Genomic DNA, 115,343 nt, shown 5'->3' with positions numbered 1-115,343 from the left:
GGCGGTGAACGTGTCCCACACGGAAGGGTCGCGCTCGTCCACCGCGCCCTCGATCTGGTGTGCGGAGGTGGACACGCCCCACAGGAAGCCGTCCGGGAACCGGGGGATCGGGTGCGCTGCGTCGCGCGGATCGTTCGCCATGGGCCGGATCATCCTTACCGATGGGTAAGCAAGTCAACGCCCGGGCGTGAACCGCCCGTTCGCACCGCGCGGGGGTGCGTGCTCAGGCCCCCTCCTTCAGCACCCGCGAGACCAGTTCCCGTTGCTCCGGCGTGAGGCCCGGGTCGGCCGCGTACACCGTCTCGCCGTCCACGGTGATCTCGTAGCCGAAGCCGTCCGGCACGCCGGACGGGGGCGCGGCCGAGCCGGCGGCGACCGCCCGCTCGGCCAGGGCCTGCCACTCGTGCGCGTCGGGCCGTGCCGAGGTGTCGACCTCGGCACGGCGCTCGATGCCCGCGAAACCGCCCGTGCGACTCACCTGGATACGCATGGGTCCCTGTCTATTACGGACTCAGAGAATCCGCACCCCCACCTGTTCCCACGCCTTCGACACGGCCTGGAGCTCCTCCCCGCCGTCGCCGAAGCGCTCGCGCGCGGCCTTCACGGTGAGTTTCGCGAAGTCGGAGAAGAAGGCCCGCTCGCCGAGTTCGCCGCCGGTCAGCACGTCGTACCAGATCTGGCCGGCCTTCTCCCAGGCGTGGCCGCCGAGGGCGGTGGCGGCGAGGTAGAACGCGTGGTTGGGGATACCGGAGTTGATGTGGACGCCGCCGTTGTCCCGGCCGGTGCGGACGTACTCGTCCATCGTCGCGGGCTGCGGGTCCTTGCCGAGGACGTCGTCGTCGTACGCGGTGCCCGGCGCCTTCATGGAGCGCAGGGCGGTGCCGGTGACGCCGGGGGCGAGCAGGCCCGCGCCGATCAGCCAGTCGGCCTCGGCGGCGGTCTGGCCGAGGGAGTACTGCTTGATGAGCGAGCCGAAGACGTCGGACATCGACTCGTTGAGGGCCCCGGGCTGGCCGTTGTACGTCAGGTTGGCCGTGTACTGCGTGACGCCGTGGGTGAGTTCGTGCCCGATGACGTCGATGGAGTTGGTGAAGTCGACGAAGATCTCGCCGTCGCCGTCCCCGAACACCATCTGCTCGCCGTTCCAGAAGGCGTTGTTGTAGCCCTCGTCGTAGTGGACGGTGGCGTCCAGGGGCAGACCGTCGTCGTCGATCGAGTGACGCCGGTAGGCCTTGAGGTAGAGGTCGAAGGTGGCGCCGAGCCCCGCGTAGGCGCGGTTGACGGTGGCGTCCTGGCCGGGTTCCTGGCCCTCGGCGCGGACCTTGGTGCCGGGCAGGGACGTACCGTGCCCGGCGTCGTAGAGGGTGCGCAGCGGCTGGTCCGACGGCGCCTTGGCCGCCGGGGCCGAGAGGAGGCCGTACTCGGTGTTCACCTGGCGCAGTGCGCGCAGCTCGCTGTCGCGCAGGATGGTGCGCCGGGCCGGACCGGACAGGGCGGGGTCCTCGCTCCGCGCGAGACGGTCGAGGACGTGCGGTGGAACGACGGTGCAGAAGACGGGCCGGAAGCCCCCGTGAGTCGTCATGCCCGGCACCCTTGCACCGCGTGACGCCGATGTCACCACCCGCAACCATGATTGGTGAAATACGGTGACAAAGGGGCCCCGCCGGTGACGCCCGGTGGTATGGCTCGCGGACGGAGAGTGGCGTTCCGCACGTTCCGCACCTTTTTCAGTGGTTCGTCCTGGCGGTCCCGCATACTGGAACGGACCCGCGCGACGGATGCGGCTCGGCTAGGCTGCGGAGCACTATGCGTTTCGGGCTGCTTCTCCTTAGCTGCCGCGGCGAGGGCCTGTAGTAGAGGCCGACCCCCTCCCCGCGGTGCTTGGTGTTGCGCGTCGGCCGTCCTTCCGCCCGGACATTCTCCGGTCACCCCGAGGAGCCCACGCCCCATGGCGAACCGCCAGCAGCCCAGTCACATGCCGATCCACAAGTACGGACAGTACGACCAGGTCGACATCCCCGACCGCACCTGGCCCGGCAACCGGATCACCGTCGCCCCCCGCTGGCTCTCCACCGACCTGCGTGACGGCAACCAGGCCCTGATCGACCCGATGTCGCCCGAGCGCAAGCGCCGGATGTTCGACCAGCTGGTCAAGATGGGCTACAAGGAGATCGAGGTCGGCTTCCCCGCCTCCGGCCAGACCGACTTCGACTTCGTGCGCTCGATCATCGAGGAAGAGGGCGCGATCCCGGACGACGTCACGATCTCCGTACTGACCCAGGCCCGCGAGGACCTGATCGAGCGGACCGTGGAGTCCCTGAAGGGCGCCCGGCGGGCGACCGTCCACCTGTACAACGCCACGGCCCCCGTCTTCCGCCGGGTGGTCTTCCGCGGCTCCAAGGACGACATCAAGCAGATCGCCGTCGACGGCACCCGCCTGGTGATGGAGTACGCCGAGAAGCTGCTGGGCCCCGAGACCGAGTTCGGCTACCAGTACAGCCCCGAGATCTTCACCGACACCGAGCTGGACTTCGCGCTGGAGGTCTGCGAGGCGGTGATGGACGTCTACCAGCCCGGCCCGGGCCGCGAGATCATCCTGAACCTGCCGGCGACCGTCGAGCGTTCGACGCCGTCCACCCACGCCGACCGCTTCGAGTGGATGAGCCGCAACCTCTCCCGCCGCGAGTACGTCTGCGTCTCGGTCCACCCGCACAACGACCGCGGCACCGCCGTCGCCGCCGCCGAGCTGGCGCTGATGGCCGGCGCCGACCGCGTCGAGGGCTGCCTGTTCGGGCAGGGCGAGCGCACCGGCAACGTCGACCTGGTCACCCTGGGCATGAACCTGTTCTCCCAGGGCGTCGACCCGCAGATCGACTTCTCCGACATCGACGAGATCCGTCGTACGTGGGAGTACTGCAACCAGATGGAGGTCCACCCGCGCCACCCGTACGTGGGCGACCTGGTCTACACGTCCTTCTCCGGCTCCCACCAGGACGCCATCAAGAAGGGCTTCGACGCCATGGAGGCCGACGCGGCCGCGAAGGGCGTCACCGTCGACGACATCGAGTGGGCCGTCCCCTACCTGCCGATCGACCCGAAGGACGTCGGCCGTTCCTACGAGGCGGTCATCCGGGTCAACTCGCAGTCCGGCAAGGGCGGTATCGCCTACGTCCTGAAGAACGACCACAAGCTGGACCTGCCCCGCCGGATGCAGATCGAGTTCTCGAAGCTGATCCAGGCCAAGACGGACGCCGAGGGCGGCGAGGTCACGGGCGGTGCCATCTGGGCGGTCTTCCAGGACGAGTACCTGCCGAACCCGGAGAACCCCTGGGGCCGCATCCAGGTCCGCACGGGGCAGTCGACCACGGACACCGACGGCGTCGACACCCTGACCGTCGAGGCCACGGTCGACGGCGAGGACACCGTCCTGACCGGCTCCGGCAACGGTCCCATCTCGGCCTTCTTCAACGCCCTGGAGTCCGTCGGCATCGACGTACGCCTGCTGGACTACCAGGAGCACACGATGAGCGAGGGCGCCTCCGCGCAGGCCGCCTCCTACATCGAGTGCGCGATCGGCGACAAGGTCCTGTGGGGCATCGGCATCGACGCGAACACGACGCGTGCGTCGCTGAAGGCGGTCGTCTCGGCCGTCAACCGCGCGACCCGCTGACCCCCCTGACCGGGAACTTCGGGCCCTGACCGTCTCCTCCGGCGGTCAGGGCCCCGTCGTTTCTCGGCCACCCTGGTGTGCAGGTCACGGGAAGGTCTCGTCCTGGGTGCTGACTACACCTCATGGATGTGGCTAACATCACGGAGGCGCGCGGCGATGTTGCCGCGGGGTTACGGAGGTGCGACGTGCTGCCAGAACGGGGACGAGACGGCCGTGCCACCGGGCTTGCCCGCATCCTGGGCACCCGCACCTCGTGGACGCCCGCGGGGGACGGCGAGTTCTTCTGCCCGGGCTGCGGGGGCGACCGCAACTTCCAGCGGCTGACCGGCCGCCGCCGCTTCACGCTCCTCGGCCTGCCGGTCGTGCCGCGCGGTGAGACCGGCCCGGTCGTCGAGTGCGCGGCCTGCCACCGCCACTACGGCACCGACGTCCTCGACCACCCGACCACCGTCCGCTTCTCGGCGATGCTCAGGGACGCCGTGCACACCGTCGCCCTCGCGGTCCTGTCCGCGGGCGGCACCTGCGCCCGTACGTCCCTGGAGACGGCGGCCGGTGCGGTGCGCGCGGCAGGGTTCGCCGACTGCACGGAGGAACAGCTCGCCGCCCTCGTCGCCGCCCTGGCCTCCGACACCGGCAGCAGCCACGGCGAGGCGTACGGTCCGGGCCTGGCCATAGAGCTCCACGAGGCCCTCGACCCGCTCGCCCCGCACCTCGCGGCGGTCGGCCGCGAATCGATCCTGCTCCAGGGGGCCCGGATCGCCCTCGCGGACGGCCCCTACACCCCGGCCGAACGCGAGGTCCTCGCCACGGTCGGCGCGGCCCTGACGATCCACGCGGACGAGGTGACCCGGCTGCTGGTGGCGGCCCGCACGCCCTCCTGACGCCCCCCGCCCGGCGGGCCCGGTCGGCTCCGTCCGGTCAGGGGAGGGTGCGCTGGTACGTCCGGTCCTGGTCGGAGTCGTATACCTGCTTGCCGGCCTTGTCGTAGCCCTTGACGTGCGGAGCCAGCGTGACCTGCCGGTCCAGCAGACCGGCGGCGACGAACCAGCCGTGGTCCAGCGTCGCGGTCACCGGACTGCCGTCGCCGTAGGAGACGGTCACCTCGGCCACCGACGCCTCGACGGTGCCGAACACCCCCCACCGGAACGGCAGCTTCCAGTGGCCCTTGTCGATGTACGACTGCTGGTACAGCTCACCGCTGTTGGCGTCGACGGAGACCGGTCCCGTGCCGGGCACGGAGGCGTCGATCGCGCCGGCGCTGATGCCCGAGGCGACCCCGTCCTTGACGGAGCAGACCAGCCAGCGGCCCGCGGGCCGCTCCTTCACCGCGGCGATGTAGACGCCGTCGCCGGGGGCGTTGGAGTCACCGGTGCTCCCGATCGCCAGGATGATCCGGTAGTCACCGGCCTCGCCCAGGTCGGCGCCGCTCCCGGGCGGCCCGCCCTCGGCGTCCAGACACTTCGCCAGGCCGTCCGCCGCCCGGGCGAAGGTGATCCCGTCGAGCAACTGCCCGTCCGTGGCGGGCCGCGCGGGCCCGCCCGGTGACGCCGGCGCCGCCGAGGCCGACGGGCCCCCGCCGCTCGGGCCGGTGCTCCCGGTGGGGCCGTGCGGGGTGCTCACCGACGGTCTCGGCACCGCCGTGTCGGCCCGCCCCCCGCCTCCCCCGGACACGGCGTACGCCCCCACCGGCACCGCGGCGAGCGTCATCAGCGCCGCCCCGGCGACCGCCGCGCGCCGCCGCCGCTCGGCCAGTCCGCGCCGCCGGATCGCCGGATAGGGCGCCGGCGAGGGCCTGACGGCGTACGCGTCCTCGGCGAGCAGTTCACGCATCCGCTCCTCGAACCCGAAGTCCTCCCGGTCCGCCCGCTCTCCCGAACCGTTCACCTGCTGCCTCCCCGCACCTGATCCCGGACCCGCACCGGGCCCGCGCCCTGTTCCCGCTCCTGCTCCCGCCCCCGCTCGGGACCGGAGGCGGATGTCGCTCCCGGTTCCGGGGCGGGCGCCGCCTCCTGTTCCCGGGTTCGTCCGTCGCCGGTGTCGCGGCCGGCGGTCAGGCCCGGGCAGGCGCGCAGCTTCGCGAGCCCCTTCGACGCCTGGCTCTTCACCGTGCCGGGGGAGCAGCCCAGCACCTCGGCCACCTCCGCCTCGGACAGGTCCTCCCAGTAGCGCAGGACGACCACCGCCCGCTGTCTCGGCGGCAGCGCGGCCAGCCCGGCCAGCAGGGAGCCGCGCTCCTCCACCCGCCCGGCACCCTCGTCGCGTCCGGCCCGCTCCGGCGGCGCCGCGGTCAGCGCCTCGGTGACCCGCCGCTTGCGGAACCGGTCGCTGTTGCACGTCACCAGCATCCGCCGCACGTACGCCTCGGGGTTGTCGCTGCGCGATATCCGCCGCCACGACCGGTACGCCTTGGCCAGCGCGGTCTGCGTCAGGTCCTCCGCGTGGTGGACGTCCCCCGTCAGCAGATACGCGGTCCGCACGAGCCGTGACCACCGGGCTCTGACGAACTCCTGGAACCGGTCCTCTAGTTCGGCCTGCATCAAGCACCCTCCTCACCCTCCGGACCACGGGTCGGGCGGAATCGGTTGCCTGGGAGCCGGGACCGCGTTCGAATGGGGCGATGAAGAGTGACGCGTGGGCCTGGAGCGCCGGGCAGCCCGGGGTGCTCGTCCTGCCGTCGGGCCGCCTGGTCCGGGGCCGCGGTCTGCGCCGCCCGCTCGATCCGGCGGCTCCCGCCCCGGCGTTCGGCGTCTACCTGCTCGGCGCGCGGCCCCCGAGCCCGCCGTGGGAGTCGCACTGGCTGCGCTGGCCCGACTTCCGGCTCCCGGCCGACCGTGCGCGGGCCCGCGAGGTCCTCACGCAGGCATGGCGGCGCGCGGCCGACGAACGGGTCGAGATCGCCTGCCACGGCGGCCGCGGCCGCACCGGAACGGCCCTGGCCTGTCTGGCGGTGCTGGACGGCGTCCCCGCGCAGGAGGCGGTGGACTTCGTCCGCCGGCACTACGACCGGCACGCGGTGGAGACCCCCTGGCAGCGCCGGTACGTACGCGGTTTCGGTGGGCTCACAGGGCCAGGGTCATGAGGAGACGGTCCTCGCCGGGGCCGAAGTAGTCCGGGTGCGGCCCGCCGGGATCGGCGACGAAGCCCAGGGAACGGTAGAGCGCGATGGCCGAGTCGTTGCGCGGTTCCACGGAGAGCCGGACCGAGTGGGCGCCCTTGGCGCGCAGCTGGCCGAGCAGTCTCGTCATCAGTTCCCGGCCGAAGCCCTTGCCGCGCAGCCGGGGGGTGATGGCGAGGCTCAGGACCCAGCTCTGCGCGTCGTTCGGCGCGGTGCCGAGCACGTATCCGTAGAGGTCCGAGCCGTCGTCCACGACGTAGACGAGGCCGGTGCAGGCGGTGAGGAGTTGGCGCAGGACGAAGAACGGGTAGGGACCGTGCGGGAAGGCGTCGGCGTCGAGCCGCACGATATGAGGCAGATCCGCCTCGGTGACCGCTCTGATCCGTAAGGGTCTTTCTCCGGACATCTGGCTCAATGTCGAACCGGTGCCCGACGGAGAACGGTCTCCGGGAAGAGGATTCATGCGGTCCCCTTGTGAAGTGTCGACAAATCGAATTGGAGTCAGTGCGATTTGCGTATCTGATCTCCATCATTGCCCGGTGCACGCACTCCTTCAAGACCCATGCGTCCTGCTACGCTGAATCATGACCTCGGTACCGCCTGCCGCTGACCAAGAGCTGAATGACGATGTGCTGTGGGACGCCTTCGATCCCCGTGTGTACATCAGTCACAATTACCTCGAGATGCAGGCTGTCGACGAGGAGATTCTCTCCCACGTGCGCGATCACTTCAGTGATCACTTCCGGGGCGGCGGGCGGGTCGCTTCCGGTATCGACGTCGGGGCCGGGCCCAATCTCTATCCCGCTCTCGCCATGCTTCCCTGGTGCGACCGGATCACGCTTCTGGAGCGGTCGGCCCGCAATCTGGACTATCTCCGTGGCCAGTGCCCGGACTACGCCCCCCACTGGGACCAGTTCTGGAACGTCCTGTGCAAGGACGAGGCATATGCCACGCTCGACATGGCACCCCGGGTCCGGTTCAAGGAGGCCGTGGGGCAGCCCGAGCCGGGCAGTCTCTTCGATCTCTGTGCCGACGAGCGCCGCTGGGACCTCGGCACCATGTTCTTCGTCGCCGAGTCCATCACCACCTCCCTCGCCGAGTTCCGGCGCGGCGTGGGGTGTTTCATGAACGCCCTGAAATCCGGCGCGCCTTTCGCCGCCGCTTTCATGGAGCATTCCGAGGGATATCAGGTCGGCGCCCACAGGTTCCCGGCCCGCGATATCGACGAATCCGAGGTGCGGACGGTTCTCGGCGCATACGCCGAAGATGTCGAGATCCATCGCACGGCCAATCCGCAGCAGCTGGTGAGGGACGGTTACACGGGTATGATCCTGGCCTGCGGGAAACGAAAAGCCCGGCACGAGGAGTGAACTGCCGGACATACTTTTCCATGGTGACGGGCCCGGGTGAGGGGGATGGGCGTGCAGATCAAACCGAGACAGAATCTGCTCGAAGTGTGGCAGGCCATCGCGCGCCATTCCTTCGACAGCGGGGCATGGGAATGGGGAGAATGGGGCGGCCGTAGCAGCGTCGCCGACGCCGAGCGCCTGCTCTGCCTTCTCTACCCCGCCACGGAAATCGAGCCGTTCCGTCTGGACGACCCCGACACCACACAACTGGACGTGGAACGGGCCCTGCGGAACGCGGGCGACTCCAGCGAGATCCCCATGAACCTCGTGGAGATCCTCGGCGATTTCATGGACAGGCACCGCGGCGAGGAGAGCCCCACCTTCGCCGGCGGCTACTACTTCGCCCCCGAGGACCCGGAGCTGGAACTCTCCGAGGAACAGGAGCAGGTCGGGGTCGTCGACTCCTACTCCATGTCGATCACTCTGTGCCTGGCCACCCTCGGCTTCCTGAAGGTCTACCGGGGCAAGACGCAGCGGGCGAGCACGCTGGCCCGCATCGACGAGCTGAGGGAGGCGACCAGCGCCCGGCTGACCGCCGCCATGGTCAGCCTGCTGCGCTCCTTCACCGTCAACGTCGTCGACATCGGCTCCGACCAGGGGCAGGCGCTCGCCCGGCTGCTCGGCCGGGGCAGGCTGTCCGACCGCCAGATCCTCCAGCGCTTCCAGGAACGGTTCAAGTCGCTGCGCGCCCTCATCAGCGAGAGCGTCACCCTCGGTCTGGACACCGACGTCGCCGACCAGCTCCGCAACGAGAACCGGCTGTTCGAGTGCGGCTGGGCCTGGAGCCTGGTGAAGGGCGCCCCCGAGGTCGAGGTGGAGGCGCAGACCGCCCAGGACATCGGCAAACAGCCCCAGGGCGTGGCCAAGGCCGTGCCGTACCTGTACTTCACCGTCGTCGCCCTCGACGGCATCCCCGACCTGTCCTCCGAGCGCACCCTCGTCCTCGGTCTGCTCACCGCCGAACAGCAGCGGCTCGCCGACGCGTTACGGCTGCGCTGGGAGATCACCCAGCAGTACTGGTCCGGCATCGCCCGCTTCGACGCCGCCACCTGGCCGCTGGAGGAGATCCCCTGGCGCACCACGCTCCAGCAACTGGAGTCGGAGTACTTCTCCCTCTCCGTGGCCTCGATCCTCGTCCACGACCTGGTGCGCCGCCGGGCCACCGACGACGACCTCACCCGCACCGTCGCCGTCATGGAACGCCTCGCCGAACGCGGCCGCATCACCAGCCGCACGGCCCGCGAGGACCCGGCGATCGGGCTGCACAACCCCGGAGTCACCCTGCCGCTGCTGGGCAGCGAGGAGATCGGCCCGGCCATGAAGTGGACGATGGCCGACTTCTCGGCCCAGCTGCTCAAACGCACCATCCAGCTGTGCGCCCTGTCCCGGAACATCGGCTCCCAGGACCGGCTGCTCTCCCTCGCCGAGAGCATCCTCGACCACCTCTGGGCGCGCCGGATCAGCGAGGGCGACGGGGTCGGCCTGTGGGACAACGTGCACGCCGTGTACCCGGAATCACCGGTGCGCACCGGGCCGCTGTCCTGGAGCATCACCGAGCGCGTCACCGAGTGCATGGTCGCCGCCCACGGCCTCTACAACCAGGATCCGATCCGCAGCCCGGAGATGACCTCCCTCGCCCAGGCGGCGCTCAGCGAGGCGGCCCACCTCTTCGGCAAGGAGCAGCTGGAGCAGCCCGCCCCCGCGCCCAAGAGCCCCCAGGGAGAGGAGATCAAGGGCATCGAGGCCGACCTGCGCCGGGCCCGGCAGCTCCTCGACAAACAGCCCGGGACCGCCCACGCGCTCGCCCTCGGCGTCCTGGCCCGGCTCTACGCCCTGGCCCGCGCCCGGGGCGCCGACGCCCTGGGGGTGTGACGGTGCTCGTCTTCGCCGCCTCCGACAAGGGAGGCACCGGCCGCTCCGTCACCAGCGCCAACCTCGCCTACCACCGCGCCCTGGACGGGGACGACGTCTGCTACCTGGACTTCGACTTCGGCTCGCCCACCGCCGCCGCCGTCTTCGACCTGCCCGACGTCCTCTCCGAGGCCGAGGGGCGCGGGCTGCACTCCTATCTGAAGGGCAAGACCGGCGAGCCGCTGCGGGTCGACGTCTGGGCGCGCACCGAACACCCGGTCCTGCGCGGCCGGCCCAGCGGCTCCGGACGGCTGGTGCTGCTGCCGGGCGACCGCACGGGCGGGGAATTCGTCACCGACGAGGAGAACCTGCACCGCTGTGTGGACCTCGTGCTGCGGCTGAAACGCGAATTCGACCTCATCATCGTCGACCTGAGCGCCGGACGCAGTTATGCGATGGACCTGGCCCTCGCCGCCACCTCACCGCGCGGCGGGCTCGGCCGCCTGAAGAACCGCTGGCTCGTCTATCACCGGTGGACCCGCCAGCACGTCATGGCGGCGGCCGAACTCGTATTCGGCAAACAGGGCATCGTGCAAGCCGGTACGGCCTTCGGACACCCGCCGGACGCGCTCGGCGGCGCCATCCGGTTCGTCCGCGCCGCCGTTCCCGATCTGGAGTCGCCGTTGTGGTCCCAGGTGTCGCCCGCGCAATACGCGTGGATGCGGCAGTGCGACAAGGAACTCGAGGAACTCGCGGCCGGCCGGGGCATCGGCAGGACCAGGGTGCTGGCGTCCATTCCCCTGGAACCCGTGCTCCAGTGGCAGGAACGCCTCATCACCGACGAGGACGTGCACGACCGCCGGATCGCCAACAACGAGACCTGGCAGGCCATCGGAGACCTCGCGCAGCGGCTGACCGACGACAAGTTCTGGGGGCAGTTGTGAAAGGGCCGGGCACCGCATTCCGGGAGAGCAGCGCCGACCCGCGCACCGAATCCGTGCCCTTCTCCCATCTCTCCCTGGAATTGGGCCACTTGTACATGGAGGACTTCGCCGAGGGGCCCACCAGGCTGCGCCGGCACTTCGCCGCCGTACGGCCCTGGGTGGAGGCCGCCCGGGCAGGCCTCGGCCCGCTCGCGCCGGGCCGCCGGCCCCGGATCAGCACCTGCTTCCTGATCGACGACTACTTCTCCCGGCTGTCCACCCCCGCCGAACTGATCCCGCCCCTGCTGGAGGCGGCCGCCGAGGCCGGGCTGACCATCGACTACCTGGCCCGCGAGTCGGGCTGCGCCGGCCCCGCGGCCGACGGCTCCCGCCACCGCGACCGGGCCGTGCTCGCCGAGTCCGTCCTGCACCGGCTGGTGGAGTCCCCGCCGCCCGGCAGCAACGGCTTCCGCCCGCCCGTCGGCCGCACCGGCTGGCTCACCAACGGCCGCCGCACGCCCTCGCAGCGCACCTCCGCCGCCCTCGACGCCACCGGCGTCTGGCAGCCGCCCAGCGAGACCGAGGCCCGCGGCCACTCCGTCTTCCTCGACGTCGAACTGTGGAACGGCCCCGAGGACGGCCGCACCTGGTCCTGCGCCTTCCTCGCGGCTGTCTGGCAGCTCGTCCGGCTCGGGCTGCTGCGGCACAACGGCGCCGCCGTGCTGACCCCCGTGCGGTGGGAGGACGGCACGTTCCCCGCGGACTGGGACGCGCTGCCGCCGGTCCTGCGGCTCAACCCCTCCGCGACGCCCTTCACCGCCTACGCCACCTGTAGCGTCCTGCCGTCCCGGTTCCTGCCCGTCGAACACGCCGTACGCGTCATCCTCGACCAGGTCCACGTCGAGGCCGAGGCGCTCGCGCAGGTCGCCGAGCGGTCCGCCGGCGAGGGCTTCCCGGTGCCCGCGGGCGTCGTGGACCGCACGTCCTACGTGTTCCCGCCGGGGCTGTGACATGGGCGGCCTGGGCACGACCTCCGGTCCGGTCCTCGCCTGCGGGGAGGTGCGCACCTGCCTGCTGCCCCACCGCAGGGCGGTGGACGAACCGACCGCCGTGCGGCTGCTGGGGCTGCGCGCCGACGAACCCGTACGGACCTCCCGGCGCCCCAACCGGCACGCCTGCTCGCCCGGCGTCCTCACCGGCGTCGACTGCCTGCTGCCCACCGCCACCGGGGCCAAGGTCCGCGCGGTGGGCACCGTGACGGCCCACGCGGGGCTCGTCGAAGGCCGCGTTCTCCAGTCGACCGCGTACTTCTCCGCCCCGGCCGAGGGGCCCGATCGGCGCCGGCCCTGGGGGTACTACCTGGTCCGGCCCGGGCTTCTGGTCCCGGTCGGCCGGCTGCCCGGCAAGTCGGTCACCGAGGGCTTCCTGACCGGACACCAGCAGGACCGGCTGGACGTCGGCTCGATCGCCGAGAGCCTGCTGGCGAGGATCTCCCGCCACGACCTCCTGGACCACGACGCCCCGCTCACCACGACCGACACCAGCCTGCGCTGGACCGCCTCGCCCGCCGGCGACGGCGAGCCGGCCTCGGCGCTCCTCACCGAACTCGGCTCGGGACTGCGGATCGCCGAACTCCGGCTGCCCCGGGGCACCACGCCCCTGGCGGCGGCCGCGCTCTGCGAGGACCTGGCCCTGCACGACTGGCTGCTGACGACCGTCGGCGACAAGCTCGACGGCCTGCCGCCCGGCTCCGAGAACCAGGCGGCCGCGCTGAAGGTCCTGCGTCCGCTCGTCGACCACCTGCTGCACCTGTGGATGCCCCGGGCGCGCCTGGACCGCGCCCTGAGCCCGCTCTGGGAGGAGCTGGAGCGGCACCCCGGGTTCAGCAGGCAGTGGAACACCATGGCACAGCGCATCCGGGACCAGCTGGCCCTCCAGAACCTCATCCGGGGCGACGCGCCGGCCCGGTCCTGACGGCATCACTACACCTGCTCGCGCACGATCCCGACGGGGGGAGAAAGAGAGATGAATGCACCGACGAACTCGTACGTCCGGGGTGACCGGATCCGCGACGGCGAGGGTGCCCGGCATGTGACGCAGAAGATCCTGATCACCGTGGTGGCGGGCGGCGTCGTCTTCCTGCTCACCAATGTCGTCGGACCGTCCGACGAGGACGGTCCGTGGCAGCTCGTGCTCTCGGTGCTGTGCGGCGGCATCGTGCTGATCGTCCAGTTCCTGGCGTCCTTCGTGAGCCAGCTGGCCGAACTCAGGGAGTCGGTGGACAAGCGGTTCGCCGACATAGGCGAGGCGACGAAGCTCTTCACCGAGGTGGAGAAGCTGCGCGGCGACGGGGTGCCCCGGCTCGCCGAGCACGCCACGAAGGTCGTCTCCATGGGCCCCGAGATCCTGCACGGGTTCGCCCACGCGGAGATCGACCGGCTCGCCGCGCAGATGGAGGACTTCACCAACCTCAGCGCCGAGTGCGCGGGCGAGAACCACGACTGGCTCCTCACGCTCACCAAGTGCGCGCGGACCAGCATCGACGCCATCAGCACCACCGTCGTCGACGACGGGTTCTGGAACACCGAACCGGCCGGACGCTATCTGACCGCCCAGCGCGAGGCGATCCTCGAGCGGCAGATCCGCGTCCGGCGCCTGTTCATCGTGAAACAGCCCGAGGAACTGGCCGCCCTGGAGCCGATCTGCGCCGAGCAGCGGGAGATGGGCATCCAGGTCCAGGTGGTGGCCCTGGAGGCGCTCCCGCTCTATCTGCGCCGCGGCAAGATGATCGACTGCATCGTCTTCGACGGCGTGCTGACGTACGAGATCCACGCCGACCAGCTGAGCGTGAACACGTCGACCACGGTGAACGCCCGGGCCGACGAGGTCCAGCCGCTGATCCGCCGCTTCGACCAGCTGTGGGAGGCCGCCGCCCGGGGTGCCTCGCCGAACGGCACCCCGGACAGCGTCCGGCTCGGGCCCAACGGCGCCTAGGGGGTGTCCCTAACCCAGCGTCTGCGCCAGCAGCTTCGCCGTCTCCACGATCAGTTCGTTGTCGTAGGCCGCCTCCCGGTCCGGCTTGGTCAGCTGGACCACCAGGACGACGGGGGCGCCGTCCGGGGTCCAGGCGACTCCGGCGTCGTTGTTGGCGCCGTACCAGCCGCCGCCCGTCTTGTCGGCGACCGTCCAGGTCGGAGGGAGTCCGGTCCGGAAGCGGTTGGCGCTGGTCACCGTGCCGAGCATCCACTCGGTCAGGCGCCGGCGGTCCCCGGCGGCGAGCGCGTCGCCGAGGACGAGCCGGCCGTAGGTGCGGCCGATCGCGGCCGGGCTCGTGATGTCCGTGATCCGGTCCGGTTCGGCCGAGTTGAGGTCCGGCTCCCAGCGGTCGAGGCGGGTGACGCGGTCGCCGACGGAGCGGGCGAAGCGGGTGAGCCCGGCGGGGCCGCCGATCTCGCGCAGGAGCAGGTTGCCGGCCGTGTTGTCGCTGCGCCGGATGGCCGCCGCGGCCAGCTCGGCGATCGTCAGGCCGTTGGCGACGTTCTCCTCCAGCTGGGTGACCGGGGAGTTCTCCACCACGTCCGCGTCGGCCCAGAACACGCGGCGGTCCAGCGTGCCCTCGGGCAGGTCCCGCAGGACGGCCGCCACCGCCAGGACCTTGAACAGCGAGCAGACCGGGAAGCGCTCGTCGGCCCGGTAGCGGACCGACCGCCGGGTGCGGACGTTGTGACCGAACACCCCGAGGCGGGCCCCGTGTGCCGTCTCCAGCTCGCGCAGCCGCGCGGTGACCGGGTCGGTGCCCGCCGCGGCGGTGCCCGCCGCCCCGAGCAGGACGGCCGTGGCGCCCGCACCGGCCGCCAGCAGGGCGCGACGGGAGGGCGCGGGGGAGGCGGACGGGGCGGAATCCATGGAAAGGGTGGAATGGGAAGGAAGGGTGGTTAAGGGGGAAAGGTGCGAGCTCGAGATCGTTCTCTCCGTTCGTCGAGGATCATGCTCTCTCCTGTCACGGACGCCCCACGGCCCCCGGCGGTTGCCCGGGCCACCGGTCGGGCCACCGGTCGGGCCCACGGCCCGGCGGTTCCCGGCGGGGGGCACACCACCCCTTCGGCGTAGGCGAGAATGGGCGCATGAGCCTGTTCCGCGACGACGGCATCGTGCCCCCCACCCGGCGGCCGGGTGCGGCGGACCGCGCCGCGCCGCGGGCCCGCCCGGACCGGCCGGCCGCCACCGCCCGCGGCGGTGTGCGATGAGTCTCTTCCGGGACGACGGCATCGTCCTGCGGACCCAGAAGCTCGGCGAGGCCGACCGCATCATCACGCTGCTGACCCGCGGCCACGGCCGGGTGCGGGCCGTCGCACGGGGCGTGCGGCGGACGAAGTCCAAGTTCGGCGCCCGCCTCGAACCCTTCTCCCACGTCGACGTGCAGTTCTTCGCGCGGGGCAGCAGCGAACTGGTCGGCCGTGGTCTGCCGCTGTGCACCCAGAGCGAGATCATCGCCGCGTACGGCGGCGGCATCGTGACGGACTACGCCCGGTACACCGCCGGGACGGCCATGCTGGAGACCGCCGAGCGGTTCACCGACCACGAGGGCGAACCGGCCGTGCAGCAGTACCTGCTGCTCGTCGGAGCGCTGCGGACGCTGGCCCGCGGTGAGCACGCCCCGCACCTGGTCCTCGACGCGTTCCTGCTGCGGTCCCTGGCCGTGAACGGGTACGCCCCCAGTTTCGGCGACTGCGCCAGGTGCGGAATGCCGGGACCCAACCGGTTCTTCTCCGTCGCGGCCGGCGGCTCCGTCTGCGCCGACTGCCGGGTGGCCGGCAGCGTCGTACCCTCTCCGCAGACCCTGGTCCTGCTGGGCGCGCTGCTCACGGGAGACTGGGAGACGGCGGACGCGTGCGAGCCGCGCCACGTCCGCGAGGGCAGCGGGCTGGTGTCCGCCTATCTGCACTGGCACCTGGAGCGCGGCCTGCGCTCCCTCCGGTACGTAGAGAAATAACCGAGCGAGACTCAGAGGAGACGAGAGGCACATGGTCGTACGCGGGTTCCTGGGGCGGCAGCGTCGCGAGTACAGGACGCCGGAGCCGCACCCGTCCGGCGCGCGCCCGCCGAAGCTCCCGGGCGAGCTGGTCCCCGAGCATGTGGCGATCGTCATGGACGGCAACGGCCGCTGGGCCAAGGAGCGCGGGCTGCCGCGCACCGAGGGGCACAAGGTCGGCGCCGAGCAGGTCCTCGACGTGCTCCAGGGCGCGGTCGAGATGGGCGTGCGCAACATCTCGCTGTACGCCTTCTCCACCGAGAACTGGAAGCGCTCGCCCGACGAGGTCCGCTTCCTGATGAACTTCAACCGGGACTTCATCCGCAAGACCCGTGACCAGCTCGACGAGCTCGGCATCCGGGTGCGCTGGGTGGGCCGGATGCCCAAGCTGTGGAAGTCGGTCGCCAAGGAGCTCCAGGTCGCCCAGGAGCAGACCAAGGACAACGACCGCCTCACCCTGTACTTCTGCATGAACTACGGCGGCCGGGCGGAGATCGCGGACGCGGCGCAGGCGCTCGCCGAGGACGTGAAGGCGGGGCGTCTCGACCCGTCCAAGGTCACCGAGAAGACCCTCGCCAAGTACCTGTACTACCCGGACATGCCGGACGTCGACCTGTTCCTGCGGCCGAGCGGCGAGCAGCGCACCTCCAACTACCTGCTCTGGCAGAGCGCGTACGCGGAGCTGGTCTTCCAGGACGTGCTGTGGCCGGACTTCGACCGCCGGGACCTGTGGCGGGCGTGCGTGGAGTTCGCCTCCCGCGACCGCCGTTTCGGCGGCGCGGTCACCAACGAGGAACTGCTTGCCATGGAGGGGAAGACTCCGGGTCCGGAGGCCGGCGCGTAGTCCGCGCGGCTGAGCGGCCACGCGGGCGCGCGGCGGCTCAGCCGGCGGAGGCGTTCGCGCAGTCCGCGCAGGTGCCGAAGATCTCCACCGTGTGGGCCACGTTCACGTAGCCGTGTTCCGCGGCGATCGCCTCGGCCCACTTCTCCACCGCCGGGCCCTCCACCTCCACGGCCTTGCCGCAGACGCGGCAGACGAGGTGGTGGTGGTGCTCGCCGGTGGAGCACCGGCGGTACACGGACTCGCCCTCGGAGGTGCGCAGGACGTCGACCTCGCCCGCGTCGGCGAGGGACTGGAGGGTGCGGTAGACCGTGGTCAGGCCCACCGAGTCGCCCTTGTGCTTGAGCATGTCGTGCAGATCCTGGGCGCTGCGGAACTCGTCGACCTCGTCGAGCGCGGCCGCCACGGCGGCACGCTGCCGGGTGGAACGGCCCTTCACGGGCGGTCCAGCGGTGGTCACCGTTGCCTCCTCACGTCTGCGGCTTGCCGGGCCATTGTGCCAGCACCGGCTGTGCGCGGTCAGACGCCGACTTCCTCACCCGGGGACCGGGTGGCCGGAATCGTGCACTCCGCCGGGTCGCCCCCGGGGTGTGCCGCGGCCAGCGCCCGGGCGCGGCGGCGGGCCAGCGGAGCGGCCAGCACGCCCAGCGCGAGGAACGCGGCGATGGTCAGCAGGACGATCGTCGCACCGGGCGGGACGTCCTGGTAGTAGGAGGTGACGGTGCCGCCGATGGTCACCGTCACGCCGATCGCGACGGCGATCGCGAAGGTGGCGGCGAAGCTGCGGCTGAGCTGCTGGGCCGCGGCCACCGGGACCACCATCAGCGCCGACACCAGCAGCAGGCCGACCACGCGCATTGCCACCGTGACGGTGACCGCCGCCGTGACCGCGGTCAGCAGGTTCAGCGCGCGCACGGGCAGGCCGGTCACCCGGGCGAACTCCTCGTCCTGGCTGACCGCGAAGAGCTGGCGGCGCAGGCCCACCGTGACGGCGACCACGAAGGCCGCGAGCAGGCAGATGGCCGTGACGTCCGACTCGGAGACGGTCGACAGCGACCCGAAGAGGTACGACGTCAGGTTGGCGTTCGACCCGCTCGGCGCGAGGTTGATGAACATCACGCCGCCGGCCATGCCGCCGTAGAAGAGCATGGCGAGGGCGATGTCGCCGCGGGTCCTGCCGTACCAGCGGATCAGTTCCATGATCACCGCGCCGAGGACGGAGACGGCCGTCGCCATCCATACCGGGGACCAGGAGAGCAGGAAGCCCAGACCGACGCCGGTCATCGCCACATGGCCGATACCGTCGCCCATGAGGGCCTGCCGGCGCTGGACGAGGTAGATGCCGACGGCGGGGGCTGTGATGCCGACCAGGACGGCGGCGAGCAGGGCCCGCTGCATGAAGGCGTAGTTCAGGAGGTCCATCAGCTCAGCAGTCCCGTGCGGATCGTCTCGGCGCCGGCGGGCGCGTGGGGGTGTACGTGGTCGTGGCCGGGCAAGGCGTGCTGGCCGACGGCCGGGGTGGGCGGGCCGTCGTGCAGGACGCAGCCGTCGCGCAGGACGACCGCCCGGTCGATCAGCGGCTCCAGGGGACCCAGCTCGTGCAGCACGAGCAGGACCGTCGTGCCGGCCGCGACCTGCTTCTCCAGCGTCCGCGCCAGGACCTCCTGGCTGGCCAGGTCGACGCCCGCCATCGGCTCGTCCATGATCAGCAGTTCGGGTTCCGCGGCCAGCGCGCGGGCGATGAGCACGCGCTGGTGCTGCCCGCCGGAGAGGGCGTCGACGCTGTCCTTGGCCCGGTCGGCCATGCCCACGAGGTCCAGGGCGTGCCGTACGGCCTCCCGGTCGGCCTTGCGGAAGACGCCGAAGCGGGTGCGGGAGAGGCGGCCCGAGGAGACCACCTCCGTCACCGTGGCCGGGACCCCGCCGGCGGCCGTGGTGCGCTGCGGGACGTACCCGATCCGCGCCCAGTCCCGGAACCGGCGGCGCGGGGTGCCGAACAGCTCGATCTCCCCGGCGCTGACCGCGACCTGGCCGATCACGCTGCGCACGGCGGTGGACTTGCCCGAGCCGTTCGCGCCGAGCAGGGCCACCACCTCACCGCGCCGCACGGTGAGGTCGATGCCCCGCAGCACGGGCCGCGAGCCCAGTTCCGCGCGGACCCCGCGCAGCGCGATGACGGACTCCGTCGGGACGGATCCCGAGCGGGGTCCCGACGGGACGGACCCGGTCTTCGCGTCGGTGACGCTCGCGTCCATGACGCCCTCCGTAGAGATCACTTGGTACCCAGGGCCGTCTGGAGCGCCTTGAGGTTCGCCTGCTGGACCGAGAAGTAGTCCTTGCCCCTGGACTTCTCCGTGATGCCCTCGATCGGGTCGAGGACGTCGGTCCTGAGGTTCGCGTCGGAGGCGATCGTCTTCGCGGTCTTGTCGCTGACGAGCGTCTCGTAGAACACGGTCGTGACGCCGTCGGCCTCGGCCATCTTCTCAAGCTCCTTCACGCGCGCCGCGCTGGGCTCCGACTCGGGGTCGAGGCCGCTGATCGACTCCTCGGTCAGGCCGTAGCGCTCGGCGAGGTAGCCGAAAGCGGCGTGGGTGGTGACGAACACCTTGGTCTTCGTGCGGGCCAGCCCGTTGACGAACTCCGTGTTCAGGGCTCCGAGTTCCTTCACGAGGGCCGCGGTGTTCGTCCGGTAGTCGGCCGCGTGGTCGGGGTCCGCCTTCTCGAAGGCCTTGCCGACGCCCTCGGCGACCTGGGAGTAGCGCACCGGGTCCAGCCAGATGTGCGGGTCGAGGCCGGCGAGCTCCTCGTTCTCGTGGTCGTCGTGCTCGGCCGCGTGGCCGCCGACCTCGTTGCCGTGCTTCTCCAGCGTGGTGAGGGAGGCGGCGTCGATCTTGGTCTTGACCTCGGACTGGGCCACCGCGTCGTCGACGGAGGGCTGGAGGTTCTTGAGGTAGAGCACCGCGTCGGATTCCTGGAGCGCGGCGGTCTGCTTGGCGCTGATCTCCAGGTCGTGCGGTTCCTGGCCGGGTTCGGTGAGGCTGGTGACGTGCACGTGGTCGCCGCCTATCCGCTCGGCGAGGAAGGCCATCGGGTAGAACGACGCGACGACGTCGAACTTGTCCGTGTTGGCCGCGGCCGCGCTGTCGGAGGAGCAGGCGGAGAGGGTGGCGAGGCCGAGGGCGGTGGCCGCCGCGACCGCGGTGCCGGATATGAGGCGTCGTCGTACGTTCATGACAGTCATTTTCAACAAATATGGAAACCGTTGTCAACAAGGCGTCGGGTGAGGGCGGCTTAAGGGACCGGTAAGCCCGAAGGGCTGCGGTATGGCCCCCGGGAACGTGGTCCCGATTTGGTTGAGGGGGAGTCCCCGCCGGTACCCTGAAGTCTTCGCTGGAAGCACCTCGCTTCGTCGCCCGTCGTCGTTATGAAGAGAGCACCGTGGCCGCCGACAAGATCGACACCATCGTCAGCCTGAGCAAGCGCCGTGGCTTCGTATTCCCCTGTAGTGAGATCTACGGCGGCCAGCGCGCCGCCTGGGACTACGGACCGCTGGGTGTCGAGCTCAAGGAGAACCTGAAGCGTCAGTGGTGGCGCTACATGGTGACGGCGCGCGAGGACGTGGTCGGTATCGACTCGTCCGTCATCCTGGCCCCCGAGGTCTGGGTCGCCTCCGGTCACGTCGCCACCTTCTCCGACCCGCTGACCGAGTGCACCTCCTGCCACAAGCGGTTCCGCGCGGACCACCTGGAAGAGGCGTACGAGGCCAAGCACAACCGCCCGCCGGCCAACGGCCTGGCGGACGTGAACTGCCCCAACTGCGGCAACAAGGGCCAGTTCACCGAGCCCAAGCAGTTCTCGGGCCTGCTCTCCACCCACCTCGGTCCCACGCAGGACACCGGCTCCATCGCCTACCTGCGCCCCGAGACCGCCCAGGGCATCTTCACCAACTTCGCCCAGGTGCAGACCACTTCGCGCCGCAAGCCGCCGTTCGGCATCGCGCAGATGGGCAAGTCCTTCCGCAACGAGATCACGCCCGGCAACTTCATCTTCCGCACCCGCGAGTTCGAGCAGATGGAGATGGAGTTCTTCGTCAAGCCGGGCGAGGACGAGAAGTGGCAGGAGTACTGGATGGAGCAGCGCTGGAACTGGTACACCGGCCTGGGCCTGCGCGAGGAGAACATGCGGTGGTACGACCACCCGAAGGAGAAGCTCTCCCACTACTCCAAGCGCACCGCTGACATCGAGTACCGCTTCCAGTTCGGCGGCAACGAGTGGGGCGAGCTGGAGGGTGTCGCCAACCGCACCGACTACGACCTCTCCGCCCACGCCAAGGCCTCCGGCCAGGACCTCTCCTACTTCGACCAGGAGGCCGGCGAGCGCTGGACGCCGTACGTCATCGAGCCCGCGGCCGGTGTCGGCCGCGCGATGCTGGCGTTCCTCCTCGACGCCTACGTCGAGGACGAGGCGCCGAACGCCAAGGGCAAGCTGGAGAAGCGGACCGTTCTGCGCCTCGACCACCGCCTCGCGCCGGTCAAGGTCGCGGTCCTGCCCCTCTCCCGCAACCCCGAGCTGTCGCCGAAGGCCAAGGGCCTCGCCGCCGCGCTGCGCCAGAACTGGAACATCGAGTTCGACGACGCCGGCGCCATCGGCCGCCGCTACCGCCGCCAGGACGAGATCGGTACGCCGTACTGCGTGACCGTCGACTTCGACACCCTGGACGACAACGCGGTCACCGTCCGCGAGCGGGACACGATGAAGCAGGAGCGGGTCTCGCTCGACCAGATCGAGGGCTACCTCGCCGGCCGTCTGATCGGCTGCTGACCTAGCGTCCCCTCTTCACCGCCTGACGAGTGCCGGGTCCCTTCCGAGGGGCCCGGCACTCGTCATTCCCGGTGTTCCCGTTCCCGGTGACCGCGCAGCAGCACGTTCGCGTCCGTCTCGGCGCTGTAGTCGTGCGTGGCGCGGGCGCTCTCCCTGCGTGACGCCAGGTCCGCGCACTCGGCGCAGTCCGGCTCGGGCGCCGGCGGACGGGGCGTGCCGATACCGACCAGGAACGGCGCGTCCGTGCGGGCACGCCGGTTCGCCGCCCGCACGCCCGCGCTCAGCCGCTCCTCGGCGGTCGCCGGGCGCAGCGTCGCCGGGTCGGCCTGCCACTCGCGGCCGCCGCCGACGGGCCGCAGCATCGCGTAGGGCCCGGACCGGTCCTGGTACTCGCCGACCTTGTCCGCGGCGGGGTCGTAGAACAGGGCGCCCGGCTGGTGCTGGGTGTCACGCATGTCTTTCGCTCCTTTCACCCAACTAACATACTAATTGTGACCGTTGGGCTACTCTGCGTGGTGGGGGTCGTCGTCAGGATGACCCGTGGTCGAGGACGGCACACCGTCCACGTGGCACCACGCGACGCCGGGCGGCGCAAATTCCACAAATTCCGGAGGGGTGAGATGCCGTCGAGGCGGGTGATCACGGGACGCAGCCAGGAGCCCCGGCGGCGCTTCGCCGAGGAACTGCGCCTGCTGCGGACCGACAAGGGGGACAGCCTGCGGCAGCTGGAAGCGGTGCTGGGCTGGAGCGCGTCGACCTTCGGGAAGATGGAGGGCGGCCAGAGCCTCGGGGGCCCGGAGATCGTGGAGGCGCTGGACCAGCACTACGGCACGACCCCGATGCTGCTCACCCTGTGGGAGCTGGCGATGGCCGACCCGTCCCAGTTCAAGGAGCAGTACCGGCGGTACATGACATTGGAGGCGGAGGCGGTGAGCCTCTGGCAGTACTCGGTCAGCAGGCCACCGGGGTTGCTCCAGACCCCTGGGTACGCGCGTGAGGCGCTTGCGGCCGGTGGCCTGGAGGGAGGGGAGCTGGAACAGCAGGTGGAGGCGCGTGTGGGACGACGCAAGGTGCTGGACGAAGGGCAAGCGCCACCGTTCCGCGTGATCCTCTCCGAGACGGTGCTGCGCAACGCGCTGCGTGATTCCCGGGAGTGGCGTGGGCAGTTGGAGCATCTTGCGGCTGCTGCGGAGCTGCCGAACATCACCTTGCACGTGTTGCCGTTCGGCAGCGGACTGCACGGCCTCGACAGCACCGACTCCATGTTCCTGCGGCTGCCGGACGGCCGTACGGTGGCCTATACGGAAAATGACGTGCGAGGTGAACTGGTCGAGGAAGCAAGCAAGGTTGAACGCCTGCACCGCACTTATGATGCGGTGCGTGACCTGGCGCTGGGCCCTGCCGAGTCGCGGACGTTCATCCTGCGAGTGCTGGAGGAAGTGGCGTGCGAGCCATCGAACTGAGCGGTGCGTCGTGGCGCAAGAGCAGCTACAGCAACTCGGACGGCGGTAATTGCCTCGAGGTCGCCGACGGCGTGACCCCCCTCGTTCCCGTCCGGGACAGCAAGGATCCCGGACGGGGTGTGCTGGTGTTCGGGCCCCGGGCCTGGGGCCACTTCGTGCGCGCCTACAGGTCGACGTCCACGTAGAGGGCCGCGTGGTCGGAGGCCGCCGTGCCCTTGGAGGTCACCGTGTCGAAGGACTTGACGTCCTTCGCGAAGAGGCCGCGGGTCTCCAGCCCGACGTGCTGGACCGACGGCCACAGCTCGGGCGAGAGCAGCACGTAGTCGAGCTTGTCCTCCTCGCTCTTGCAGTCCCCGTGCGTGCCGGGCAGGCCGCGGTACGCGCGGTGACTCATCACGTCCCGCAGTCCGGTGTCCCGCAGGGCCGTGGCCGCGTCGCTGTCCGGGTGGTCGTTGAAGTCCCCGGCGACGACGACGTGCGGGGTGCGCTCCAGGGCGGCCCGGTAGATCTCCGCCACCCGCTTCGCCTGGGCCAGCCGCAGGGCGGGGTTGTCCTGGAACTTGCTCTTCAGGTGGTTGCCGAGGAGCACCAGGGGCGTCCCGTCGAGCTGGATCTCGAACTCGGGGCAGTCGCGGCTGAAGAGGCGCAGGTCCGGGCGGTCCGGGTCGTTGTCGAAGAGGTGGGTGCGCACCGACGTGACCGGGTGCCGGCTGAGGATGCCGATGTCGATGCCCCGGGGGTCGTTGCCGTCGATCAGCAGGGCGTAGGGGTAGGGCCGCCGGCCGAGCGCCCCGGCCAGCACCTGGGTGTTGAACCGCTCCAGGGTGAGACGGTCCTCGACCTCCACGGTGAGCAGGATGTCGGCGTCGACCTCCGAGACCACGCGGCCGGTGTTGCGGACCACGTTCATCTCGAAGTCGTCCTGCCCCAGTTCGGCCCAGCCGGCCCACGTGGAACGGCCCTTGGCGGTGACCTCGACACGGGTGCCCTTCCCCGTCCCCGTCGTCTTGAACAGCCCCGAGTCCTTGCCCGGACGTGACTGGTTCACGTAGATCGGCGGCGGGTCCTTCGGGTCGATGTCGTACGCCCGGTGCTTCTCGACGATACCGGCGATCTTCGTCTTGTCGTCCGCCGTGTACACGCTCTGGTCGAGGAGGGCGGTCAGCGTGGCGAAGTCGTCCAGGATCTCCTCGCGCTTCGCCGGGTCCTCGACGCGGAAGGCCGTGGGCCGGCGGAAGAGGTTCTCCGTGTTGAAGGTGGCGATGCGGATGCTCATGGCAGCCTCCATGGCGGCGCGAGGGGCCGCTCGGTCGGCGGCAGGCGCCGCCGGGGTGACTGCGCACCGACACCTCTCATTGTCCTCGGTGTGACCGGCCCGTCGACCTGGCGGAGCCCGGGAGAGGGGGACGCGGGATGCCCCGGATGACGAATTACAGCTGACAGATATTGAAATCTGTCAGGTGTCGTGCGAGGCTGGTACGCATGACGATGCGAACCCGTTCCCTCGGCACCACCGGTCCCCAGGTCTCCGCCCTCGGCCTCGGCTGCATGGGCATGTCCGCGCTGTACGGCGACGCGGACCGGACCGAGGGGATCGCGACGATCCACGCGGCACTCGAAGCCGGTGTGACCCTCCTGGACACCGGCGACTTCTACGGCATGGGCCACAACGAACTGCTGATCGGCGAAGCCCTGCGCACCGCTCCCGCCGCCCGGCGCGAACAGGCCCTGGTCAGCGTGAAGTTCGGCGCCCTGCGCGACCCGGACGGCGGCTGGAGCGGCTACGACGGCCGGCCGGCGGCCGTGAAGAACTTCGCCGCCTACTCCCTCCAGCGCCTCGGCGTCGACCACATCGACGTCTACCGCATCGCCCGGCTCGACCCCGACGTGCCGATCGAGGAGACGGTCGGCGCGATCGCCGAACTGGTCGAGAAGGGGTACGTCCGGCACATCGGCCTCAGCGAGGTCGGCGCCGCGACGATCCGCAGGGCCGCCGCCACCGCGCCGATCGCCGACCTCCAGATCGAGTACGCGCTGATCTCGCGAGGCATCGAGAAGTCGATCCTGCCCGTCACCCGGGAGCTGGGGATCTCCGTCACGGCGTACGGCGTGTTGTCGCGCGGGCTGATCTCCGGGCACTTCACCGCCGAGCGCAAGCTCGCCGCGAACGACTTCCGCGCCCACTCGCCCCGCTTCCAGGGAGACAACCTCCGCCACAACCTGGACCTGGTGGAGGCCCTGCGGAAGATCGCCGAGCAGAAGGGCGCCTCGGTCGCGCAGATCGCGATCGCCTGGGTGCTGGCCCAGGGCGAGGACATCGTGCCGCTGGTCGGCGCCCGGACCAGGGAGCGGCTGGCGGAGTCACTGGGCGCGCTGGACGTCGTCCTGGACGCCGCGGACCTCGCCGCGATCGAGGACGCCGTCCCGGCCGACGCGGCCGCCGGTGAGCGCTACTCGGCCGCCGCGATGGCCCACCTCGACAGCGAGCGCTGACCTCACCTCCAGGTACGGTCTGAACATGTCACCGACCACCGAGACCCTGACCGCCGAGCGCATCCTCGAGGCGACCGAGGACGTGCTGCGCCGCCACGGCCCGGCCAAGGCCACCGTGGTCGACGTGGCCCGCGCGCTCGGCGTCAGCCACGGCAGCGTCTACCGGCACTTCCGCACCAAGGCGGCGCTGCGGGCGGCGGTCACGAAACGGTGGCTGGACCGTACGTCCGAGACCCTGTCCGCCATCACCGCCGACGAGTCGCGCGCCCCGGGGACCCGGCTGCGCGACTGGCTCGCGGCCCTCTTCGAGGCCAAGCGCCGCAAGGCCGGTGACGACCCCGAGCTGTTCGCCACGTACATGGTGCTGACCGGGGAGACCGGCGAGGTGGTCGAGGAGCACCTCGCCGACCTCACCGGCCAGCTGACCCGGATCATCGAGGCCGGCGTGGCGTCCGGCGCCTTCACGGCCGCCGACCCGGCGACCACCGCCACCGCCGTCTTCCACGCCACCGGCCGCTTCCACGACCCCGGCTACCACCGGGTGTGGGAGCGGCCGGGAGCGCAGGAGGACTTCACGGCCCTCGTGGACCTGCTGCTGCGCGGCCTCGGGAGGGCGAGCTGATGCCCCCGACGATCCGACGGGCCGTGATCCCCGCCGCGGGCCTGGGCTCCCGGCTGCTGCCGCTGACCAAGGCGATCCCCAAGGAGATGCTCCCGGTCGGCGACAAGCCGGTGATCGAACACACCGTCCGCGAGCTGGTGGACTCGGGCATCACCGACATCACCATCGTGGTCTCCGGCGGCAAGAGCCTGATCCAGGACCACTTCCGGCCCAACCCCGCCCTGGTCGAGCAGCTGCGCGCCGACGGCAAGGACGCCTACGCGGACGCCGTCCAGGAGGTGGCCGACCTGGCCCGCCGGGGTCACATCACCTACCTGGACCAGCACGGCCCGTACGGCAACGGCACCCCCGTGCTGAACGCCGCCCGGTCCTTCGGCGACGAGCCGGTCCTCGTCCTGTGGCCCGACGACGTCTTCGTCGCCGCGACCCCCCGGGCGCAGCAGCTGATCCGCGCCTACGAGCAGACCGGCTGCCCGGTGCTCGCTCTGCTGCCGATGGACCCGGCCGACTCCCAGCGCTACGGCGTCCCCGTCGTCAAGGAGGACCTCGGCGACGGGACGCTGCGCATCACCGGCCTCGTCGAGAAACCCGACCCGGCCCGGGCGCCGTCGTCGTACGCGGCCATCGGCGGCTATGTCGTCACCCCCGGCATCATCGACGAACTGCGCGAGCAGACCCGCCGCTGGTACGAGCACCGGACCGGCGAGATCTACCTGACCGACGCCATCAACGCCTACGCCCGCGGCCGGGCGGTCTACGGCCAGGTCATCCAGGGCCGCTGGTACGACACCGGCAACCCGGCCGACTACCTGGTCGCCCAGTTCGCCCACGCCCTGGCGCACCCCGCGTACGGCCCCGTGCTGCGCGACCTGGTCAGCGACCTCGACGCCCCGGCCGCACAGCCCCGAGCAACCGGCTGAGCACCCGCAGCGCCGCCTCCCGCCGAACGGCCCTGCGCGACCAGACCGCGGGGAGGACGACGCCGGCGTAGAGCGCGGTGAAGACCAGGAGGAACGGGAGCAGGGGGAGGGACGTGAGCGTCATGGCGTTTCCTCCGGCGAGGTGAAGTGAGGAGCGGTGTCGTCCGGTGACGGCGATCGTGACCGGTTCCGGTGTCACGACCATCGCGCGTCCCGGCCGTACCGTGCGGCGATCCCGACCTCTTCCGAACTCCCGGTGTGACCCGCAGGTCAGGCCGTACGCTCGGGGAAGTCCGCCGAACCTCGCCGAAGGAGTGGGGGAGTTGACCGCACCACCCACGGGACCCGTAGCGGACTTCTGCGCCGAATTGAACCGGCTGGTGCGGATGTGCCCGGTCACGCAGAAGGACATCGCCGAGTCCCTGGGCCTGAGCCGGCCCTCGGTCAGCGAACTCCTCAACGGCCGGCGGCGCACACCTCCCGACTGGACCGTGGTGGGCGGGATCGTGGACCTGTGCGCGCGGCGGTACGGGACCTCGGCCCCACCGCCCCCCGGCGTACGGCTGGACGCGCGATGGTGGAAGAGCCGGTTGGAAGGGCTGGTGTGGACCTTCGAGTCCCGCCCGCCGCGCCCGGACGCCGTCCCGGGGCCGCACCCTCCCGCCGCCTCCGCGCGGACGGTCACGCCTGCCGAACTCCCCGAGACGACCGACGTCTTCGCCGCCACCGTGATGGACGCCTCCCGCGCGGTGCTCGTCCTCGCCCACGGCGACGACGACCTGGCGTACGCCATGAAGAAGCTCCTGGCCAACGAGGCCGAGCAGCACCATGCTCTGGGCGTCCTGCTGGACCGGTTCCCCGAGCGGGTGCGGGCGGCGCACGGCGTGCACCGGGCCGCGCTGCTCCAGGCCGCGCGCGTGGCGCTCGCCTCGGTGGCGGCGGCCGGCAGCGGCGTCCAGCCCTTCGTGCACGGCGGCAGACGGTCGGTCGTCGGCGGCGCGGCCCGGGCGTACGGCTGGCCCGCACACCCCGGGACGCCGGACGGCCTGCCCCCGCTCCCGGCCGACCCGGCCCTGCGCGAGAACATCGACCTCGCCAGGATCGAAGCCCCCCACGACCGGGCGGTCCTCGACGCCTACCGGGCACTCGCCGCCCCCCTCGCGGCCGACTGCCCCGAGTTCGCCGTGGCGGCCGGGCTGCCGTGCGACCTCGCCGGCGGGCACACCGGACTCGCCGGTCTCGGCGCGCTGCTGGCCCGCTTCGCCGGCCGGCCCGACCCGCCGCCCTCCGCCCGCCCGCTGCTGGACGGGCCGATCACCACCCTCGACGTCCGGGGGCCCGGCCTGCCCAGCCTGGCGGACGGATACGTCAACCCCCGCTACCGGCTGGCCGGGCCCGGTGGCGACGGCCTCCAGCAGGGTGCCGCCTCCGACAAGTGGTGGCAGGAACGCCCGTGCCACGAGGACCTCGAACGCTTCCTCGCCGCCCACCTCCTCGGCCTGCCCGCGCTGCTCGCGCCGCTGATCGTGCTCGGCCACCCCGGGGCGGGCAAGTCGCTGCTCACCAAGCTGCTGACGGCCCGGCTCCCGGCCACCGAGTTCCGCCCGCTCCGCGTGGAACTGCGGCACACGCCCGCCGACGCCGACATCCAGACCCAGCTCGAGCACGCGCTGCGGCGCGCCACCGGGCGGTCCGGGACCTGGCCCGACTGGGCCGAGCGGGAACCGGGCGCGATCCCGGTCGTCCTCCTCGACGGCTTCGACGAACTGCTCCAGGCGGGAGCCCAAAGACTCGACTCGGCGATGCAATGGGCCTACCTCCGCGACGTCGAGTGGTTCCAGCGCCGCGAGGCGGAGGCCGGGCGGCCGCTCGCCGTGATCGTGACGAGCCGTACCGTCGTGGCGGCCCGCGCGGAGATCTCGCAGCAGAGCCAGGTGGTGCGGCTGGAGCCGTTCGACACGTCGGAGGTCGAGCGCTGGCTCACCGCCTGGAACGCGACGAACCTGGCCTACCTGGAACGGCGCGGGCTGCGCCCGCTCACCCCCGACGTGCTCGCCCCGCACCGCGACCTGGCGGCGCACCCGCTCCTGCTGCTCATGCTCGCGCTGTACGACGCGGACGCGAACTCCCTGCGCCGGCTGCGCGACGAGGACATCAGCCGTACCGAGCTGTACGACCGGCTGCTCACGACCTTCGTCCGCCGCCAGCTCGTCAAGGACGGTCCACTGCCCGTCACCGTCGAACAGGGAGCGGTCCGGGCCGAGTTGCACCGGCTCTCGGTGATCGCCCTCGGGATGTTCCAGCGGGGTGCGCAGGCCATCACGGGCGGACAGGCCGAGGAGGACCTGCGGACGCTGGCGGACGGCGCCACCGGCGACGAACTGCTCTTCGGCCGCTTCTTCTTCGTCCACGAGGCCCAGGCCGTGGTCGCCGAACAGCGGCTGCGCAGCTATGAGTTCATGCACGCCACCTTCGGCGAGCACCTGACCGCGCGGCTCGTCGAACGGGCGCTGCGCGATCTGCCGGCCCGGCCCGAGGGTGCTCAGGAGCCCCCCGACGACGCCGACCTGTACGCCCTGCTCTCCTTCACCCCGCTCACCGACCGGGGCCAGATCGTGCAGAACCTCGCCGACATGATCTCCGGCTGGGAGCCGCCCGGGCAGCGCGAGGCCCTGCCCCGCCTGCTGGCCGGGCTCTTCGCCGGGATCCCCTGGGAGGCGCCCCACCGCCGGCCCCACGCGTACGCGCCCACCCGGCAGACGAGGGCGTACCGTGACGCCGTCTACGGCGCGAACCTGCTGCTGATCGGGGTGCTCGCGGCGGCCGGGGCCGGGGCCGGACTCCACGCGTCCGACTTCCTGGGCGCCGACGACCTCGTCGACCGGTGGCGCCGGCAGACGCTGCTGTGGCAGTCCCAGCTGTCGCGGGAGTCGTGGGACGTGTACACGTCCCTGCTGCGTCCGGAGCGGGTGTGGCGGGCGGCGGCGGGCGGCTCCGGCGGCGGGCCCCGCCCCGACCTGCGCCTCGGCACCGGGCGCGTGCCGTTCGTGCAGCACGACCTCGGCTGGCCCCTCGGGTTCGCGGACACCGGCGGGTCCGCCCCGCTCACCGTGGACGCGGGGGCGGAGGACGACGTGCCGAACGTGGCGCGCCGGGTGATGTTCGGCGGGGAGCGCGACGCGGAACTCCTGCTCGACGTCGTGCATCCCCTCCTGCACCGGCTCCCCAGCGCGCTGCGTACGCACGGCGCCGACCGGGACGGACACCTGCGCTCGGCGGGCCAGGCGCTGGCGGCCCTGCTCGCGCGCGACGTGTACGACGACGCGCTGCTGCCCGATCTCTACGTCAGATGCCTGAACGCCGTCCTCGCCCTGCCCGCGGGCGAGGCGGACCTCGTCCTCGAGGCGGTGTGCCAGCGGCTCGGCCACGACGCCGACGGGATGTCCGACGACGAACTCCACACCGTGATCGGGCATCTGAACGAATGCCTGGAGAGGGTCGGTGCCGGTTCGTCGCGGGCTGCCGTGGCGGTCTGCGTGGAGCGCGTGCTGGGACGCGGGGACCGGGCCCTCGGCGCGGAGGTCGCCGCGCTCCAGGCGTACGCCCTCCAGGACCCGCTGACCGACCCGGTCATGCTGGTGCGGCTGACCCGGGCGGGCCGCTCCGCAGCCTTCCTCGGCACGCTCCACCGCCGGGGACGCGACCGGCTCGTCGGCGTCTTCGACGCGTGCGTCGACGATCCCGTCCTCCCGGTCATCGCCGCCTGCCACCCCTTCGCCGTCATCGAACTGCTCCGCCTGGCCAGGGAGTTGGGCCTCGACGACTGGCTGGCCGCCCGTACGGCGGAGCTCCTCGTCCTCCTGCCCGACAACGCCTTCGGCCTGCTCCGCCCCTCCGACCTCGGATTCCTGCGCGACGCGATCCCGGACGGCGGGTACGCCTACGAGCGGGAGTTCACCGAGGTCGAGAAGTGCTTCCGCCCGAAACCCGGGCCGCGGGCGCACACCGGGCGGGGCCGCGCACCGGCGGAGCCGGGAGCCGGCCCGCGGCCCGCGTGAGCGGGGCCGTCGTCGACGGCGGGCGGGTCAGTGGGGGTCGCGGCCCTCCGTGGGGTCCACCGTCGCCTGGTGGGCCTGCGCGAGGTGCTCCTGCGCCTTCAGCCAGGGCAGGAACTGGGCCCCCTGGCGCCAGCCGCACGTGTCGCAGCTGATGGTGCGCTGCACGCCCGTGCGCCGGACCCTGACGACATGCTCGCGCCCGTGCCCGTCCCAGCGGCTCACCTTGCTCGCGTTGATCTCCGGCACGACGCCTCCCCGAATCCCGGCTGGCAAGGAGTGTGCAGCAATACCAACATCAACGGGGGCTCCCGCCCGCCGGGTTCACCGAGCCGTGCCGTGCCCGTGCCCGTGTCCGTGCCCTTGCGTGCCCGGACCGGGACGCCGCAGTCAGCCCACCGTGCGCGGCAGCCGCAGGCTCAGCAGCCCGGTCACCACGACCCCGCCCAGCTGCACGGCCAGCGTGACGACCAGGGCGTCCCGCATGCCCATCCCCGGGACCAGGGAGAGGAACAGGGTGCCGAGGGTGGCCACGCCCAGCGCCAGCGAGGTCTGCTGGGTGGTCACCATCACACCGCTGCCCACCCCGGCCCGGGCGGGCGGCACCTCGGACATCACGATCCGCATCACGACGGGCAGTTGCAGCGCCTGACCCGCACCGGCGACCGCAGCGCCCGGCAGCAGCGCCACGAGACCGAGGTCCGGCCAGTCGGCGCGCACTGCCAGCAGCAGGAGCACGACGCCCAGGGCCTGGAGGGCCGAGCCCGCCGTGACCACCCGTGTCCCGAACCGGGCGACCAGCCGCGGCCCGGCCAGGGAGACCAGGAAGAACGCCAGGGCCATCGGCGCGAGCGCGAGACCGGCCGGCACCGGCCCGAGGCCCGCCCCGCTCTGCAACGCCACGGCGATGACGAACATGAAGCCGCTGAAGCCGATCGAGAACGGCACCATGAGCGTCAGCCCGCGCCGCAACGGGGTCAGCGCGAACAGGCTCGGCGGCACCAGCGGGGTACGGCCCTGCCGGTCGGCCCGCCGTTCCACCGCGACGAAGGCGCCCGCCACCAGCGGGAACGCGGCCAGCGAGAGCCACGTCCACAGCGGCCAGCCCGCCGCCCGGCCCTCGGTGAGCGGGGCGAGCAGCGTGAGCAGGGCAGCGGCGAGGAGCACGGTGCCGGGTCCGTCCACGGGCTCGGGACGCGGCGAACGCGTCTCCGGGACGGACCTGACGGCGAGGACCAGCCCGACGACCACGACGGGTACGTTCACCAGGAACACGGACCGCCAGCCGCTCCCGGCGAGGTCCGCCGCGACCAGCACGCCGCCCAGGATCTGGCCCGCGACCATGGACAGGCCGGCGGTGGCGCCGTACAGGCTCATCGCCCTGGCGCGGCGCGGCCCCTCGGTGGACGACTGGATGGTGGCGAGCACCTGCGGGACCATCGCGGCGGCCGAGGCGCCCTGCGCGACGCGTGCCGCGACCAGCGACCAGGCGTCGGGGGCGAGCCCGCAGGCCAGCGAGGTCAGACCGAAGGCCGCCATGCCGCCCAGGAAGAGCCGGCGGCGGCCGAACAGGTCGCCGAGCCGTCCGCCCAGCACGAGCAGCACGGCGTACGCGAGCCCGTACCCGGCGACGACGAGTTCGAGCACGGACTCGCTCGCGGCCAGGTCCCGGCCCATCGAGGGCAGGGCGACGTTGACGATGAAGAAGTCGATCAGAGGGAGTGCCGCGGCGAGCAGAACGGTGAACAGCCCGAGCCGGCCGAGCGCGCGGGGTGCCGCGGCCGTCCGCGCGGCGGCTGGGGTGGTGATGATGGTTTCGGTCACGCCGTCGAGCCTGCGCCGCCGCCCAGGGGGGTACCAGAGTCTCCTTGTCCTGGTAGCGGGAGTACCTGGCAACAGGATCCGCGAGGCGTCACCCTGGAGGCATGACGACGACGACCCGGCGCGGAGCGGGCACCGAGGAGGCAACCGGTCCGGCCGCGCGGGCGGCCGGCGGTTCGGAGATCCGGCGCCACGAGCTGGCCGTCTTCCTGCGCAGCCGCCGCGAGCGGATCACCCCCGAGCAGGTCGGCCTCCCGCGCGGAGCGCGCCGCCGCACCCCGGGTCTGCGGCGCGAGGAGGTCGCCCATCTCTCGGCGGTCGGCGTCACCTGGTACACGTGGCTCGAACAGTCCCGGGACATCCAGGTATCGGTGCAGGTCCTGGACGCCCTGGCCCGTGCCCTGCTGCTCGACCCGAGCGAACGGGCCCACCTCTTCCAGCTCGCCGCCGCGACCGACCCGACCCCCGCGTCGTCGTGCACCGGCGTCACCGACGCCGTACGGGAGCTCCTCGACCAGCTCGACCCGCTGCCCGCCTGTGTGCAGAACAGCCGCTACGACATCCTCGCCTACAACCGCACCTACGCCCATCTGCTCTGCGACCTCGACGCCGTCCCGGCCGAGGACCGCAACTGCATGATCCTCATCCACACCGACCCGCAGTGGCGCGAGGCGGTCGTCCACCTCGACGAGTCGATGCGCCTCATGGCGGCGAAACTGCGCGCCTCCATGGCCGGACACCTCACCGAGCCCGCCTGGAAGATGCTCGTCGCGCGGCTGAAGGCGGAGTCCCCCGAGTTCCGGGAGAACTGGGAGCGCTACGAGGTCGTCGCGAACCGCAGCAAGACCAAGCAGTTCCGCAACGCCCGGGTGGGTCTGCTCAACCTCACCCACACGGACCTCTGGCTCAGCCCGGAACTCGGGGCGCGCATGGTGACGTACGCACCGGCGGACGCGACGACGCGGGAACGGCTGGAGAAGCTGTACGCCCTCGCCCTGGAGCTGCCGTCCGCCGGGAGCGGGCTCAGGCGCTGACGCCGGTCGCTTCCCGGATCTCCGGGGCCGCGAGCCGCCGCGCGGCCCGCTCCGCCGTGCCCCGCGCCCACGCACCGGTGGTGACGGCGCCCAGGACGAGGACGACGAGCCCGCAGCCCGCGAGGATCCACCAGCCGGGGACGGAGGCGGAGACGAAGGTGTCCCGGTACGCCGAGGCGCTCACGCCGGTCGCCAGGACCGCGCCGATCACCGCGACGCCCAGTGTCTGGCCCAGCTGGCGGCTGGTGGAGGCGACGGCCGCCGCGAGCCCCGCCTGGCCGCGCGGCATGCCCGACACCGCAGTGTTCGTGATCGGTGCGTTCACGAAGCCGAAGCCCACCCCGAACAGCACGTACCCGAGGAACAGCGTCACGTCGGACGTCTCCGCCTCGAACACGGCGAACAGCAGCCCGCTCACGGTGATGGCGGCGCCCGAGATCAGCAGCGGCAGCCGCGGTCCCCGGCTGCCGACCAGCCGGCCGGACAGCGGGGCGCACAGGAACGTCGGCACGGCCATCGGCAGCATCCACAGCCCGGCGTGCAGGGCGTCCAGACCGCGGACGTTCTGGAGGTACAGCGTGGACAGGAACAGGAACCCGCCCAGCGCGGCGAACGCGCTGACGGCGACGACCGTCGCCCCGCTGAACGGCGCCGAACGGAAGAAGCGCAGGTCGATGAGGGGTTCGACGCGCCGGCGTTCGTACCACAGCAGCCCGGCCAGCGCGGCCAGCGCCACCGCCGCGAAGGGGGCGCTGACCTCCGCGCCCGCCTCGGGCGCCTGGATGATCGCGTAGGTGAGCGGTCCGAACAGGGCGATGACCAGCAGCTGTCCGACCGGGTCGGGGCGGCGGGGCTCGGGCGCGCGGGACTCGGGGACGTGGCGCAGGGTGGCGAGCAGGGCCACCAGGCCGACCGGCAGGTTGATCCAGAAGATCGACCGCCAGCCGACGGACTCCACCAGCAGCCCGCCCAGCAGCGGGCCCGCGGCCATCGAGATGCCCACGACCGCGCCCCAGACGCCGATGGCCCGGGCGCGGTCCCGCGGGTCGGTGAACGTGTTGGTGATGATCGACATGGCGACCGGGTTCAGCATCGACCCGCCGACCGCCTGCATCATCCGTGCCGCGACGAGCAGTTCCAGGTTCGGGGCGAGCGAGCAGAGCAACGAGCCCAGCGTGAAGACCACCAGGCCGGCCATGAAGACCTTCTTGCGGCCGATCCGGTCGGCGGTCGAGCCCGCCAGCATCAGCAGCATGGCCAGGACGAGCGTGTACGCGTCGATCGTCCACTGGAGACCGGCGGTGGAGGCGTGCAGGTCGCTCTGCATCGCCGGCAGGGCGACATTGAGGACGGTGACGTCGAGGCTGACGATCAGCAGGCTCATGCAGCAGATCGACAGGACCAGCCGACGGCGGCGAGGGCTGAGCTCGGGCATGCGGACCATCGTACGCCCGAATCAATAGTGCGCCTAACTAATGGTCGTTACATGATCCGAGGGTGAGCGGCCGCGGTCCGACGGTGACCGCGGGGGAGCGGGCCGGGGAGAAGTGCGGCGGGGCACGCCGTCCGATGCGTGACAATGGGTGGATGTCCACGACCGCGCCCGCGCAGAACTCGACCCTCCGGATCGGCCCGCACCACGTCACACCGCCGGTCGTCCTGGCCCCCATGGCCGGGATCACCAACGCTCCGTTCCGGACCCTGTGCCGGGAGTTCAGCGGCGGCAAGGGCCTCTTCGTGAGCGAGATGATCACCACCCGGGCGCTGGTCGAACGCAACGAGAAGACCATGCAGCTGATCCACTTCGACGCGACCGAGAAGCCGCGCTCGATCCAGCTGTACGGCGTCGACCCGGCCACCGTCGGCAAGGCCGTCCGCATGATCGCGGACGAGGGCCTCGCCGACCACATCGACCTCAACTTCGGCTGCCCCGTCCCCAAGGTGACCCGCAAGGGCGGCGGCTCCGCGCTCCCCTTCAAGCGCAACCTGCTGCGCGCGATCCTGCGGGAGGCGGTCAGCGGCGCCGGGGACCTCCCGGTGACCATGAAGATGCGCAAGGGCATCGACGACGACCACATCACCTACCTCGACGCCGGGCGCATCGCCGTCGAGGAGGGCGTCACCGCCATCGCGCTGCACGGACGCACCGCCGCCCAGCACTACGGCGGCACCGCGGACTGGGAGGCCGTCGCCCGCCTCAAGGAGCACGTCCCCGAGATCCCCGTCCTCGGCAACGGCGACATCTGGTCGGCGCAGGACGCGCTGCGCATGGTGCGCGAGACGGGCTGCGACGGCGTGGTCGTGGGCCGTGGCTGCCTCGGCCGGCCGTGGCTGTTCGCCGACCTGGTGGCCGCCTTCGAGGGCCGCACGGACGACATCGCCCGCCCGTCCCTGCGCGAGGTCGCCGACGTGATGGTCCGGCACGCCACCCTGCTCGGCGAGTGGATCGGCGACGAGCCCCGCGGGGTCGTCGACTTCCGCAAGCACGTCGCCTGGTACCTCAAGGGCTTCGCCGTCGGCTCCGAGATGCGCAAGCGGCTGGCCGTCACCTCGTCCCTCGCCGAACTGCGCGCCGGCCTCGACGAGCTGGACCTCGACCAGCCCTGGCCCGCCGGCGCCGACGGCCCCCGCGGCCGCACCTCCGGCAACAACAGGGTCGTGCTGCCGGACGGCTGGCTGAAGGACCCCTACGACTGCGCGGGCGTCGGCGAGGACGCGGAGCTGGACACCTCGGGCGGCTGAGGCGCCGCCGCAGACCCGGCGCTTCGAGGGGCGCTCAGCCCTTGGACGGGTGCGCGGTCGAGCCGTACGCCGTCAGGAAACGGTCGCGGAACGAACTCATCTTCCACACCGGGGCGTCGTGGGCCGGCCGCAGACCGTCCGTCCAGTTCCAGGAGGAGATCTTGTCGAGGACCTTCGGGTCCTTGGCGACGATCGACACCGGCACGTCCCGGCTGGCGTTGTTGCCGCTGACCCGGGAGATCGGCTGGTGGTCGCCGAGGAAGACCAGGACGGTGTCCTCGGTGCCGTAGCGCTCCAGCCACTCGGTGAGCGCGGTCACCGAGTACTGGATCGACTTGCCGTACTCCGCCTTGGACTTGGCGGAGTCGGCGATGACGTCGGACGCCTTCTGGCCGGCCGCCTCGATGCCCTTGAACACCGAGCCGTCACCGAGGTCGTCCCAGCCGACCATCTTCGGGATCGGCGCCCAGGGCTGGTGGCTGGAGGTCAGGATGATCTCCGACATCAGCGGCTTGTCACGGCCGGCGCGGCCGTGCTCCAGCCGCTGGAACGCTTCCAGCGCGTACTGGTCGGGCATGGTCGACCAGCTGAACTTCGGCCCCTGGTACCCCATCTCGAAGGCGTTGTAGACCTTGTCCAGGCCGTAGAACTTCGCCTCGGGCCAGCCCTTCTGCACGCCCGGCATGATGCCGACCGTGTCCCACGCGCCGCTCTTTTGGAACGCCTTGGTCAGTGAGAGGTGGTCGCTGGCCATGACCGTGCGGTACCGCTGCTGGGTGTCGACCCAGAGCCCCGACAGGGTGGTGGAGTGGCCGAGCCAGCTGCTGCCGCCGTACGTCGCCGAGGTCAGCCAGCCGCTCTTCGCGCTGAAGCCGGCCTTCGCCAGCGCCGCGGTGCGGGTGGCGAGCGTCTCGTCGACGCCCGGCGCCATACCCGCGTCCTCGATGGCACTGCGGCCGTAGCTCTCGATGAACGTGAAGACGACGTCCTTGCCCCGCAGGTCCGGCAGGAGCTGGGCGGCAGGGGTGGCGCCGAACGTGTCGCTGCGCGCCACCTTCCCGAACTCGGCCTCGTCCTTGAGGGTGTCGCGCACCCGCCCCGCCTCGGAGGCGATCGTCCCCGCGACCCGGTCGGAGGCGATGGGACCCCCGGCGATCTGAAGCCCGAGGACCGAGCAGGTGATCCAGGCGGTGCCCGCGATCAGCGTGCCCCTGGTCGCCCGCCGGGTGTCCCGCACCAGCAGGTTGCTCAGCCGGACCGTCGCGGCCGCCATGACGAACAGCACGAGGACGACGAGCAGGGCCAGCCCGATCGACGCGGCGACGGCGACGACCCCGCCCAGTGTGTCCGCCACGTACGACTGCGCGTCGCTGAGCAGGGTCCAGTCCAGGACGACGTTGAAGTCGCGGCCCAGGTACTCGACGAACTGCATGTCGAGCACGTTGAGTATGGTCACCGCGCCGAGCACCGTACCGGCCAGCGCCGCCAGCGCCACCCGGGGTCTGCGCGGCAGCGCCAGCACGAGCGCCGCGCCGATGATCGCCTCACCCGGCAGCCGCAGGAACTGGCTCGTGTGCAGGGCGAAAAGACGATTGGGCAGCAGCAGCGCCCCGAGCACCAGCACGGCGGAGGCGACGGTCGCCGTCCACCACACCACCCGGGCGGCCCGGGCATGCCGACTCCGCCAGTCCCGCCAGTGGGCGACCCGCGCCCGCACCCCACGCGGCCGCGCCCCGACCACGCCGGGCACCTCCGTCGCCTCGGCGGCTTCGGCCGCGCCGGGCCTCACGCCCGCCTTGCCGGTCTCGGCCGCGTCGGGCGTCTCTGTCGCCCCGGCGGACCTGGTCGCCTCTGCCGTCTCCGGCGCGGCGGAGGTCTCGGAGGTTGCTGCCGGGTCGGGCGCCTCGGGCGTCTCCCTCGCCTCTGCCGTCTCGCCGGCTTCGGCTGTCTCGGCCGTCTCCGTCGCTTCGGCGCTCGCGGAGTTCTCGGTGGCTCCTGCCGCCGGGGTCGCCTCCGGAGAAGCGGTGTCCGCCGGGGGCGCGGGCTCGGTCTCCGGGTGCGCGGTCGTCACGGTGTCGTCCTCGGGGTCTTTCCGTGCAGGCGGCTGGGATGAGCGAGTGGAGACAGGCACCCGAAGGTCCTTCCGTACGAAGCCCGGCGGTTCGGCGGATCCGGCGCGGGCCGGATCCGTCACAGTTTCGTACGGCGTGCTCGCGGCCCGCGTTCAGCCCCCCTCGGCCAGCGCTCGGCAAACACCACGCAAACGCCACGCCAAGCAGCCCGACGGGGCCGCGGTCACGCGCCCCCGACCGCCGTGAGCAGCGCCAACGGGGCCGCCGCCGAACGGGACTCCCGTACACACGCGTGCGGGTACGGTACCGGCTCCGCGTGGGTGTCGCGGCCGTACCCCGCGAGAACCTCGGGGAGCCGGTGCCCGGTCGCCGTCGCCGCGTCGACCAGCGCGTGGGCGACCGTACGGGCCTCGTCGTGCAGACCGTAGCGGGCGAGGCCCAGCGTGAGCAGCGCGTTGTCGTGCGGCCAGACCGAACCGCGGTGGTACGAGAGCGGGTGGTACGCCGGCTGCCCGGCGGCCAGGGTGCGCACGCCCCAGCCGGAGAAGAAGTCCGGCTCCAGCAGCCGCCTGCCGACGGCTTCCCCGTACTCCTTGTCCAGCAGCCCCGACCACAGCAGATGCCCGGCGTCCGAGGCGAGCGCGTCGACCTGGCGGCCCTCCCCGTCCAGGGCGAGCGCCGGGAAGGAACGGTCCCGCATCCAGAAGTCCCGCTGGAACCGGTCCCGCAGGTCGGCGGCGGCCTGCTCCAGCAGGGCCGCGTACTTCTCGTCCTCCCACACCGTGCGCGCCAGCCACGCCGTGCGGCGCAGCGCGTCGTACGCGTAGCCCTGGGCCCCCGCCGCCATGACCGCTCCGGTCGCGCGGGTGCCGTCCGCGGAGCAGATGGCGCCGGGGGAGTCCTTCCAGTTCTGGTTGGCCAGACCGCCCTGGTCGGCCCGGTAGACGAGGTAGCCGCGCGAGGTGAGCCCGCCGTGGTCCAGCATCCAGCTCACCGCCGCGCGGGCGTTCGGCTCCAGCCTGCGGCCCGTCGCCGTGTCACCGGTCCGCTCCACGTACGCGCCCAGCAGGACGAGGAACAGCGGGGTCGCGTCCACCGAACCGTAGTAACGCCCGTACGGGACCTGCCCGAAGTGGGCGAGTTCGCCGTGCCGTACCTCGTGCACGATCTTGCCGGGCTGTGCCACCGACTCCGGGCCCGTCTCCGTGGCCTGGGCGGCCGCGAGCGCGAGCAGCGTGGCGGCGGCCGGACGGGGGTGGTAGGGCAGGACGAAGAGCGAGGTGAGGAGGGCGTCACGGCCCAGCAGCGTCAGGAACCAGGGCGCGCCGCCCGCCGGCACGAGCAGGTCCTCGCCGTCCGGGCCGTCGGCCCGGACCTGGAGCGCGGCCAGGTCGGCCAGTCCGCGCGCACAGGCGGCGGCCAGTTCGGGCCAGCCGGTCGGGAACGCCACCCCCTCCACGAACGCGTCCTCCCGCGCGAGGAGTTGGCCGGTCACGGAGGCGGGCGAGCGGGGCACCCGCAGGGTCCGCCGCTCCCCGTGCGGCCGGGCCATCACCCGCAGGGTCAGCTCGGCGCAGCCGTGCGCTTCGAGCTCCAGTGTCCACACCAGCCGGCGGGCACCGGTGCCGGTCTCCTCGACGGCGTCCGGCACGGGCTCGGCCGTCACCGTCGTGCAGGACCGCCACTCGCCGCGCCGGTAGGTGAACTCCACGCCGTCGTCCAGGACCTGGCGGCGGCGGACCACCCCGGTCTTCGCGTACGTCCGGTGGTCGGAGCGCAGTTCGAACTGGTCGGTGAAGTCGGCGTCGGCGGTGACCGCGAGGCGGACCGTCGTGGGCACCGGCCGGTTGCTGACGACCCGCAGCGACTCCACGAACGCGCTGTCACCGACGGCCTGTTCACGGAAGAGCGTGCAGGACGGCGGCTCGTTGCGGCCGCCGCGCGGGACGAGCACACACCGCGTGGTGTCCCCGTCCGCGACCGGGGAGAGCACCTCCGGTACCGCGCCGTCGACCGTCAGCTGCCAGCGGCTGAGGTGCCGGGCGTCCCGCACGAACAGCCCTTCGGGCGACCCGGCGGCCGCCCCCGGGCCGGGTACGCCGCTGATGTCCCCGCGATCGCCCACGGCGGCGAACGTCCCGCCGTACACGAGCAGATGATGCCGGTCCGTCATCCCCGGTCCCCTCCCTCGATAGCCGTGGCATCCGCGCCGGCCGCGCTGTCCGGACCGGTCGTGCCACCCGTGCCTGATGTCCTGCCTGGTGCGGTCGTGCCTGCCGTGCCTGCCGTGCCTGCCGTGCCTGCCGTGCCTGCCGTGCCTGCCGTGCCTGTGGTGCTTGCGGTACCTGCCGTGCCCGACGTCATGCCCGGCGGCTCGTCCGGCGGTTCGTCCGGCGTGGTGCCGTCGTCGTGCAGCAGGTCGAGGGTGAGGGCCGCGGTCCAGCTGAAGCCGGTCGCGCCGCAGGCCTCGCCCGTGAACGGGTCGACGTACTCGGCGAAGTCCGAGCCTGCCGCGACGTCCACCACCGCCCGGCGCAGCGCGTCCGCGTCGGCCCGTGCGCCGTGCGCCCTGAGCCCCCGCTCCAGCAGCCAGCTCGTGTTGAACCAGGCCGGGCCCCGCCAGTAGCGGTGCGGGTCGAACGCCTCGCCGCGCAGGTCGTAGCTGGGGACCAGACGGGTGGCGGTGCCCAGGCCGAAGTGCGGCCCGCGCAGGGTCCGTACGAGCCCCGCGGCCACCTCGCGCGGCAGGCCGGGCAGCAGCAGGGGCACGAGACCGGAGACGCCCCGCTCGGGGACCAGCGCGCCGGCCGGCCCGCGCGGGCCGTGCCGGTCGCCCGAGCCGTGCGGATCGTGCAGGTCGCGGCAGAAGAACATCTCCTCCGCCGGGTCCCACAGCCGTTCGACGAGCGCCGCGGTCAGCCGCTCCGCCCGTGCGTGGCGGGCCGTGCCGGTCGCCCCCAGTTCGTGGGCGATGTGCGCGAGCGCGTGCTCGGAGGCGATGAGCAGCGCGTTGAAGGAGGGGTCCTCGACGGCGAACTCCCCGCCCCCCGGGCCGGTCCCGCCGTCGCGGTAGCCGCCGTCCCGGTACTCCGCGGCCAGCCGTACGTACCGCCCGTAGTCCAGATCCGTCGGACGGTCCTCGGGGGCGCCGTGGTCGAGGTCGGCGCGCCGGAAGGAACGGGCCGGGGCCGGCGTCACCCGGGAGAGCGGAGCGTCCCAGCTCGGCGCGTTGTCCATGCCCTGCTCCCAGGGGTGGACGACGGACACCAGCCCGCCGCCGCCCAGGTCGCGCCGGTGCAGCAGATAGCGGTGCCAGGCGGCCAGCCGGGGATACATCCGGCCCAGGAAGCCGCGGGCGCGGGAGAGCCCCGGGTCGGCGCGGTGCACCAGCCAGGCCGCGAGGGCGTGCACCGGTGGCTGCACGATCCCGGAGGTCTGTACGGTGCGCGGGGCGCCCGCAGCGCGCCCCGCGGTCGAGGAGCGCCAGAAGTCGGGGCTCGGGAAGTACGCGTCGAGCGGTACGGAGGGGTTGAAGACGATGTGCGGGACGCGTCCGTCGCCCCACTGGGCGTCCAGCAGCGTCTCCAGCTCCGTCTGCGCCCGGCGCGGTGAGACGTGCCGCAGGCCGATGGCGACGAACGCCGAGTCCCAGGACCACTGGTGCGGGTACAGACCGGGCGAGGGAACCGTCGAGGACCCGGTCCAGTTGTCCGCCAGCACCTGCGCGGCCCGGCGGCTCGCCGGCCCGGTGCGCGGCGCCCCGAGGTGCGGCGGACCCGGCGGGGTACCCGGATCGTATGCGACGGCGTGCTGCGCCGGCCGGGCGACGAGCTGGGCGGTGCGATCCACTCGGGGCTCCCCGAAGACGACTGGGCCGGCTGCTGCGGCAGCGGCTACCGTAGGGTTACGTCTATTTAACACGCAAAACTCAATATGTAATGCAGGCTTGGGAAACACAAGGGGGTGCGCATGACGGGACGAGGCCAGGGCAGTGCCGGCGATCTGCTCGAACTGGTGCGCAAGGGGCGGGCGACGACACGCGGGGCCCTCCAGCAGGCCACCGGCCTCTCCCGTGCCACGGTCGGGCAGCGCCTGGACCGGCTCTTCCGCGCGGGCTGGCTGCGCGAGGGGGCCGGCGGTCCCGTCGACTCGCCGCTGGGCGGCCGCCCGTCGATCACCCTCGAGTTCGACGACGCCCACGCCGTCGTCCTGGCGGCCGACCTGGACACCCGCCACGCGCGGGCGGCCGTGCTCACGCTGACCGGGGAGCTCCTGGCCGAGCACGGCGGCACGCTCGTGGTCGAGGACGGGCCGGAGGCGGTGCTCGGCGAGCTGGCCGGCTGGTTCGCCCGGCTGCTGGAGAAGGCCGGTCACGGACCGGACGAGGTGTGCGGCATCGGCCTGGCGGTGCCCGGCCCCGTCGACAGCGAGACCGGCCGCGTCGTCCAGCCGCCGATCATGCCCGGCTGGGACGGCTACGACATACGGGGCCGGCTCGCGCGGGCGTTCACGGAACACACCGGTGCGCCCGCCCTCCCCGTGCTCGTCGACAACGACGCGAACCTCATGGCGTACGGCGAACAGCGCACCGCACATCCCGACTGCTCGGCGTTCGTCCTGGTCAAGGTGTCGACGGGCATCGGCGCGGGGGTCGTGGTCGACGGCTCGATCTTCCGCGGCGTCGACGGCGGGGCCGGCGACATCGGGCACATCCGGGTGGGTACGGAGGCGCTGTGCCGCTGCGGCTCCCAGGGCTGTCTCGCGGCGGTGGCCAGCGGCGGCGCCGTGGCGCGCAGGCTCGCGGAGTCGGGCGTCCCCGCGTCCTCGGGCTCGGACGTGCGCGACCTGCTCGCCGCCGGACATCCGGAGGCCGCCGCGCTGGCCCGCGAGGCGGGCCGTCAGGTCGGCGACGTGCTGGCGACCGTCGTCACGCTGCTCAACCCCGGCGTCCTGATGATCGCCGGGGACCTGGCCGGCACCGCTTTCCTCACCGGGGTGCGCGAACTGCTCTACCAGCGCGCGCTGCCGCGCTCCACGGCCCGACTGGAGGTCGTGACCTCGCGGCTGGGCGAGCGGGCGGGCCTGGTGGGAGCGGGTGCGCTGGTCGTGGAGCACCTGTACGCGCCGGAGCGCGCGGAGGAGCGGTTGCTGGCGCTCGGGGTCTGAGGGACGCTCGTGGGACGGGTATCCAAGCGCCTGCCGGCGCCTGCGGGTGCGTCCGCATCGTGAAATCCCGGCGCCCGCCGGACCGTGACGGCGGCGTGATTCTCGCCACCCCTGAGGGGGGAGATGCTCAGATGAGCGGATCAAGAGCGCCTGCACTTCCTCAAAGGGTGGCACTCAGTGCCATCCCTTGATCGTTCATCGATCGAAATCAATCGTGTCCCGCACTGCTCATCTGAGCGTAAAATTGCGTCCAGGGCAGAGGAGTGTGTTCAAGAAGTGAAAACACGAACGGCCGTCCGCTTGCCAAGCCTTGACTTTCGATCCGCTGGCGGACGGCTGGTTACGGGCACATGACGCGCGAGTGGACGTACCCAGGAGCCTTTGATCTGGGTATGTTCCTGGCCGTCAGGGCAGCCACCGCGTCCTCGAGGAGTCGAGACCCGTGTCGGAAAACAAAGATCTCCCGGTAGCCGAGCAGGCCGCGACCGTTGAGGGCGTGAAGTTCGTCTACGACTTCACCGAGGGCAACAAGGACCTCAAGGACCTCCTCGGCGGCAAGGGCGCCAACCTCGCCGAGATGACCAACCTGGGCCTCCCCGTCCCTCCCGGCTTCACGATCACCACCGAGGCCTGCAAGGTCTACCTCGAGAGCGGCGAGGAGCCCGCGGCACTGCGTGACGAGGTGAGTGCGCACCTCGACGCGCTGGAGCAGCGCATGGGCAAGAAGCTCGGCCAGGCCGACGACCCGCTGCTGGTCTCGGTCCGCTCCGGCGCCAAGTTCTCGATGCCCGGAATGATGGACACGGTCCTCAACATCGGTCTCGGCGACAAGTCGGTCCAGGGCCTCGCCCGGCAGGCCGGCGACGACCGCTTCGCCTGGGACTCCTACCGGCGCCTCATCCAGATGTTCGGCAAGACCGTCCTCGGCGTCGACGGCGAGCTCTTCGAGGACGCGCTGGAGGCCGCCAAGACCGCCAAGAAGGTCACGGTCGACACCGAGCTGGAGGCCGCGGACCTGAAGAAGCTGGTCACGCGCTTCAAGAAGATCGTGAAGACCGAGGCCGGCCGCGACTTCCCGCAGGACCCGCGCGAGCAGATGGACCTCGCCATCCAGGCGGTCTTCGACTCCTGGAACACCGACCGGGCCAAGCTCTACCGCCGCCAGGAGCGCATCCCGGGCGACCTCGGCACCGCCGTCAACGTCTGTTCCATGGTCTTCGGCAACCTCGGCCCCGACTCGGGCACGGGCGTCGCGTTCACCCGCGACCCCGCCTCCGGCCACCAGGGCGTGTACGGCGACTACCTCCAGAACGCCCAGGGCGAGGATGTCGTCGCGGGCATCCGCAACACCGTCCCGCTCGCCGAGCTGGAGTCGATCGACAAGAAGTCGTACGACCAGCTGATGCAGATCATGGAGACGCTGGAGAACCACTACAAGGACCTCTGCGACATCGAGTTCACCATCGAGCGCGGTCAGCTGTGGATGCTCCAGACCCGCGTCGGCAAGCGCACGGCAGGCGCGGCCTTCCGTATCGCCACCCAGCTCGTCGACCAGGGCCTGATCGACGAGGCCGAGGCGCTCCAGCGGGTCACCGGCGCCCAGCTCGCCCAGCTGATGTTCCCGCGCTTCGACGAGGAGGCGAAGGTCCAGCAGGTCGGCCGGGGCATCGCCGCCTCGCCCGGCGCGGCGGTCGGCAAGGCGGTCTTCGACTCCTACACCGCCGTCAAGTGGTCCCGCTCGGGCGAGAAGGTCATCCTGGTCCGCCGCGAGACCAACCCCGACGACCTCGACGGCATGATCGCGGCCGAGGGCATCCTCACCTCCCGCGGCGGCAAGACCTCCCACGCGGCCGTCGTCGCGCGGGGCATGGGCAAGACCTGCGTCTGCGGCGCCGAGGAGCTCGAGGTCGACACCAAGCGCCGCCGGATGACCGTCCCCGGCGGACACGTGGTGGAGGAGGGCGACCTCATCTCCATCGACGGGTCCAGCGGCAAGGTCTACCTCGGCGAGGTGCCCGTCGTCCCCTCCCCGGTGGTGGAGTACTTCGAGGGCCGCATGCACGCCGGCGCCAACGACGCCGACGAACTGGTCGAGGCCGTGCACCGCATCATGGCGTTCGCCGACCGCAAGCGCCGCCTGTGGGTGCGCGCCAACGCGGACAACGCCGAGGACGCGATGCGCGCCCGCCGCTTCGGCGCCCAGGGCATCGGCCTGTGCCGCACCGAGCACATGTTCCTCGGCGACCGCCGTGAGCTGGTCGAACGCCTCATCCTCGCGGACACCGAGGACGAGCGCGAGGAGTCGCTCAAGGCCCTCCTGCCGCTCCAGAAGCAGGACTTCGTGGAGCTGTTCTCGGCGATGGACGGCCTGCCGGTCACCGTGCGGCTCCTGGACCCGCCCCTGCACGAGTTCCTCCCCGACATCACCGAACTGTCCGTCCGCGTGGCGCTGGCCGAGTCCCGCCAGGAGCCCCACGAGAACGAACTCCGCCTCCTCCAGGCCGTCCACCGCCTGCACGAGCAGAACCCGATGCTGGGTCTGCGCGGCGTGCGCCTCGGTCTGGTCATCCCCGGCCTGTTCACCATGCAGGTACGGGCGATCGCCGAGGCGGCCGCCGAGCGCAGGGCGGCGAAGGGCGACCCGCGCGCCGAGATCATGATCCCGCTCGTCGGCACGGTCCAGGAGCTGGAGATCGTCCGCGAGGAGGCCGACCAGGTCATCGCCGAGGTCGAGGCGGCGACGGGCGTCCAGCTGAAGCTGTCCATCGGCACGATGATCGAGCTGCCGCGTGCCGCGCTGACCGCGGGGCAGATCGCCGAGGCGGCACAGTTCTTCTCCTTCGGCACGAACGACCTGACGCAGACGGTGTGGGGCTTCAGCCGCGACGACGTCGAGGCGTCGTTCTTCACCGCCTACCTGGAGAAGGGCATCTTCGGAGTCTCCCCGTTCGAGACGATCGACCGCGACGGCGTGGGCTCGCTGGTGAAGCTGGCCGTCGAGGCCGGCCGCGCCACCCGCCCCGACCTCAAGCTCGGCGTCTGCGGTGAGCACGGCGGCGACCCGGAGTCCGTCCACTTCTTCCACGAGGTGGGACTCGACTACGTCTCCTGCTCGCCCTTCCGGATCCCGGTCGCGCGACTCGAAGCGGGGCGGGCGGCGTCGCAGTCGACGGGCAGCGACCACCGCTGACCTTCCGCCGACCCCGGAGCCGCGGCCGGTCCCCGACCCTCACCGATCGGCAACGACTCCGGCGCACCAAGGAGGACGGCACCCTGTGCGGGGGTGCCGTCCTCTTGTGTTTTTCGGGTGCCGTGGCCGGAAGTCGATCCCCTGATGTGATGGTTGTGGGGTGATAGATCGTTTCTGTCAACTTACGTGCCGCTACAGTCCGTTACTCCAAGCGATGGTTACGTCGCTCATGGTCACGGAGGCGTGTATGAAGAGGGCAGCACTCGGCCTGGCGGCGGTCGGCCTGATGTTCGGGGGGACGGTGGCGGCGGTTGCGTATTCGCCGGTGCAAGGAAAGATCGAAGCGGCTACGCCGCTTGGAGCCGCGTTCAGCGGAGGCAAGTACAAGTTCAACCGCCCCGGGATCAATCATGGCTCCTTTGAATGGAGCGGTCACCTGGCGGACACGGACGCGAATGACCGCCACAACGTCTACGTAGAGGTGAAGGTTCACGGGCACGGATGGGTTCGCTACTACGGAAAGCAGCGACGCTCGGTTTGGCTGCATAAGTCCAACTGGGATGGTGCTCAGCGGTACACGGGGAAAGTGAAGCTCCGAGTTTGCCGGGATCGGGGAGCCCTCCGCCCGGATAACTGCGCCCCAGAGCAGAACTTCTTGTACAACTGGGACCACCGCTGATTCTGACCGCGTTCCCGAGCTCGGCAATTTTTGTCTGAGCTCGGGACTCCAGAAGGAGGTACCCAGATCAACACGTCAGAAGTTCTTTCCGCCACAGGTGTCGATCTTTCTTATGGGGCGGCGCCAGCCGTTAGAAACGCGCAGATCGCTCTGCATCGTGGAGAAGTGGCTGCCATTACTGGGCAGAGTGGATCAGGTAAGTCGTCGCTGCTTTACTGCTTGGCCGGGGTGCTGCCCGTCGCGCGTGGTGAGATTCGTTTTGAGGGACGCTCCCTCGGGGTTCTCAATGATGAAGACCTCAGTGCGCTTCGTCGTGAGAAGTTCGGCTTCGTCTTTCAGTACGGTGAGCTCTTGCCTGAGCTGACGGTGGAGGAAAACACCGCGCTGCCACTGCGGTTGGCTGGGCAGCGGAAGGCAGAGGCTCTTGCTGCGGCAGGTGAGGTTCTTAGGCGACTCGGCCTGGATGACTTGAGAGGTCGCCGCCCGTCGCAGGTATCCGGAGGGCAGAGTCAACGTGTGGCGGTGGCTCGTTCGTTGGTGCACAAGCCTGCTGTTGTCTTTGCCGACGAGCCTACTGGCTCCCTTGACAGTAGCAACGCGACAGCTGTGTTGGAGGAGTTCCTTACTCTTGCGCGCGCACAGGGGACAGCGGTAGTGCTCGTGACCCACGACGCGGACGTAGCGGCCCGGGCCGACACTCACTACAGCATGTGCGATGGAGTTCTTACGGCTCAGGTGAGGGAGGTGTCGTGAAGGAACTCCTCTTGGGTCTCCGGCTCTTGTTGGGAAGCGGACGTGGTAGTCGGGTGCGCTTTCTGCTCATGGTCGTGGGCAGCGGGATCGGTGTGTGCTGTCTAGCAGTCGTCCTTGCGATCCCGGGAATCCTGGCAGCGCAAGATGCTCGTAAGGCAGCCCGTGAGCCAGATTGCTCCAACGGGCGAGGCGGTTGTCTCTCAACTGTAGGCAACGGCTTGGCGCTTAACAGGGTGGATCCCTACGATTCTGAGCCGCTTACCCGGATTTTTCTGGCGCAGGTAGGCCCCGTTGACGTGCCGCCCGGGTTGCATGATTTTCCTGGGCCCGGGGAAGTTTTTGTTTCTCCGCGGCTTCATGAGTTGCTGCGAAGCGATCACGGGCTTGCTCGGCTTCTGCCGGGAAAAGAGAAGGGCCTCATCTCGCCCCGAGGGCTGGCTCACCCCGACGAGCTCTATGCCTACGTCGGCGTCAGACCCGCGGAACTGAAGGGAGGCGGCCATATGTCCGGCTTCGGCTGGGAAGAGGCGCGGTTCCCCACCGTGGAGCCCTCCACGCTCGACATCCTCCGCTTCACCTTGGCCGGTGTCGTACTGCTGCCGCTCGCGGTGTTCCTGTCCGTGTGCGCCCGGCTGTCCGCCGCTTCCCGCATGCGGCGACTGGCCGCGCTGCGCCTGCTCGGCCTGAGCAGAAGAGGCACCCAGCGTGTCAACGCGGCGGAGACCGTTGCCGCCGCGCTGCTGGGGGCTGTTCTCGGGCTCGGTGGCTACTGGGTCGTCAACCAGTCGGTCTCCCGCATCGGGCTGCCGGGGTTCAAGTGGTACCCGGCCGACGGCTCGCTGTCCGTCACGACGTATCTCGTCTGCCTCGTGGGGTGTCCCGCGCTTGCCTGGTTCGTGGGCCGGGTCGGAGCGAAGAAGGCCGCGGCCAACCCGCTGGCCGTACGGCGCAGCGCCGTGGAGAAGCCGCCCCGTCTGTGGGGCCTGCTTCCGCTGGTGCCCGGCCTGGCCATCGTCGTCGGCTACTGCGTGGCCGGCGCGACGGGCAACGTCCCCACGGACACGTCGTTCTCCGCGATCCTCATGCCGCTCGCCGTCGTCCTGGTCGGTACCGGCCTCGTGTTGTCGCTGCCGATCCTGTCGCGGGTCCTGGCGCGTCAGGTGGCTCGCGCCACGAACTCGCTCTCCCTGGGGCTGGCCATGCGCCGCAACGAGATGGAACCGGGCGGCGCCCTGCGGGTGGCGACCGGCCTGGTGCTGCTCGTCTACGCGGCCTCGCTCACGCAGGGCGTGCTCATCGAGCTGGACCAGGTCTCGAAGAACACCGCTCCGGTGCAGCTCTACACCATGCCGCTCGACTATGTGCCGGAGAAGACGGAACAGGCCCTCACGAAGGTGCCGGGCGTCCGCGGGCACGCGGTTCTGGCGCGTTCATGGACGGACCCCGACCGCGAGGAGCGGCCCAGCATCAACGTCGTGATCGCCACCTGTGCTCAGTTGCAGCGGATGGCGCCGGTGGTGGAGGGCTGCGTCGAGGGGCGCCCCGCGCGGCTGTTCGTGCCGGGGCAGTCCTACGACGAGGCCAGCCTGCCCGGGACGAGTTACCCCCTGCATCTGCGCAATGCCGACGGGAAGCAGCGTGTCGTCCCGGTGCGGGTGCCGAGCCGGACGGTCAGGTACCACGACGAGACGGATGCGCAGATGGCCGGCAGCGGCGCCGTCCTCATCCCCCCGTCCGCCCTCCCCGCCGGATTCCGTCCCGAGGAGCGGGTCAGGCTCGCGTTGCTCGGCAGTGCCGCTCCCGGGGCAGTGACCTCCGTGCTGGAAGGCATCGCCGGAGTCGATCCGACGATCGAGGTCGAGACGGCGGGCCTGGATCCCGCGTCCCTCCAGCAGATCACCGTCATCAAGACCCTCCTGGCGGTCGGCATGATCCTGGGCCTGGTCATCGGGGTGGCGGCCTACCTCGTCGCCGCAACGGACCGGGCCGTGGAACGCCGCCCGCAGGTGACCGCACTCGCGTTGCTCGGGGCCAGGCCCCGGACGCTGCGGGCCGTCCAGGTCGCCCAGGTCGTCCTGCCCTTGACCGTCGGGCTGGTGCTGGCGGTGGTCATCGGGAAGATGTCCGAGTCGAGTTACCTGGTGACCGGGGGCGGGGCCGTCTTCTGGGACGGAGCCGGGCTGCCGCTGCTGCTCGCCTCGGCGCTCGGTGTGGTGATCGTCGCCGCGCTCGGCGCGCTGCCCCTCGTGGGGCGCAAAATTGATCCGGAGTTGATTCGGCGGGATTGAGGCTCCGGGGCTGTCCGAGGGGTGGGGTGGGGTTATTCGCAGCCAGCGCCGTCGCCGTCGCGGTCCAGGTGGCGGCCGTAGCCCGGGTCGCCGGTGTGTACGGGAGCGGCTCCGGCGGCGCGGGCGGCCGCGCAGTTCGCGTAGTAGACGCTCCCCGCGTCGTCCGCCGGGGCCGCCGCGCCGTCGTCCTCGTCCGCCGCCTCGGCCTTCGCTCTCGCCGTGACCGTCTTCGTCACCTCGACCGTCTCCGTCGCCGTGACGGTCACCGTGCCCGCCGGTTCGGGCACGGCGGTCTCCGTCGCCGTGGTCGTCACGGTCACCGTGGGCCGTGGCGTGGTGGACGCCGGCTCGGCCTCGGTGCTCTTGTCCCCGTCGCCGCTGCCGATGCCCGCGCCGAGGAAAAGGGCCACGGCGAGGGCGGGCAGGACGTAGCGCTTGCGGGCCCACCGGGGCGTCGGGTTCGTGACGGGCGGCGGCGCGGTGTACGGGTTGGTCAAGGTGTCCCCCGGGGCTGTGGTGGTGAGGGGACGACGGTATGACCGATTCGCCGGTGATGCGGGCACAGTGTCCGTACTGTTACTTTCGGTGACGGTCAGACGGGGACCGCCACCGCCGTGAACGTCGTCTGCGGGAGTTGCGGGCTGGTGAAGCGCGCGTTGACCAGGTAGAGGCGGTTCTTGTAGCGGGCTGCCGTGGTGGGGACGTCGAAGCGGGGGTCGGTGATCGTGCGGGTCAGGGTGGCGGTGGTCGCCGTGCGGTCCAGGGACCAGACGCTGATCAGGTCGAGGCGGTTCTGGACGACGTACAGGGTGCGGCCGATCCGGTAGAGGCCGTCGCCGTTGACCACGTCGGCCGCGCCGACGAGCGTGATCCTGGTGGCGTGACCCGTCGTGGGGTCGACGTTGTACAGCTCGCCGGGGGTGCTCTTGACGACGATCAGGCCCCGGCCGTCCGGTGTGCCGACGACGCCGTTGGCGTTGTTCACGTCGGGGAGCTTGATCCAGTCGCCGGTGAGGGGCAGGGCGCGGATCGCGCCGCCGGTGCGGCCGCGCGGGACGGCGTACAGGACGGCGGCGCGCGAGTCGGTGAACCAGGCGTGGTCGCCGAGCAGGGTCACGTCGTTGATGAAGTGGCCTGCTGCCGGGCTGAGTTCGTGGGTGGTGACCAGCGCTCCGGTGCGGGAGTCGATCACCCGCGCCACCCCGGTGCTGCCCGCCACGTACAGCAGTCCGTCGTGGTCGAGCTTCAGTCCGACCGCCACCTGGCCGGTGCCGCCGGGGTACAGGACGGTGCCCTCGCCCGTGCGCAGGTCGGTGCGGTAGATGCCGCCGTGGGCGCGGGAGCCCTGGTAGGCGTACGGCCTGCCGCCGATGGCGATGCCCTCGGGGAGCCAGCCGTCGGGGAGGGCGTACTCGGTCGGCCAGTCCGGCTTCCGCGTACGGGACTTGCCGGACGCGTCCGGGGCGGCCGTGGCGGTGGCGGGGGGTGCCGTGGCCGTCAGGGCGAGGGCGGCCAGGGCCGCGCCGCCGAGTACGGAGCGCCGGGACGGCGGGGTGCGGCCGGGGGTGGGGGGCGCGGGGGTGGGGTTCATGGTTACGTGCCTCCGGAGGTGGGGTGCGGGCGGCGAACGGCGTAACGCTGCGAACTCTGTCGGGCTCCGCCGGGACGGTGGCCTCGTGGCGGGTAACGAGCCGTGGGGCGCCCGTGTTCCGGCACGGTGCTGTCAGGTTCCTGTCTTCCGTATGAGCCCGTCGTGCACGGCCGGTGCCCCTGGGTCACCGGTGGAGCCGTAGGCTGCACCCGCAGACTACGGAGGGAGTTCGGCCATGTCCGGCTGGAGCACGCGCGACATCCCTGGTCAGCGCGGTCGTACCGCCGTCGTCACCGGGGCGAACGGCGGCCTCGGGTACGTCACCGCGCGGGAGCTGGCCCGCAAGGGCGCCCGGGTGGTGCTCGCCTGCCGGAGCGAGACGCGGGGCCGGGAGGCCGTCCGGCGGTTGCGCGCCGAAGTGCCGGACGCGGAGATGGAGTTCAGGTCGCTGGACCTCGGGGACCTCGCCTCGGTGCGGGAGTTCGCGGCCGCGCTGCCGTACGACCGGCTCGACCTGCTCGTCAACAACGCGGGCGTGATGGCCATGCCGTACGGGACCACGGCCGACGGGTTCGAGACGCAGTTCGGGGTGAACCACCTCGGGCACTTCGCCCTCACCGGGCTGCTGCTGCCCGCGCTGCTCCTCGCCCGGGACCGGCCGGCCGGGGCGCGGATCGTGACCGTGTCCAGCATGGCCCACCTGCTCGGGAACATCGACCCGCGTGATCTCAACTCCGAGCACGGGTACCGCCGTTGGATTGCCTATGGGCGTTCCAAGACCGCCAACCTGCTCTTCACGCACGAGCTGGCGCGCCGGCTCGCCTCGGCGGGGGCGGACGTCGTCGCGGCGGCCGCGCACCCGGGGTACGCGGCGACCGACCTCCAGACGGCCGGTCCGCGCGCGGAGGGGCGCCGGACCGCCGAGCGGCTGATGGCGCTCGGCAACCGTGTGCTCGCCCAGTCCGCCGAGGCCGGTGCGCTGCCCGCCCTCCATGCGGCGACGGCGCCCGGTGTCCGCCCGGACTCCTTCACCGGGCCGTCCCGCGCGATGTGGCGCGGGGCGCCCGCGCCGTCGTGGCGGGCGCCCTGGACGCGTGACGACCGGGCCGGGGAGCTGCTGTGGGCCGCCTCCGAGGAGCTGACCGGGGTGTCCTACGACGCCCTCAAGGTCTGAGCCCGCGCGGCGGCCCGGACCCCGGCCGGGTGCCGGGGCGGGTGCCCGGACGGGGCCCCGGTGTCAGACCGCCGCTCGCACCTCGTAGGTGGAGATGCGTACCGTCTCGTCGTCCAGGCACTCCCCGTTCGCCAGGTCGAAGCGCTGCTTGAGCAGGGGCGAGGCGACGAACGTGCGGCCCGCGTGGGTGCCGGTCAGGCCGCGGGAGAGGACGGCCGCGCCGCCGAACGGGTCACGGTTGTCGACGGCGTACAGTTCGCCCGCCCGGTCCCGGAACAGGGCGACCTGACGGCCGTCGGGCAGCAGGGCGGCGACGCCCCGGCCGGGGGTCAGCAGGCTGAGGTCGCAGACGGTGAACCACTGCTCCTCCAGCCTCAGTTGGACCTTCAGGTCGGTCATCTCGGGTGCCAGGGTCATCGCTGGGCGCTCCCTTCCAGGGGACGGTGGCCGATGGTCAGCAACGGCAGGTCGGGCTTGATCTGGTCGCGCTCGGGCACGAAGCCCACGACCGGGTCGGGGGTGTCGGGGGCGTTGACGAAGGACACGAACCGGGCCAGTTTCTCCGGGTCGTTGATGGTGGTCGCCCACTCGTCGGCGTAGTGCGCCACGTGGTCGTTCATCAGGGACTCCAGCTCCTCGCAGATACCTAGGGAGTCCTCCACCACCACCTCGCGGACGTGGTCCAGGCCGCCGGGGATCCGGTCCAGCCAGGTCGAGGTGCGCTCCAGCCGGTCGGCGGTGCGGATGTAGAACATCAGGAACCGGTCGATGAGGCGCACCAGTTCGGTGTCGCCGAGGTCCTGCGCGAGCAGGTCGGCGTGGCGCGGGGTGGCGCCGCCGTTCCCGCCGACGTAGAGGTTCCAGCCGTTGGAGGTGGCGATGATGCCGAAGTCCTTCGACTGGGCCTCGGCGCACTCGCGGGCGCAGCCGGACACCGCCGACTTCAGCTTGTGCGGGGAGCGCAGCCCCCGGTAGCGCAGCTCCAGGTCGATCGCCATCCGGACGCTGTCCTGGACGCCGTAGCGGCACCAGGTCTGCCCGACGCAGGACTTCACCGTGCGCAGCGACTTGCCGTAGGCGTGACCGGACTCGAAGCCGGCGTCGACCAGGCGGGTCCAGATCAGCGGCAGCTGCTCCACGCGCGCGCCGAACATGTCGATCCGCTGACCGCCGGTGATCTTCGTGTAGAGGCCGAAGTCGCGGGCGATCTCACCGATCACGATCAGGCCCTCGGGGGTGATCTCACCGCCCGGGATGCGCGGGACGACCGAGTAGGAGCCGTTCTTCTGGAGGTTGGCGAGGAAGTGGTCGTTGCTGTCCTGGAGGGCCGCCTGCTCGCCGTCCAGGACGTAGCCGCTCGCGCCGATCGTCGGGGCCAGGGAGGCGATGATGGAACCGACGGCCGGCTTGCAGACCTCGCAGCCGTCGCCGCCCCGGGCGCCGTCCCGGCCGTACCGGTCGAGGAGGTCCTGGTAGGCGTTGACGCGCAGGGCGAGGACGATCTCGTACAGCTCCTCGCGGGTCTGCGAGAAGCAGCCGCACAGGCCCTTGTCGACCTCGACGCCGTTCGCCTCCAGCTCGGCGGTGACCAGCTGGCCGAGCACCTTGACGCAACTTCCGCAGCCGGTACCGGCCTTGGTGCACTTCTTGACCTCGGGCACGGTCGTGCAGGAGTGCTCCGTCACCGCGCCGCGGATCGTGCCCTTGGACACGTTGTGGCAGGAGCAGACGATCGCCTCGTCCGGCAGCGCGGACGGGCCGAGCTGGACGGACTCGCCGGTTCCGGCCGGCAGGACCAGCGACTCGGGGGAGACGGGCGGCACGGATCCGGTGAAGGCGCGCAGGGTGCCGTAGGCCTCCGCGTCGCCGACCAGGATGCCGCCGAGCAGCGTCCCGTCACGGCCGATGACCAGCTTCTTGTACAGGCCGGACCGGGAGTCGGAGTAGACGACGTCGAGGCAGTCCTCGGCGGTGCCGTGCGCGTCGCCGAAGGACGCCACGTCCACGCCGAGCAGCTTCAGCTTGGTGGAGAGGTCCGCGCCGGTGAAGGCGAGCTGCTCGGACTCGTCGTCGGCGATGGCCGCGGCGACCGTGAGCGCCTGCTCGTAGCCGGGGGCCACCAGGCCGTACACCCGGCCGTCGGCGGCCAGCGCGCACTCGCCGATCGCGAAGACGTGCGGGTCGTCCAGCGTGCGGCACTGCTCGTCGACGGCGATGCCGCCGCGCTCGCCGACCGTCAGACCGCACGCGCGGGCCAGCTGGTCGCGGGGCCGGACACCGGCGCTGAACACCACCAGGTCGGTGGCGAGTTCGGAGCCGTCGGAGAGCTTCATGCCGGTGACCGCGCCCGACTCGTCGACCACGATCTCCTGCGTGCCCACGCCCGTGTGGACGGACAGGCCCATCTCCTCGATGGTGCGCAGCAGCGCGGCGCCACCGCCCTCGTCGACCTGCACCGGCATCAGACGGGGTGCGAACTCCACGATGTGCGAGGTGAGTCCGAGTCCCTTCAGCGCGCCGGCCGCCTCCAGGCCGAGCAGTCCGCCGCCGACCACGGCGCCCGTCGTCCTCGTCCTCGCGTACTCCTCGATCGCGAGGAGGTCCTCGATCGTGCGGTAGACGAAGCAGCCCTCGGCGTCCTTGTTGGGGACGGGCGGGACGAACGGGTAGGAGCCGGTGGCCAGGACGAGGATGTCGTAGTCGACGGCCAGTCCCGAGCGGGCCGTGACCCGGCGGGCCTCGCGGTCGACCGTCTCCGCGGGATCGCCGACGTGCAGCTCGATGCCGTGGTCGGCGAGGAACGCCGGGTCCGTCATGGACAGATCCTCGGGCGTCTTCCCCGAGAAGTACGAGGTGAGCTGCACGCGGTCGTACGCGGGACGCGGCTCCTCGCACAGCACGACCACGCGGTGTGTGGCGGTCAGGCCGCGCTCGGCGAGCGCCTCGAGGAAGCGCTGGCCGACCATGCCGTGGCCGACGAGCACGATCGTGGGGGTGCCCCCGGGGGTGGCGGTCATCAGGAGCCTCCGTCGTTGGTGAGCAGGTGGAGCAGGGGGCCGCCGCCGGAGGGGAGCGGCTCTGCTCCCTCCCAGGCGCGCGCCAGCGCGCCGACGGTGCCGAGTTCGCCGACCAGGACCCCGCCGACCAGGCGGTCGTCGCGCACGACGACCTTGCGGTAGGTGCCGCGGGTGGCGTCGGCGAGCTGGACGACGTCGTCGCCGGGGAGCGGCTCCGTCTCGCCGAACGCGGCGAGGTCGAAGGCGCTGGTCCCGGCGAGGGTGAGCCGGGTGAGGGCGCGGGTGCCGCGGTAGCGGGAGTCCGGGTCGCCGGCGAGCGACTCGGCCAGGGCGTCGGCCTGTTCGAGCGCGGGTGCGGCCAGCCCGTACACGGTCCCGTCGTGCTGGGCGCAGTCGCCGATCGCCCGGACGTGCGGGTCGGAGGTACGCAGTTCGTCGTCGACGAGGATGCCCCGGTGCACGGCGATCCCCGCGTCCTTGGCGAGACCGGCGCGCGGGGAGACCCCGCAGGCCAGGACCACCAGGTCGGCGTCGAGGGCGTAGCCGTCGGCCATCTCGACCGAGCGGACGGCGCCGCCGAGGCAGCGCACGTCACGGACCCGGCACTCGGTGTGGACCTCGACGCCCAGGTCCGTCAGATGCCGGAGCACGAGGGCGGACGCGTTCGGGTCGAGCTGGCGTTCCATGAGACGCTCGGCCTGCTGCGCCAGGACGACCTGGGCGCCGCGCGTGGCCAGCGCCCGGGCGGCGGAGACCCCGAGGAGCCCGCCGCCGATGACGACGGCCCGGACGCCGGGCCGCACGGCCTTGGACAGGCCGAGGCAGTCGTCCATGGTGCGGAAGGCGTGGACGCCCTCCGGCAGGACGTGGTCCGGTGTGAACAGACCGCGCAGCGGCGGCAGCACCGGGTTGGAGCCGGTGGCCAGCACCAGCGTGCCGTATGCGATCGTCGTGCCGTCCGCGCAGGTCACGGTCCGCCGGTCGCGGTCGATGCCCGTGACGCGGGCGCGGAGGGCGCCGTCGGGCGCGGGGAGCGCGATCACCTCGGGGGCGTAGCGGCCGGCCAGCACCTCGGCGAGCAGGACCCGGTTGTAGGGCCGGTGCTCCTCCTCGCCGATCAGCAGCGCGGGCGTGCCCAGCTCGCCGAGCCGGCGGGCGAGTCGTACGCCCGCGAGGCCGGCGCCGATCACCACCACACGCGAATTCGAGGTCATGCAAAGGAGCGTGCGGTGCCGACGTTACCCGGCCGCATCACCGTTGTTTCCCGCGAGGAACGCTGCCCTCAGCGGGGCGGGCCCACCGGTGTGAGGGTTGCGCCCCGCGCCCGCGGTGCCGGGCCGTGGCGGCCGCCGGGCCGTGCCGTCACGCCCGCGGGCCGGACAGCGCCGTCACGCCTCCGTGGCCCACACGTGCTCGTACCAGTCGCTGCCGCCGTTGGCGGGCACGTGACCGGGGTCCTGCACCCACTCGCTCTTGTCCACCCTGAAGTTGGCGCCCGGCATCAGCAGGACCTCTGCCTCGGTGCCCTGGTACTGGTGGAACGGGTCGATGTCACGGCCGTACTTGCCCGTCAGCGTCAGTTCCAGCAGGATCCGGTGCGTCTTCGTGCCGGAGACCCGCTGGCCGCGCATGAAGTCCAGCCCCACGGACTTCTCCCTGCTGGTGCTGTCGAAGGAGGACGTGAAGATCGAGCCCGGCCGGTAGTTCAGCGCGGCCTGCTTGCCGAGCCGGTAGACCGACTCGTCGCCACCGGCGTTCCAGTCGCCGCGGAAGACCGTGCCGGTGACCGGGGGCAACCTGGTAAGCGCCTCCATCGTCATGTCGGCGTGCGCCTTCAGCTCCTCGAAGAGCACGGGGGCGAGCACGTCGATCCGGGCGTCGATGACGGCCATCGCCGCCTTCTTGGCCACCGGGTCCGTGCCCCGGGCGGCCGCGAGCTGCGGCTCGATCACCGGATCCTCGTTCAGCGTGGGCACCCACTCCTGCTGGGGACTGTCGTTCTGCGCGGCCCAGCTCAGCCGGCTCTTGATCTGCCGCAGGGAGAGGGCCTCGGCGCCCGCGGTGGCGAGGGCGCCGGTGCCGTAGGGCGCGTAGCCCTCGGGCAGCAGCCGGCTGCGCACCACCGAGTTGATCATCTGGTGCGCGCCGCCGGTGTACGCCATGAGCGCGGTCGCGTGGGCGGGCTTGAACTTCTCGGTGACGGCCGCGGTGGAGGCGCCCCCGTTGTCGGCCTTCCACTTGGCGATGCGCGGGGTGGGCGCGGTGTCGCCCTGCGCGAACTCGTTGTACTTGCCGGCCACGGTGCTCGCCGCGGGCCGGCCGGGCTCCATGAAGCCGCTCGTCGCGGGGTCGGCCGTCCGCGGCTTGCCGGCCTCGGTGAGGTACATCAGCTCGTGCGGGAAGTGGCCGCCGACACAGACGTTCTGCCGCAGTTCCTCCTCCGTGAAGGGCGCGATGTGCTGGTACATCAGCGCCGCGCCCTTGTCGGCCTTGAGCGCGGACTCCTTGGGGCCCTTGACGCCGGCCGCCCAAGATCCGCGCAGGATCTCGTACAGGGAGTGGTCCCAGGACGGCAGCATCCAGCCCATGACGGCCATCCGGTAGTCGAAGACGTCCACCCCGGGCACCTTGATCCACTGGAAGGTCTTGAGCATCCGGGTGGTGGTGCCCGACATGCCGGCGACGACCGGGATGCCGCGCGCGGCGTTCGCCTTGGGCCAGGACTCGTTCTGCTGGATCTCCCAGTAGGCGGCGCCCTCGTTCCACGGCAGCTTGTCGTCCATGCCGGGCTTGCCCGCGAACGCCAGCTCGCGGTCGCTGAGCGGGGCGCCGCGGTCCACGTAGTCGCGGGGGGTCTTGCGGTGGGCCTCCTTGTCGGCCTCGCTGCGTTCCTTCCGCGGTCCCTGGCTGTTGATCATTTCGAGGGTGTCGCCGCCGAGGGTCTCCGGCTCCGACTGCCACAGCAGGTTGCCCAGCGCGTAGGGGTCCTTCTCGTAGTTGTAGCCCTTGCCCTTCAGGCTCGCCGCGGCCCACAGCGGCGGCCGGGACCAGCCGTTGAGGAACGCGGAGTGCTTCTTCAGCTGCTCCTCGTTCATGCGCAGGGTCGACGCGAGCTGCGGCTTGGGTCCGATGATCGCGTTCAGGATCTGCTTGAGGGAGAGTTCCGCCGCCGTGTTGTAGTAGGCGGCGTTGTACAGGGCGGTCATCAGCTCCCGGACGTTGCCGTCCCGGGCGAAGAACTCGTTGATCTGGGCCGTGGTCAGGTCGATGCCCACCTGGCCGCCGCTCGTCTTGTCGTCCTTGAAGAACGACTTGTTGGCGAGGGCCACGTCCTTGTGTTCGGTGCGGGCGTAGGCGATGAGCAGCTGCTTGAGCCGGTGCACGCTCTTGCGGGCGGCGTCCAGCGATCTCGGATGTCTGAAGGTGTACGCGCCGAGCTGCTTCTCGAACTGCTCGGCCGCCTCCTGCCAGCCCGTCTTCGCGTAGTACTGGGCGTGGTCGAAGAACGCCTCGCCGTCGCCGGCCCGCTGCACGGCGATCGGTCCGCCGGCGGTCGCCACGGGAGCAGGCGCGGCGGTCCGCTGCACGGTCGCTTCCTCGGCGGGGGCGGCCTCGGTGCGCTGCACGGTCGCTTCCTCGGCGGAGGTGGCCTCGGTGCGCTGCACGGGAGCCCCGTCGGTGGGGGCGGCAGCCGTCCGCTGCACGGGCGGCGCCCCGGTCGGCGCCGGAGCGGACAGCACCCGGCGGGCGTTGTCCTCCGCCGCGCGTTCGAAGCGGTCGGAGGGGTCCGAGACACTGAGCCCCGAGCCGTTGTCGGTGCCCGCGACCGGCCCCTGACGCTGCTGGATGACGTGCGTCAGCTCATGGGCCAGGGTGTGCCGGTCCGCACCCCCGGCGCCGATGACCACGTGGCTGCCGGAGGTGTAGGCACGGGCGCCCACCTCGGCCGCCGAGCGCTGGGCTGTCGGCCCGGTGTGCAGCCGCACGTCGGAGAAGTCGGCGCCCATCCGCGCCTCCATCTCCGCGCGGACCGTGCCGTCCAGCGGCTGCCCGGAGGTGCGCAGCACGTCCGGCACGGACGAACGCTGCACCGGCGGGGAGCCGTCGTGACCGCAGGACGGCCCGTGCGCGTGGCGCTGCACGGGGGTGGAGCCGGAGTGCCCGCAGGACGGTCCGTGCTCGGGGCGCCGGACGGCGGCGGAGTCGTCCCGGCCCTGGGCGGGGCCCTGCGTCCGGCGCTGCACGGGAGCGGGGTCCTGGTGGCCGCAGGAGGGCCCGTGCGTGTGGTGCCCGGCCTGCCGCTGCCGGTCCAGCGCCCGGACGACGGCGGCGTTGCCGGCCGTGCGCTGCAAGGCCAGCAGCTGCCCGGCGGACGGCGGGACTCCGCCTCCGGCCGGCCCGGACGCGCCCACCGGTCCCACCGGTACGTCCGGCCCGGCGAGGCCGACGGGTCCGCCGAGGCCTACGGGTCCGCCGAGGCCGATCGGCGCGACCCGCCCCACGAGTCCGAGCAGCCCCACGGGCCCGGCCGGCCCGCCGAAGGACAGGGCCGTAGCGGCGGCCTCGCTCGGGCGCGCGTTGGCGGCCGGGGGCCGGGCGGGACGTGCGGCGGTGTCCTGCTGGTCCGGTGAACGCATGCCTCGATCATCGGTCATCTCGCGCTCTGTGGTGGGCAGTTGACCAATCTGCGACAAGACGGGAGGTGGAGGTGAGGGGAACGGGAGGGGAAGGGAAGGCAGACGGAAGAGAGGCGGAAGCAGCGACGGAAGGGCGGGGAGGCGCCGGTGCCCGGTCAGACGCGCGAGGACGTGAGGTGCGCGAAGACGACGACGTTGCCCTGGTAGCCGGTCGCCTTCGAGTAGCCCCCGCCGCAGGTGATCACCCGCAGCTCCGGCCGGCCCGCGGCCCCGTACACCTTCTCGTCGGGGAAGTCGCCGGCCCGGTAGACCTCGACGGCGTCCACGGTGAACACGGCGACACTCCCGTCGCGCCGGTCCACCTCGACGGTGCTGCCCTTGCGCAGGGCTCCCAGGTCGTAGAAGACGGCGGGACCGTCGGCATTGTCGACATGGCCGGCGACGATCGCGGTGCCCCTCTCGCCCGGGGTGGTGCCCGCCTCGTACCAGCCGGCCAGGTTCTCCTTCTCGGCGGGCGGGACGTCGAGGCCGCCGGACGGGGTGAGGGCGAGGCCCGTGAGCGGGGCGTCCACGTGGATGGCGGGGATGCGGACGCGGTCGGGCGGCGAGGGCGGCAGCGCCGGTGCGGACCGGCCGGTCACGTCCGCGCCGCCCGAACGGGCCTGGGCCGCGGACGGCTGCGGCGGGGCGTGCGTCTCGGCCCCGCTGTGCAGCAGCCACGCGCCGGAGCCGAGAGCGAGCGCGGTGACGGCCGCTATGGCGGTGTTGCCGATCCTGGGCATGCCGGGACCCTTCTGCCTGGACGTCTTGCGTGATCTTCCTGTTCGGGGGAGCCCCACGCCCCCTCCGGGCCGCGAGGGGCGTCGGGCCCGGAGGGGGAGGGGACATGCGGTACCGGCGGACGGACAGCGGAGGGTGTCCGTCAGATCCCGTCGCCTCTCGCCCGGCGATGCAGGAGCCAGGTACCGCCCGCGGCGGCGACGGCGAGAGCCGCCACACCGGCCGCGGTCTGTACGGGGTCGGGGCCCAGTGCGCCGCCGACCCCCGTCTTCACACTTCCCCGCGGCGCCACCGGCTGCCGGTCCGAGGCCAGCACGACCACCAGGTCCCCGGTGACGCGCCGCCCGCCCGCCGCACACTCGGCGACGATCTCGTACGTTCCCGGCTGCGCGCTCGGCGGCACCCGGAACCGTCCGGCCGCCTCGCCCCCGTACGCGCCGGGCGCGAGCGGGAAGCGGCCGGCGCCGACCGCCCCGGCGTCGCCCGTCGCCGCCCCGCCGTTCCCGCACGCCGTCGTGCTCACCGAGACCCGCCCGCCCGGCACCGCGGTGGCCGGGAACACCTCCAGGCCCGCGGCCCGGGTGCCGGCGCCGTGGGCGGGCGCCGCGAACCCGGCCGTGGCGAGGACGGCCAGCGCGGTACCGGTCAGCAAGCGTGCGGCGCGGCCGGTGGTGCGGCGTGCGGTACGACGGGCGATGCGTCGCATCGGTGCTCCTTCGAGCTCTTCGAGTCTGACTGCCCTTCCGAGGTAAGTCGCAGCGCGCGGCCTCCGCTTCCTGAGGGAGTGTCAGGAATGGGATGAATGGGTGTCAGATGCGGGCCACGGGACGGCGCCCGCACCCGCGTTCCGGCAGGTCACCGCGGTGCGGACGGCACCCCCGCGAAAACCGCCCCCGGGGCGGGTGAACGGGTGACCACGGGCCCCCGGACGGCCGCGGAGGGGACGGATCCCCGGGGGGCACGCGGCGGTGCGCCGCGCGGGAAGGCGCGGGTGCGCGCCGTGCTCGGGGCCCGGGCGGTGCGGCGGGGTTCGTGGGGCGGGGCCGGTCAGGGGTGGGGGTGCCAGGTGCCGTCGGCGATCAGTTCGCCGTCGGTCCGGAGCCGGGCGGCGACGGCGGGTGCGGCGACGTACACCCAGGCGCGCACCAGGATCCGGCCCGGTACGGGACGCGGCGCGGGGCCGCCACGGACCGCCGTCGTCCGCGGTGCGTCCCGCCCGGCCGCCGGGTGCGCGGGCGTGACCTCGACCTCGCGCTCCACCCGTTCGTACAGGTTGTCCGGGTCGCCCGGCGCGTACTCCTCCAGCCGGTCGAGCTCGGCGAGCAGGCGCGCGTAGGCCCGGGGGAGGGGCGTGACGATCTCGCCGGTCACCGTCCCGCCCGGTTCCTCCACCGCGTACGGGTAGCCGGGGCCCCGGTACAGCACCGCCCCGGTCAGCCGCGCGGGCTCCTCGCGCAGGGTGCGGCCGCGCAGGAGGAGGTCGTGGTTGACCTCGCCGGGGCGCAGGGTGCCGTAGACGAAGAAGGGGAGTCCCGGAGCGCTCACGGAAACGATTCTCTCCTCTCACCGCCCCCTCACCGGTCCATCGCGTAGGCGCTATGGACATGACATGTCATGCCCTCTTAAATGCCAGGACGACATCAGCGCCACCTCCACAGGCCACCCACAGGCCACCCCCACACGCGCCCCCACGGCGCCCTTCCGAGGAGACCGAAGACACTGATGAGTCGGATACGGCAGCACGTCCGAGGTTCCCGTCTCGCCACCGCCGGCATCGCCGCCACCACCGCCACGCTCCTGGCCGCCGTGCTCTCCCCGGTCGCCGACGCGGCCGACCGGCCGACCCGGGCGGACGCGCTCGACAACGCGGCGGCGGCCCTCGTCGACCACGCGGCGACCCTGGGTCTCACCGCGGTGCAGGACACCTCCGTCCGTGACGTGATCGTCGACAAGGACGGCACCCAGCACGTCCGCTACGACCGCACCTACCGGCAACTGCCGGTCCTCGGCGGCGACTTCGTGGTCCACCTGGCTCCCGACGGCGCGTACCGCAGCGCGAACCGGGCGACGGGGGCGGCGATCTCCCTCGCGAGCATCACCCCGAAGGTGTCGGCCCCCAAGGCCGCCGACGTCGCCGTGAACGCCCTGCGCGCCGCGAACCTCGGCGAGTCGCTGAAGCAGGTGAAGGCCAAGCCGCAGCTGGTCGTCGACGCCCTGCACGGCGCCCCCAGACTGGCCTGGCGGACCAATGTCGTCGCCCTGGACTCGCTCGGCAACCCGGTCGCCCGCGCCGTGCTGACCGACGCCCGCACCGGCGCGCAGATCGACGCGTGGGACACCATCGAGACCGCCACGGGCGACGGTAAATCCCTCTACGGCGGCACGGTCCCGCTGGAGACGACCCTCTCCGGGGCGACGTACCAGCTGAAGGACCCGACCCGCGGGAACACGTACACCGGCGACGCGGCCAACAAGACGGACCTGTGCATCTTCGGCATCTGCATCAGCCGCGCGCCCGCCACCCTCTTCACCGACGCGGACAACCACTGGGGCACCGGTGCGACCGCGGACCGCTCCACCGCCGCCGTCGACGCGCAGTACGGCACCGACGTGACCTGGGACTACTACAAGAACGTGCACGGCCGCAACGGCATCGGCAACGACGGCAAGGGCTCCTACAACCGCGTCCACTACGGCAACAACTACAACAACGCCTTCTGGGACGACAGCTGCTTCTGCATGACGTACGGCGACGGTGACGGCACCCAGCTCGGTCCGCTGGTCGGCCTGGACGTCGCCGGACACGAGATGTCCCACGGCGTGACCTCGAAGACGGCCGCGCTGACGTACTCGGGCGAGTCCGGCGGCCTGAACGAGGCGACGTCCGACATCTTCGGCTCCCTCGTGGAGTTCTACGCGAACAACGCCTCCGACACCGGCGACTACCTCATCGGCGAGAAGATCGTCCGTTCCGGCTTCGGCCGTGACGCCCTGCGCTACATGGACAAGCCGAGCAAGGACGGCAGCTCCGCCGACTACTGGAGCAGTTCGGTCGGCAACCTCGACGTCCACTACTCCTCCGGGGTCGCCAACCACTTCGCCTATCTGCTCGCGGAGGGCAGCGGGTCGAAGACCGTCAACGGTGTCACCTACAACTCCCCGACGTACAACGGCTCCACCCTCACCGGTATCGGCCGCGACAAGCTCGGTGCGATCTGGTACCGCGCCCTGACCGTCTACATGACGTCCTCGACGAAGTACGCGGGGGCCAGGACGGCGACCCTGAACGCGGCCCGCGACCTCTACGGCGCGGGCAGCGCCGAGTACAACGCGGTGGCCGCGGCCTGGAGCGCGGTCAACGTGAACTGACCCGCTCGCACACGCCGCGCACCCGGTCGCCCCGGCCCCCTCGCGGGGCCGGGGCGACCGTCGTACGAGCGGGTCCGGGCAGGTCGGCGCGGCTTCGCCCATTTCGGGGTAACGCACCCGAACCGCTCCGTTAACATGTTCGAACTCGCCCTGCCCGCCCTGACGTCCGTCCTTCATCCGCCCTTCACCGGAAAACCGGGTCATCGACCGTGAAGCGTGTGTTTTCCGGTCACATCAAGCAAATTGGTCAAACAGTTGATACCTGAAGCATCGCGGGTGTTGTCGCGAATAACGGGAAATTCCGCGTCCCCGGGTGAGCGTCACCCCCGTGCGGCGCTGTGGGGCGTGGCCGGTGCGGTGGTCCTCGCGTTCCTCCTCGGGCTGGAGCTCGTCGCCCGGCATCTGGGCATACCGGGGCCGATCACCACCCAGGCCCGTGAAGTGATTTTCCCTCCCAAATCGGGCGGCCTGCTGTACGCCAGCATGGCGCTGATGCTGGTGGTGTTCACCTGGCGGCAGCGGATCATCGCGATCGGCGCCGCGATCGGTATCGACCTCGTCTTCCTCGCGGTGCGGTGGGCGGCCGACATCAAGGTGACGGAAGGGCACCCCTTCGGCAACGGGGCGCTGTGGGTGACCATCGGCTGCGCGGTCATCGCCCTCACGCGCCGCACCGGCCGCGAACGGGTGCTGCTGCTCAAGGGCGCGGGGCTGGGCCTGCTGCTGATGACGGGCCGCAAGACCGGGGACACCTGGCTGCTCATCACCTCGAAGACCCGCCCGATGGTCCTCGACCAGTACGTGGCGACCGCCGATCACGCCCTGGGCAACCCGTCGTGGCTGGTGGGCCGGATGGTCACCGCCAGCGGCGCGATCGGCTTCAACGTCCTCGACTTCGTCTACGGCCAGCTCCCGGTCGCCGCCGTCCTCGTCGCGCTGTACCAGCTGCGCAACGTGGCGGCCGAGCGCCGCTTCCCGACCCACCACCTGGTGCGCACCTTCCTGGCGATCGGCCTCCTGGGGCCGGCCTTCTACATGATCTTCCCGGTGGTCGGGCCCATCTTCGCCTACGGCGACGGCACCGAGCACTGGCAGGCGGTCAGCCTCTGGACGGATTCGCACCCCAGCGTGCAGTGGGCCGTGGCCGACCTGTGGCCCGGGACGACCACACCCGTCGGCGTCCCGCACCACATGCCGTTCGACGAGGTCACCCCGCGCAACTGCATGCCCAGTCTGCACACGGCGTGGGCGGTCACGATCTTCGTCCACTCCCGCAAGGGCCCGCGCTTCCTGCGCTGGGCCGGCGCCTTCTGGCTGATCGCGACGCTCTGCGCGACGCTCGGATTCGGTTACCACTACGGCGCCGACCTCATCGCCGGCGTGGTGTTCGCGCTCACGATCGAGGCGACCCTGCGCGCGTACGACCGCGGCTGGGACCGGTCGGGAGTCCGGCTGATCGCCTACGGCGCGACCGTCTTCACGCTGATGCTGCTGTCCTACCGCTGGCTGCCGTACGAGATGGCCTCCTACCCGTGGTTCTTCGGGCCGCTGCTCGTCCTGGCGATGGTCTCGGTGATCTACGGATACGTCCGGACGACGACGTCCTGGGAGCCGAAGCCGGTGCCCGCCCCCCGACCGGAACCCCAGCCCGAGCTGATCTGAGCGGGCCGCCGCGATCCGACGTGTTACCGATGGGAAACTTCGCTTCCCCGGTGGCTGGACCACCCGCTACGCTCCCTGCGCGCGCATCCGGCGCGAGCAGGGGGTACCGGGGGTAATGGGGGACATGAGCGAGGACGTTGCCGCGCCCGAGAAGGGCCCGAACCCATGGGTTCAGGCCATCGCGGCGCTCGTGGTGGTCGGAGCCCTCGGGGGCGGGCTCTACGTGATCCAGAAGAACGACGCCGAGGCGGCCGACAAGCCGGCGACCTGCCGGGCCGACGACGAGGACAAGAAGGCCGACGCGGCGGCGAAGGCGGCGCGGCGCGTCTCCGGAACGCAGCTGTGCACGGCGCTGAACCGCGCGGACCTGCCGACGCTCCTCGGCACTCCGCAGGAGCACGCGCTCACGGCCTACGGCAGCGATGGCTCGGTCAAGACGGCGGGCGGCGGCGAGATCCCCAGCCCCGAGGGCACCGTCCAGCTGGACACCTACACCGTGAAGCTCTCGCGGTCCTACGACGAACTCCCCATCGCGGGGATGGAGGACCTGCTGGACGAGGCGCGTAAGGAGCCGGTCCTGGGCCACCCCGCGGTGCTGTACTCGAGCCGGACGATCTCCATCAGCTTCGACCTCGGCGGGGGCCGGTCCGAGACCGGCCCGGGGGGCATCGCCCGCGCCCTGGTCGTCGCCCCGGACACCAAGGACGGCGGAGGCTCCTACGAGCTCGCCATCTGGCGCCAGGACGACGTGCGGCCGGACGACACCGCCCTCCTGCGGGTCGCCCAGGCCGTCATGCCCCTGATCCCGGGCTGGCAGACCGCGGGCTGACGCCCGCCCGCGGCGCGCCGCCCACGCGGAAGGCCGGCACCCCGTGGGGTGCCGGCCTCACCGGAACGGACACTGCGTGCCGCCCGGACCGGGCGGATGCGGATCAGGCGACCGGCTCGGGCTCCGCCGCCGCTTCCCCGGCCGGCTTCTCCGCCGGCTGTGCCGCGGACTGCGCCACCGGCTTCTCCGCCGTCTCCTGGGCCGGGGAGGCGTCCGCGGCCGGAGCCGGCCTGCGGTCCCGCATGACCAGGGTCGCCAGGATCGCCGCCGCCAGGACGCCGATCGCGCTGACGGTGAAGGTCGTCGTCATCGAGGCGGTGAACGCCTCCCGGGCGGTCCGCGCGAGAGCCGCGTCCCCGCCGGCCACCGCCAGCGCCCCGCCGATCGACTCCCGGGCTGTCTCCGGGGCGTCCGACGGCATCCGTGCGGCGAATCCGCTGGTCAGCAGGGAACCGAGGATCGCGATGCCGAGGGCGGTGCCGGCCTGCTGGATGGTGTCGTTGAGGGCCGAGCCGACCCCCGCCTTGTCCTCCGGGATGGTGCCCATCAGCGCGCCGACGGCCGCCGGCATCGCCAGGCCCGCGCCGAGGCCGAGCAGCGCGAGGGAGATCGCCGGGACGGTGAAGCCCGAGTCGGCGTCGACCGTCGTCAGCAGGGCGAAGCAGGAGGTCATCACGAGCATCCCGGACAGGATCACGAACCGGTTGCCGATCTTCTCCGCGAGCTTCACGCCCGTGCCGTTGCCGATCAGCGCGGCGACGGCGAGCGGCAGGAACGCGAGGCCCGCCTCGACGGGGGAGTAGCCGAGCACGAACTGGAGGTACTGCGTGAGGACGAGCAGCAGACCGCCGTTGCCGATCTGGACCAGGGCCAGCGAGAGCGACCCGCCGCTGAAGTTGCGGTGCTTGAAGAGGGCCAGCGGGACCATCGGGGCGGACGTGACGTTCTCCCAGACGACGAAGCCGGCCAGGGCGGCCACGGCGACCGCCAGCGACAGCGTCGAGCGCCCGCCGAACGCCCCGTGCTGCGGGATCTCGATGATCCACCAGACCAGGGCGGTCATGCCGACCGCGGAGAGCACGGCGCCCAGCGGGTCGGGCTTCTGCCAGGGCGCCCTGGACTCGGGCATCAGGAGCACGGCGGCGACGAAGGCGAGCGCGACCACGGGGACGTTGACGAGGAAGACCGAGTGCCAGGAGAAGTGGTCGATCAGGACGCCTCCGAGGACCGGGCTGCCGACCAGCCCCAGCATCGACACCGAGCCCCAGGCCGCCATCGCCCTGCGGCGCTCCTCGTCGTCGAAGACGGTGATGAGGATGGACAGGGTGGAGGGCATGATCAGCGCACCGCCGACGCCCATCGCGGTGCGCACGGCGATCACCTCGCCCGGGTCGGTGCAGACCGTCGCGGCCAGTGAGGCCGCCCCGAACAGCACCAGGCCCGTCAGCATCACGCGGCGGCGGCCGAAGCGGTCCCCGAGGCTGCCCGAGGTCAGCAGCAGACCGGCGAAGACCAGGATGTAGGAGTCCAGGATCCACTGGGTGTCCTGGGCGCTCGCGCCGATGTCCTCCGTCATCGAGGGGACCGCGACCGTCAGGGCCATGCTGTCGATCGTCAGCACCACCGTGCTCAGGCAGAGCACGACGAGGATCCACCAGCGGCGGGGATTGCGGTTGTCCGTCATGGGACGTCAGGTCCTTTCGGCGACTGCGCAGTGCGGGGCGGCTGCCCTGCGTACGGTGTTCCGTTCGATGCGCACACTGTACGCACACCGGAACAGTGTGCGCAACGCGTCGGCTCTGTACGCTGGAAGCGCACGATGTACGCCCGTGGAGTCCGCAGGCCGGAGTCCGCCGATCACCTGGAGTGGAGCCGTGCCGGCCAAGAACCCGACCGCCGTCCCGTCCGTCTGGACCCGCCAGAAGCGCGAGCCCGACCAGCCCGCGCTCAGCCGGGACGCGATCGTGCGCGAGGCGGTGGCGATGCTGGACGCCGAGGGCGTCGAAGCGCTGAGCATGCGCAAGCTGGGCGCCCGCCTCGGCGCGGGCGCGACCTCCTTGTACCGGCACGTGGCCACCAAGGACGAGCTGATGGAACTCGCCCTGGACGAGGTCGCCGCCGAGATGGACGTCCCGTCCGCCGACGGCGCCGACTGGCGGGCCGGCATCGCCGGGGCCGGGCAGTCGTTCCGGGCCACGGTGCTGCGCCACCCCTGGCTCGCCTCGGTGCTCGGACAGGCCGGCCTCGTCTACCTCGGGCCCAACCTGATGGCGTACACCGAGCGCCTCGCCGCCCTGTTCACGGCGGCCGGATTCACCGAGCCCGGCCGGGCGGTCGAGCCTCTGCTCGGCTATGTCATCGGGATGAGCACCACCGAGGCGGCCTGGCTGACCACGGTCGCGCGGTCCGGCGAGACCGAGGCCGCGTTCATCGCCCGGCTGATGCCCGCCGCCCGGCAGGCCGCCGCCCCGCACGCCCATCTCGCGGGCGACTACGCCACGGACGCGGCCGGGTCGGCCGACCCGGCCGTGTTCCGTGACGAGAAGTTCACCTACGGCCTGGAGGTCGTCCTGGACGGCCTGGCCCTGCGCCTGCCCCGCGAGGCGACCTAGGGGGTGCCTGACAAATGCCCGCGGCGTCGCGGCGTCTGGCACGCACTCCCCCAGAGGGGGCACCCCCAGCCGCGTTGCCGAAACCCCCACGTGGCTCCGCCACGAGGGCGCTCCGGCGCCTTGCGATCGCACGCACCAGACGCCGCTCCTTCACCCGCGCCCATTTGCCAGACACCCCCTAGGGGGTGCCCGCCGCCTTCTCCACCCGTACCGCGCACACCTTGAACTCCGGCATCCGCGAGGTCGGGTCGAGGGCCGGGTTGGTCAGCGAGTTGGCGCGGCCCTCGCCCGGCCAGTGGAACGGCATGAAGACGGTGTCGGGGCGGATCCCCGGAGTGATCCGGGCCGGGGCCACCGCCCGTCCGCGCCGCGACACCACGGCCAGCGCGTCGCCCTCGGCCGCCCCGAGCCGCGCCGCCAGCCGGGGGTGCAGCTCCACGAACGGGCCGGGCGCGGCGGCGTTCAGCTCGTCCACGCGCCGGGTCTGGGCGCCGGACTGGTACTGCGCCACCACCCGCCCGGTGGTGAGCAGGACGGGGTAGTCCTCGTCGGGCTCCTCGGCGGCCGGCCGGTGCGAGACCGGCACGAACCGCGCCCGGCCGTCCTCGGTGGCGAACCGGTCGAGGAAGAGCCGGGGCGTCCCGCGCTCCCGCCGCCCGGCACCGCCGTCCTGCCGCCCGGCACCGCCGTCCACGGGTTCCGTGAGTTCTGAGGTGGCCTCGGGGTCTTCGAGGTCCGCCGGGTCCGCGGGGCAGGGCCAGAACACGCCTTCGCCCGCCCCCTCCGCCAGCCGCCGGTAGCTGATCCCGGAGTAGTCCGCGATCCCGCCCGCGCTGGCCCGCCGGAGCTCCTCGAAGACCTCCTCGGGGTCGGTCGGGAAGCCCTTCTCGACGCCCAGCCGCGCCGCCAGCCCGTGGAGCACCTCCAGGTCGCTGCGCACCCCGTCGGGCGCGGCGAGCGCCCGGCGCCGCAGCAGTACCCGCCCCTCCAGACTGGTCGTCGTCCCCGTCTCCTCCGCCCACTGGGTGACCGGCAGCACCACGTCCGCGAGGGCGGCCGTCTCCGACAGGACCACGTCGCAGACGGCGAGGAAGTCCAGGGACCTGATGCGCTCCTCGACGTGTGCAGCGCGCGGCGCCGACACCACCGGGTTCGACCCCATCAGCAGCAGCGACCGCACGTCGGAACCCAGCGCGTCCAGCAGTTCGTAGGCGCTGCGGCCCGGACCGGGCAGCGAGTCCGGGTCCACGCCCCACACCCCGGCGACGTGGCGCCGGGCCGCCGGGTCGTCCAGCTTGCGGTAGCCGGGCAGCTGGTCGGCCTTCTGGCCGTGCTCGCGCCCGCCCTGTCCGTTGCCCTGCCCGGTCAGACAGCCGTAGCCGCTGAACGGCCGGCCCGCCCGTCCCGTCGCCAGACACAGGTTGATCCACGCGCCGACCGTGTCGGTGCCCTTGGACTGCTGCTCGGGCCCGCGCGCGGTGAGCACCATGGCGGCCGCCGGCTCGCAGAACAGCCGTACGGCCTGCCGGAGCTGTGGAACGGACACCCCCGTGATCCGCTCCACGTACTCCGGCCAGTGGGCCATGGCGGCCGCCCGCGCGTCCTCCCAGCCGGTCGTCCGTTCCCGGACGTACTCCTCGTCGACCCGCCCCTCGGCGACGATCAGGTGCAACAGGCCCAGCGCCAGCGCGAGATCGGTGCCCGGGCGGGGCGCGAGGTGCAGGTCGGCGTGTTCGGCGGTCCTCGTGCGGCGCGGGTCGACGACGATCAGCGTGCCGCCGTTCTCGCGCAGCTCGTCGAAGAAGCGCAGGGCGGGCGGCATCGTCTCCGCGGGGTTGGACCCGACGAGGATCACGCAGCCCGTCCTCGGGATGTCCTCCATCGGGAAGGGGAGCCCCCGGTCGAGCCCGAACGCCTTGATGCCGGCCGCGGCCGCCGACGACATGCAGAAGCGGCCGTTGTAGTCGATCTGCGAGGTGCCGAGCACCACCCGGGCGAACTTGCCGAGCGCGTACGCCTTCTCGTTCGTCAGCCCGCCCCCGCCGAACACGCCGAGCGCGTCGGCCCCGTGTGCGGCCCGCACTCTCGCGAACTCCCCGGCGATCCGGTCCAGGGCCTCCTCCCAGCCGGCCGGCACGAGCGAGCCGCCGGAGCGCACCAGCGGGGAGGTCAGCCGCACCCCGGAGGAGAGCACCGCGGGCGCCGTGCGGCCCTTGCCGCACAGCGCGCCCCGGTTCACCGGGAAGTCCGGCCGCTCGACCACCTCGACGCCCCCCGCGGGCAGAGGCGACAGGGCCATCCCGCACTGCAGGGCGCAGTACGGGCAGTGGGTGGGCGTCGAGGCGGTCGGCATGCGCCCAGCGTGCTTCGGCCGTGTTACGTGCCGTGCGGTCTCCTGTTACGGCGGTGTGGTGCTGCCCTCCCCACCACCCGCCCCCGGCCGTGAGGCCCGGCCGGCTCAGTGCGCCCCGGCGAGCGCCCTCGTCACCCCGGGTTCCTTCGGGCCGAGGAACCGGGGGTCCGGTTCGAACACCGCGTCCAGGGCCGCCTTGCCGGCCGCGAAGATCTCCCGGACACCCCCGTAGTACCAGGTCACATCGTGTTTTGCGGCGACGCCGACGCCGTACGACTCCACCCCCGCCGCCTCGCACAGGGCGACGGCCCGCCGGATGTGGAAGTCCTGGCTGATCAGCACCGCCCTGTCGACGCCGAAGATCTTCCTGGCCCGGACGCAGGAGTCCCAGGTGTCGAAACCCGCGTAGTCGCTGACGATCCGCGAGGCGGGCACCCCGTGCCGGGTCAGGTAGGTGCGCATCGCGTCGGGCTCGTCGTAGTCCTCGCGGCTGTTGTCGCCGGTCACGAGCACGACCTCGATGCGGCCCTCCCGGTACAGCGTCGCCGCCGCGTCCAGCCGGTGCGCGAGGTACGGCGAGGGCTCGCCGTCCCACAGACCGGCGCCGAAGACGACGGCGACCCCGGTGCGCGGCGCCCCCGCGGTGGTGCCGAGCCGGCCTGCCGTGGACAGGTACAGCCAGGTGGCCGGCAGCAGCGCGAGCACGCACGCGGCCATCACGGCCTGCACCAGCCGCCGCTGCCCGGCACGGGTGCGCGGCAGTCGCGGTCGACGCGGAAGACGGATGTCCATACGGTGTTCCCCCAGGCCCCGACGGGTCGCTCGGGCCTAAGCCCCTTCGGGCGGGATAGACGCGACAGGAGGTGATCCGGTTCGCCGCGCGGCACGAGCCGCACCTCACACCGGCGCCCGGCCCGGCGTGATGGACCGGAAAACACCCGTGACGGTCAGGCAACGGGGGTGCAACCTCGGGCCGTCACGATCGGTCCATGACGGCGTCGCCCTCTCGGTACGACCGGTACGACGAGTCCGAAGTCCCCTTCGACAGTTCGGCGCACACCATGAACCGGATCAGCTCCCAGCCCGCCGGCCGGCCCGGCCTCGTCCACCTCGACGGCCGGCGGCGGCCCGCACCGCCCGCGCTGGTCGTCGTCGCGCACGGCAGCCGCGACCCGCGCGCGCTGAGCACCGTCCGCGCGCTCCTGGACCGCGTCCGCGAGCAGCGCCCCGGCCTCGCGGTGCACCTCGGCCACATCGAACTCAACGAGCCGCTGCTGACGGACACCCTCGCCGGCCTCGACGCCCGCGGCACCGCGGACGCCGTCCTGGTCCCGCTCCTCCTGGCCCGCGGCCACCACGTCAGGCGCGACATCCCGGAGACGGCGGCGAAGGCACGGGTGCGCACGCGCGTGGCCGCACCGCTCGGCCCGCACCCGCTGCTCGCGGAGGCCCTGCACGCCCGTCTCACCGAGGCGGGCTGGCGTGCCGCGACGACGGAGGAGGAGCGCCGCAGGAGCGCGGTCGTCCTCGCGGCGGCGGGCTCCCGCGACCCCGACTCGGCCGTGGACACCCGCCGTACCGCGGCTCTCCTGGCACGGCGCCTGGGCGTCCCGGTGGTCCCCGCGTACGCCTCCACGGCCGCCCCGACCGTACCGGCGGCGCTGCGGGCCCTGGCCGCGCAGGGCCGCGACCGGGTCGCGCTCGCCTCCTGCTTCACGGCCCCGGGACGGTTCGCCACCGAGTCCGCGGCAGCGGCCCCCGGGATCGCCGCCGAGCCCCTGGGCACCCACCCGGCGATGGCGGCGCTGCTCCTGCACCGCTACGACCAGGCCCGGCAGCCCGGCGGCTCCGTCCACGCGGCCTGACCCGGCCCGCCCGGCGGCCGACGGGGTGCCGGGCCGGACGCGGCGGCCTGCCGGACGCCCGGCAGCGCCCGATTGTCACCGCCGCCGCTTACTGTCGACCCATGGAAGGCACCGCACACCTCGAGACCGCCTACGACCCGACGTCGGTCGCCCGCTGGGCGCCCGAACCGGACAAACGACCCGGCCGGACCGCCTTCCAACGTGACCGTGCCCGGATCCTGCACTCCTCGGCCCTGAGAAGGCTCTCCGGCAAGACGCAGGTGGTGACGCCGGGCACCCGCACGGACGCGTGGGACGCCACCCCGCGCACCCGCCTCACCCACTCCCTGGAGTGCGCCCAGGTGGGCCGCGAACTCGGCGCGGCCCTCGGCTGCGATCCCGACCTGGTCGAGGCGGCCTGTCTCTCCCACGACCTCGGGCACCCCCCGTTCGGCCACAACGGCGAACAGGCGCTGAACGAGTTCGCTCGGGACTGCGGCGGCTTCGAGGGCAACGCCCAGTCGCTGCGGCTCCTCACCCGCATCGAACCCAAGCGGTTCACCGCCGAGGGCTCCGTGGGCCTCAACCTCACCCGCGCCACCCTCGACGCCGCCACCAAGTACCCCTGGCCCAGGGGCGCCCACCCCACCGACCCGGCGTCCGCCAAGTTCGGCGTCTACGACGACGACCGGCCCGTCTTCGACTGGATCCGCGCGGACGCCCCCGGCACGCGCACCTGCTTCGAGGCCCAGGTCATGGACTGGGCGGACGACGTGGCGTACTCGGTCCACGACGTGGAGGACGGCCTGCACGCCGGCCACATCGACCCCGCGAGCCTGCACGCCGGACCGGAACGCAGGGAGATCTTCCGGGTCGCCGTCGGCCGCTACGTCCCGGCGGATACGGATCCGGCCGAACTCGCCGCCGCCCTCGACCGCCTCCAGGACCAGGAGTGGTGGCCGCACGGCTACGACGGCACGGCGGCCGCCCAGGCCCGACTGAAGGACGCCACCAGCCAGCTCATCGGCCGCTTCTGCCTGGCCGCCGAGGGCGCGACCCGCGCGCGGTGGGGGTACCCGCCGGGCCGTCCGGGCACCGGGACGGCGGCCGGGAGCCTCACGCGCTACGACGCCGAACTCGTCGTGCCGCGCGAGGCGCGACTGGAGTGCGCGGTCCTCAAGGCGGTCGCCGACCGGTACGTCATGCAGCGTGCCGAGCAGGAACTCCTGCGCGCCGACCAGCGCGTCGTCATCACCGAACTCGCGCAGGCGCTGACCGCCCGCGCCCCCGAGGGCCTGGACCCCCAGTTCAGGGCCCTGTTCGAGCAGGCGTCCGACGACCGGGCCCGTAAGCGCGTCGTCGTCGACCAGATCGCCTCGCTCACCGACGCCTCGGCGCGCTCGCTTCACGGACGGCTGACGGGGCAGACGAGACCCTGACAACTGCGGACCGGGTGCGCCCGAACGGGGCCCGAACGTGACCCAGCGTGCCCTGATCGGGCACGTCCCCCTTCCCCCATCACGCTGCGTGCGGGACGCTCGCATGTGGCGGCACCCTTACGAGGAGGCATCACGTGGTCGACGCGGATCAGACATTCGTCATCGTCGGAGGAGGTCTGGCCGGCGCCAAGGCGGCCGAGACGCTGCGGGCGGAGGGCTTCACCGGCCGGGTGATACTGATCTGCGACGAGCGCGACCACCCCTACGAGCGGCCGCCGCTCTCCAAGGGGTTCCTGCTCGGCAAGGAGACCCGGGACAGCGTCTTCGTGCACGAGCCGGCCTGGTACGCGCAGAACGACATCGAGCTGCACCTGGGCCAGACCGTCGACGCGATCGACCGCACCGCGAAGACCGTGCGCTTCGGTGACGACGGCACGCTCGCCCACTACGACAAGCTGCTGCTCGCCACCGGCGCCGAGCCGCGCCGGCTGGACGTCCCGGGCACCGACCTCGCCGGCGTCCACCACCTGCGCCGGCTCGCGCACGCCGAGCGACTCAAGGGCGTCCTGGCCTCCCTCGGCCGCGACAACGGCCACCTGGTGATCGCCGGCGCCGGCTGGATCGGCCTGGAGATCGCGGCGGCGGCCCGCGAGTACGGCGCCGAGGTCACCGTCATCGAACCGGAGCCCACCCCGCTGCACGGCGTGCTCGGCCCGGAGCTCGGGAGCGTCTTCGCCGACCTGCACCGCGAGCACGGCGTCCGCTTCCACTTCGGCGCCCGGCTCACCGAGATCGTCGGCCAGGACGGCATGGTCCTCGCCGTGCGCACCGACGACGGCGAGGAACACCCCGCGCACGACGTCCTCGCGGCGATCGGCGCGGCGCCCCGCACGGGCCTCGCGGAGGCGGCGGGCCTCACCCTCGCCGACCGGGCGCACGGCGGCGGGATCGCGGTCGACGCCCGGCTGCGCACCTCCGACCCCGACATCCACGCCGTCGGCGACGTCGCGTCCTTCCCGCACGGCCTCTTCGACACCCGGCTGCGCGTGGAGCACTGGGCCAACGCCCTGAACGGCGGCCCGGCCGCCGCCCGGGCGATGCTCGGCAAGGAGGTCACCTACGACCGGGTGCCCTACTTCTTCTCCGACCAGTACGACCTGGGCATGGAGTACAGCGGCTGGGCGCCGCCGGGGTCGTACGACGAGGTGGTCATCCGGGGCGACGCGGGCAAGCGCGAGTTCGTCGCGTTCTGGCTGAAGGAGGGCCGCGTGCTCGCCGGGATGAACGTGAACGTGTGGGACGTCACAGAGCCGGTCCAAAAGCTCATCCGCGCCGGAACCCCGGTGAACACCGAGGCGCTGGCCGACCCGCACGTCCCCCTGGAGGACCTCGCGCCGTAGCGCGCCACCTCGGTGTCGGTCCGCCCCCGTAGAATCACCTCGTGGCAGGACGGATCAACGACGAGGACGTGAAGGCGGTACGGGACGCGGTCCCGATCGACGCCGTGGTGTCCGAGTACCTCCAGCTGCGCAACGCGGGCGGCGGCAACCTCAAGGGTCTCTGCCCGTTCCATGACGAGAAGTCGCCGTCCTTCCAGGTCAGCCCGAGCAAGGGACTGTTCCACTGCTTCGGCTGCCAGGAGGGCGGCGACACCATCTCGTTCGTGATGAAGGTCGACCACCTGACCTTCTCCGAGGTGGTCGAGCGGCTCGCCGCCCAGGCCGGCATCACCCTGCGCTACGAGGAGGGCGGCTACAACCCCTCCCACCAGCGCGGCGAACGCATCCGTCTCGTCGAGGCGCACAAGATCGCCGCCGAGTGGTACGCGGAACAGCTCGCCACCGGCGCCGAGGCCGAGACCGGCCGGCTCTTCCTCGCCGAGCGCGGTTTCGACCAGGCCGCGGCCGTCCACTTCGGCGTCGGCTACAGCCCCCAAGGCTGGGACCACCTCACCCGCTTCCTGCGCGGCAAGGGCTTCACCGACAAGGAACTGCTCCTGTCCGGTCTGGCCCAGGAGGGCCGCCGCGGGCCCATCGACCGCTTCCGGGGCCGCCTGATGTGGCCCATCCGCGACATCGGCGGCGAGGTCGTCGGCTTCGGCGCCCGCAAGCTCCACGAGGCGGACAACGGCCCGAAGTACCTCAACACGCCCGACACCGCGATCTACAAGAAGTCCCAGGTGCTGTACGGCATCGACCTCGCCAAGCAGCACATCGCGAAGACCAGCCGGGCCGTCGTCGTCGAGGGCTACACCGACGTCATGGCCTGCCACCTGGCCGGCGTCACCACCGCCATCGCGACCTGCGGCACCGCCTTCGGCGGCGACCACATCAAGATCCTGCGCCGGCTCCTGATGGACAACGGCAGCGCCCGGGTCATCTTCACCTTCGACGGTGACGCGGCCGGCCAGAAGGCGGCCCTGCGCGCCTTCGAGGACGACCAGAAGTTCGCCGCCGAGACGTACATCGCCATCGCGCCCGACAACATGGACCCCTGCGACCTGCGCCTGGCCAAGGGCGACGAGGCGGTCGCCGACCTCGTCGAACCGCGCACCCCGCTCTTCGAGTTCGCGCTCCGCCAGATCGTCGTCCGCTACGACCTCGACACCCCGGCCGGCCGCGCCGCCGCCCTCGACGAGGCCGCGCCCATCGTCGCCCGCATCAAGAACAGCGGCGCCCAGCACGAGGTCGCCGTCCAGCTGGCCGGCATGCTCGGCATCCTGGACACACAGTTCGTCGTCAAGCGGGTCGCCCAGCTGGCCCGTTGGGCCCGCGAGCGGGGCGGAAAGGGCCCGGCGCCGGCCCGTGGCCCGCAGCCGTACGAGGCGGCCGCCCGGCCCGCGGCCGGCGGCCCCGCCCTCAACCTGCGCAACGCCGTCTACGCCACCGAACGCGAGCTGCTCAAGCTCGCCCTGCAACGGCCCGAGCTGGTCTCCCCGGCCTTCGACGCCTACGGGACCGACGAGTTCACCGCAGCCCCCTACGCGGCCGTGCGCCAGGCGATCCAGGACGCGGGCGGCGCCGAGTACGGCACCCAGGACGGGCAGGAGTACCTCGTCCGGGTCCGGGAGGCCGCGCCCGACGACACGGTCCGGGCGATGGTGACCGAACTGGCCGTCGAGGCGATCATGCGCCGCACGGTCGACGAGAACTACGCGGGGGAGCAGCTGGTGACGGTCCGGCGCAGGGCCGTGACGCGCAGGCTCACCGATCTCCAGAGCACGCTGACCCGGCTCGGCCACACGGACCCGGCCCAGTCGGCCGCCGTCCAGAACGAGATGATGATCCTGACCAGGTACGACAGGGCGTTGCAGCACGAGGGCCCGTCCGCTCTCTGAGCCGCCGTCCGCGGCAGGGTAACCGCGCGGTCACTGACCGGACTCAAAAAGTCGTCGCACGCCCCTCGTGGCGGCTGTGTGTCGTACTCCACACTGGGGTGCGGTGCCTGAGTCCTCGGAGCGCGGCCGATCCCGGAGGGACGCGGCGTGGCCGCCGACTCCGCCCCCGAAGTACCGCTGCTGCTCACCTCAGCAGCGATCATCCTGGAGGTCGCCCCCGTGCAGACCCAGACCCTGACCCAGTCCGTCAGCACCGCCGAGAGCAGGGCCGGCACCCCCGGTACCGCCGCGGCCGACGACACGGAACGGGACGCCGAGGCCGAAGTACTGGCCGCCGTCCCGCCGCAGAACCGTGCCGGGCGCCCCCCGGAGCAGCACCCGGAAGGACCCGCGAGGCCCCTCGCGCCGGAGCCCGCACCGGACACCGGCGAGGAGGCCGGACCTCCCGCCGAGGCACTGGCGGAGATCCCCGACGACGCCCCCGCGGACGTGTCCGACGAGGCCCCCGAGGACGTTCCCGAGCTCGCCCGGCCGGCCCGCGCCCGCCCCCGCGCCACCGACAGCGGCAGCCCCTCCTCCGACCTGTTCCGGCAGTACCTGCGGGAGATCGGCCGCATCCCGCTGCTCACCGCCGCCGAGGAGGTCGACCTCGCCCGGCGGGTGGAGGCGGGCCTGTTCGCCGAGGAGAAGCTGAGCGGAGCGACCGATCTCGACAGCCAACTCGCCCTCGATCTCGACCGGTTGGTCGTGCTGGGCCGGATGGCCAAACGCCGCCTCATCGAGGCCAACCTGCGGCTCGTCGTCTCCGTCGCCAAGCGCTACGTCGGACGCGGACTCACCATGCTGGACCTCGTCCAGGAGGGCAACCTCGGTCTCATCCGGGCGGTCGAGAAGTTCGACTACGCCCGCGGCTACAAGTTCTCCACCTACGCCACCTGGTGGATCCGCCAGGCCATGTCCCGCGCGCTGGCCGACCAGGCCCGCACCATCCGCGTCCCGGTCCATGTCGTCGAACTCATCAACCGCGTCGTCCGCGTCCAGCGCCGGATGCTCCAGGAACGCGGCTACGAGCCCACCCCGGAAGAGGTCGCCGCCCAGCTCGACCTGCTGCCGGAACGCGTCGGTGAGGTGCTGCGGCTGGCCCAGGAGCCGGTCTCGCTGCACGCTCCCGTCGGCGAGGAGGACGACGTGGCCCTCGGCGACCTCATCGAGGACGGCGACGCCGCGAGCCCCGTCGAGTCGGCCGCCTTCCTGCTGCTGCGCGAACACCTGGAGGCCGTGCTCTCCACCCTCGGCGAACGCGAGCGCAAGGTCGTCCAGCTGCGCTACGGGCTCGCGGACGGCCGGCCGCGCACGCTGGAGGAGATCGGCCGGATCTTCGGCGTGACCCGCGAGCGGATCCGGCAGATCGAGTCGAAGACCCTCAACAAACTCCGCGACCACGCCTTCGCCGACCAGCTCAGGGGCTACCTGGACTGAACGGGCCGCTCGCGCCCACCCGGAGCGAGCGGCCCCCCCCGCACGGTCCCCGGCCGGGAACCGCCGTCGCCTCAGTCGACCTCGGCCAGTGCCTGCGCGAACTGCGCCTTGTACAGGCGCGCGTAGGCCCCGTCGGCCGCGAGCAGGTCGGCGTGCGCGCCCTGCTCGACGATCGAGCCGTTCTCCATCACGAGGATGGTGTCGGCGTCCCGGATCGTCGACAGCCGGTGCGCGATGACGAACGAGGTCCGCCCGTGCGCCAGCTTCGCCATCGCCTTCTGGATCAGCACCTCCGTGCGGGTGTCGACGGAACTGGTGGCCTCGTCGAGCACCAGGATCGTCGGGTCCGACAGGAACGCCCGCGCGATGGTGATCAGCTGCTTCTCACCGGCGCTGACCCCGCTGCCCTCGTCGTCGATCACCGAGTCGTAGCCGTCGGGCAGGGTCCGCACGAACCGGTCGGCGTGCGCGGCCCGCGCCGCCTCCTCGATCTCGCCGCGGGTGACCTCGCCCGGCGCCCCGTACGCGATGTTCTCCGCGATGGTGCCGCCGAACAGCCAGGTGTCCTGGAGCACCATGCCGATGCCGGCGCGCAGTTCGTCGCGGGACATCCGCGCGATGTCGACGCCGTCGAGGGTGATGCGTCCGCCGGAGACGTCGTAGAACCGCATGAGCAGGTTCACCAGCGTCGTCTTGCCGGCGCCCGTCGGGCCGACGATGGCGACCGTGTGGCCGGGCTCCACCGTCAGGGAGAGGTCCTCGATCAGCGGCTTCTCCGGGTCGTACCGGAAGGACACGCCCTCCAGCGCCACCCGCCCGCGCAGCTCCCCGGGCCGCTCGGCCGCGACCGGGTCCGCCTCCTGCTCCTCGGCGTCCAGGAGTTCGAAGACGCGCTCCGCCGAGGCGACGCCCGACTGCACCAGGTTCGCCATCGACGCGAGCTGCGTCAGCGGCATCGAGAACTGGCGCGAGTACTGGATGAACGCCTGCACGTCGCCGATGGACAGCGAGCCCGACGCGACGCGCAGGCCGCCGACCACCGCGACCAGCACGTAGTTGAGGTTCGACACGAACATCATCAGCGGCTGCATGACACCGCTGTTGAACTGCGCCCTGAACCCGGCCTCGTACAGCGCGTCGTTCTGCTCGGCGAACTGCTGCGCCGACTCCGCCTGCCGCCCGAACACCTTCACCAGCGTGTGGCCGGTGTACATCTCCTCGATGTGGGCGTTGAGCTTGCCGGTGGAACGCCACTGCTGCACGAAGTGCGGCTGCGACCGCTTGCCCACGCGCGTGGCGACGACCGCCGACAGCGGCACGGTGACCAGCGCGACCAGGGCCAGGATCCACGACACCCAGAACATCATCGCCAGCACGCCGATGACGGTCAGCAGCGAGTTGATCAGCTGGCCCATCGACTGCTGGAGCGTCTGACCGATGTTGTCGATGTCGTTCGTCGCGCGGGAGAGGACCTCGCCGCGCTGACGCTTGTCGAAGTACGACAGCGGCAGCCGCGACAGCTTAGTCTGCACGTCCTCGCGCATCCGGAACATGGTGCGGTTGACGGACTTGTTGACCAGCCGGGTCGCCACCGCCATCAGCAGACCGGCGACCAGGAACACCCCGACCGCGAACAGCAGGATCTCGCCGACCGCCCCGAAGTCGATGCCCTTGCCGGGGGTGAAGTCGGTGCTGCGGAGCATGTCGGCGACGCTGCCCTCGCCACGCTCCCGCATCGAGTCGAGGACCTGCTCCTTGCTCGCCCCGGCCGGCATCTGCCGCCCGACGATGCCCGCGAAGACCAGGTCGGTGGCCTTGCCGAGGATCTTCGGCCCGACCACGTTCAGTCCGACGCTCAGCACCACGCAGCCCAGCATCGCGTACAGGGTGAACCGCTCGGGCCCGAACCGGGCGAGCAGCCGCCTGCCGGACACCTTGAAGTCCAGCGAGCGGCTCTCGGGACCGGAGCCGGCCATCATGCGCCCCATGGGCCCGGCCATCAGGCAGCCTCCGCTTCCGTCAGCTGGGAGAGCACGATCTCCCGGTAGGTCTCATTGCCGGCCATCAACTCGTCGTGGGTGCCGGTGCCGACGACCAGGCCCTCGTCGAGGACGACGATCCGGTCGGCGTCGCGGATGGTGGCCACCCGCTGGGCGACGATCACCACGGTGGCCTCGGCGGTCTCCCGCCCGAGCGCCGCCCGCAGGGCCGCGTCGGTGGCGTAGTCCAGGGCCGAGAAGGAGTCGTCGAAGAGGTAGATCTCCGGCCGCTGCACGAGCGTGCGGGCGATCGCCAGCCGCTGCCGCTGCCCACCGGAGACGTTCGTCCCGCCCTGGGCGACGGGGGAGTCGAGTCCGTTCTCCAGCTTGCTCACGAAGTCCTTGGCCTGCGCCACCTCCAGCGCGTGCCACAGCTCCTCGTCCGTGGCGTCCGGATTGCCGTAGCGCAGGTTCGTGGCGACCGTGCCGGCGAACAGGTACGGCTTCTGCGGCACGAGACCGACGGTCTTGGCCAGCAGCACCGGGTCGACCTCGGCGACGGGCACCCCGTCGACGAGCACCTCGCCCTCGGTGGCGTCGAACAGCCGGGCGACCAGCCCGAGCAGCGTGGACTTGCCGCTGCCGGTCGAGCCGATCACGGCCGTCGTCTCACCGGGCCGCGCCACGAGCTCCACGGACTTCAGGACGGGCTCCTCGGCGCCCGGGTAGCGGAATCCCGCCTGCCGGATCTCCAGATGCCCGTGCCGCCGCAGCTCGGTGACCGGAGCCACCGGCGGGACCACGGACGAGGAGGTGTCCAGCACCTCCTGGATGCGCTCGGCGCACACCTCAGCCCGCGGCACCATCATGAACATGAAGGTGGCCATCATCACGGACATCACGATCTGCATGAGGTAGGCGAGGAACGCCGTCAGATCACCGATCTGCATCCCGCCGCTGTCGATCCGGTGGGCACCGAACCACACCACGGCGATCGAGGACAGGTTCACGGTGGTCATGACCACCGGGAACATCAGCGCGAGCAGGTTGCCGGTCCTCAGCGAGACGTCGGTGAGATCGTCGTTGGCCTTCCTGAACCGCTGCTGCTCGAACTCGTCGCGGACGAAGGCGCGGATGACCCGGTTGCCGGTGATCTGCTCGCGCAGCACCCGGTTCACGGTGTCCAGCTTCACCTGCATCGACCGGAACAGCGGTCGCAGCCGGCGCACGATGAGCGTCACGCAGACGCCCAGGGTCGGCACCACGGCGATCAGCACCGCGGACAGCGGCACGTCCAGGCCGAGGGCCAGCACCACCCCGCCCACGCACATGATGGGCGCCGACACCATCAGCGTGAACGTCATCAGCGCCAGCATCTGGATCTGCTGGACGTCGTTCGTGGTCCGGGTGATCAGCGAGGGCGCGCCGAACTGGCCGACCTCGCGGGCGGAGAAGGACTGCACACGGTCGAAGACGGCCGCCCGGACGTCCCGGCCGAGCGCCGCGGCCGTCCTGGCGCCGTAGTACACGGCACCGATGTTGCAGACGACCTGCGCCAGCGAGATACCGATCATCAGGCCGCCGTAGGACAGGATGTATCCGGTGTCCCCCTCGACGACGCCGTTGTCGATGATGTGCGCGTTCAGCGTGGGCAGGTAGAGGGTGGCGCAGGTCTGGAGGAACTGGAGCACCACCAGCAGGGTGATGGGTTTCTTGTAGGGCCTGAGATAGGTCCGTAGTAGTCGTATGAGCACGCTACGTCTCTCGGAGTCGGCGGGAGGGGCATTGGTTGCCCCTGGCCCCTATCGTCCGACACCCCACCCGCGTTACCTCAACCGATTTAGCTCACAGCAGTGCGGTTACGGCCGTCCGGGTACACCCGGTGCGCCCCCGCACACCGAACGCGCCCGCGGACCACCGGCGCACCTTCCGCGCCCCGGGTGTCTTCCGAGCCGCTGCCCCTCCGCCACGCTGCCGTGCCGTTCCCCGCTCCCGTGCCTCAGGCGCGGAACGCGCCCGGGTGCGTCTGCTCCCGCACCGACACGTACTGCTGGCGCACGGCCTGTCCGACCGCCCGTTCCTCGCCCGGGTCCAGCACCTGCGCCGCCGCGCCCTGCCAGGCCGGCGGGGTCCGCGGGTCGAGGGTGCCCTGCGAGGCCCCGAGCGCCCACGCGGCCTGCCGGGCCGCCCCGATCGCCGCGTAGTCCGCCGGCTGCGGTACAACGACCTGGGCCCCGAACAGCGCGGGCGCCGCCGCCTGCACGGCCGGCAGCTCGGCCGCCGCCCCGAGCAGGAAGATCCGCCGCACGTCCACGCCCCGGCCGCGCAGCACGTCGAGGGCGTCCGCGAGCCCGCACAGCATGCCCTCGAAGGCGGCCCGCGCGAAGTGCTCCGGCTTCATCGACTCGCGGCGCAGACCCGCCAGGGTCCCGGCGGTGTGCGGCAGGTTCGGCGTCCGCTCGCCCTCCAGGTAGGGCAGCATGACCAGCCCGTGCGACCCGGGCGTCGACTTCATCGCCAGGTCGGACAGCGCCTCCAGATCAGGCGCCCCGATCAGCTCGGCGGCCCCGCGCAGGGTCCGTACGGCGTTCAGGGTGGTGACGACCGGCAGGTGCATGCCCGTGGCGTCGGCCAGGGAGGTGATCATCCCGCTCTGGTCGACGAGCGCCTCGTGGTGCACGGCCATCACGGACCCGGAGGCGCCGAGCGACACGACCGCGTCCCCGTGGCCGAGACCCAGCCCCAGCGCGGCCGCCATCGTCTCGCCGGTCCCCGCCGAGATCAGCAGCCCCTCCGGCGTCGTACCGGCCGCGTCGGACGGGCCGATCACCTCGGGGAGCATGGCCTGGTGACCGAGCGCCAGCTCCACCAGATCTGGCCGGTAACCACCGGTGGCCGCCGACCAGTAGCCGGTCCCGGAGGCTCCGCCGCGATCGGTGGTCCTGCGCACGGGCCGCCCCAGGAGCTGCCACACGAGCCAGTCGTGGGCCTGGAGCAGCACGGTCGTCCGGGCGGCGGCCTCGGGCTCGTTCTTCGCCAGCCAGCGCAGCTTGGTCACCGGCTGCGCGGCCTGCGGGACGCACCCCACCGCCTGCGCCCAGGCCTCGCGGCCGCCGAGCGCGTCGATCAGATCGGCCGCCGCGACCTGGGCCCGCTTGTCCCCGCCGACCATCGCCGGCCGCACGGTGTTGCCCTGGGCGTCCAGCGGCACGACCGCGTTCTGCTGCGAGGAGACGCCGATGGCCTGCACGCCCTCCAGGAGCCCGCCGCCCGCGGCCTCGCCCAGCGACAGCAGCCAGGCCTGCGGATCGACGTCGGAGGGCCGGCCCCCACTCTCGGCGCCATCCAGCGGATGCGGCGCATACCCCTGCCGGAGCACGGCTCCGGTGTCCGCGTCGCAGACGACGATACGAGTGAAATCGGGTGAACTGTCCAACCCGGCGACTATCCCCATGACGAAAATTCTGCCGCACGCGCCGCTCTGGTTGGGCCGCGGAGACCGCGAGGGTGGCGCGGGCCGGCCCGGTGCGGGGCGTTGTCGCTGGTCGCGCCCTCGTACCGGGCCGCACATGTCACACGCCCGGGTGCGCGGGGCGGCCGCCCCGGTGTGCCCCCCAGGGGTGCCGCTAGGTGTTGCTGGTGCCCCAGTCGTCCCCGCCCGCGCCGTTGCCGTTGCGGTCCCGCAGCGACCTGACCCGGCCCGCCACGGACTCGGGCATCCGGTCGCCGACCTTGTCACTGACCGCGTGGTAAGCCTTGCCCGCGTACTGGCGCCCCTGCTGGGCGGCGGTCTCGGCGGTGTTGCGCACGGCGGGGTTCTGCGCGACCTGCCGCGCCGACTTCTTCAACTGCTCGTACCGCTCGCGTCCGGCACGCGTGCCCAGTACGTAACCCAGAGCGAGCCCGACGACGAACGTGAGCCTGTAGCGCATGGTGGCCACCCTCTCCTTGCGTAGTCCCTGGCACGACATCGGCGCCGGGGGAACCGATTGGCGGAGCACCCCCCTGCTTGCGCTAATGTATGTGTCGCAGCGAGCGAGCGCCCCCTGGCGAATACCCAGGTAGGTACGTTCGATGCGACGAGGCATTCCCCTGTAGCTCAATTGGCAGAGCAGCCGGCTGTTAACCGGCAGGTTACTGGTTCGAGTCCAGTCGGGGGAGCTCGGTCCCCTGTAGCTCAATTGGCAGAGCAGCCGGCTGTTAACCGGCAGGTTACTGGTTCGAGTCCAGTCGGGGGAGCAAGGTGAACGAGGACCCCGTGGGGGTCCTTTTTCATGTCGGCGGGAACCGTGCAGGCCAGGGGTGCTGTCCTCCTGGTCGTGCAAGGTCCACCAGCCGGAGCGTGAGATCGTATGAGCGGCTATGCTGCGGCAGACGGCGCGCACACATGTACGCGACACGCCGCTATGGGGCGGTAGCTCAGCCGGTTAGAGCAGCGGACTCATAATCCGTCGGCCGTGGGTTCGAGTCCCACCCGCCCCACTTGTGCAGGCTTCTGACCTGCGGAAACGTTCCTCGTGAGGTGTCGGAGCGTCAACTGCCGCTGATCAGGACGTGTGTCGACGATCTGGCGGCGTCTTCGCGGCTTCAATTCTTGATCCTGGGGACGTGTGGGGGACGCAGGGTTTCGGAGGGGTCTGCTGACCGGCGTCCGCAGGCTCTCCGTCCGGCGGTCCGGCACCCCGGGAGGCTTCCGAAGTGGTCTCCGGCATCCGAGCGGTGGCCACCCGGGACGCCGTCGTCCCGCCCGGTCCGATCCGCAAGCTCATCGACGCCTTCGGCAGCCGTCTGCCGGGTCACATGCCCGAACAGCAACGGCAGCTGGGCCGCCTCACCGACCGCGATCGCGAAGTACTCACCGCCGTCGCGCCCGGCTGGAGCACCACCGAGATCGCCCGACGCTTCTCCCTCCGCCTAATCCACCGTCGAGTGGCACGTGAGCAGCATCCCCACCGAGATCGGGGTCCGGGACCGGATCCAGGCCGTGATCTCCGCCTACGACACCGGCCTCGTCGGACCCGCCTGAACGTGGCCGGTGGCCGTCGTGGCGGGCTCGGACACCGGTTCCCGGGTCGGAGGAGACGGGCGGCGCCTTCTTCGCCACAGCAGCGTGCCGATCGCCGTCAGAGCGACCAGGGCGAGGGCGGGGCCGCCCAGGGTGAGGACGCGCTGGAGAGAGGTCGCGGCAGCGTATCCGACACCTGCTTCCGCGGTGGCCCACACACAGGCGGCGACGGCGCTGTACGGGGCGATGCGGCGGTAGGGCAGGCGGGTGACGCCCGCGGAGTGCGGGGCGAGGGTGCGCACCACCGGCAGGAAGCGGGCCAGCAAGACCGCGCGGCCGCCGTGGCGCGTCATCAGCGTCTCGGCCTGGTGCCAGGCGGCACCCGGTATCCGACCGCCTATGCGGCCTCCGCGCAGCTGATCACCGAGGAGTCTGCCGGTTCGATGGGCGAGGAAGTCACCCACCACCACGGCTCCGGCCGCGGCAGCTATCACGAGAGGGAGGCTGATGTGGCCGGTGCGGGCCAGCGCGCCGGCGGTCAGGAGCAGGGTGAGCGTGGGGATGAAAGCGCCGACGAGAAGGACCGACTCGGCCAGGACCGCGGTTGCCACCACCGCGTACGCCGCGACCGGCGAGATATGGCCGAGGAGGTCGGAGAGCGCGTTCACCGACTTGCCCGGTCTGTCTGCGGCTCGAGCTGGTCCCGGTGCGCGGAAACAAGGGGGCGTTGCAGATGCCAGACGTAGGCGGGGGGAAGGTTGGCCCATACCGTCCAGCGGCCCGTGGCGTAGGTGTGCTGGTAGGCGGCCATGACCTCGTCGACCGCGGCGTGGCGGCGGGCTTCGGCTCGCGATGCCGTCAGGGCACGCGCCTTGCGGGTGCCGAGGTAGGCGAAGTAGGTCAGCGTGCCGCCCGGGTGGAGCAGTTCCATGTAGCGGGCCATGATCCGCCCGACCTGCACGGGCGGGAAGTTGGTCAGCGGCAGCCCCGAGACGATCACGTCGTACCGCTGGTCGCTGTCGAGCTGCTCTACGTAGGTCTGATGCACGTTCACCTGCGCGGGCCTGGCAGCCAGGTCCGGATGCGTGGTGACCAGACGGCGCAGTCGCGCGGCGAAACGCGGGTTCGGCTCGACGATGTCCAGGCGGCTGGCCCGGGGCAGTTCGGGTATCAAGGTGCGGGTGACCGCGCCGGTGCCGGCACCGGCCTCCAGGACCGCCAGCGGGCGGGGCGCCTGAGCCCGTACGGGATCGGTCAGAGCGCGGGCCAGGGCCTTTCCGCTGGGGGCTACGGCACCCGTGGTGCGCAGATCACGGGCTGCTTCGATCAGGAACATCCAGCCTTCGGCATTGCGCTGCGCCAGGACACGGTCGTGGGAGGTGGTCCAGTCGTTCATGGAATCGACGCTAGAAAGCCGCGACCGTCATCGGATCCCCCGTCCTGCGGCGGCTTACCCCTACGAAAGTAGGGGGTGGACATCGCCGATCGCCGGACGGAACGGAGCACCGGTCTGCCTAGCATGGGCCAGGTGAGCAGCAGAGAAGGCCGCAGATGGGCGGCCTACGGGCGTGGCGCCCTCGTGGCGTTGTGCGTACTGGCCGCCGCGCTGAACGACATGTCGTTCGAAGGGCACTACCTGGCGCCCGTCGCCACCGCGGCGCTGCTGTGCGGAACGGCCCTGCTCGTACCCCGGCTGCGCTGGCCGGTCGCGCCGCTGTTGGTGACCGTGGCCACGGCGTGGTGGGGATGGCCGTTGCTGCCACTGCTGGCTGTCGCCCTGTTCGACCTGTCCGTGGATCGCCGGGCGCGGGTGGCGGTGGGATGCGCCGTCGTCGCCCTGGGCGCCAACCTGCTCAGCTACCGGGCCACCTCCCTGTGGACGGCGCAGTCCTACGCGTCCACGCTGCTCCTACCAGTGCTGGCCGTGCTCGTAGGGCTGTGGCTGGGTGGCAGGCGCCGCCTGGTCCGGGCACTGGCAGCCGACGTCGAGCACCTGCGCGTCGAGTCGCAGCTGCGCGAGGAAGCAGCCCGCGTGGCGGAACGGTCCCGTATCGCCGCCGAGATGCACGACGTCCTGGCCCATCGCCTGAGCCTGATCGCACTGCATACCGGCGTGCTCGCCACCAAGGGCGACATGCTGCCCGCACCGGTCGTCGAACGACTCGGTCTGCTGCGCACGGCGTCCGTCGAGGCCCTCACCGATCTGCGCGACGTTCTCGGTGTGCTGCGCGACCCCGACGCCACGCCGGCCGGCGCCGCGCTCACGCCGGTGATGAGGGACGTAGGGGAACTGGCCGACGAGGCCCGCGCCGCCGGCCAGCACGTCGAGCTGACCATCGACGGCCTTCCCGAACAGGCTCCCACCACCCACCGCCTGGCCGTGCACCGCGTCGTGCGGGAAGCACTGACCAACGCCCGCAAGCACGCCGACGGTGCTCCGGTGACCGTACGCATCGACTACCGACCGCCCGCCACCCTCGTCGAGGTCACCAACCCTCCTGGCACTCCCCGCACGGACGCCGTCGGCAGCGGCTACGGACTCGTCGGCCTGCGCGAACGCGTCACCGCCCTCGGCGGCCACCTGAACGCCGGACCGGCCGGCGCGGGCGCGTGGCGCGTGGCCGCCCGCATCTCCCACCCCCTCGGCATCGAGCAGAACGGCACCCCCACATGATCCGTGCCATGATCGTCGACGACGATGCCCTGGTCCGCCTCGGCCTCGCCGACCTCCTCAACGGCGACCAGGGCATCGAAGTGGTCGCCCAGGCCGCCGACGGCCTCCAGGCCATCGAGCAGGCCACCGCCCACCGCATCGACGTCGCCCTCGTCGACGTCCGCATGCCCCGCATGGACGGCATCACCGCCACCGCCCGCCTGCGAGCCCTTCCCCACCCCCCGAAGGTGATCACCTTGACCACCTTCGACCTCGACGAATACGTCTACGACGCCCTCGCCGCCGGAGCCGACGGGTTCCTCCTCAAGGACACCGACCCCGCCGAAATACTGCGCGCCGTCCATCTGGTGGCCGCCGGCTCGGCCATGCTCCACCCCACCGCGGCCCGCCGCCTCATCGACCGCTACCACGCCACCCACCAGCCCCAGGTCACCGCGGCTCAGGCCCGGTTGGAGCGGCTCACCCCCCGCGAACGCGACGTACTCGCCCTGCTCGCCCAGGGCGACACCAACGCCGACATCGCCACCCGTCTCGCCATGCGCGAGAGCACCGTCAAGGCTCATGTGAGCCGCATCCTGACCGCGCTCGAGGTCACCAACCGCGTCCAAGCCGCCCTCGTGGCCCGCGACGCGGGCCTCACCTCCTGACCCGAGCAGTTTGTTACTGCCAGCTCGGCTTCATCGGGCGCCCTGGACGGGCACGATGTCGTCGCCCTGTGCGAGCAGCCGGGCCGGGAAAGTGAGTTCGGGGAGATGTCGGCGGCTCGTCGGCTCGAGCAACGGCGTCGCGGTCACCCGGCCGGCGATTCCTCGACCACCGTGACCAGGGCGGCCGTGGTGGACGGCGTCGAGCATCGCCGTCATCTCGTCGCACACCAGCCAGCGCGGGCGCAGCACGAGGGCACGGGCCAGGCAGGCGCGTTGCAACTGGCCGTCGCCGACTTCGTGCGGGCGTCGGCTCAGCAGGTCGGGGGTCAGGCCGACGTCCTCGGCCAGTTCGGGGACCCGGTCGGGGACGGCCTCGCGTCGGCCGGTGGCGCGCAGCGGCTCGGCGATCAGGTCGTGGAGCCGCAGCCGGGGGTCGGCGGAGAGCCCATGTACAGCTCATCGGTCCTGCGTCGGCCGTCGTGGGGATGCGGGGTTCGGGGGTGGGTACCGTTCGGTTCCTCAGCCGGTGTGGGTGGGGTAGTCGGTGTAGCCGGCCGCTCCACCGCCGTAGAAGGTCGCCGGGTCGGGGGTGTTCAGCGGCGCGCCGGCGCGGAGCCGCTCGACCAGGTCGGGATTGGCGAGCGCGAGGGCGCCGACGGAGACGAGGTCGGCCGTGCCGTTGTCGATGTCCTTGGCGCGGTCGGGCAGATCGGTGCCGCCCCGGTTGAGGATCAGCGTGGTCGGCCACAGCGCGCGCAGGGTGCCCAGCAGTTCCTCGTCGCCCGTGTGCATCACGTGGAGGTAGGCCAGGCCGAGCGGGCTGAGCGCACGCAGGAGCGCCGGATACAGCTCGGCGGTGTCGGACTCGTCGATGTCGTTGTAGGGGTTTGCGGGGGAGATGCGCAGGCCGGTGCGGTCGGCACCGATCTCGTCGGCCACCGCGGCGGCGACCTCGACGGCGAAGCGGATGCGGCCCTCGATCGAGCCGCCGTAGGCGTCGGTGCGCTGGTTGGTGTTGTCGGCGAGGAACTGGTGCACCAGGTAGCCGTTGGCGCCGTGGATCTCCACGCCGTCGGCGCCGGCCGCGACGGCCGCCGCTGCGGCGCGGCGGAAGTCGTCGACGGTCGCCGCGACCTCCTGCGTCGTCAGAGCACGGGGGGTCGGCATCTCCTGGGGTCCGGACGCGGTGAACATCGCGCCCTGCGGCCGGATCGCGGAGGGGGCGACCGGCCGGCGCCCGTGGGGGGTGTTGTCGGGGTGGGCGATGCGTCCGGTGTGCATCAGCTGGATGAGGATCCGGCCGTCGGCCGCGTGCACGGCGTCGGTGACCTTGCGCCACCCCGCGATCTGCTCGTCGTTGTGGATGCCGGGGGTCATGAGGTAGCCCTGGCCGTCGGCGGAGGGCTGGGTTCCCTCGGTGATGATCAGCGCGTGCGAGGCCCGCTGGGCGTAGTACTCGGCGTTCAGCTCGGTGGGGACGCCTTCGGGTGTCGAGCGGTCACGGGTCATGGGGGCCATGACCAGGCGGTGCGGCAGGGATATGCCGCCAAGAGTGGTCGGCGTCCAGAGGGAATTCAGCATGAGGAGCTCCTTCGGTGGGGCGGTGACCGGCCGGTCACCGTAGAGGGCGGGGTGGCGCGTAAGGGGGGGGAGGGGTGCTCAGTCGACGGTCAGGACGAGCTTGCCCCGCACGTGCCCGGCGTCGCTGACCCGCTGGGCTGTGGCCGCCCGGTCGAGCGGGTGGGCGGTGACGGTGGTGACGAGCTTGCCGGCCGCGGCGTCCTGGGCCAGGGCGGCCAAGCGGGCGGTCGAGCGTTCCCGGGACCCCTGGGAGAAGGTGATGCCCAGCTGCCGTGCACCGAAGTCGGCGATGGTGACGATGCGCTCGGTGCCGCCCCGCAGGGTGATGGAATCCTCCAGGGCGCCCTTCCCGGCCAGGTCGAACACCGCGTCCACGCCGTCAGGAGCCAGCGCCTGCACCCGCTCGACCAGGCCGTCGCCGTACACGGTCGCGGTGGCGCCGAGCGAGGTGAGGTAGTCCTGGTTTGCGGGGCCCGCGGTGGCGATCACGCGCGCTCCGCGGGCCGTGGCGAGCTGGACCGCCAGGGTGCCCACCGCTCCTGACGCGCCGTGCATCAGCACGGTCTCCCCGGCGGCCAGCCCCAGCAGGTTCAGGACCCGCTCGGCCGTCTCGCCGGCCACGGGCAACGCGACCGCGTGCTGCCAGTCGAGGCCTGCGGGCTTCGGGGCAACGGTGGTGGCCAGCGCGTACTGGGCGTACGAGCCGGTGTCCGACCAGCCCAGCACCTCATCGCCGACCTGCACGTCGCTCACGCCCTCGCCCAGGGCGTCCACCACGCCGGCGAGCTCGCCACCGGGGACGGCGGGCAAGGGCGTCGGGCGGACGGCCTCCATCATCCCGGCGCGGATCTTGCCGTCCAGCGCGTTCAGCCCGGCGGCCTTCACACGGACCCGGACCTGGCCGGGGCCGGGCCGCGGGACCTCGATGTCCGCCTCGTGCAGCACGTCCGGGCCGCCGAACCGGTCGAAAACGATTGCTTTCATGATGACTCCATTGCTTTCGGCCACCAATAGTGTGGCTGGCCACATAATCAACGTAACACCAATCGTGTGGCTAGCCAAGTATTCGTGGGGTGCGGGGGCGGAGCCGGCCTCGGCGGCCTGTCTCCGAAGTGGCCGCCCGGTGAGCCGGCCGGGGCCGCCCAGGAAGTCCGGTGATGGTGTGCGGGACCGCGCCTTGATCCTTCTCTGAACCATGAGAACCCCCGGCGGAGGGTCTGTGGGACGAGCACTTCGACTCTTCGCCGCCTCGGCGGCGGCGCGCAGCGCGGTGCCGGGGGGCGTCAGCGGCAGGACACGTACTGCGGATGTCCGATCCCCGGTGTGGCCGCAGTATGGGCTTTACAGCCTGTTTGTGTGGAATCGGAGGCGTTCATGAAGGACCTCAAGTTCGAGCAGAAGAGTTCGCTGTCACGTGTCGAGGCCGCCGATCGGCTCACGGCGCTCGCCGACGCGTTGCGGGAGGGCGGGGACGCCGAAGTGGAGCTCGGGGGCGGGACGCTGAGTCTGCGCATCCCCGACGACCTGCGCGCCGAGATCGAGGTCGAGGTCGGCGGCGGTGAGATCGAGCTGGAGATCGAGTTCAAGTGGCCGACCGCCTCCGCCCGGTCGGCGTCGGCCCGGACGGCACCCACCCGGACGGGACCGTCCCGTTCCGCGTCGTCGGAGACGTCCGGGGAGAAGGAGGAGGGTGCGGAGAAGGGGACGGAGAAGGCCGCTCCCGCGAGGCGGAAGGCCGCACCCGCCCAGTCCGGCCGGAGCGGCACGGGGAGCGGCAGGACCAGAAGCACCAAGCGGACCGCGTCCAAGGCGTCCTGAGCCGGTCCCGGGAGGAGGGGCTGCCGCCGGACGAGGCCCTGATCCTGCGCTGCGCGGACCGTCTGCTCGCCCGGGACACCCTGAGCGGCGCCGAGCGCGCGCAGGCGCTGGAGCTGCTCACGGCCGGTCAGCTCGCCGACCTCGTCATCACGGTCGGCTTCTACGAGCCGGTCAGCGGCTTCCTCAACACCTTCGGTGTGACCACCGAGGGCGAGACCGACCTCTACTGAGCCGTCACCGGGCCCACGGGGCCCACCGGCCCCGCCGGCCCCGCCGTCTTCTCCCGGCCCACCGGCTCCGCGGGAGTCGCGTGCTTCACCGTCTTCATCGTGAAGTGCGAGGTGACGTTCTTGACGCGCGGGAGGGTCATGACGTGCAGGCCGAGGAAGGCCTCGTAGGCGGCCAGGTCCGCCACCGCCACGCGGACGAAACAGTCCGGGCTGCCGAACAGCCGCCGCAGCTCGACGACTTCGACGGCCCGCGCCAGCGTCGCCTCGAACTGCTCCACCGTCCGCGCGTCCTGTGCTTCCAGACTGAGGTCGACGAGCACCTCGAAGGACCGGCCCAGGGCCGCGGGGTCGACGACGGCCCGGTAGCCGCGGATGACGCCGTCGGCCTCGAGGCGCTGGACCCGGCGCAGGCACGGGCCGGCCGTGAGCCCGACCCGCTGCGCCGGCTCACCGTTCCGGTCTGCTCCCGGTGACCGCCCGCCGGTGCGGCGGGCGCGGCGCGGGGACGGGGAGTTCACCCGAGCCCCGGACGATCAGACGGGTGGGGACGGTGATCGTGCGGGTCCGGGTGCGGTCCCCGTCCAGCCTGGTGAGGGCGGTGGCCGCGGCCGCCCTGCCGAGTTCCTCCGGGTCCTGCGCCACGACGGTCAGGGCCGGTTCGAGGGCCTCCGCCAGCGACACGTCGTCGAAGGCGACGACGGCCACCTGCTTGCGCCGGCTGCGCGCCAGTTCGGCGACGATGCCCAGCGCCATGATGTTGTTGCCCGCGAAGAGCGCCGTCGGGGGGTCGGTCAGGCCGAGCAGCCGGGCTGTCGCGGCCTCGGCGCCGGGCTGGTCGTGGGCGTTGGCGACGAGCGTGCGGTCGTAGGGGATCCCGGCTTCCTGGAGCGCGGACCGGTAACCCGCCAGGCGCTCCCGCCGGGTGTAGAGCTTCGGGGGCAGGTCGCCGACGAAGCCGATGCGCCGGTGCCCGTGGGCGACGAGGTGGGCGACGCCGTCATGGGCCCCGGTGCGGTTCGAGCTGACGATGCTGTCCGTCGACAGGCCCACGCCCGGGCGGTCGAGGAAGATCACGGGCAGCCCGGCCGTACGGTGGGACTTGAGGTGGGTGTGGTCGGCGCCGACGGACGGGACGACCATCAGGATGCTGACGCGGCGGGCGAGGAACTTGTCCGTCAGGGCGCGTTCCCGCTCGGGGTCGTCCGCCGAGGAGCCCATGAGCAGCGTCAGTCCGCGCTCGCGGACGGTGTCCTCGATGGCGCGGGCCACGGCCCCGAAGAAGGGGTTGGCGAGGTCGGGGATGACCAGGCCGATGGTGGTGTCCGGGCCGCCGACGCGGATGTTGCGTGCCATGAGGTTCGGCTGGAAGCCGAGTTTGGCCACTGCGGCCAGTACCTGTTCCCTGGTCTGCGCGGAGGCGGGCCCGTCCTCGTTGAGGACCCGGGAGACCGTCTTGGCGCTGACGCCGACTTCTCGGGCGACGTCGGCCAGGGTGGGGCGGCGGTTCGCTGCCATGGAGGAAACCGTCTCCTGAGGGCTCTCGGTTCCGGCCGCGGCCTCGGCCGGAAAACGCGGGAGCGTGGTTGTGCTGTCAGGTGGCCTGGACTCCGGCGGCCTTCGCGGCCTCCGAATCCGCTACGACAGTATCTCCGGCCTCGTCGACGGTGAGGGCGCCGGTCATGATGGCGACGACCTCGGCCATGGAGTAGTCGGAGGGCTTGATCACGGCGGCGCGCCGGCCGAGGCGGTGCACATGGATCCGGTCGGCGATCTCGAAGACGTGCGGCATGTTGTGGCTGATCAGGACGACCGGCAGGCCCTTGTCCCGGACGCGCCGGATCAGGTCGAGCACCTGACCCGACTCCTTGACGCCCAGGGCGGCGGTGGGTTCGTCCATGACGACGACGCTGCCGGCCCAGGCGACGGAGCGGGCGACGGCGACGGCCTGCCGCTGTCCTCCCGAGAGCGTCTCCACCGACTGCGTCAGCGAACGCAGACCGATCTTCAGGTCGGCCATGTGCCCGGCCGCCTCCTGCCGCATGCGCTTCTTGTCGAGCATGCGGAAGACACTGCCGAGCACCCCGGGCCGGCGCAGTTCACGCCCGAGGAACATGTTCGAGGCGATGTCCATCGAGGCGGCGACGGCGAGGTCCTGGTACACGGTCTCGATGCCGTGGGCGCGGGCGCTCTGCGGTCCGGAGAAGGTGATGGGTTCGCCGTTGAGGCGTATCTCGCCCGCGTCGGGGACCACCGCGCCGGTGAGGGCCTTGATGAGGCTCGTCTTGCCGGCGCCGTTGTCGCCGATGACGGCGAGGACCTCGCCGGGGAGCAGGTCGAAGTCGGCGCCGTCGATGGCGGTGACCTGGCCGTACCGCTTGACCAGGCCGCGGGCCTGGAGGACGGGGGTCGGGGTGCTGGCGCTCATCGGGCCTTCCTCCGGGAGATCTGGTCGACGGTCACCGCGAGGATCACCAGGACGCCGGTGATCAGGGTCTGGTAGATGGACGCCACGCCCATCAGCTGGAGGCCGTTGCGGAACACCCCGACGATGAGGACGCCGATGAAGGTGCCCAGGACCGAGCCGCGGCCACCGAAGAGGCTGGTGCCGCCGAGCACCACCGCGGTGATGCTGTCGAGGTTGTCGGTCTGCCCGGCCTGCGGATCGCCGACCCCGGTGCGGGAGATGAGCAGCAGGGCGGCGATGCCGTACAGCAGGCCGGCCACGGTGTAGATGCCGATGGTGAGGCGGGAGGTGCGGATGCCGTTGAGGCGGGCGGCCTCCGCGCTGTTGCCCAGGGCGTAGACGTGCCGGCCCCAGCCGGTGCTGCTCAGCGCGTAGGCCAGGAGGAGGAACAGGGCGATGGTGACCAGCGAGCCGTAGGTGATGTCCGTGTGGCCCAGCGGGAAGGTCTCCCCGAGCGCCGTCAGCGGGCCGGGCAGATCGGTGACCGTCTGCTCCTCGGAGTAGATGTGGGTCAGCGCGAACGCGACGTTGAGCATGCCGAGGGTCACGATGAACGGCGGCAGCGGGATCTTCTGCACCAACAGCCCGTTCAGCAGGCCGAATCCACCGCAGACGGCCAGGCCCAGCGCGATCGCGACGAGCGGCGGTACGGAACCCTCGGCCGCCGCCTTGGCGATCACGATGCTGCCGAACGCCATCACCGCACCGCAGGACAGGTCGATGCCCGCCGTGAGGATGATCAGCGTCTGCCCGATGGCGAGGGTGCCCACGACCATCACCTGCTGCACGATCAGCGAGAAGTTCCCGCCGGTCAGGAACTGGTCGGTCGAGAACGAGAAGAAGGCGCAGGCCAGGAGGAGGGCGACCAGGGGGCCGGTGGTCGGTGCCGTGAGCAGTCTGCGGGCCGTGTTCGGCGCCTTGAGCTCCGAGTACGGCGTTGTCGTGGCTGTCATGCGAAGTCCTTGTCGGAAGACAGATGTCCTGGTCGGGGCGGCACCGGACTCCCCACCGGCGCCCGGTGCCGCGCCGACGTCTCGGGCGGGGGCGGGGCGGCTCAGCCCCAGCAGTTCTCCAGGCCGTAGGCGGTGTCCTTCGACGTGACACCGGTCTGCGCCTTGTCGGTGATCAGCGTGACGCCCGTGTCGGTGTAACCGGACGCCTTCTTGCCGTTCTTGGCGTACGTCACGACGGCCTTCACGCCCTCGGCGGCCATCTTCAGCGGGTACTGCTGCGAAGTCGCCGCGATCTTGCCGTCCTTGACCGCCCGGGTGCCGGTGCAGCCGCCGTCGACGGAGACGATCAGGACGTCCTTCTCCCTGCCCTTGGCCTTCAGCGCGGTGTACGCCCCGAGGGCCGCCGGCTCGTTGATCGTGTAGACGACGTTGATGTCGGGCGACTTCTGGAGGCAGTTCTCCATCGCGGTCTGGCCCTTGGCCTGGTCACCGCCTGTGTCCTGGGCACAGACCACGTCCTTGTCGGTCGCGCCGAAGCCCTTGAGGAACCCGTCGTGCCGCTGGACGCCCACGGAGACGCCCGGCGCCAGGTCGAGGGCGGCTATCTTCGCCGACTTGCCCTTCATGGCCGCCTTGGCGTACTCGCCGATCAGCTGGCCGGCCTTGAGGTTGTCGGTGGCGAACAGGGCGTCGACCGCGCTCTCCGGCTCGGTCGGGGTGTCCAGCGCGATGACCAGGACGCCCTTGGCGCGGGCCTTCTCGATCGCGGGCACGATGGCCTTGGAGTCGCTCGGCGTGATCAGGATGCCCTTCACACCTGCCGCGACCATGTTCTCGATCGCGGTGACCTGACCGGCGTTGTCGCCGTCGAACTTCCCCGCAGCCGTGGACAGTTGGGCGCCGTTCTCCTTGGCCGCCTTCTCCGCGCCCTCCTTCATCTTCACGAAGAACGGGTTGGTGTCGGTCTTGGTGATCAGGCCGACCTTGACCTCACCCGAGCCGGAGCCCGTGGAGCCCGAACCGGAGCCGGAACCGCAGGCCGTCAGGGTGAGGGCCGCGACGCCCGTGACCGCGGCGGCTCTGAGGAGGGAGGAGGACAGACGAGTGGTGCGAGACATGATCGACTCCTGTGGGATAGCGAGCGGCACGGGGTTGGGATCAGAGCATGCCGCCCGGGGTGTCATCGTTGACTTATGTCATCGTTGACACTGCCTGGCGAGGATGATGGACTCCGGATCCCGGCAACGTCAATGCCTTCCACCCGTCACGAATCGGCAACGTACGCAGTCCTCGTGCCCGCACGACCGGTCGGCGGCCGTCCGCCGCACCGCCCTCCGCCCTCCGTTCACCGTCCGGCGCACGCGCCGTCCCGTCACCCGGCTTCTTCCCGTCCCTCCGGACCGGTCGAGCGTCCTCGGCCGCCCCGGCCGACCGTGATCCCGGCCCGCCGAGCCGTCCCGGCCGGCCTGCCGCAACGGCCCTCCGGGCGAGTGCCGACCTGCACGTCCCGCACGTCCCGCATCTCCGCACGTCCCGCAAGCCCCGTAAGCCTTCCGGCCCCTGCGGGCCTTCCGAACCGTCCGAGTCCCCCGAGAGGGAGCAGCCCCATGAGCACGCGTCAGATCACCGTTCTCGGAGAGTGCGTCGCGGACGCCTTCGCGGAACCGGCGAACGCCTCGCACGAACTGGCCCTGCGGGTGCTGCCGGGCGGGGGACCCGCCAACACGGCGGTGGCCCTGGCCCGGCTGGGCACGCCGGCCCGTTTCCTCGCGCGTCTGTCGGGCGACGTGTTCGGCCGCCTGTTCCGGGCCCACCTGGAGGCGTCGGGCGTGGACCTGTCGCACGCCGTCGCCGCGGCCGAACCGAGCACGCTGGCCGTGGCGGAACTGGACGCCGCCGGGCAGGCCACGTTCTCGTTCCACGCGAGGAACACGGCCGACTGGCAGTGGACCGCGGACGAACTGGCGGACGTCGACCTGTCCGCGACGGCCTGTGTGCACACCGGGTCACTGGCGCTGGTCCAGGCGCCGGGCGGGGTGGTGGTCGAGGAGTTCCTGGAAACGGCGGCCTCACGGGCCACCGTCAGCATCGACCCCAACGTCCGGCCGCTGCTGGTGCGCCCCCAGGTCTACCGCGCACGGCTGGCGCGCTGGTGCGCGCTCGCCGACATCCTGCGGCTGAGCGAGGACGACCTCGGACTTCTCCTGCCGGGCACCCCTCCCGAGCAGGCCTGCGACCTCTGGCACGCCGCGGGGGTACGGCTCGTCGTGATCACGCTCGGTGCCGATGGCGCCCTGGCCTCGCTCGACGGCGAACGGGTGCGGGTGCCCGCGGTGGCGGCGCGGGTCGTCGACACGGTCGGCGCGGGGGACTCCTTCACCGCCGGTCTGCTGCACCGGCTCGGCGAGGGCGGGCTCCTCGGGGGCCGGCTGGACGGGCTCGGTCTCGACGAGGTCGAGGAGGCCTGCCGGTTCGCCGCCCGGGTCGCCGCGCTGACCTGTTCGGTCGCCGGCCCCAACCCGCCGTGGCGGGACCGCCTCGCGGACCTGACGACCGCGGGCGGCTCCTGACGGCTGCGGACTGCGTACCGGGCGGCTTTCCTGAGGGCTGCCCCGGACGGCTGGTCGTGACGGTCGGTGCGGGCGGTCCGTGTTCCCCTGACGGGGGTGTGCGCCGCAGCCGTTGACGTGCCCGCCGGGTGTCGTCCATCATCGGGCCACCGATGTCATCGATGACACATGTCAACGATGACATCCTGATCCGAATCCGAGGACGTCGGCTCCCTCGGTGTCCCCGGCGTCGCCGAGGACACCGACATGCCTGACGGCATCGACCTGCCTGGTGTGCCCCGATGACGGACGGCGGCCAGGACGCCCCTTCTCCGACAAGGACCCGAGCCCGTGAAGAAGACCCTGCTCGCCGAGTTCACCGCCCGCGAGGGCGCGCGGGACGAAGTCGCCCGGCTCATCGGCGACTACGCCCGCGCGGTGCGTGAGGAAGAGGGCAACCTCGTCTTCGACGTCTATACCAGGGCGTCCGCACCCCGCGCCTTCTGGATCTTCGAGGTGTACCGGGACGAGGACGCCTTCCAGGCACACCTGAAGGCCCCGTACGGCGGGCCCTTCAACGTGGCCCTCGCCCCGCTGATCGAGGAGGACGCCTCCGTGCTGACGTTCCTGGACCCGCTGTCCGTGCGGGCGTGACCGGCATCCGTGCCGGTCGCTTCGCCGCCCCGACTCTGACCCCGGAACGGCGAAGCCCACCCGTACGGGCGGCCTTCACGGCCGGCCGCAGGCACGGTCTGCCAGGACCGTGCCCCGGTGATGCGGAGGGTGCCGGGCGGAATCGAGTACCAGGTCCCTCGCGCTGCCGAGCATAACCATGTCCGACGGGCGGCCCGCCTGCCCGGTCGGCGACCCCTGCGTCCGGCGGCCTGGCCACCCGGTCGGCCCGCGCGTCCGGGAACCGCTACGGCGCTGCGCGTGCCGGTGCGGGTGCCGTCGGCGACCCGGTCGGCGCTCGTGTGCTGTGGCCGCGGCCGTGGCCGTCGGTCAGGTCAGGCGGGGGGTGGGCCCGAACTTTCGCGGACGATCAGGGCGGTGCCGGCGAACGTCGGCGCGGGTGGCCGGGGTGCGTGCTCCAGGCGGTCGCGCAGGAGGGCGAAGGCGTCGCGGCCCAGTCCCTGGAAGTCCATCCGGACCGTCGTCAGGGACGGGGTGACGAACCCGGAGTGCGGGGCGTCGTCGAAGCCGATGACGCTGACGTCGCCCGGCACGGACCGCCCGGCGTGGTGCAGGGCGCGCAGTACGCCGAGCGCCAGGTCGTCGTTTCCGCACAGGACCGCCGTGACGGCCGGATCGTGGGCGAGCGCCTGGGCCTGGTCGTAGCCGGCCCGAGCGTCCCAGCCCTTGCCGCCGTGGGGTTCGGGCGGGGTGACGCCGGCCGTCTCCAGGGCGCTTCGCCACCCCTGCGCCCGGGGTCCTTCCGAGTGCCGGGTGCCCACCGAGGACGGGATCGCCAGGTAGTGCACCGTGCGGTGCCCGAGGTCCAGCAGGTGTGCCGTGGCGGCGCGGGCCGCTTCACGGTCGTCCGCCCAGACGGCCGGACGGGGAGGTGTCCGGCCGGGCGGGGGCGCCTCGACGACCGCGGCGCAGGGCACGTCGGCGGGGACGTGGTCCAGGGCGGTGGCGCCGAGCCGGTCGAAGCCGATGACCACGAGCCCGCCTCCGTCGGCCACGGCCGACGTGAGGGTGCGGTCCAGGTCGTCCTCGGGCGTCAGGAGTTTCACGCCCAGCGAGTAGCCCGCCGCGCGGGCCGCCTCCTCCAGGCCCTGGAGCGTGGCCGCGTAGCCGTAGAGGGTGGTGTTCGACGTGAGGACGGTGACCGTCCGGGTGACTCCGCTGGCCAGGGCGAACGCGGTGGGGTTGCGCCGGAAGCCCAGCGCCTCGATCGCGTCCTCGACCCGCCGCCGGGTCTCCTCGCGGACGTTCGGACGGTCGTTGATGACCCTCGAGACGGTCTGGTACGAGACGCCCGCTGCCCGGGCGACGTCCCGGATGCTGGCGGCCCTGTGCGGTTCCGGTCCGGGGCCCGACGGGCTGCCGGAGCCTTTGTGACCGCTCACACTCATGGGGTCAGTGTGGGCGGCGATCACGCGGGCCGTCAACAGGTGGCGGCGGCAGGGACCTTCACCGCCCGGGTCCGCTCAGGACAGGGGCGCGGCCCACTCCAGTTGCCGGGCGAGCGCGTCGCCCGGGCGGGCCGCGGGTCTGCCGCCGGGCGCGGGCGCGTGGACGCCCCGGGAGATGTTGCCGCTGACGGTGGTGTTGTGTTCGACGCGGGGGCGGCGCAGGGCCTCGTAGCGGGAGAGCGCGGACTCCGTGTCCGGGGCGTCCCGCAGGCACTTGGCGAGGATCACCGCGTCCTCCAGGGCCATGGAGGCGCCCTGCCCGGTCGCGGGGGAGGCCGCGTGGGCCGCGTCCCCGACGAGCAGGGTGCGGCCGCGGCGCCAGGGCGTGCCGTTGGGGATCTCGGTCGCGTTGGTGACCAGGACGGGGCCGGTGGTGGCCGCGACGACGTCCGCGGCCGGCGTGGTGTCCCGGCGCAGCAGCGGCACGAGCAGGTCACGCCACCGGGTGGGCGCGGCGTGGGCGGTCTCGTCGGCGGTGAGCGGGGCCTCGGCGGTGACCCGGGCGAACCAGTACGTCTCCCCTCGCGGTGACGTCGTGTGGCCGAAGGCGGCCGCGCTGCCCCGGATCATGGTGATGCACGCCGTGCCGTCCTCCCCGGCTGCCGGAGCCCAGGAGGAGTAGCCGTAGAAGACGTGCTGTCCCGCGTAACGGGGCCGTGCGGCGGGGGCGATGCTCCGCCGGACCGCGGAGTTCAGGCCGTCGGCGCCGAGCAGGAGGTCGCCCGAGGCGGTGCTGCCGTCCGTGAAGTGCGCGGTGACGCCCCCGGGGCCGTCCTCCACGGAGGCGAGCCGGGCGCCGTGGACGATGCCGATGCCACGGCCGACGGCCTCCGACCGGAGTGCCGCGCCGAGTTCGCCGCGGCGCAGGCAGCGGTAGCGCAGCACCGGATCGTCGGCCTCGCCCAGCGGGGCGCGGGCCACCTCGGTGCCCTCGGCGTCGAGCAGCCGCATCGTGGTGAGCGGGAAGCCGGCCGCCGTGACCGCGGGAGCCGCGTCGAGCTCGGCGAGGGCCCGCAGGCCGTTGCTCGCGAGGGTGAGGAAGGCGCCGATGTCCTCGGCGGAGTCGGGATGCGCCTCGTACACGGCGACCTCCTGTCCCGCCTTGTGCAGCGCCAGGGCCGCCGCCGTGCCCGCGATGCCGCCGCCGATCACCAGGAGACGCGCCATGCCCGGACCCCGCCCTTCCCTCCACGGACGCACGGACCCCGTCGTCGTGCGCCCGCAAGGGGAACGCCCGGGCCACGGCGCGGAGTTCCGGCCGGGGGCCGTCCTGCGGATCCCGGCCGGTGATTCACCCGTTCAGCGGCCCAGCGCCGTCAGCACGGACTCCAGCTGGCGCAGCGGCCCGGGGCCGACGACGCGCAGGACGACGGTGCCGGCGCCCGCGGCGGCCAGGTCCCGGACGCCCTTCGCGGCCTGTGCGGCGGTGCCCGAGACGGTGAAGACCTCCTCCTGGGGGCGGCCGAGCCAGGCGCCGTGCCCCTCGGTGTACGGGTGCAGGATCCGCGCGACCTCGCCGGGGTCGTCGCCCACGCACGCGAAGGACAGCACCGTCAGCGTGTGTCCGGCGTCCGCTCCGCCCTTGGCGGTGAGTTCTCTGGTGGTCTCCAGGTCCCGCGGGCCGTGGCCCTCGGCGACCAGGGTGCCGTCCGCCACCCGGCCGGACAGTTCGAGGGAGCGAGGACGGACCACGCCCGCCACCACCGGCGGGACCTCGGCCGGCGGATGCACCAGCTTCACCCCGTCGAGACGCACCTCGCGGCCGTCCAGCTCGACCCGCTCACCGCGCAGCAGCGCGCGGACCGAGGTGATCGTCTCCTCCAGCAGGGCCAGCGGCGACCCGGGCGCGACGCCGACCGACTCCATCCACTCGCGCACCCCGTGCCCGACCCCGGCCACCAGCCGGCCCGGGAACACCCTTGCCAGCGTGGCCAGTTCCATCGCCAGGAGCGCCGGACTGCGCAATGGGGCCGGTGCGATCCCGATGCCCACGCGCAGCCGCTCCGTCGCCCCCAGTGCCACGGCCGCCGCGGACACCCCGCCGTTCCAGCCGAGGTCCTCGACCACCCACAGGTCGTCCACCCCGAGCTCCTCGGCCCGCCGCGCGAACCCGGGCAGTTCCTCGGGCGCCCAGTCGCGGTCGTACATGACTCCGACCCGTACGTTCGTCACGTTCGTCATGTCCGGAACCTATGGCGTGGCGGCGAGTGGATCAACGGCGTATCACGGCGGGAACGGCGACGGACGCCCGTGGCCCCGCGGGGCCGGCCCGTCCCGCTTGCCCGGGCGCCGTCCCCGCCCGCCGGGGCGTTGTCAGTGGTGGGAGGCAGGATGGACGGCATGACGACACCTGGTGCAGTGATCGATGACGCCGTCGCCTACGCGCAGGCGATCGAGGACGCGGTGCGGGCCTCGGCGGCCTACTACGAGGGCGGCACGTCGGCGCTGGACGACGACGCCTACGACCGGCTGGTGCGCTCCATCGCGGCCTGGGAGGAGGGGCATCCGGACCAGGTGCTGCCCGACTCGCCGACCGGCAAGGTGGCCGGCGGGGCGGTGGAGGGCGACGTCCCGCACACGAGAGCCATGCTGAGCCTGGACAACGTGTTCTCCGCGGAGGAGTTCACCGCCTGGACCGCCTCGCTGGCCCGGCGCGTCGGCCATGACGTCACCCGGTTCAGCGTCGAACCGAAGCTCGACGGTCTGGCGATCGCGGCCCGTTACACCCACGGCCGTCTGACCCGGCTGATCACCCGCGGCGACGGGACGGCCGGGGAGGACGTCTCGCACGCCATCGGCACCGTCGAGGGCCTGCCGGCCGAGCTGACCGAACCGGTCACGGTGGAGGTGCGCGGCGAAGTCCTCATGACGACCGCCCAGTTCGAGCACGCCAACGAGGTGCGCACCGCGCACGGCGGCGCACCCTTCGCCAACCCGCGCAACGCGGCGGCGGGCACCCTGCGCGCCAGGGACCGTGCCTACACCGTCCCCATGACCTTCTTCGGCTACGGCCTGCTGCCGCTGGACGACACCGGGCCGGCGCTGGCCGCGCTGCTGGAGGAGAGCGCGCACAGCGACCTGATGCTCCGGGCCGGCGCGTACGGCGTGCACACCACCGCGGCCACGGCCGTCCCCGGCGTCACCGCGGACACGCCGGAGGAGGTCCTGGCCCGGGTGGCCGAGATCGGCGCGCTGCGCGCCTCGCTGCCCTTCGGGATCGACGGCATCGTCGTCAAGGCCGACCTGGCCGCCGACCAGCTGGCCGCCGGATCCGGTTCGCGCGCCCCGCGCTGGGCCACCGCGTACAAACTGCCCGCCGTCGAGAAGATCACCCGGCTGCTCGCGGTCGAGTGGAACGTGGGCAGGACCGGTGTCATCGCCCCCCGCGCCGTCCTGGAACCGGTGCGGATCGACGGCTCCACCATCACTTACGCCACGCTCCACAACCCGTCCGACATCACCCGCCGCGACCTGCGCATCGGCGACCACGTGATGGTGCACCGGGCCGGGGACGTCATCCCGCGCGTCGAAGCGCCCGTCGCCCATCTGCGCACCGGCGACGAACAGCCCGTCGTCTTCCCCGAGGTGTGCCCGCGCTGCGGATCGGACATCGACACCGGCGAACAGCGCTGGCGCTGCGTCAACGGCCGCGACTGCCACCTCGTCGCCTCCCTGTCCTACGCCGCCGGGCGCGACCAGCTCGACATCGAGGGCCTCGGCCACACCCGGATCGTCCAGCTCGTCGAGGCCGCGCTGGTCGCCGACCTCGCCGATCTGTTCACCCTCACCCGCGAACAGCTGCTAGGCCTGGACCGGATGGGCGAGACCAGCACCGACAATCTCCTCGCCGCGATCGCCACGGCGCGGAACCGGCCGCTGTCCCGCGTGCTGTGCGCCCTCGGGGTCCGGGGCACGGGCCGCTCCATGTCCCGCCGGATCGCACGGTACTTCGCCACCATGGACCACCTCCGCGCGGCCGACGCCGAGGCGATCCGGCAGGTCGAGGGCATCGGCACCGAGAAGGCCCCGTCCATCGTCGCCGAACTCGCCGCCCTGGCCCCGCTCATCGACAAGCTCGCCGCCGCCGGGGTCAACATGACCGAGCCCGGAGCGACCCCGCCGGCCCCGCCGCGGCCCGAGGGGGCCGAGGGAGCCGACCCGGGCGGGGACGCCGGGGACGGGGACGCCGGGGACGGGGAGGAAGCGCAGGCCGCCGCCGGGCCGCTGGCCGGGATGACCGTGGTGGTCACGGGCGCGATGACCGGAGCGCTGGAGAAGCTCAGCCGCAACCAGATGAACGAGCTGATCGAACGGGCCGGCGGCCGCTCCTCCTCCAGCGTCTCCAAGAAGACGAGCCTGGTCGTCGCCGGGGAGGGCGCCGGGTCCAAGCGGGCCAAGGCGGAGACCCTGGGGGTCCGGCTCGCCGGGCCCGACGAGTTCGCCGCGCTCGTCGCCGACCACCTGGAGACGGCGCCCGGCGCGCAGCCGGCGGCGTAGCCACGCGCACGGACCCGCCGACACCCGGGTCGGCGGGCCCGCACGGGCAGACCGACCGGCGCCGGGGGAGCCGGCCGACCGACGGGAGCGGCGGGCGCTGCCCCCGTCCGCCCGACGGGCGCGTGGCGGGGCGCTGCCCCCGGCCAGCTGGCGGGCGCGCGGCTGGGCGCTGCCCCCCGCCGGGTGAGCGCGGCGGCACACTGCCCCCGGCCGGCCGGCGGGCGCGTGGCGGGACGCTGCCTGTGGCCGGCTGACCGGCTGGCGGGCGCCGGCTCGGGTGGGCGGGCCGCTGGGCAATCCGGCAGGGCCCCGGGGGAGTCGGCCGACGGGCGGGGCGGTCCCCCCGTCCGGCCGGCGGGCGCGTGGCGGGACGCTGCCTGTGGCCGGCTGACCGGCTGGCGGGCGTGGGCTCGGGTGGGCGGGCCGCTGGGCAATCCGGCAGGGCCCCGGGGGAGTCGGGCAGCCAGCGGGTGCGGCGGCGCGCTGTCCCCGGCTGGCGGGCGCGGCGGATCACTGACCCCGGCATGCGAGAGCGGCGGGGCGCCACCCCCGGCCGGCCGGCGGGCGCGTGGCGGGACGCTGCCTCTGACCGGCTGACCGGCTGACCGGCTGACCGGCTGACCGGCTGACCGGCTGACCGGCTGACCGGCTGACGGGCGTGGGCTCGGGTGGGCGGGCCGCTGGGCAATCCGGCAGCGCCCCGGGGGAGCTGGCCAGCCGGCGAGCGCGGCGATCACTGCCCCCGGCGGGCGGGAGCGGCGACGCGCTGCCCCCGGCCGACGGGCGCGCGCTGCCCCCGGGCCGGGCACGGAAGCCGGGCCGGGGCGCCCGCCCGGCTTTCGTCCGGCTTCCGTCCGGCTTTGGTGTCTCAGCCCTTGACGGGCTTGCCGCGGCCCCAGGCCCAGGCGAGACGGTCGGCGCCCGACTGGTTGGTGGTGGCCAGCCAGGGCCGGGCCGTGGTGCCGGTCAGGGTCTGGATGGAGTACGTGTCGTCGGTGCGCAGACCCGGCCAGTACACGGAGCCCATCTTCAGCTCGCGGAAGGTGTCGGTGACGGCCTGGACGTAGTTGACGAAGTTGTCGTCCGGCGTCTTCACGTCGTAGTTCAGGCCGGTCGTCATCGGCGCGCCGAACTCGTCCGCCACGGTCCGGTTCGCGCAGTCGCCGATGCGGACCTTCAGGTCGGCCACCCACTGGTCGTAGGTCGCGTAGTCCTTCCAGAACCCGTAGTGGTGCAGGGACAGGTAGGTGCCCTTCAGCCTCGGGTCCGCGCAGACCGAGGTCACGTGGTCGTTGTAGCCGGCGCCGCTGACGAACACCCGGTTGCGCGGGACCTTCGCGTACGTCGACAGCCACTTCGCCGCGATGTCGGCCCACTCGGTGTCGGTGTAGCCGTGCGGCTCGTTCATGGGCTCGAAGTAGACGTGCTTGTCGTTCTTGTAGGCCTTGACGACGGTGTCCCACATCGGCCAGTAGGTGGCCGTGTCGTCGATGTAGCCGTCCTTGCGGGCGCCCGTGCCCTCCCAGTAGGACACGATGACCTTGAAGCCCTGGTCCGAGGCGGCGTCGATGACCCCGCGGTAGGACTTCCAGTAGGCGCCGTCGACCGTGTACGGGTTGATGGGCAGACGCACCGTGTTGGCGCCGAGGTTGGCACGGAAGGCGGCGATGATCCGGGTCGCCTTGGCGTAGGTCTGCCGGTAGGTGTCCGTGGTCGACAGGCCGGACAGCTGGAGCAGGTCGTCGGCGAAGTTGTCGCGCGGGTCGGCCCAGTTCACGCCCTTGAACTGGGTCGTGTCGGTGGCCGGTGCTGCGCCGGAGGAGGAGGCGGAGGCCGGGCTGCCGGCCAGGGTCGCGCCGGTGACGGCGGCGACGGCGACCGCGACGAGAGCGGCGCGCAGGCGGGGGGTGCGGGGGGACGGGCCGGAGGTCTTGCGCATGGACGTGCCCTTTCAGGAGAGGCGGCTCGGCGCAGGGGGACGCACGGGCTGGGCGGCGACCGCCACGTGATGTTTGCGTAAACATGACGTCCCGCGGTGACTCGATGTTTACGTAAACATGACGGCGCCGGAATCGTGGCACCCGGCGATGTGATCGTCAAGGTTCCGAGCACGTGACGCCCCGGTACCCCAGGGCGGGCGGGACGGGGCGGAGCGGAGCCCGCGTCGGACGGCCCGTCCGTGGCCGACGCCGCGAGGCGCCCGGCCCTCCGGCCTCCCGCGCCGCCCCGCGGAACCGCGCACGCGGTGCGGCCCCGGGTTTCGCCGGGCCGCTCGCCGGGACCGTGCGAAACGCGCCATGAATACATGCGCCGCTCCGGCGTGGCGGTGGTTTCGGAAAGGTTGTCCCCGGTGGGCCCACAGGAAAGAAAGCCGTTGTGGCCGGCGTGGCGGAAAAGAGCCGTCAAGGCGGTTCCGCTTGTGAAGTCCGTTGAATTCTGTTGGCTTCGGTGCACGCTTCATGCAAGCATTCTGGAAGATTAATTACTCGCGCGTGAAAGGAATCTGCTGTGCCTTTCAAGTCGTCCCGTCCTGCCGTCGTCGCGGCGTCCACGCTGTCCGTCCTGCTGCTGACGGCGGTCGGTGTGCATGCGGAAGAGCCAGCTCAGACAGGGTCGGTGCCCGACATCTCCGTCGCCAGAGTGATGCGGCACCTGGACGCGCTCCAGCGGATCTCCGACGCGAACAACGGAAACCGGGCCCATGGCACGGCCGGTTATCAGGCCTCCGTCGACTATGTGAAGAAAAAGCTGGACGCCGCTGGATTCATCACCTCGCTCCAGGAATTCGAGTTCGGCGGGAAGAAGAGCTGGAATCTGATCGCCGACTGGCCCCGGGGCGCGCAGAGCGGGAAAGTCCTCATGGTCGGGGCGCACCTCGACTCGGTCGACACGAGCCCCGGAATCAATGACAACGGATCCAGCGTCGCCGCGATCCTGGAGACCGCGCTGACGGTCTCCGCGAAGAACGTCACCCCGTCCCGGCACCTCCGTTTCGGCTTCTGGGGAACGGAGGAGGAGACGTACATCGGGTCCACGCACTACGTGGACACCCTGCCGGCGGCCGAACTGTCGAAGATCACCGCCTATCTGAACTTCGACATGATCGGCTCACCGAACCCCGGGTACTTCGTCTACGACCAGAGCCCCGAGGTCGCCCGCCACTTCGACCGGTACTTCAGCGCCAAGGGCATCCCCACCGAGCCCGCGACCGCCCTCAACGGCCGCAGCGACCACGAGCCGTTCCTGGCCAAGGGGGTCGCCGTGGGCGGGATCTTCACCGGATCCGCCGAGATCAAGACCCCGGAGCAGGCCGCGAAGTGGGGCGGCACCGCCGGTGAGGCCATGGACAAGTGCTACCACCAGGCCTGTGACACCCCCGCCAACATCGACCGGCGAGCCCTGGACGTCAACAGTGACGCCGTCGCCGCGATGGTGTGGAAGCTGGGCGTGCGCGGCTAGGACGTGTGTCGCGCCCCGGGGCCCTGCGGCCGCGAGGGGGGCGGGTCGTCCGGCGTCCGCCGGGTGACCCGCCGCCCCCTGGCGTTCACACCCGCCGGCGGTTCCGGGGGCGGGCGGCCAGGCGGGCCAGCTGCTCCCGGTCGACCTTGCCCGTGGGGCCGACCGGCAGGGCCGGCAGGACCAGCACATGCTCCGGAAGCATGTAGCTGGGCAGGCTCCCCGCCAGGTGGCGGCGGACGAACCCGCCGCCCCGCGACTGCTCCGGACCGCCCACGGCCACGGCCGCCACTATCTGCGGGCCGTCGTCGCCGCGCAGCGTGGTGACCGCGCAGTCCACCACCCCCGGCACCTGGCGCAGGGCGGCCAGCACCTCGCCCAGCTCGATCCGGTAGCCGCGGACCTTGACCTGGTCGTCGCGGCGGCCCCGGAACTCCAGGTTGCCGTCGGCCATCCAGCGGGCCCGGTCGCCCGTGTTGTACATCGACTCGTCCGCAGGGCCGCCCACCGTGTCCGCCGTGAACTTCGCGGCCGACAGCTCCGGGTCGCCGACATACCCGTCGGCCACCACCACGCCGGCGATGTGGAGATCGCCCTCGACGCCGATCGGACACGGCTTGCGGTCGCCGTCCAGGACGTAGTAGCGGGCGTTCTGGATCGGCTTGCCGTACGGCACGCTCGTCCAGGCCGGGTCGATCTCACCGATGTCGAAATGGTTGGACCAGATCGTCGCCTCGGTCGCGCCGCCCAGCGCCACGACGTGGGCCCGCGGGAAGCGGGCCCGGACCCGGCCGGGCAGGGCCAGCGGAACCCAGTCGCCGCTGAGGAAGACCAGACGCAGGCTCGGCACCGGCCCGTCCGCCGCGCCCGACCCACCTGCCCTGCCCGTATCGCCGACCCCGCCCGTCCCGCCGATCCCGCTCTCCCCACCTGTCGCGTCCGTCCCGTCCGGGCCGTCGGCGAAGGACATCACCATGCCGAGCGCGGCCGGAGCCGAGTCCCAGAAGGTGATCGGCTCGCGCAGCATGATGTCCAGCAGCCGCTCGCCGTCGCCCAGTTCGGCGGCCGGGACCACACGCAGACTGGCGCCCGCCGCGAGCACGCCGAGCAGGTCGTAGACGGACAGGTCGAAGGTGAGCGCGGTGACCCACAGCAGACAGTCGTCCGGACCCACCGCGTACGTCTCGTTCACCCACTGGATGACGTTGACGGCACTGCGGTGGCGCACCGACACGCCCTTCGGCACACCGGTGGAGCCCGAGGTGAAGATGACGTACGCGGTGTCGTCGGCGCCGGGACCGGCCGGCAGCGGCAGGGCACCGGCCTCCTCGACCTCGCTCCAGGTGCTGATCACCGGCGTGTGCGCGACGTCCGCGTCGTGCGGCGCCGGGCGCAGGACGACGTCGTACCGGTCCCGCAGGACCGGCGGCCAGCCGTCCCCGCCGCGCCGGCGGATCTCCGCCCGGACCGGCAGCCCGAGTTGGGCGGCCAGTCGCTCGAACCACGCCGCGGGCACCCGCAGATGACCGGAGTCCGGGCCCCCGTCCGGCTCCGCGAGGTCCGCGAGGATCACGGCCCCGCCCGGCGCCAGGGCGCCCACGGCGTCCCGCAGCACGGACCGCAGGTACTCGAACCCCGGGAAGAACTGGGCGACGCTCGCCAGGAGGACGACGTCCGCGCCCGCCGGGGCCACCACCCGGCCGAGGTCGGCGGCCGCGGCCTGCACGAACCGGGCCCCCTCGCCGGCCTCCCGCTCCGCCCGCTCCAGCGCGACGGCCGACACGTCGACGCCCGTGTAGCCGGCCACCCGGCCGCGCAGCGCCCCCGCGATCAGGCCGGCGCCGCAGCCCACCTCGACCACCCGCGGCCGCGGTCCCGCCGCAGCCGCCGACAGCACCAGGTCGCGCACGTGCGAGACATAGGTGTCGATCTGCGCGGCGGAGATCTCGTCGCCGGGGTTCTGGTTGAAGCCCGACGCCCGGGCCAGGTCCTCGTCCTCGGCGACGGAGTCCCAGAGCAGGCCCACCGCCTCCGTGTCCAGCGGGTCCGGGGCCGCGGCCCGCAGATCCGTGCAGACCAGCCGCACACCGATCCCCGCGAGCTGTCCGGCCTCCTCCGCGCGGCGCGCCAGCGCGTGCCCGGTGACGATCCAGCCGATTCCCGACTGGCGCAGGGGCGCCGCGATCCGGGTGGCCGGCCAGCGCGCGTCCAGCGGCACATAGGCGGCGCCGGTGCGCAGCACACCGACGACCGCCAGCACGCTGTCCCACGAGTTCTCGTGCAGGACACCGACGAACGCGCCCCGGCCCACCCCGTGACCGGCGAGGAAACGGGCGAGCAGGCCCGACTGCGCCCACAGCTCCCCGTACGTCCTGACCTCCCCCTCGCCGAGGCGGACCGCGGGAGCGTGGGGGGACTCCCGCACGCGCCGCTCGATCAGGTCGATCATGCTCACCTGGTCCTCGAACGGACGTGCGGTGTCGTTCCATTCGGCCGGTGGCGGCTCCCAGGACTCCGTGAGCCGCTCCGCCGGTCGCCGCGCCGGTTGCTCTGCCGGCTGTCGCGTCATCTGCTGTGCCCCTCCTTCAGCGGTTCACGGATGTGGGGGAAGGGGTCAGATCACCCGGCCGTACTTGGGGTTGTCGCGGTGGATGACCCGCTCCCGGATGCGCAGTTCGCCTTCCTCGCGCACCATCTGGTCCTCGACGCTGGAGGAGGAGAAGAAGTGGACCTCGTCCTGCGTGTTCGTCTGGGTCACCAGCGAGTAGTAGGTGACCCGCAGGCCGTCGCCCTCGGTCTGTTCGATCAGGAAGTGGTCGAACCAGTGCCGGGTGACGAGCCCCTCGTACATCGGGAGCATGCTCTTCATCTTGGCGCGCATCGCCTCGCGGCCTTCCACCTTCTCGCCGCGGTGGGGGTGGGCGACCGAGCCGTCCTCGGTGAAGGTGGCGGTGAAACGCTCGATGTCCAGGTCGTCCAGGACGCGCATCTGACGGGCGTAGAAGTTCTTGACCTCGATGTAGAGGTCGGCGGTGACGGACATGCGTGCTCCTCGGTAGGGCCTCGGAAGACCGGTGCGGAAAAAAGAACTGACGGATGCTCAGTGAGCGGGGGCTTCCTCGAGGACGAGGAAGGCGTTGGTGCCGCCCACGCCGGCCGACATCAGGCCGGCCGTGCGTGGGCGGCCGTTCGTGGGCCAGGGACGGCCTTCGGGAAGGATGCCGAAGCGTTCGCCGCGCCCGGTGAACTCCTCGATGGGGACCTCGGTGTTCGGGGTCGCGGGCAGGAAGCCGCGGTCGATCGCGAGACAGGTCTTGATCAGGGCCGCCATGCCGGCGGCGGTGTCGCAGTGGCCGACCGAGGCCTTCACCGAGCCGACCGCCACCGGGGGCCCGTCGGTGCCGAGGGCCTCGATCAGCGCGGTCGCCTCGATCTGGTCGTTCAGCGGGATGCCGACGCCGTGCGTCTCGACGTAGTCGACGTCGGCCCCGGTCAGCCCGGCCGCCTCCAGTGCCCGGCGCACCGCGCGGACCTTGCCGTCGACGCCGGGGATCACGAAACCGGGCTTGGCCCGCCCGTCGTTGGTGACGGCGCCGCCCCGGATGACGGCGTAGACCGGATCGCCGTCGCGCAGGGCGTCGTCCAGTCTGCGCAGCAGGACGGCCCCGGAGCCGTCGCCGGGCACCACCCCGTTGTGACGGCGGTCGAAGGGGCGCACGATGCCCTCGGTGGAGTAGATGCTGCGCGGGGTCCGCAGATAGGAGCCGTCCGCGTCCTCCTGGACGGCCACCGCCCCGGCCAGCGCGTAGTCACAGGCGTGCGCCCGCAGGCTCTGGCAGGCGAGCTGTACGGCCACCGTGGAGGTGGCGCACGCCGAGTCCAGCATCAGCGACTCGCCCCACAGGTCCTGGAGGTAGGAGAAGTACGGCCCGGCGAACGTCGGGTCGACCTGCACCACGTCGTCGAAGGCGGCCCGCGGTACGTGCTTGGTGCGGGCGCAGCCGGCGTAGACGGCGGTCCGGTCGGCGATCGCCGACAGCCTGACCCCCGCGTCCTCCGCCGCCTGCCACAGCGACTCCTGGAGGATGCCGTGCTGCGGGTCCAGGCCCTCGACGCCGACGAGCGTGTGGTCGTAGGTGTCCCGGTGCGGGGCGATCCCCCACGAGTGGACCCGCAGCCGGTCCTCGCCCAGGTCCTCCACGACCGGGACCGGCTCGCGCCGGAAGCAGTCCCGGCCCGCCACGAGGTTGTTCCAGAACGCCCCGA

The 115,343-nt window shown here is 72.1% G+C and carries 92 protein-coding genes, 3 tRNA genes and 4 pseudogenes (2 of these 99 cut by a window edge); 47 read left to right on the top strand and 52 right to left on the bottom strand.

Features of this window, described 5'->3' with window-relative positions; translation table 11 throughout:
* From Saso_RS02755 to Saso_RS02745, 3 genes are all read right to left on the bottom strand, one after another.
* Nucleotides 1-141: the beginning of a GH1 family beta-glucosidase gene (locus tag Saso_RS02755; protein WP_189917596.1), read on the bottom strand. The gene continues 1,182 nt to the left of window position 1, outside the view; the window shows 141 of its 1,323 coding nt (coding positions 1-141); it begins with the start codon at nt 139-141; the stop codon falls past the left edge of the window.
* An 82-nt stretch (nt 142-223) separates the two neighbouring features.
* The gene (locus Saso_RS02750) at nt 224-490 is read right to left on the bottom strand and encodes a protealysin inhibitor emfourin (protein ID WP_189917594.1); all 267 of its coding nucleotides are present in this window, start codon (nt 488-490) and stop codon (nt 224-226) included.
* A 21-nt stretch (nt 491-511) separates the two neighbouring features.
* Entirely contained in the window at nt 512-1,582 is a 1,071-nt protein-coding gene (locus Saso_RS02745) for a M4 family metallopeptidase (RefSeq protein WP_189917592.1), read from the bottom strand.
* A 366-nt stretch (nt 1,583-1,948) separates the two neighbouring features.
* Between Saso_RS02745 and leuA the strand changes: the two genes are divergently transcribed.
* Together leuA and Saso_RS02735 are read left to right on the top strand one after the other, a co-directional pair.
* Nucleotides 1,949-3,670 carry a 2-isopropylmalate synthase gene (gene leuA, locus Saso_RS02740; RefSeq protein WP_189917590.1) on the top strand — a complete coding sequence of 574 codons (1,722 nt, stop codon included), beginning with the start codon at nt 1,949-1,951 and terminating at the stop codon, nt 3,668-3,670.
* Between the two features lie 185 nt (nt 3,671-3,855).
* Nucleotides 3,856-4,551: a TerB family tellurite resistance protein gene (locus Saso_RS02735; RefSeq protein WP_189917588.1), complete on the top strand. Its 696-nt coding sequence runs from the start codon at nt 3,856-3,858 to the stop codon at nt 4,549-4,551.
* Between the two features lie 37 nt (nt 4,552-4,588).
* Here the strand turns inward: Saso_RS02735 and Saso_RS02730 are convergent, their stop codons facing one another.
* Together Saso_RS02730 and Saso_RS02725 are read right to left on the bottom strand one after the other, a co-directional pair.
* On the bottom strand, nt 4,589-5,554 hold the full coding sequence (locus Saso_RS02730; protein ID WP_229901007.1) for a hypothetical protein: 966 nt from the start codon (nt 5,552-5,554) through the stop codon (nt 4,589-4,591).
* A gap of 167 nt (nt 5,555-5,721) precedes the next feature.
* Nucleotides 5,722-6,207 (bottom strand): annotated as a pseudogene (locus Saso_RS02725) (SigE family RNA polymerase sigma factor); the annotation flags it as partial.
* An 80-nt stretch (nt 6,208-6,287) separates the two neighbouring features.
* On the opposite strand from Saso_RS02725, the gene Saso_RS02720 reads away from it, so the two are divergent.
* Nucleotides 6,288-6,749 carry a protein-tyrosine phosphatase family protein gene (locus Saso_RS02720; RefSeq protein ID WP_189917586.1) on the top strand — a complete coding sequence of 154 codons (462 nt, stop codon included), beginning with the start codon at nt 6,288-6,290 and terminating at the stop codon, nt 6,747-6,749.
* Here Saso_RS02720 and Saso_RS02715 read toward each other — a convergent pair.
* Entirely contained in the window at nt 6,730-7,191 is a 462-nt protein-coding gene (locus Saso_RS02715; protein WP_229901006.1) for a GNAT family N-acetyltransferase, read from the bottom strand. The two genes, Saso_RS02720 and Saso_RS02715, sit on opposite strands and share 20 nt — an antisense overlap.
* Before the next feature lie 178 nt (nt 7,192-7,369).
* Here Saso_RS02715 and Saso_RS02710 point away from each other — a divergent pair, with 178 nt between their 5' ends.
* From Saso_RS02710 to Saso_RS02685, 6 genes are read left to right on the top strand one after another with little or no spacing between them, the layout of a single operon-like run.
* Nucleotides 7,370-8,155, top strand: coding sequence for an SCO2525 family SAM-dependent methyltransferase (locus tag Saso_RS02710; protein WP_229901004.1), 786 nt, complete (start codon nt 7,370-7,372; stop codon nt 8,153-8,155).
* Between the two features lie 51 nt (nt 8,156-8,206).
* The gene (locus Saso_RS02705) at nt 8,207-10,066 is read left to right on the top strand and encodes an SCO2524 family protein (RefSeq protein ID WP_189917582.1); all 1,860 of its coding nucleotides are present in this window, start codon (nt 8,207-8,209) and stop codon (nt 10,064-10,066) included.
* A 2-nt stretch (nt 10,067-10,068) separates the two neighbouring features.
* On the top strand, nt 10,069-10,989 hold the full coding sequence (locus Saso_RS02700; protein WP_189918510.1) for an SCO2523 family variant P-loop protein: 921 nt from the start codon (nt 10,069-10,071) through the stop codon (nt 10,987-10,989).
* The gene (locus Saso_RS02695; RefSeq protein WP_372442398.1) at nt 10,974-11,978 is read left to right on the top strand and encodes an SCO2522 family protein; all 1,005 of its coding nucleotides are present in this window, start codon (nt 10,974-10,976) and stop codon (nt 11,976-11,978) included. Before Saso_RS02700 ends, Saso_RS02695 begins: the two co-directional genes overlap by 16 nt.
* Before the next feature lies 1 nt (nt 11,979).
* Nucleotides 11,980-12,942 (top strand): SCO2521 family protein, encoded by a 963-nt coding sequence (locus Saso_RS02690; RefSeq protein ID WP_189917578.1) that lies wholly within the window; start codon nt 11,980-11,982, stop codon nt 12,940-12,942.
* Nucleotides 12,943-12,993: 51 nt separating this feature from the next.
* Entirely contained in the window at nt 12,994-13,962 is a 969-nt protein-coding gene (locus Saso_RS02685) for a hypothetical protein (protein ID WP_189917576.1), read from the top strand.
* A 9-nt stretch (nt 13,963-13,971) separates the two neighbouring features.
* Here the strand turns inward: Saso_RS02685 and bla are convergent, their stop codons facing one another.
* A complete protein-coding gene (gene bla / locus Saso_RS02680; RefSeq protein WP_189917574.1) occupies nt 13,972-14,874 on the bottom strand; it encodes a class A beta-lactamase in 903 nt (300 codons plus the stop codon).
* Nucleotides 14,875-15,092: 218 nt separating this feature from the next.
* Between bla and Saso_RS38715 the strand changes: the two genes are divergently transcribed.
* From Saso_RS38715 to Saso_RS02670, 3 genes are read left to right on the top strand one after another with little or no spacing between them, the layout of a single operon-like run.
* Nucleotides 15,093-15,215: a hypothetical protein gene (locus Saso_RS38715; RefSeq protein WP_267933640.1), complete on the top strand. Its 123-nt coding sequence runs from the start codon at nt 15,093-15,095 to the stop codon at nt 15,213-15,215.
* Nucleotides 15,212-15,961, top strand: coding sequence for a DNA repair protein RecO (gene recO, locus Saso_RS02675; RefSeq protein WP_189917572.1), 750 nt, complete (start codon nt 15,212-15,214; stop codon nt 15,959-15,961). Before Saso_RS38715 ends, recO begins: the two co-directional genes overlap by 4 nt.
* Before the next feature lie 31 nt (nt 15,962-15,992).
* A complete protein-coding gene (locus Saso_RS02670; protein WP_189917570.1) occupies nt 15,993-16,844 on the top strand; it encodes an isoprenyl transferase in 852 nt (283 codons plus the stop codon).
* A gap of 37 nt (nt 16,845-16,881) precedes the next feature.
* Here the strand turns inward: Saso_RS02670 and Saso_RS02665 are convergent, their stop codons facing one another.
* From Saso_RS02665 to Saso_RS02650, 4 genes are read right to left on the bottom strand one after another with little or no spacing between them, the layout of a single operon-like run.
* Nucleotides 16,882-17,301: a Fur family transcriptional regulator gene (locus tag Saso_RS02665; protein ID WP_189917568.1), complete on the bottom strand. Its 420-nt coding sequence runs from the start codon at nt 17,299-17,301 to the stop codon at nt 16,882-16,884.
* 59 nt (nt 17,302-17,360) lie between these two features.
* Nucleotides 17,361-18,263: a metal ABC transporter permease gene (locus Saso_RS02660; RefSeq protein WP_189917566.1), complete on the bottom strand. Its 903-nt coding sequence runs from the start codon at nt 18,261-18,263 to the stop codon at nt 17,361-17,363.
* Entirely contained in the window at nt 18,263-19,096 is an 834-nt protein-coding gene (locus Saso_RS02655; protein ID WP_229901001.1) for a metal ABC transporter ATP-binding protein, read from the bottom strand. Before Saso_RS02655 ends, Saso_RS02660 begins: the two co-directional genes overlap by 1 nt.
* Before the next feature lie 17 nt (nt 19,097-19,113).
* Nucleotides 19,114-20,073: a metal ABC transporter substrate-binding protein gene (locus Saso_RS02650; protein ID WP_189917564.1), complete on the bottom strand. Its 960-nt coding sequence runs from the start codon at nt 20,071-20,073 to the stop codon at nt 19,114-19,116.
* 206 nt (nt 20,074-20,279) lie between these two features.
* Here Saso_RS02650 and Saso_RS02645 point away from each other — a divergent pair, with 206 nt between their 5' ends.
* The gene (locus Saso_RS02645; protein ID WP_189917562.1) at nt 20,280-21,662 is read left to right on the top strand and encodes a glycine--tRNA ligase; all 1,383 of its coding nucleotides are present in this window, start codon (nt 20,280-20,282) and stop codon (nt 21,660-21,662) included.
* Between the two features lie 62 nt (nt 21,663-21,724).
* Here Saso_RS02645 and Saso_RS02640 read toward each other — a convergent pair whose 3' ends face one another.
* The gene (locus tag Saso_RS02640) at nt 21,725-22,117 is read right to left on the bottom strand and encodes a hypothetical protein (RefSeq protein WP_189917560.1); all 393 of its coding nucleotides are present in this window, start codon (nt 22,115-22,117) and stop codon (nt 21,725-21,727) included.
* 165 nt (nt 22,118-22,282) lie between these two features.
* Here Saso_RS02640 and Saso_RS02635 point away from each other — a divergent pair, with 165 nt between their 5' ends.
* Nucleotides 22,283-23,125, top strand: a complete 843-nt coding sequence (locus tag Saso_RS02635) for a helix-turn-helix domain-containing protein (protein ID WP_189918508.1) — start codon at nt 22,283-22,285, stop codon at nt 23,123-23,125.
* A complete protein-coding gene (locus Saso_RS02630; protein ID WP_189917558.1) occupies nt 23,107-23,310 on the top strand; it encodes a DUF397 domain-containing protein in 204 nt (67 codons plus the stop codon). The genes Saso_RS02635 and Saso_RS02630 overlap by 19 nt, the downstream gene beginning before the upstream one ends.
* On the opposite strand, the gene Saso_RS02625 is transcribed toward Saso_RS02630, so the two are convergent.
* On the bottom strand, nt 23,289-24,401 hold the full coding sequence (locus tag Saso_RS02625; protein WP_189917556.1) for an endonuclease/exonuclease/phosphatase family protein: 1,113 nt from the start codon (nt 24,399-24,401) through the stop codon (nt 23,289-23,291). The two genes, Saso_RS02630 and Saso_RS02625, sit on opposite strands and share 22 nt — an antisense overlap.
* Before the next feature lie 206 nt (nt 24,402-24,607).
* Between Saso_RS02625 and Saso_RS02620 the strand changes: the two genes are divergently transcribed.
* The 4 genes from Saso_RS02620 (at nt 24,608) to Saso_RS02605 (ending at nt 31,218) form a co-directional block, all read left to right on the top strand.
* On the top strand, nt 24,608-25,618 hold the full coding sequence (locus Saso_RS02620; protein WP_189917554.1) for an aldo/keto reductase: 1,011 nt from the start codon (nt 24,608-24,610) through the stop codon (nt 25,616-25,618).
* Nucleotides 25,619-25,643: 25 nt separating this feature from the next.
* Complete coding sequence (locus tag Saso_RS02615; protein WP_189917551.1) at nt 25,644-26,240, top strand: TetR/AcrR family transcriptional regulator; 597 nt, start codon at nt 25,644-25,646, stop codon at nt 26,238-26,240.
* Nucleotides 26,240-27,160, top strand: coding sequence for a UTP--glucose-1-phosphate uridylyltransferase (locus Saso_RS02610; protein WP_189917549.1), 921 nt, complete (start codon nt 26,240-26,242; stop codon nt 27,158-27,160). The genes Saso_RS02615 and Saso_RS02610 overlap by 1 nt, the downstream gene beginning before the upstream one ends.
* A 323-nt stretch (nt 27,161-27,483) precedes the next feature.
* Nucleotides 27,484-31,218: a hypothetical protein gene (locus tag Saso_RS02605; protein WP_189917547.1), complete on the top strand. Its 3,735-nt coding sequence runs from the start codon at nt 27,484-27,486 to the stop codon at nt 31,216-31,218.
* 27 nt (nt 31,219-31,245) lie between these two features.
* Here the strand turns inward: Saso_RS02605 and Saso_RS02600 are convergent, their stop codons facing one another.
* Nucleotides 31,246-31,464: a hypothetical protein gene (locus tag Saso_RS02600; protein ID WP_189917546.1), complete on the bottom strand. Its 219-nt coding sequence runs from the start codon at nt 31,462-31,464 to the stop codon at nt 31,246-31,248.
* Between the two features lie 141 nt (nt 31,465-31,605).
* The gene (locus Saso_RS02595) at nt 31,606-33,039 is read right to left on the bottom strand and encodes an MFS transporter (protein ID WP_189917544.1); all 1,434 of its coding nucleotides are present in this window, start codon (nt 33,037-33,039) and stop codon (nt 31,606-31,608) included.
* Nucleotides 33,040-33,140: 101 nt separating this feature from the next.
* Between Saso_RS02595 and Saso_RS02590 the strand changes: the two genes are divergently transcribed.
* A complete protein-coding gene (locus Saso_RS02590; RefSeq protein WP_229901000.1) occupies nt 33,141-34,070 on the top strand; it encodes an MmyB family transcriptional regulator in 930 nt (309 codons plus the stop codon).
* Here Saso_RS02590 and Saso_RS02585 read toward each other — a convergent pair.
* Nucleotides 34,060-35,505, bottom strand: coding sequence for an MFS transporter (locus Saso_RS02585; RefSeq protein WP_189917542.1), 1,446 nt, complete (start codon nt 35,503-35,505; stop codon nt 34,060-34,062). The two genes, Saso_RS02590 and Saso_RS02585, sit on opposite strands and share 11 nt — an antisense overlap.
* 152 nt (nt 35,506-35,657) lie before the next feature.
* Here Saso_RS02585 and dusB point away from each other — a divergent pair, with 152 nt between their 5' ends.
* Nucleotides 35,658-36,812 (top strand): tRNA dihydrouridine synthase DusB, encoded by a 1,155-nt coding sequence (gene dusB, locus Saso_RS02580; protein WP_189917540.1) that lies wholly within the window; start codon nt 35,658-35,660, stop codon nt 36,810-36,812.
* A gap of 34 nt (nt 36,813-36,846) precedes the next feature.
* On the opposite strand, the gene Saso_RS02575 is transcribed toward dusB, so the two are convergent.
* From Saso_RS02575 to Saso_RS02565, 3 genes are all read right to left on the bottom strand, one after another.
* Nucleotides 36,847-38,883: a CDP-alcohol phosphatidyltransferase gene (locus tag Saso_RS02575; protein ID WP_372442389.1), complete on the bottom strand. Its 2,037-nt coding sequence runs from the start codon at nt 38,881-38,883 to the stop codon at nt 36,847-36,849.
* 224 nt (nt 38,884-39,107) lie between these two features.
* Nucleotides 39,108-41,057 (bottom strand): amylo-alpha-1,6-glucosidase, encoded by a 1,950-nt coding sequence (locus tag Saso_RS02570; protein WP_189917536.1) that lies wholly within the window; start codon nt 41,055-41,057, stop codon nt 39,108-39,110.
* Nucleotides 41,054-42,733, bottom strand: coding sequence for an MGH1-like glycoside hydrolase domain-containing protein (locus Saso_RS02565; protein WP_229900998.1), 1,680 nt, complete (start codon nt 42,731-42,733; stop codon nt 41,054-41,056). The genes Saso_RS02570 and Saso_RS02565 overlap by 4 nt, the downstream gene beginning before the upstream one ends.
* 120 nt (nt 42,734-42,853) lie before the next feature.
* On the opposite strand from Saso_RS02565, the gene Saso_RS02560 reads away from it, so the two are divergent.
* The 5 genes from Saso_RS02560 (at nt 42,854) to Saso_RS02540 (ending at nt 50,960) form a co-directional block, all read left to right on the top strand.
* The gene (locus tag Saso_RS02560) at nt 42,854-44,050 is read left to right on the top strand and encodes an ROK family transcriptional regulator (RefSeq protein ID WP_189917534.1); all 1,197 of its coding nucleotides are present in this window, start codon (nt 42,854-42,856) and stop codon (nt 44,048-44,050) included.
* Between the two features lie 442 nt (nt 44,051-44,492).
* Nucleotides 44,493-47,240 carry a pyruvate, phosphate dikinase gene (gene ppdK / locus Saso_RS02555; protein WP_372442388.1) on the top strand — a complete coding sequence of 916 codons (2,748 nt, stop codon included), beginning with the start codon at nt 44,493-44,495 and terminating at the stop codon, nt 47,238-47,240.
* Nucleotides 47,241-47,487: 247 nt separating this feature from the next.
* On the top strand, nt 47,488-47,919 hold the full coding sequence (locus Saso_RS02550; protein ID WP_189917532.1) for a hypothetical protein: 432 nt from the start codon (nt 47,488-47,490) through the stop codon (nt 47,917-47,919).
* A 66-nt stretch (nt 47,920-47,985) separates the two neighbouring features.
* The gene (locus Saso_RS02545; protein WP_189918505.1) at nt 47,986-48,672 is read left to right on the top strand and encodes an ABC transporter ATP-binding protein; all 687 of its coding nucleotides are present in this window, start codon (nt 47,986-47,988) and stop codon (nt 48,670-48,672) included.
* Nucleotides 48,669-50,960: an FtsX-like permease family protein gene (locus tag Saso_RS02540; protein WP_189917530.1), complete on the top strand. Its 2,292-nt coding sequence runs from the start codon at nt 48,669-48,671 to the stop codon at nt 50,958-50,960. Before Saso_RS02545 ends, Saso_RS02540 begins: the two co-directional genes overlap by 4 nt.
* A gap of 32 nt (nt 50,961-50,992) precedes the next feature.
* On the opposite strand, the gene Saso_RS02535 is transcribed toward Saso_RS02540, so the two are convergent.
* Nucleotides 50,993-51,457, bottom strand: a complete 465-nt coding sequence (locus tag Saso_RS02535) for an excalibur calcium-binding domain-containing protein (RefSeq protein ID WP_189917528.1) — start codon at nt 51,455-51,457, stop codon at nt 50,993-50,995.
* A gap of 95 nt (nt 51,458-51,552) precedes the next feature.
* Nucleotides 51,553-52,551 (bottom strand): SMP-30/gluconolactonase/LRE family protein, encoded by a 999-nt coding sequence (locus tag Saso_RS02530; protein ID WP_189917527.1) that lies wholly within the window; start codon nt 52,549-52,551, stop codon nt 51,553-51,555.
* Nucleotides 52,552-52,786: 235 nt separating this feature from the next.
* Between Saso_RS02530 and Saso_RS02525 the strand changes: the two genes are divergently transcribed.
* Nucleotides 52,787-53,725: an oxidoreductase gene (locus Saso_RS02525; RefSeq protein ID WP_189917526.1), complete on the top strand. Its 939-nt coding sequence runs from the start codon at nt 52,787-52,789 to the stop codon at nt 53,723-53,725.
* A gap of 63 nt (nt 53,726-53,788) precedes the next feature.
* On the opposite strand, the gene nirD is transcribed toward Saso_RS02525, so the two are convergent.
* The 7 genes from nirD to Saso_RS02490 all read right to left on the bottom strand — a co-directional run bounded on the left by nirD (nt 53,789) and on the right by Saso_RS02490 (nt 63,713).
* Nucleotides 53,789-54,142 (bottom strand): nitrite reductase small subunit NirD, encoded by a 354-nt coding sequence (gene nirD, locus Saso_RS02520; RefSeq protein WP_189917525.1) that lies wholly within the window; start codon nt 54,140-54,142, stop codon nt 53,789-53,791.
* Nucleotides 54,139-56,742, bottom strand: coding sequence for a nitrite reductase large subunit NirB (gene nirB, locus Saso_RS02515; protein WP_189917524.1), 2,604 nt, complete (start codon nt 56,740-56,742; stop codon nt 54,139-54,141). The genes nirD and nirB overlap by 4 nt, the downstream gene beginning before the upstream one ends.
* Nucleotides 56,742-57,956: an NAD(P)/FAD-dependent oxidoreductase gene (locus tag Saso_RS02510; RefSeq protein WP_189917523.1), complete on the bottom strand. Its 1,215-nt coding sequence runs from the start codon at nt 57,954-57,956 to the stop codon at nt 56,742-56,744. The genes nirB and Saso_RS02510 overlap by 1 nt, the downstream gene beginning before the upstream one ends.
* 174 nt (nt 57,957-58,130) lie before the next feature.
* Nucleotides 58,131-61,379, bottom strand: coding sequence for an eCIS core domain-containing protein (locus Saso_RS02505; protein WP_229900996.1), 3,249 nt, complete (start codon nt 61,377-61,379; stop codon nt 58,131-58,133).
* Between the two features lie 155 nt (nt 61,380-61,534).
* Complete coding sequence (locus Saso_RS02500; protein WP_189917522.1) at nt 61,535-62,161, bottom strand: class F sortase; 627 nt, start codon at nt 62,159-62,161, stop codon at nt 61,535-61,537.
* Nucleotides 62,162-62,301: 140 nt separating this feature from the next.
* Nucleotides 62,302-62,865: a hypothetical protein gene (locus Saso_RS02495; protein ID WP_189917520.1), complete on the bottom strand. Its 564-nt coding sequence runs from the start codon at nt 62,863-62,865 to the stop codon at nt 62,302-62,304.
* 341 nt (nt 62,866-63,206) lie between these two features.
* Complete coding sequence (locus tag Saso_RS02490) at nt 63,207-63,713, bottom strand: gamma-glutamylcyclotransferase family protein (RefSeq protein WP_372442397.1); 507 nt, start codon at nt 63,711-63,713, stop codon at nt 63,207-63,209.
* A 168-nt stretch (nt 63,714-63,881) separates the two neighbouring features.
* Between Saso_RS02490 and Saso_RS02485 the strand changes: the two genes are divergently transcribed.
* From Saso_RS02485 to Saso_RS02475, 3 genes are all read left to right on the top strand, one after another.
* On the top strand, nt 63,882-65,528 hold the full coding sequence (locus Saso_RS02485) for a M4 family metallopeptidase (RefSeq protein WP_189917516.1): 1,647 nt from the start codon (nt 63,882-63,884) through the stop codon (nt 65,526-65,528).
* 345 nt (nt 65,529-65,873) lie between these two features.
* Nucleotides 65,874-67,190: a phosphatase PAP2 family protein gene (locus tag Saso_RS02480; protein ID WP_189917514.1), complete on the top strand. Its 1,317-nt coding sequence runs from the start codon at nt 65,874-65,876 to the stop codon at nt 67,188-67,190.
* Nucleotides 67,191-67,314: 124 nt separating this feature from the next.
* Complete coding sequence (locus Saso_RS02475) at nt 67,315-68,019, top strand: DUF6215 domain-containing protein (protein ID WP_307822185.1); 705 nt, start codon at nt 67,315-67,317, stop codon at nt 68,017-68,019.
* 103 nt (nt 68,020-68,122) lie between these two features.
* Here Saso_RS02475 and Saso_RS02470 read toward each other — a convergent pair whose 3' ends face one another.
* Complete coding sequence (locus tag Saso_RS02470) at nt 68,123-69,703, bottom strand: MFS transporter (RefSeq protein ID WP_189917511.1); 1,581 nt, start codon at nt 69,701-69,703, stop codon at nt 68,123-68,125.
* 190 nt (nt 69,704-69,893) lie between these two features.
* Here Saso_RS02470 and Saso_RS02465 point away from each other — a divergent pair, with 190 nt between their 5' ends.
* Entirely contained in the window at nt 69,894-70,631 is a 738-nt protein-coding gene (locus Saso_RS02465) for a TetR/AcrR family transcriptional regulator (RefSeq protein ID WP_229900994.1), read from the top strand.
* Between the two features lie 178 nt (nt 70,632-70,809).
* Here Saso_RS02465 and Saso_RS02460 read toward each other — a convergent pair whose 3' ends face one another.
* Complete coding sequence (locus Saso_RS02460) at nt 70,810-72,984, bottom strand: molybdopterin oxidoreductase family protein (protein WP_189917509.1); 2,175 nt, start codon at nt 72,982-72,984, stop codon at nt 70,810-70,812.
* A gap of 105 nt (nt 72,985-73,089) precedes the next feature.
* On the bottom strand, nt 73,090-73,776 hold the full coding sequence (locus Saso_RS02455) for a SanA/YdcF family protein (RefSeq protein ID WP_189917508.1): 687 nt from the start codon (nt 73,774-73,776) through the stop codon (nt 73,090-73,092).
* 197 nt (nt 73,777-73,973) lie between these two features.
* Between Saso_RS02455 and Saso_RS02450 the strand changes: the two genes are divergently transcribed.
* The 5 genes and pseudogenes from Saso_RS02450 to Saso_RS02430 all read left to right on the top strand — a co-directional run bounded on the left by Saso_RS02450 (nt 73,974) and on the right by Saso_RS02430 (nt 81,083).
* Nucleotides 73,974-74,849, top strand: a complete 876-nt coding sequence (locus Saso_RS02450; RefSeq protein ID WP_189917507.1) for a sirohydrochlorin chelatase — start codon at nt 73,974-73,976, stop codon at nt 74,847-74,849.
* A gap of 101 nt (nt 74,850-74,950) precedes the next feature.
* Nucleotides 74,951-76,267 carry a deoxyguanosinetriphosphate triphosphohydrolase gene (locus Saso_RS02445; protein ID WP_189917506.1) on the top strand — a complete coding sequence of 439 codons (1,317 nt, stop codon included), beginning with the start codon at nt 74,951-74,953 and terminating at the stop codon, nt 76,265-76,267.
* 134 nt (nt 76,268-76,401) lie between these two features.
* The gene (locus Saso_RS02440) at nt 76,402-77,667 is read left to right on the top strand and encodes an NAD(P)/FAD-dependent oxidoreductase (RefSeq protein WP_189917504.1); all 1,266 of its coding nucleotides are present in this window, start codon (nt 76,402-76,404) and stop codon (nt 77,665-77,667) included.
* Nucleotides 77,668-77,708: 41 nt separating this feature from the next.
* Nucleotides 77,709-79,604, top strand: a complete 1,896-nt coding sequence (gene dnaG, locus Saso_RS02435) for a DNA primase (protein WP_189917502.1) — start codon at nt 77,709-77,711, stop codon at nt 79,602-79,604.
* 103 nt (nt 79,605-79,707) lie between these two features.
* Nucleotides 79,708-81,083 (top strand): annotated as a pseudogene (locus tag Saso_RS02430) (RNA polymerase sigma factor).
* A gap of 71 nt (nt 81,084-81,154) precedes the next feature.
* On the opposite strand, the gene Saso_RS02425 reads toward Saso_RS02430, so the two are convergent.
* From Saso_RS02425 to Saso_RS02410, 4 genes are all read right to left on the bottom strand, one after another.
* On the bottom strand, nt 81,155-83,083 hold the full coding sequence (locus Saso_RS02425) for an ABC transporter ATP-binding protein (RefSeq protein WP_189917500.1): 1,929 nt from the start codon (nt 83,081-83,083) through the stop codon (nt 81,155-81,157).
* A complete protein-coding gene (locus Saso_RS02420) occupies nt 83,083-84,816 on the bottom strand; it encodes an ABC transporter ATP-binding protein (RefSeq protein ID WP_189917499.1) in 1,734 nt (577 codons plus the stop codon). Before Saso_RS02420 ends, Saso_RS02425 begins: the two co-directional genes overlap by 1 nt.
* Before the next feature lie 245 nt (nt 84,817-85,061).
* Complete coding sequence (locus Saso_RS02415; protein WP_189917497.1) at nt 85,062-86,516, bottom strand: xylulokinase; 1,455 nt, start codon at nt 86,514-86,516, stop codon at nt 85,062-85,064.
* 172 nt (nt 86,517-86,688) lie between these two features.
* Nucleotides 86,689-86,994, bottom strand: a complete 306-nt coding sequence (locus Saso_RS02410) for a YtxH domain-containing protein (RefSeq protein ID WP_189917495.1) — start codon at nt 86,992-86,994, stop codon at nt 86,689-86,691.
* Between the two features lie 156 nt (nt 86,995-87,150).
* Between Saso_RS02410 and Saso_RS02405 the strand changes: the two genes are divergently transcribed.
* The 3 genes from Saso_RS02405 to Saso_RS02395 all read left to right on the top strand — a co-directional run bounded on the left by Saso_RS02405 (nt 87,151) and on the right by Saso_RS02395 (nt 87,544).
* A tRNA-Asn gene (locus Saso_RS02405) sits at nt 87,151-87,223 on the top strand.
* A gap of 5 nt (nt 87,224-87,228) precedes the next feature.
* A tRNA-Asn gene (locus Saso_RS02400) sits at nt 87,229-87,301 on the top strand.
* A 169-nt stretch (nt 87,302-87,470) separates the two neighbouring features.
* Nucleotides 87,471-87,544: transfer RNA gene (locus Saso_RS02395), tRNA-Ile, on the top strand.
* A gap of 513 nt (nt 87,545-88,057) precedes the next feature.
* Here Saso_RS02395 and Saso_RS02390 read toward each other — a convergent pair.
* Nucleotides 88,058-88,735, bottom strand: coding sequence for a DedA family protein (locus Saso_RS02390; RefSeq protein WP_189917493.1), 678 nt, complete (start codon nt 88,733-88,735; stop codon nt 88,058-88,060).
* Nucleotides 88,732-89,463 carry a class I SAM-dependent methyltransferase gene (locus Saso_RS02385; RefSeq protein WP_189917491.1) on the bottom strand — a complete coding sequence of 244 codons (732 nt, stop codon included), beginning with the start codon at nt 89,461-89,463 and terminating at the stop codon, nt 88,732-88,734. Before Saso_RS02385 ends, Saso_RS02390 begins: the two co-directional genes overlap by 4 nt.
* 132 nt (nt 89,464-89,595) lie before the next feature.
* On the opposite strand from Saso_RS02385, the gene Saso_RS02380 reads away from it, so the two are divergent.
* Together Saso_RS02380 and Saso_RS02375 are read left to right on the top strand one after the other, a co-directional pair.
* Nucleotides 89,596-90,741, top strand: coding sequence for a sensor histidine kinase (locus Saso_RS02380; protein WP_229900988.1), 1,146 nt, complete (start codon nt 89,596-89,598; stop codon nt 90,739-90,741).
* Complete coding sequence (locus Saso_RS02375; protein ID WP_189917487.1) at nt 90,738-91,388, top strand: response regulator; 651 nt, start codon at nt 90,738-90,740, stop codon at nt 91,386-91,388. Before Saso_RS02380 ends, Saso_RS02375 begins: the two co-directional genes overlap by 4 nt.
* Nucleotides 91,389-91,546: 158 nt before the next feature.
* Here Saso_RS02375 and Saso_RS02370 read toward each other — a convergent pair.
* From Saso_RS02370 to Saso_RS02360, 3 genes and pseudogenes are all read right to left on the bottom strand, one after another.
* A pseudogene (locus Saso_RS02370) lies at nt 91,547-91,832 on the bottom strand (ATP-binding cassette domain-containing protein); the annotation flags it as partial.
* A gap of 75 nt (nt 91,833-91,907) precedes the next feature.
* On the bottom strand, nt 91,908-92,969 hold the full coding sequence (locus tag Saso_RS02365) for an alkene reductase (protein ID WP_189917485.1): 1,062 nt from the start codon (nt 92,967-92,969) through the stop codon (nt 91,908-91,910).
* A 78-nt stretch (nt 92,970-93,047) separates the two neighbouring features.
* Nucleotides 93,048-93,953, bottom strand: coding sequence for an NADP-dependent oxidoreductase (locus Saso_RS02360; RefSeq protein ID WP_189917483.1), 906 nt, complete (start codon nt 93,951-93,953; stop codon nt 93,048-93,050).
* 390 nt (nt 93,954-94,343) lie between these two features.
* Between Saso_RS02360 and Saso_RS38140 the strand changes: the two are divergent.
* Nucleotides 94,344-94,523 (top strand): annotated as a pseudogene (locus Saso_RS38140) (amphi-Trp domain-containing protein); the annotation flags it as partial.
* Between the two features lie 32 nt (nt 94,524-94,555).
* Nucleotides 94,556-95,017: a carboxymuconolactone decarboxylase family protein gene (locus Saso_RS38135; RefSeq protein ID WP_229900987.1), complete on the top strand. Its 462-nt coding sequence runs from the start codon at nt 94,556-94,558 to the stop codon at nt 95,015-95,017.
* Here the strand turns inward: Saso_RS38135 and Saso_RS02350 are convergent.
* From Saso_RS02350 to Saso_RS02330, 5 genes are all read right to left on the bottom strand, one after another.
* Nucleotides 95,011-95,535, bottom strand: coding sequence for an Lrp/AsnC family transcriptional regulator (locus Saso_RS02350; RefSeq protein ID WP_189917479.1), 525 nt, complete (start codon nt 95,533-95,535; stop codon nt 95,011-95,013). The genes Saso_RS38135 and Saso_RS02350 overlap by 7 nt on opposite strands.
* Complete coding sequence (locus Saso_RS02345) at nt 95,465-96,532, bottom strand: LacI family DNA-binding transcriptional regulator (RefSeq protein ID WP_189917478.1); 1,068 nt, start codon at nt 96,530-96,532, stop codon at nt 95,465-95,467. The genes Saso_RS02350 and Saso_RS02345 overlap by 71 nt, the downstream gene beginning before the upstream one ends.
* A gap of 76 nt (nt 96,533-96,608) precedes the next feature.
* A complete protein-coding gene (locus Saso_RS02340; RefSeq protein ID WP_189917477.1) occupies nt 96,609-97,442 on the bottom strand; it encodes an ATP-binding cassette domain-containing protein in 834 nt (277 codons plus the stop codon).
* A complete protein-coding gene (locus tag Saso_RS02335) occupies nt 97,439-98,434 on the bottom strand; it encodes an ABC transporter permease (RefSeq protein ID WP_189917476.1) in 996 nt (331 codons plus the stop codon). The genes Saso_RS02340 and Saso_RS02335 overlap by 4 nt, the downstream gene beginning before the upstream one ends.
* A gap of 101 nt (nt 98,435-98,535) precedes the next feature.
* The gene (locus tag Saso_RS02330; RefSeq protein WP_189917475.1) at nt 98,536-99,552 is read right to left on the bottom strand and encodes a sugar ABC transporter substrate-binding protein; all 1,017 of its coding nucleotides are present in this window, start codon (nt 99,550-99,552) and stop codon (nt 98,536-98,538) included.
* A gap of 489 nt (nt 99,553-100,041) precedes the next feature.
* Here Saso_RS02330 and Saso_RS02325 point away from each other — a divergent pair, with 489 nt between their 5' ends.
* Both Saso_RS02325 and Saso_RS02320 read left to right on the top strand, forming a co-directional pair.
* Entirely contained in the window at nt 100,042-101,004 is a 963-nt protein-coding gene (locus Saso_RS02325) for a carbohydrate kinase family protein (protein WP_189917474.1), read from the top strand.
* A 330-nt stretch (nt 101,005-101,334) separates the two neighbouring features.
* Nucleotides 101,335-101,637 (top strand): putative quinol monooxygenase, encoded by a 303-nt coding sequence (locus Saso_RS02320; protein ID WP_189917473.1) that lies wholly within the window; start codon nt 101,335-101,337, stop codon nt 101,635-101,637.
* A gap of 353 nt (nt 101,638-101,990) precedes the next feature.
* Here the strand turns inward: Saso_RS02320 and Saso_RS02315 are convergent, their stop codons facing one another.
* The 3 genes from Saso_RS02315 to Saso_RS02305 all read right to left on the bottom strand — a co-directional run bounded on the left by Saso_RS02315 (nt 101,991) and on the right by Saso_RS02305 (nt 105,296).
* A complete protein-coding gene (locus Saso_RS02315) occupies nt 101,991-103,064 on the bottom strand; it encodes a LacI family DNA-binding transcriptional regulator (RefSeq protein WP_189917472.1) in 1,074 nt (357 codons plus the stop codon).
* A 75-nt stretch (nt 103,065-103,139) separates the two neighbouring features.
* Nucleotides 103,140-104,291, bottom strand: coding sequence for an FAD-dependent oxidoreductase (locus Saso_RS02310; protein WP_189917470.1), 1,152 nt, complete (start codon nt 104,289-104,291; stop codon nt 103,140-103,142).
* Between the two features lie 132 nt (nt 104,292-104,423).
* Entirely contained in the window at nt 104,424-105,296 is an 873-nt protein-coding gene (locus Saso_RS02305; protein ID WP_189918500.1) for an LLM class flavin-dependent oxidoreductase, read from the bottom strand.
* Between the two features lie 168 nt (nt 105,297-105,464).
* On the opposite strand from Saso_RS02305, the gene ligA reads away from it, so the two are divergent.
* Nucleotides 105,465-107,621 carry an NAD-dependent DNA ligase LigA gene (ligA, locus tag Saso_RS02300; RefSeq protein WP_189917468.1) on the top strand — a complete coding sequence of 719 codons (2,157 nt, stop codon included), beginning with the start codon at nt 105,465-105,467 and terminating at the stop codon, nt 107,619-107,621.
* Between the two features lie 868 nt (nt 107,622-108,489).
* Here the strand turns inward: ligA and Saso_RS02295 are convergent.
* Nucleotides 108,490-109,560: a glycoside hydrolase family 5 protein gene (locus Saso_RS02295; RefSeq protein WP_189917466.1), complete on the bottom strand. Its 1,071-nt coding sequence runs from the start codon at nt 109,558-109,560 to the stop codon at nt 108,490-108,492.
* Nucleotides 109,561-110,129: 569 nt separating this feature from the next.
* Between Saso_RS02295 and Saso_RS02290 the strand changes: the two genes are divergently transcribed.
* The gene (locus Saso_RS02290) at nt 110,130-111,080 is read left to right on the top strand and encodes a M28 family metallopeptidase (RefSeq protein ID WP_189917464.1); all 951 of its coding nucleotides are present in this window, start codon (nt 110,130-110,132) and stop codon (nt 111,078-111,080) included.
* A gap of 85 nt (nt 111,081-111,165) precedes the next feature.
* On the opposite strand, the gene Saso_RS02285 is transcribed toward Saso_RS02290, so the two are convergent.
* The 3 genes in view from Saso_RS02285 to Saso_RS02275 are tightly spaced (at most 57 nt apart) and all read right to left on the bottom strand, a layout consistent with a single transcriptional unit that may run on beyond the window.
* The gene (locus tag Saso_RS02285) at nt 111,166-113,646 is read right to left on the bottom strand and encodes an AMP-binding protein (RefSeq protein WP_189917462.1); all 2,481 of its coding nucleotides are present in this window, start codon (nt 113,644-113,646) and stop codon (nt 111,166-111,168) included.
* A 45-nt stretch (nt 113,647-113,691) separates the two neighbouring features.
* Nucleotides 113,692-114,120: a nuclear transport factor 2 family protein gene (locus Saso_RS02280; protein ID WP_057599918.1), complete on the bottom strand. Its 429-nt coding sequence runs from the start codon at nt 114,118-114,120 to the stop codon at nt 113,692-113,694.
* Between the two features lie 57 nt (nt 114,121-114,177).
* Nucleotides 114,178-115,343: the 3' portion of a beta-ketoacyl [acyl carrier protein] synthase domain-containing protein gene (locus Saso_RS02275; protein ID WP_189917460.1), read on the bottom strand. It continues 76 nt past the right edge of the window; 1,166 of the gene's 1,242 nt are visible here — the last part of the coding sequence; the start codon falls outside the window, past its right edge; the stop codon is at nt 114,178-114,180.

The sequence above is a fragment of the Streptomyces asoensis genome (assembly GCF_016860545.1).
Lineage (GTDB): Bacteria > Actinomycetota > Actinomycetes > Streptomycetales > Streptomycetaceae > Streptomyces > Streptomyces asoensis.
This window is presented reverse-complemented; position numbering and strand designations above follow the sequence as displayed.

Coding starts and splice junctions, on each gene's coding strand:
- Saso_RS02750 (WP_189917594.1), bottom strand. CDS start 490: ATGCGTATCCAGGTGAGTCGCACGGGCGGTTTCGCGGGCATCGAGCGC.
- Saso_RS02745 (WP_189917592.1), bottom strand. CDS start 1,582: ATGACGACTCACGGGGGCTTCCGGCCCGTCTTCTGCACCGTCGTTCCA.
- leuA (WP_189917590.1), top strand. CDS start 1,949: ATGGCGAACCGCCAGCAGCCCAGTCACATGCCGATCCACAAGTACGGA.
- Saso_RS02720 (WP_189917586.1), top strand. CDS start 6,288: ATGAAGAGTGACGCGTGGGCCTGGAGCGCCGGGCAGCCCGGGGTGCTC.
- Saso_RS02715 (WP_229901006.1), bottom strand. CDS start 7,191: ATGTCCGGAGAAAGACCCTTACGGATCAGAGCGGTCACCGAGGCGGAT.
- Saso_RS02710 (WP_229901004.1), top strand. CDS start 7,370: ATGACCTCGGTACCGCCTGCCGCTGACCAAGAGCTGAATGACGATGTG.
- Saso_RS02690 (WP_189917578.1), top strand. CDS start 11,980: ATGGGCGGCCTGGGCACGACCTCCGGTCCGGTCCTCGCCTGCGGGGAG.
- Saso_RS02685 (WP_189917576.1), top strand. CDS start 12,994: ATGAATGCACCGACGAACTCGTACGTCCGGGGTGACCGGATCCGCGAC.
- bla (WP_189917574.1), bottom strand. CDS start 14,874: ATGGATTCCGCCCCGTCCGCCTCCCCCGCGCCCTCCCGTCGCGCCCTG.
- Saso_RS38715 (WP_267933640.1), top strand. CDS start 15,093: ATGAGCCTGTTCCGCGACGACGGCATCGTGCCCCCCACCCGGCGGCCG.
- recO (WP_189917572.1), top strand. CDS start 15,212: ATGAGTCTCTTCCGGGACGACGGCATCGTCCTGCGGACCCAGAAGCTC.
- Saso_RS02670 (WP_189917570.1), top strand. CDS start 15,993: ATGGTCGTACGCGGGTTCCTGGGGCGGCAGCGTCGCGAGTACAGGACG.
- Saso_RS02660 (WP_189917566.1), bottom strand. CDS start 18,263: ATGGACCTCCTGAACTACGCCTTCATGCAGCGGGCCCTGCTCGCCGCC.
- Saso_RS02655 (WP_229901001.1), bottom strand. CDS start 19,096: ATGGACGCGAGCGTCACCGACGCGAAGACCGGGTCCGTCCCGTCGGGA.
- Saso_RS02650 (WP_189917564.1), bottom strand. CDS start 20,073: ATGAACGTACGACGACGCCTCATATCCGGCACCGCGGTCGCGGCGGCC.
- Saso_RS02640 (WP_189917560.1), bottom strand. CDS start 22,117: ATGCGTGACACCCAGCACCAGCCGGGCGCCCTGTTCTACGACCCCGCC.
- Saso_RS02635 (WP_189918508.1), top strand. CDS start 22,283: ATGCCGTCGAGGCGGGTGATCACGGGACGCAGCCAGGAGCCCCGGCGG.
- Saso_RS02625 (WP_189917556.1), bottom strand. CDS start 24,401: ATGAGCATCCGCATCGCCACCTTCAACACGGAGAACCTCTTCCGCCGG.
- Saso_RS02620 (WP_189917554.1), top strand. CDS start 24,608: ATGACGATGCGAACCCGTTCCCTCGGCACCACCGGTCCCCAGGTCTCC.
- Saso_RS02615 (WP_189917551.1), top strand. CDS start 25,644: ATGTCACCGACCACCGAGACCCTGACCGCCGAGCGCATCCTCGAGGCG.
- Saso_RS02610 (WP_189917549.1), top strand. CDS start 26,240: ATGCCCCCGACGATCCGACGGGCCGTGATCCCCGCCGCGGGCCTGGGC.
- Saso_RS02590 (WP_229901000.1), top strand. CDS start 33,141: ATGACGACGACGACCCGGCGCGGAGCGGGCACCGAGGAGGCAACCGGT.
- Saso_RS02585 (WP_189917542.1), bottom strand. CDS start 35,505: ATGCCCGAGCTCAGCCCTCGCCGCCGTCGGCTGGTCCTGTCGATCTGC.
- dusB (WP_189917540.1), top strand. CDS start 35,658: ATGTCCACGACCGCGCCCGCGCAGAACTCGACCCTCCGGATCGGCCCG.
- Saso_RS02570 (WP_189917536.1), bottom strand. CDS start 41,057: ATGACGGACCGGCATCATCTGCTCGTGTACGGCGGGACGTTCGCCGCC.
- Saso_RS02560 (WP_189917534.1), top strand. CDS start 42,854: ATGACGGGACGAGGCCAGGGCAGTGCCGGCGATCTGCTCGAACTGGTG.
- Saso_RS02550 (WP_189917532.1), top strand. CDS start 47,488: ATGAAGAGGGCAGCACTCGGCCTGGCGGCGGTCGGCCTGATGTTCGGG.
- Saso_RS02530 (WP_189917527.1), bottom strand. CDS start 52,551: ATGAACCCCACCCCCGCGCCCCCCACCCCCGGCCGCACCCCGCCGTCC.
- Saso_RS02525 (WP_189917526.1), top strand. CDS start 52,787: ATGTCCGGCTGGAGCACGCGCGACATCCCTGGTCAGCGCGGTCGTACC.
- nirD (WP_189917525.1), bottom strand. CDS start 54,142: ATGACCCTGGCACCCGAGATGACCGACCTGAAGGTCCAACTGAGGCTG.
- nirB (WP_189917524.1), bottom strand. CDS start 56,742: ATGACCGCCACCCCCGGGGGCACCCCCACGATCGTGCTCGTCGGCCAC.
- Saso_RS02510 (WP_189917523.1), bottom strand. CDS start 57,956: ATGACCTCGAATTCGCGTGTGGTGGTGATCGGCGCCGGCCTCGCGGGC.
- Saso_RS02505 (WP_229900996.1), bottom strand. CDS start 61,379: ATGCGTTCACCGGACCAGCAGGACACCGCCGCACGTCCCGCCCGGCCC.
- Saso_RS02500 (WP_189917522.1), bottom strand. CDS start 62,161: ATGCCCAGGATCGGCAACACCGCCATAGCGGCCGTCACCGCGCTCGCT.
- Saso_RS02495 (WP_189917520.1), bottom strand. CDS start 62,865: ATGCGACGCATCGCCCGTCGTACCGCACGCCGCACCACCGGCCGCGCC.
- Saso_RS02485 (WP_189917516.1), top strand. CDS start 63,882: ATGAGTCGGATACGGCAGCACGTCCGAGGTTCCCGTCTCGCCACCGCC.
- Saso_RS02475 (WP_307822185.1), top strand. CDS start 67,315: ATGAGCGAGGACGTTGCCGCGCCCGAGAAGGGCCCGAACCCATGGGTT.
- Saso_RS02470 (WP_189917511.1), bottom strand. CDS start 69,703: ATGACGGACAACCGCAATCCCCGCCGCTGGTGGATCCTCGTCGTGCTC.
- Saso_RS02460 (WP_189917509.1), bottom strand. CDS start 72,984: ATGCCGACCGCCTCGACGCCCACCCACTGCCCGTACTGCGCCCTGCAG.
- Saso_RS02455 (WP_189917508.1), bottom strand. CDS start 73,776: ATGGACATCCGTCTTCCGCGTCGACCGCGACTGCCGCGCACCCGTGCC.
- Saso_RS02450 (WP_189917507.1), top strand. CDS start 73,974: ATGACGGCGTCGCCCTCTCGGTACGACCGGTACGACGAGTCCGAAGTC.
- Saso_RS02445 (WP_189917506.1), top strand. CDS start 74,951: ATGGAAGGCACCGCACACCTCGAGACCGCCTACGACCCGACGTCGGTC.
- Saso_RS02425 (WP_189917500.1), bottom strand. CDS start 83,083: ATGGCCGGGCCCATGGGGCGCATGATGGCCGGCTCCGGTCCCGAGAGC.
- Saso_RS02415 (WP_189917497.1), bottom strand. CDS start 86,516: ATGGGGATAGTCGCCGGGTTGGACAGTTCACCCGATTTCACTCGTATC.
- Saso_RS02410 (WP_189917495.1), bottom strand. CDS start 86,994: ATGCGCTACAGGCTCACGTTCGTCGTCGGGCTCGCTCTGGGTTACGTA.
- Saso_RS02385 (WP_189917491.1), bottom strand. CDS start 89,463: ATGAACGACTGGACCACCTCCCACGACCGTGTCCTGGCGCAGCGCAAT.
- Saso_RS02375 (WP_189917487.1), top strand. CDS start 90,738: ATGATCCGTGCCATGATCGTCGACGACGATGCCCTGGTCCGCCTCGGC.
- Saso_RS02365 (WP_189917485.1), bottom strand. CDS start 92,969: ATGCTGAATTCCCTCTGGACGCCGACCACTCTTGGCGGCATATCCCTG.
- Saso_RS02360 (WP_189917483.1), bottom strand. CDS start 93,953: ATGAAAGCAATCGTTTTCGACCGGTTCGGCGGCCCGGACGTGCTGCAC.
- Saso_RS02345 (WP_189917478.1), bottom strand. CDS start 96,532: ATGGCAGCGAACCGCCGCCCCACCCTGGCCGACGTCGCCCGAGAAGTC.
- Saso_RS02340 (WP_189917477.1), bottom strand. CDS start 97,442: ATGAGCGCCAGCACCCCGACCCCCGTCCTCCAGGCCCGCGGCCTGGTC.
- Saso_RS02335 (WP_189917476.1), bottom strand. CDS start 98,434: ATGACAGCCACGACAACGCCGTACTCGGAGCTCAAGGCGCCGAACACG.
- Saso_RS02330 (WP_189917475.1), bottom strand. CDS start 99,552: ATGTCTCGCACCACTCGTCTGTCCTCCTCCCTCCTCAGAGCCGCCGCG.
- Saso_RS02325 (WP_189917474.1), top strand. CDS start 100,042: ATGAGCACGCGTCAGATCACCGTTCTCGGAGAGTGCGTCGCGGACGCC.
- Saso_RS02315 (WP_189917472.1), bottom strand. CDS start 103,064: ATGAGTGTGAGCGGTCACAAAGGCTCCGGCAGCCCGTCGGGCCCCGGA.
- Saso_RS02310 (WP_189917470.1), bottom strand. CDS start 104,291: ATGGCGCGTCTCCTGGTGATCGGCGGCGGCATCGCGGGCACGGCGGCG.
- ligA (WP_189917468.1), top strand. CDS start 105,465: ATGACGACACCTGGTGCAGTGATCGATGACGCCGTCGCCTACGCGCAG.
- Saso_RS02295 (WP_189917466.1), bottom strand. CDS start 109,560: ATGCGCAAGACCTCCGGCCCGTCCCCCCGCACCCCCCGCCTGCGCGCC.
- Saso_RS02285 (WP_189917462.1), bottom strand. CDS start 113,646: ATGACGCGACAGCCGGCAGAGCAACCGGCGCGGCGACCGGCGGAGCGG.
- Saso_RS02280 (WP_057599918.1), bottom strand. CDS start 114,120: ATGTCCGTCACCGCCGACCTCTACATCGAGGTCAAGAACTTCTACGCC.